Origin of the sequence: Bradyrhizobium sp. CCBAU 45321 (genome assembly GCF_028128975.1) — a bacterium.
In the GTDB taxonomy this organism is placed as follows: Bacteria; Pseudomonadota; Alphaproteobacteria; order Rhizobiales; family Xanthobacteraceae; genus Bradyrhizobium; species Bradyrhizobium yuanmingense.
Genome location: NZ_LFKZ01000127.1, coordinates 113,880 through 229,222, shown reverse-complemented (window position 1 = coordinate 229,222; position 115,343 = coordinate 113,880). Strand labels below are relative to the sequence as shown.

At 62.1% G+C, this 115,343-nt stretch carries 94 protein-coding genes, 1 tRNA gene and 4 pseudogenes (2 of these 99 cut by a window edge); 31 read left to right on the top strand and 68 right to left on the bottom strand.

Annotated elements, in window-relative coordinates; all coding sequences use genetic code 11:
* Both ACM43_RS26370 and ACM43_RS26365 read right to left on the bottom strand, forming a co-directional pair.
* Positions 1 to 78: the beginning of an ABC transporter permease gene (locus ACM43_RS26370; RefSeq protein WP_271544029.1), read on the bottom strand. It extends 924 nt beyond the left edge of the window; only the first 78 of its 1,002 coding nucleotides appear in the window; it begins with the start codon at positions 76 to 78; the stop codon falls past the left edge of the window.
* Positions 75 to 1,652: an ABC transporter substrate-binding protein gene (locus ACM43_RS26365; protein ID WP_271544027.1), complete on the bottom strand. Its 1,578-nt coding sequence runs from the start codon at positions 1,650 to 1,652 to the stop codon at positions 75 to 77. The genes ACM43_RS26370 and ACM43_RS26365 overlap by 4 nt, the downstream gene beginning before the upstream one ends.
* A 211-nt stretch (positions 1,653 to 1,863) precedes the next feature.
* Here ACM43_RS26365 and ACM43_RS26360 point away from each other — a divergent pair, with 211 nt between their 5' ends.
* Entirely contained in the window at positions 1,864 to 2,724 is an 861-nt protein-coding gene (locus ACM43_RS26360) for an AraC family transcriptional regulator (protein ID WP_057026658.1), read from the top strand.
* A 548-nt stretch (positions 2,725 to 3,272) separates the two neighbouring features.
* The gene (locus ACM43_RS26355) at positions 3,273 to 4,376 is read left to right on the top strand and encodes a murein L,D-transpeptidase family protein (RefSeq protein WP_333919945.1); all 1,104 of its coding nucleotides are present in this window, start codon (positions 3,273 to 3,275) and stop codon (positions 4,374 to 4,376) included.
* 14 nt (positions 4,377 to 4,390) lie between these two features.
* Here the strand turns inward: ACM43_RS26355 and ACM43_RS26350 are convergent.
* A pseudogene (locus ACM43_RS26350) lies at positions 4,391 to 4,825 on the bottom strand (type III glutamate--ammonia ligase); the annotation flags it as partial.
* A 128-nt stretch (positions 4,826 to 4,953) separates the two neighbouring features.
* The gene (locus tag ACM43_RS26345; RefSeq protein WP_271544025.1) at positions 4,954 to 6,180 is read right to left on the bottom strand and encodes an aminotransferase class III-fold pyridoxal phosphate-dependent enzyme; all 1,227 of its coding nucleotides are present in this window, start codon (positions 6,178 to 6,180) and stop codon (positions 4,954 to 4,956) included.
* A 274-nt stretch (positions 6,181 to 6,454) separates the two neighbouring features.
* Between ACM43_RS26345 and ACM43_RS26340 the strand changes: the two are divergent.
* Positions 6,455 to 7,159: pseudogene (locus ACM43_RS26340) on the top strand (GntR family transcriptional regulator); the annotation flags it as partial.
* Positions 7,160 to 7,268: 109 nt separating this feature from the next.
* On the opposite strand, the gene ACM43_RS26335 reads toward ACM43_RS26340, so the two are convergent.
* The 13 genes from ACM43_RS26335 to ACM43_RS26275 form a co-directional block, all read right to left on the bottom strand.
* Positions 7,269 to 8,945, bottom strand: a complete 1,677-nt coding sequence (locus ACM43_RS26335) for a N,N-dimethylformamidase beta subunit family domain-containing protein (protein WP_271544021.1) — start codon at positions 8,943 to 8,945, stop codon at positions 7,269 to 7,271.
* 80 nt (positions 8,946 to 9,025) lie between these two features.
* Positions 9,026 to 11,287 (bottom strand): N,N-dimethylformamidase beta subunit family domain-containing protein, encoded by a 2,262-nt coding sequence (locus ACM43_RS26330; RefSeq protein ID WP_271544020.1) that lies wholly within the window; start codon positions 11,285 to 11,287, stop codon positions 9,026 to 9,028.
* On the bottom strand, positions 11,277 to 11,627 hold the full coding sequence (locus tag ACM43_RS26325) for a hypothetical protein (RefSeq protein ID WP_128263209.1): 351 nt from the start codon (positions 11,625 to 11,627) through the stop codon (positions 11,277 to 11,279). Before ACM43_RS26325 ends, ACM43_RS26330 begins: the two co-directional genes overlap by 11 nt.
* Positions 11,628 to 11,675: 48 nt before the next feature.
* Positions 11,676 to 12,743: an ABC transporter substrate-binding protein gene (locus ACM43_RS26320; RefSeq protein ID WP_271544018.1), complete on the bottom strand. Its 1,068-nt coding sequence runs from the start codon at positions 12,741 to 12,743 to the stop codon at positions 11,676 to 11,678.
* A 22-nt stretch (positions 12,744 to 12,765) separates the two neighbouring features.
* Complete coding sequence (locus ACM43_RS26315; RefSeq protein ID WP_128263207.1) at positions 12,766 to 13,572, bottom strand: ABC transporter permease; 807 nt, start codon at positions 13,570 to 13,572, stop codon at positions 12,766 to 12,768.
* On the bottom strand, positions 13,569 to 14,447 hold the full coding sequence (locus ACM43_RS26310; protein WP_128263206.1) for an ABC transporter permease: 879 nt from the start codon (positions 14,445 to 14,447) through the stop codon (positions 13,569 to 13,571). The genes ACM43_RS26315 and ACM43_RS26310 overlap by 4 nt, the downstream gene beginning before the upstream one ends.
* Entirely contained in the window at positions 14,444 to 15,553 is a 1,110-nt protein-coding gene (locus ACM43_RS26305) for an ABC transporter ATP-binding protein (protein WP_271544298.1), read from the bottom strand. The genes ACM43_RS26310 and ACM43_RS26305 overlap by 4 nt, the downstream gene beginning before the upstream one ends.
* Positions 15,554 to 15,661: 108 nt before the next feature.
* Positions 15,662 to 16,450: a shikimate dehydrogenase family protein gene (locus ACM43_RS26300; RefSeq protein ID WP_128263205.1), complete on the bottom strand. Its 789-nt coding sequence runs from the start codon at positions 16,448 to 16,450 to the stop codon at positions 15,662 to 15,664.
* A gap of 13 nt (positions 16,451 to 16,463) precedes the next feature.
* A complete protein-coding gene (locus ACM43_RS26295) occupies positions 16,464 to 17,111 on the bottom strand; it encodes a class II aldolase/adducin family protein (RefSeq protein ID WP_271544013.1) in 648 nt (215 codons plus the stop codon).
* A complete protein-coding gene (gene otnK / locus ACM43_RS26290; protein WP_271544011.1) occupies positions 17,108 to 18,394 on the bottom strand; it encodes a 3-oxo-tetronate kinase in 1,287 nt (428 codons plus the stop codon). Before otnK ends, ACM43_RS26295 begins: the two co-directional genes overlap by 4 nt.
* A gap of 201 nt (positions 18,395 to 18,595) precedes the next feature.
* Entirely contained in the window at positions 18,596 to 19,186 is a 591-nt protein-coding gene (locus ACM43_RS26285; protein ID WP_271544009.1) for an NADPH-dependent FMN reductase, read from the bottom strand.
* A 70-nt stretch (positions 19,187 to 19,256) separates the two neighbouring features.
* Entirely contained in the window at positions 19,257 to 19,922 is a 666-nt protein-coding gene (locus ACM43_RS26280) for a VOC family protein (RefSeq protein WP_271544007.1), read from the bottom strand.
* 40 nt (positions 19,923 to 19,962) lie between these two features.
* Complete coding sequence (locus ACM43_RS26275) at positions 19,963 to 20,997, bottom strand: alpha/beta hydrolase (protein ID WP_271544004.1); 1,035 nt, start codon at positions 20,995 to 20,997, stop codon at positions 19,963 to 19,965.
* A gap of 321 nt (positions 20,998 to 21,318) precedes the next feature.
* On the opposite strand from ACM43_RS26275, the gene ACM43_RS26270 reads away from it, so the two are divergent.
* From ACM43_RS26270 to ACM43_RS26260, 3 genes are all read left to right on the top strand, one after another.
* On the top strand, positions 21,319 to 22,167 hold the full coding sequence (locus tag ACM43_RS26270) for an enoyl-CoA hydratase/isomerase family protein (RefSeq protein WP_271544002.1): 849 nt from the start codon (positions 21,319 to 21,321) through the stop codon (positions 22,165 to 22,167).
* Between the two features lie 71 nt (positions 22,168 to 22,238).
* Complete coding sequence (locus ACM43_RS26265; protein ID WP_271544000.1) at positions 22,239 to 22,502, top strand: hypothetical protein; 264 nt, start codon at positions 22,239 to 22,241, stop codon at positions 22,500 to 22,502.
* 15 nt (positions 22,503 to 22,517) lie between these two features.
* Entirely contained in the window at positions 22,518 to 23,234 is a 717-nt protein-coding gene (locus tag ACM43_RS26260) for a hypothetical protein (RefSeq protein ID WP_271543998.1), read from the top strand.
* An 8-nt stretch (positions 23,235 to 23,242) separates the two neighbouring features.
* Here the strand turns inward: ACM43_RS26260 and ACM43_RS26255 are convergent, their stop codons facing one another.
* Positions 23,243 to 26,134: an ATP-binding protein gene (locus tag ACM43_RS26255; RefSeq protein ID WP_333919944.1), complete on the bottom strand. Its 2,892-nt coding sequence runs from the start codon at positions 26,132 to 26,134 to the stop codon at positions 23,243 to 23,245.
* A 444-nt stretch (positions 26,135 to 26,578) separates the two neighbouring features.
* On the opposite strand from ACM43_RS26255, the gene ACM43_RS26250 reads away from it, so the two are divergent.
* The 7 genes and pseudogenes from ACM43_RS26250 (at position 26,579) to ACM43_RS26220 (ending at position 33,010) form a co-directional block, all read left to right on the top strand.
* Positions 26,579 to 27,880, top strand: coding sequence for an epoxide hydrolase family protein (locus ACM43_RS26250; protein ID WP_271543996.1), 1,302 nt, complete (start codon positions 26,579 to 26,581; stop codon positions 27,878 to 27,880).
* Positions 27,881 to 27,933: 53 nt separating this feature from the next.
* Positions 27,934 to 28,347 (top strand): cupin domain-containing protein, encoded by a 414-nt coding sequence (locus tag ACM43_RS26245; RefSeq protein ID WP_271543994.1) that lies wholly within the window; start codon positions 27,934 to 27,936, stop codon positions 28,345 to 28,347.
* 71 nt (positions 28,348 to 28,418) lie between these two features.
* A complete protein-coding gene (locus tag ACM43_RS26240) occupies positions 28,419 to 29,417 on the top strand; it encodes an alpha/beta fold hydrolase (protein WP_271543992.1) in 999 nt (332 codons plus the stop codon).
* A gap of 57 nt (positions 29,418 to 29,474) precedes the next feature.
* A complete protein-coding gene (locus ACM43_RS26235) occupies positions 29,475 to 30,281 on the top strand; it encodes an SDR family NAD(P)-dependent oxidoreductase (RefSeq protein ID WP_271544294.1) in 807 nt (268 codons plus the stop codon).
* Positions 30,282 to 30,309: 28 nt separating this feature from the next.
* Positions 30,310 to 30,843: a YkgB family protein gene (locus ACM43_RS26230; RefSeq protein WP_271543990.1), complete on the top strand. Its 534-nt coding sequence runs from the start codon at positions 30,310 to 30,312 to the stop codon at positions 30,841 to 30,843.
* Positions 30,844 to 30,902: 59 nt separating this feature from the next.
* Complete coding sequence (locus ACM43_RS26225) at positions 30,903 to 31,277, top strand: hypothetical protein (RefSeq protein WP_271543988.1); 375 nt, start codon at positions 30,903 to 30,905, stop codon at positions 31,275 to 31,277.
* Between the two features lie 373 nt (positions 31,278 to 31,650).
* Positions 31,651 to 33,010, top strand: a pseudogene (locus ACM43_RS26220) (integrase arm-type DNA-binding domain-containing protein).
* A gap of 616 nt (positions 33,011 to 33,626) precedes the next feature.
* Here ACM43_RS26220 and ACM43_RS26215 read toward each other — a convergent pair.
* From ACM43_RS26215 to ACM43_RS26165, 11 genes are all read right to left on the bottom strand, one after another.
* The gene (locus tag ACM43_RS26215; protein ID WP_271543986.1) at positions 33,627 to 34,334 is read right to left on the bottom strand and encodes an ABC transporter ATP-binding protein; all 708 of its coding nucleotides are present in this window, start codon (positions 34,332 to 34,334) and stop codon (positions 33,627 to 33,629) included.
* A 1-nt stretch (position 34,335) separates the two neighbouring features.
* Positions 34,336 to 35,079: an ABC transporter ATP-binding protein gene (locus ACM43_RS26210; protein ID WP_167767537.1), complete on the bottom strand. Its 744-nt coding sequence runs from the start codon at positions 35,077 to 35,079 to the stop codon at positions 34,336 to 34,338.
* Complete coding sequence (locus tag ACM43_RS26205; RefSeq protein WP_271543983.1) at positions 35,076 to 36,119, bottom strand: branched-chain amino acid ABC transporter permease; 1,044 nt, start codon at positions 36,117 to 36,119, stop codon at positions 35,076 to 35,078. Before ACM43_RS26205 ends, ACM43_RS26210 begins: the two co-directional genes overlap by 4 nt.
* Positions 36,112 to 37,002, bottom strand: coding sequence for a branched-chain amino acid ABC transporter permease (locus ACM43_RS26200; RefSeq protein WP_271543981.1), 891 nt, complete (start codon positions 37,000 to 37,002; stop codon positions 36,112 to 36,114). The genes ACM43_RS26205 and ACM43_RS26200 overlap by 8 nt, the downstream gene beginning before the upstream one ends.
* A gap of 77 nt (positions 37,003 to 37,079) precedes the next feature.
* Positions 37,080 to 38,327, bottom strand: coding sequence for an ABC transporter substrate-binding protein (locus ACM43_RS26195; RefSeq protein ID WP_271543979.1), 1,248 nt, complete (start codon positions 38,325 to 38,327; stop codon positions 37,080 to 37,082).
* A gap of 16 nt (positions 38,328 to 38,343) precedes the next feature.
* Positions 38,344 to 39,150, bottom strand: coding sequence for an enoyl-CoA hydratase/isomerase family protein (locus tag ACM43_RS26190; RefSeq protein ID WP_271543978.1), 807 nt, complete (start codon positions 39,148 to 39,150; stop codon positions 38,344 to 38,346).
* 28 nt (positions 39,151 to 39,178) lie between these two features.
* Positions 39,179 to 40,723, bottom strand: coding sequence for an AMP-binding protein (locus ACM43_RS26185; protein ID WP_271543976.1), 1,545 nt, complete (start codon positions 40,721 to 40,723; stop codon positions 39,179 to 39,181).
* Positions 40,716 to 41,234, bottom strand: a complete 519-nt coding sequence (locus tag ACM43_RS26180; protein ID WP_271543973.1) for a (2Fe-2S)-binding protein — start codon at positions 41,232 to 41,234, stop codon at positions 40,716 to 40,718. The genes ACM43_RS26185 and ACM43_RS26180 overlap by 8 nt, the downstream gene beginning before the upstream one ends.
* On the bottom strand, positions 41,231 to 42,046 hold the full coding sequence (locus ACM43_RS26175; protein ID WP_271543971.1) for an FAD binding domain-containing protein: 816 nt from the start codon (positions 42,044 to 42,046) through the stop codon (positions 41,231 to 41,233). Before ACM43_RS26175 ends, ACM43_RS26180 begins: the two co-directional genes overlap by 4 nt.
* The gene (locus tag ACM43_RS26170; protein WP_271543969.1) at positions 42,043 to 45,054 is read right to left on the bottom strand and encodes a xanthine dehydrogenase family protein molybdopterin-binding subunit; all 3,012 of its coding nucleotides are present in this window, start codon (positions 45,052 to 45,054) and stop codon (positions 42,043 to 42,045) included. The genes ACM43_RS26175 and ACM43_RS26170 overlap by 4 nt, the downstream gene beginning before the upstream one ends.
* Before the next feature lie 132 nt (positions 45,055 to 45,186).
* Positions 45,187 to 46,026, bottom strand: coding sequence for a helix-turn-helix transcriptional regulator (locus ACM43_RS26165; protein WP_271543967.1), 840 nt, complete (start codon positions 46,024 to 46,026; stop codon positions 45,187 to 45,189).
* A 482-nt stretch (positions 46,027 to 46,508) separates the two neighbouring features.
* On the opposite strand from ACM43_RS26165, the pseudogene ACM43_RS26160 reads away from it, so the two are divergent.
* Both ACM43_RS26160 and ACM43_RS26155 read left to right on the top strand, forming a co-directional pair.
* Positions 46,509 to 47,393: pseudogene (locus ACM43_RS26160) on the top strand (FAD-binding oxidoreductase); the annotation flags it as partial.
* On the top strand, positions 47,377 to 47,700 hold the full coding sequence (locus ACM43_RS26155) for an FAD-binding oxidoreductase (RefSeq protein ID WP_333919943.1): 324 nt from the start codon (positions 47,377 to 47,379) through the stop codon (positions 47,698 to 47,700). The pseudogene ACM43_RS26160 and the gene ACM43_RS26155, both read left to right, overlap by 17 nt.
* A 168-nt stretch (positions 47,701 to 47,868) precedes the next feature.
* Here the strand turns inward: ACM43_RS26155 and ACM43_RS26150 are convergent, their stop codons facing one another.
* The 10 genes from ACM43_RS26150 to ACM43_RS26105 form a co-directional block, all read right to left on the bottom strand.
* Entirely contained in the window at positions 47,869 to 49,191 is a 1,323-nt protein-coding gene (locus tag ACM43_RS26150) for an NAD(P)/FAD-dependent oxidoreductase (protein ID WP_271543963.1), read from the bottom strand.
* A gap of 412 nt (positions 49,192 to 49,603) precedes the next feature.
* A complete protein-coding gene (locus tag ACM43_RS26145) occupies positions 49,604 to 50,284 on the bottom strand; it encodes an aspartate/glutamate racemase family protein (RefSeq protein ID WP_271543961.1) in 681 nt (226 codons plus the stop codon).
* Positions 50,285 to 50,346: 62 nt separating this feature from the next.
* Positions 50,347 to 50,715, bottom strand: coding sequence for a hypothetical protein (locus tag ACM43_RS38655; RefSeq protein WP_333919942.1), 369 nt, complete (start codon positions 50,713 to 50,715; stop codon positions 50,347 to 50,349).
* Positions 50,716 to 52,179, bottom strand: coding sequence for an aldehyde dehydrogenase family protein (locus ACM43_RS26135; protein WP_271543959.1), 1,464 nt, complete (start codon positions 52,177 to 52,179; stop codon positions 50,716 to 50,718).
* A 22-nt stretch (positions 52,180 to 52,201) separates the two neighbouring features.
* On the bottom strand, positions 52,202 to 53,371 hold the full coding sequence (locus ACM43_RS26130) for an alanine racemase (protein WP_271544292.1): 1,170 nt from the start codon (positions 53,369 to 53,371) through the stop codon (positions 52,202 to 52,204).
* Positions 53,372 to 53,397: 26 nt separating this feature from the next.
* On the bottom strand, positions 53,398 to 54,270 hold the full coding sequence (locus tag ACM43_RS26125; RefSeq protein ID WP_271543957.1) for a GNAT family N-acetyltransferase: 873 nt from the start codon (positions 54,268 to 54,270) through the stop codon (positions 53,398 to 53,400).
* Positions 54,271 to 54,797: 527 nt separating this feature from the next.
* The gene (locus tag ACM43_RS26120) at positions 54,798 to 55,676 is read right to left on the bottom strand and encodes an ABC transporter permease (RefSeq protein ID WP_128263189.1); all 879 of its coding nucleotides are present in this window, start codon (positions 55,674 to 55,676) and stop codon (positions 54,798 to 54,800) included.
* Between the two features lie 31 nt (positions 55,677 to 55,707).
* Positions 55,708 to 56,658, bottom strand: coding sequence for an ABC transporter permease (locus tag ACM43_RS26115; RefSeq protein WP_271543954.1), 951 nt, complete (start codon positions 56,656 to 56,658; stop codon positions 55,708 to 55,710).
* 74 nt (positions 56,659 to 56,732) lie between these two features.
* Complete coding sequence (locus tag ACM43_RS26110; RefSeq protein ID WP_271543952.1) at positions 56,733 to 58,400, bottom strand: peptide ABC transporter substrate-binding protein; 1,668 nt, start codon at positions 58,398 to 58,400, stop codon at positions 56,733 to 56,735.
* A gap of 37 nt (positions 58,401 to 58,437) precedes the next feature.
* On the bottom strand, positions 58,438 to 60,102 hold the full coding sequence (locus tag ACM43_RS26105; RefSeq protein ID WP_271543950.1) for an ABC transporter ATP-binding protein: 1,665 nt from the start codon (positions 60,100 to 60,102) through the stop codon (positions 58,438 to 58,440).
* Between the two features lie 656 nt (positions 60,103 to 60,758).
* Here ACM43_RS26105 and ACM43_RS26100 point away from each other — a divergent pair.
* Positions 60,759 to 62,084, top strand: a complete 1,326-nt coding sequence (locus ACM43_RS26100) for an NAD(P)/FAD-dependent oxidoreductase (RefSeq protein ID WP_271543948.1) — start codon at positions 60,759 to 60,761, stop codon at positions 62,082 to 62,084.
* Between the two features lie 113 nt (positions 62,085 to 62,197).
* Positions 62,198 to 62,674: an Lrp/AsnC family transcriptional regulator gene (locus ACM43_RS26095; protein WP_027544593.1), complete on the top strand. Its 477-nt coding sequence runs from the start codon at positions 62,198 to 62,200 to the stop codon at positions 62,672 to 62,674.
* Between the two features lie 32 nt (positions 62,675 to 62,706).
* Here the strand turns inward: ACM43_RS26095 and ACM43_RS26090 are convergent, their stop codons facing one another.
* Positions 62,707 to 64,083, bottom strand: a complete 1,377-nt coding sequence (locus tag ACM43_RS26090; RefSeq protein WP_271543946.1) for an aspartate aminotransferase family protein — start codon at positions 64,081 to 64,083, stop codon at positions 62,707 to 62,709.
* 339 nt (positions 64,084 to 64,422) lie between these two features.
* Here ACM43_RS26090 and ACM43_RS26085 point away from each other — a divergent pair, with 339 nt between their 5' ends.
* Positions 64,423 to 65,112: a haloacid dehalogenase type II gene (locus ACM43_RS26085; protein ID WP_157284088.1), complete on the top strand. Its 690-nt coding sequence runs from the start codon at positions 64,423 to 64,425 to the stop codon at positions 65,110 to 65,112.
* A 125-nt stretch (positions 65,113 to 65,237) separates the two neighbouring features.
* On the opposite strand, the gene ACM43_RS26080 is transcribed toward ACM43_RS26085, so the two are convergent.
* From ACM43_RS26080 to ACM43_RS26070, 3 genes are all read right to left on the bottom strand, one after another.
* Positions 65,238 to 66,695: an NAD-dependent succinate-semialdehyde dehydrogenase gene (locus ACM43_RS26080; RefSeq protein WP_271543943.1), complete on the bottom strand. Its 1,458-nt coding sequence runs from the start codon at positions 66,693 to 66,695 to the stop codon at positions 65,238 to 65,240.
* 216 nt (positions 66,696 to 66,911) lie between these two features.
* Positions 66,912 to 67,268 carry a cupin domain-containing protein gene (locus ACM43_RS26075; RefSeq protein WP_271543941.1) on the bottom strand — a complete coding sequence of 119 codons (357 nt, stop codon included), beginning with the start codon at positions 67,266 to 67,268 and terminating at the stop codon, positions 66,912 to 66,914.
* Positions 67,269 to 67,281: 13 nt separating this feature from the next.
* Entirely contained in the window at positions 67,282 to 68,205 is a 924-nt protein-coding gene (locus ACM43_RS26070; RefSeq protein WP_271544290.1) for a 2-hydroxyacid dehydrogenase, read from the bottom strand.
* A 346-nt stretch (positions 68,206 to 68,551) separates the two neighbouring features.
* Here ACM43_RS26070 and ACM43_RS26065 point away from each other — a divergent pair, with 346 nt between their 5' ends.
* The gene (locus tag ACM43_RS26065) at positions 68,552 to 69,430 is read left to right on the top strand and encodes a GNAT family N-acetyltransferase (RefSeq protein WP_271543939.1); all 879 of its coding nucleotides are present in this window, start codon (positions 68,552 to 68,554) and stop codon (positions 69,428 to 69,430) included.
* 946 nt (positions 69,431 to 70,376) lie between these two features.
* Positions 70,377 to 71,147, top strand: coding sequence for a hypothetical protein (locus ACM43_RS26060; protein WP_271543937.1), 771 nt, complete (start codon positions 70,377 to 70,379; stop codon positions 71,145 to 71,147).
* A 37-nt stretch (positions 71,148 to 71,184) separates the two neighbouring features.
* Here the strand turns inward: ACM43_RS26060 and ACM43_RS26055 are convergent, their stop codons facing one another.
* The 15 genes from ACM43_RS26055 to ACM43_RS25985 form a co-directional block, all read right to left on the bottom strand.
* Positions 71,185 to 71,721 carry a tetratricopeptide repeat protein gene (locus ACM43_RS26055; RefSeq protein ID WP_085969012.1) on the bottom strand — a complete coding sequence of 179 codons (537 nt, stop codon included), beginning with the start codon at positions 71,719 to 71,721 and terminating at the stop codon, positions 71,185 to 71,187.
* Between the two features lie 82 nt (positions 71,722 to 71,803).
* Positions 71,804 to 72,208: a hypothetical protein gene (locus ACM43_RS26050; protein ID WP_271543934.1), complete on the bottom strand. Its 405-nt coding sequence runs from the start codon at positions 72,206 to 72,208 to the stop codon at positions 71,804 to 71,806.
* 14 nt (positions 72,209 to 72,222) lie between these two features.
* On the bottom strand, positions 72,223 to 73,878 hold the full coding sequence (locus tag ACM43_RS26045; protein WP_271543932.1) for a type II and III secretion system protein family protein: 1,656 nt from the start codon (positions 73,876 to 73,878) through the stop codon (positions 72,223 to 72,225).
* Positions 73,879 to 74,330: 452 nt separating this feature from the next.
* Positions 74,331 to 74,747, bottom strand: a complete 417-nt coding sequence (locus ACM43_RS26040) for a TadE family protein (protein WP_225143018.1) — start codon at positions 74,745 to 74,747, stop codon at positions 74,331 to 74,333.
* On the bottom strand, positions 74,747 to 76,120 hold the full coding sequence (locus ACM43_RS26035; RefSeq protein ID WP_271543927.1) for a pilus assembly protein TadG-related protein: 1,374 nt from the start codon (positions 76,118 to 76,120) through the stop codon (positions 74,747 to 74,749). The genes ACM43_RS26040 and ACM43_RS26035 overlap by 1 nt, the downstream gene beginning before the upstream one ends.
* 8 nt (positions 76,121 to 76,128) lie before the next feature.
* Entirely contained in the window at positions 76,129 to 76,623 is a 495-nt protein-coding gene (locus tag ACM43_RS26030) for a hypothetical protein (RefSeq protein ID WP_271543925.1), read from the bottom strand.
* Between the two features lie 30 nt (positions 76,624 to 76,653).
* Positions 76,654 to 77,256, bottom strand: a complete 603-nt coding sequence (locus ACM43_RS26025) for a methyltransferase family protein (RefSeq protein WP_225125395.1) — start codon at positions 77,254 to 77,256, stop codon at positions 76,654 to 76,656.
* 47 nt (positions 77,257 to 77,303) lie between these two features.
* Positions 77,304 to 78,212, bottom strand: coding sequence for a type II secretion system F family protein (locus tag ACM43_RS26020; protein ID WP_271543921.1), 909 nt, complete (start codon positions 78,210 to 78,212; stop codon positions 77,304 to 77,306).
* Positions 78,209 to 79,141: a type II secretion system F family protein gene (locus ACM43_RS26015; protein ID WP_271543919.1), complete on the bottom strand. Its 933-nt coding sequence runs from the start codon at positions 79,139 to 79,141 to the stop codon at positions 78,209 to 78,211. The genes ACM43_RS26020 and ACM43_RS26015 overlap by 4 nt, the downstream gene beginning before the upstream one ends.
* Positions 79,138 to 80,520 (bottom strand): CpaF family protein, encoded by a 1,383-nt coding sequence (locus ACM43_RS26010; RefSeq protein ID WP_271543917.1) that lies wholly within the window; start codon positions 80,518 to 80,520, stop codon positions 79,138 to 79,140. The genes ACM43_RS26015 and ACM43_RS26010 overlap by 4 nt, the downstream gene beginning before the upstream one ends.
* Entirely contained in the window at positions 80,517 to 81,719 is a 1,203-nt protein-coding gene (locus ACM43_RS26005) for an AAA family ATPase (RefSeq protein ID WP_271543915.1), read from the bottom strand. The genes ACM43_RS26010 and ACM43_RS26005 overlap by 4 nt, the downstream gene beginning before the upstream one ends.
* Complete coding sequence (gene cpaB / locus ACM43_RS26000) at positions 81,719 to 82,687, bottom strand: Flp pilus assembly protein CpaB (RefSeq protein ID WP_271543913.1); 969 nt, start codon at positions 82,685 to 82,687, stop codon at positions 81,719 to 81,721. Before cpaB ends, ACM43_RS26005 begins: the two co-directional genes overlap by 1 nt.
* A gap of 1 nt (position 82,688) precedes the next feature.
* Positions 82,689 to 83,195, bottom strand: coding sequence for an A24 family peptidase (locus tag ACM43_RS25995; RefSeq protein WP_271543911.1), 507 nt, complete (start codon positions 83,193 to 83,195; stop codon positions 82,689 to 82,691).
* 104 nt (positions 83,196 to 83,299) lie between these two features.
* Entirely contained in the window at positions 83,300 to 83,509 is a 210-nt protein-coding gene (locus ACM43_RS25990; protein ID WP_036008144.1) for a hypothetical protein, read from the bottom strand.
* A 1,685-nt stretch (positions 83,510 to 85,194) separates the two neighbouring features.
* A complete protein-coding gene (locus ACM43_RS25985; protein ID WP_271543906.1) occupies positions 85,195 to 85,914 on the bottom strand; it encodes a hypothetical protein in 720 nt (239 codons plus the stop codon).
* Between the two features lie 475 nt (positions 85,915 to 86,389).
* Between ACM43_RS25985 and ACM43_RS25980 the strand changes: the two genes are divergently transcribed.
* From ACM43_RS25980 to ACM43_RS25970, 3 genes are all read left to right on the top strand, one after another.
* The gene (locus tag ACM43_RS25980; protein ID WP_074448231.1) at positions 86,390 to 86,731 is read left to right on the top strand and encodes an H-NS histone family protein; all 342 of its coding nucleotides are present in this window, start codon (positions 86,390 to 86,392) and stop codon (positions 86,729 to 86,731) included.
* A 105-nt stretch (positions 86,732 to 86,836) separates the two neighbouring features.
* Positions 86,837 to 86,968 carry a hypothetical protein gene (locus tag ACM43_RS25975; RefSeq protein WP_271543904.1) on the top strand — a complete coding sequence of 44 codons (132 nt, stop codon included), beginning with the start codon at positions 86,837 to 86,839 and terminating at the stop codon, positions 86,966 to 86,968.
* Positions 86,969 to 87,709: 741 nt separating this feature from the next.
* The gene (locus ACM43_RS25970) at positions 87,710 to 87,946 is read left to right on the top strand and encodes a hypothetical protein (protein ID WP_036025141.1); all 237 of its coding nucleotides are present in this window, start codon (positions 87,710 to 87,712) and stop codon (positions 87,944 to 87,946) included.
* A 310-nt stretch (positions 87,947 to 88,256) separates the two neighbouring features.
* Here ACM43_RS25970 and ACM43_RS25965 read toward each other — a convergent pair.
* Positions 88,257 to 88,349 (bottom strand) — tRNA-Ser (locus ACM43_RS25965).
* 270 nt (positions 88,350 to 88,619) lie between these two features.
* Complete coding sequence (locus ACM43_RS25960) at positions 88,620 to 96,443, bottom strand: ExeM/NucH family extracellular endonuclease (protein ID WP_271543901.1); 7,824 nt, start codon at positions 96,441 to 96,443, stop codon at positions 88,620 to 88,622.
* Positions 96,444 to 96,942: 499 nt separating this feature from the next.
* On the opposite strand from ACM43_RS25960, the gene ACM43_RS25955 reads away from it, so the two are divergent.
* The 3 genes from ACM43_RS25955 to ACM43_RS25945 all read left to right on the top strand — a co-directional run bounded on the left by ACM43_RS25955 (position 96,943) and on the right by ACM43_RS25945 (position 101,674).
* The gene (locus ACM43_RS25955) at positions 96,943 to 98,718 is read left to right on the top strand and encodes a type I secretion system permease/ATPase (protein ID WP_271543899.1); all 1,776 of its coding nucleotides are present in this window, start codon (positions 96,943 to 96,945) and stop codon (positions 98,716 to 98,718) included.
* A gap of 10 nt (positions 98,719 to 98,728) precedes the next feature.
* Positions 98,729 to 100,051 carry an HlyD family type I secretion periplasmic adaptor subunit gene (locus ACM43_RS25950; protein ID WP_271543896.1) on the top strand — a complete coding sequence of 441 codons (1,323 nt, stop codon included), beginning with the start codon at positions 98,729 to 98,731 and terminating at the stop codon, positions 100,049 to 100,051.
* A 618-nt stretch (positions 100,052 to 100,669) separates the two neighbouring features.
* On the top strand, positions 100,670 to 101,674 hold the full coding sequence (locus tag ACM43_RS25945; protein WP_271543894.1) for a M23 family metallopeptidase: 1,005 nt from the start codon (positions 100,670 to 100,672) through the stop codon (positions 101,672 to 101,674).
* Positions 101,675 to 101,949: 275 nt separating this feature from the next.
* On the opposite strand, the gene ACM43_RS25940 is transcribed toward ACM43_RS25945, so the two are convergent.
* On the bottom strand, positions 101,950 to 103,182 hold the full coding sequence (locus ACM43_RS25940; protein ID WP_271543892.1) for an aspartate kinase: 1,233 nt from the start codon (positions 103,180 to 103,182) through the stop codon (positions 101,950 to 101,952).
* Complete coding sequence (gene nagA / locus ACM43_RS25935) at positions 103,183 to 104,361, bottom strand: N-acetylglucosamine-6-phosphate deacetylase (protein ID WP_271543890.1); 1,179 nt, start codon at positions 104,359 to 104,361, stop codon at positions 103,183 to 103,185.
* A 117-nt stretch (positions 104,362 to 104,478) separates the two neighbouring features.
* Between nagA and ACM43_RS25930 the strand changes: the two genes are divergently transcribed.
* The 5 genes from ACM43_RS25930 to ACM43_RS25910 all read left to right on the top strand — a co-directional run bounded on the left by ACM43_RS25930 (position 104,479) and on the right by ACM43_RS25910 (position 108,583).
* The gene (locus ACM43_RS25930) at positions 104,479 to 105,417 is read left to right on the top strand and encodes a BadF/BadG/BcrA/BcrD ATPase family protein (RefSeq protein WP_271543888.1); all 939 of its coding nucleotides are present in this window, start codon (positions 104,479 to 104,481) and stop codon (positions 105,415 to 105,417) included.
* A 19-nt stretch (positions 105,418 to 105,436) separates the two neighbouring features.
* Positions 105,437 to 106,393: an N-acetylmuramic acid 6-phosphate etherase gene (locus ACM43_RS25925; protein WP_157284148.1), complete on the top strand. Its 957-nt coding sequence runs from the start codon at positions 105,437 to 105,439 to the stop codon at positions 106,391 to 106,393.
* An 11-nt stretch (positions 106,394 to 106,404) separates the two neighbouring features.
* The gene (locus ACM43_RS25920; protein WP_271543885.1) at positions 106,405 to 107,403 is read left to right on the top strand and encodes an SIS domain-containing protein; all 999 of its coding nucleotides are present in this window, start codon (positions 106,405 to 106,407) and stop codon (positions 107,401 to 107,403) included.
* Positions 107,404 to 107,483: 80 nt separating this feature from the next.
* Positions 107,484 to 108,356 carry a nucleotidyl transferase AbiEii/AbiGii toxin family protein gene (locus tag ACM43_RS25915; protein ID WP_271543883.1) on the top strand — a complete coding sequence of 291 codons (873 nt, stop codon included), beginning with the start codon at positions 107,484 to 107,486 and terminating at the stop codon, positions 108,354 to 108,356.
* Between the two features lie 2 nt (positions 108,357 to 108,358).
* Positions 108,359 to 108,583, top strand: coding sequence for a hypothetical protein (locus ACM43_RS25910; RefSeq protein ID WP_271543881.1), 225 nt, complete (start codon positions 108,359 to 108,361; stop codon positions 108,581 to 108,583).
* 419 nt (positions 108,584 to 109,002) lie between these two features.
* Here the strand turns inward: ACM43_RS25910 and ACM43_RS25905 are convergent, their stop codons facing one another.
* From ACM43_RS25905 to ACM43_RS25880, 6 genes are all read right to left on the bottom strand, one after another.
* Entirely contained in the window at positions 109,003 to 110,115 is a 1,113-nt protein-coding gene (locus ACM43_RS25905) for a branched-chain amino acid ABC transporter permease (RefSeq protein ID WP_271543879.1), read from the bottom strand.
* Positions 110,112 to 110,978: a branched-chain amino acid ABC transporter permease gene (locus ACM43_RS25900; protein ID WP_271543877.1), complete on the bottom strand. Its 867-nt coding sequence runs from the start codon at positions 110,976 to 110,978 to the stop codon at positions 110,112 to 110,114. The genes ACM43_RS25905 and ACM43_RS25900 overlap by 4 nt, the downstream gene beginning before the upstream one ends.
* 7 nt (positions 110,979 to 110,985) lie before the next feature.
* Positions 110,986 to 111,690 carry an ABC transporter ATP-binding protein gene (locus ACM43_RS25895; RefSeq protein ID WP_271543875.1) on the bottom strand — a complete coding sequence of 235 codons (705 nt, stop codon included), beginning with the start codon at positions 111,688 to 111,690 and terminating at the stop codon, positions 110,986 to 110,988.
* Entirely contained in the window at positions 111,687 to 112,412 is a 726-nt protein-coding gene (locus ACM43_RS25890) for an ABC transporter ATP-binding protein (RefSeq protein ID WP_271543873.1), read from the bottom strand. Before ACM43_RS25890 ends, ACM43_RS25895 begins: the two co-directional genes overlap by 4 nt.
* A gap of 71 nt (positions 112,413 to 112,483) precedes the next feature.
* On the bottom strand, positions 112,484 to 113,809 hold the full coding sequence (locus ACM43_RS25885) for an ABC transporter substrate-binding protein (protein ID WP_271543871.1): 1,326 nt from the start codon (positions 113,807 to 113,809) through the stop codon (positions 112,484 to 112,486).
* An 80-nt stretch (positions 113,810 to 113,889) separates the two neighbouring features.
* Positions 113,890 to 115,343 carry the 3' portion of an FAD-dependent oxidoreductase gene (locus tag ACM43_RS25880; protein WP_271543869.1) on the bottom strand. 337 nt of this gene lie beyond the right edge of the window, so only the last 1,454 of its 1,791 coding nucleotides appear in the window; the start codon falls outside the window, past its right edge — the gene reads right to left on this strand; it ends in the stop codon at positions 113,890 to 113,892.

The window sequence follows — 115,343 nt, the reverse complement described above, 5'->3', positions numbered from 1 at the left end:
GAGGATGACGGCGAGGAGCTGGGCAATCCGGCTCAGTGCCATCAGCCCGATCGTCGCCGCGCTGCCGAGACGGATCACGATTTGTAGACCGACCCGAAAGTTTCGTGCGAGCCGATGCCGGTCGACACGATGTTCTTGAACGCCTTGTCGTAGATGATGGGATATTCGAGCTCCAGCGTCCAGGCGACCGGCACGTCCTCGACCAGGATCTGCTGCACCTTGGAATATAGCTCCAGTCGCTTGGCCTCGTCGAGCGTGACGGCGGCCTCGTCGAACAGCCTGTCGACCTCAGGGTTGGAATAACCTTCGGTGTTCGAGAACAGGATGCCTTTCTTGATGTTCGACGACACGTAAGTGCGGGAGACGCCGAGCGCGGGATCGCCGAGCTGGTAGAGCAGGTTTTGGGTCATCTCATAGTCCCAGTTGCCGACCTTCTCGGCCCAGCCGGCCATGTCGGTGCCGACGAGAACGAGATCGATGCCGACGCGGGCAAAGCTCTGGCGGAAGAACTCGCCGGCGCGCTGATAGGATTCGCCGTAAGGCGGCACGATGTATTTGATCTCAGCGCGCTTGCCGTTGGTGTCGGGCTTGAGCCCCATCTCATCGAGCAGCGCCTTGGCCTTGTCGATCGAATAGTCGTAGCGCTTGACCTTGCCGTCGTAGAATTTCGTCTTGGACGAGATCGGGCCGGTCGCGACCTTGGCGCTGCCGAAATAGACCCGCTTGGCGAGCGCGTCGCGGTCGATCAGGTGCATCACCGCCTGCCGGAAGCGCTTGTCGTTCATCGGCGCGATACGGTTGTTCATCTCGAGCCACTGGTGCGGCGCGAAATACTCATAGCCCTTGGTGGTGACTTCGAGGTTCTTCTGCGCCTTGAATCGCTGCACGTCGAAGAACTCGACGTCGGTCCATTGCGCGAGTTGCACCGTGCCGTTCTCCAGCGCCAGCGCGCGTGATGCCGAATCCGGGATGATGCGGTAGATGATCTCATCCAGGTACGGCTGGTCCTTCAGATAGTATCCTTCATGGCGCACCAGATGGACATGCGAGCCGCGCACCCATTCCTTCAGCTTGAATGGGCCGGTGCCGATCGCCTTGTCGTTCAGCGGGTTCTTGCGGTAGTCGGTGCCTTCATAGATGTGCTTTGGCACGATCGGCGCCGAGGTGCAGTCAAAGCAGCCGAGGAACGGCGCAAAGGGCTGCTTCAGCTTGAACACGACGGTGAGCGGATCGGGCGCCTCGGCCGAAGCGACGCGCGCAAAATTCTGCCGCGCGCGCGGATGCGTCTCCGTCAACACCTTCATGCAGCTGAACACGACGTCCTCGGACGTCATCGGCTTGCCGTCGTGGAAGGTGATGTTGGGAAACAGCTTGAACGTATAGGTCAGCCCGTCCGGCGAAATCTCCCAGGACTGCGCCATGCCCGGCATCGGCTTGAGGTCAGCGCTATATTTGAGAAGACTCTCGTAGATCTTGCCGCCGAGCGTCAGCGTCGGCTGTTGCTGGTTGAAGGCGGTGACCAGCAGCGGCGGCTCGGGCTGGATGATGGTGTTGAGTGTTCCACCGCGGGTCTGGCCGGCCGATCGCGTGATGCCGAAGGGGATAGCGGCGCCGGCGGCCAGCATGGCCTGGGTGAATTCGCGTCTGTTCATCGAGCTCTCCGTGTCGCATATCGGCGTGAGAAGGACCTTGCCAGACGCCGTATTCGGCTTTGACGAATCTGACCGGCGCGAGCATTGTTGCCAAACGCCCTGTCCCGCGCTACCTGATCGGGGACAAGAACCATCGCGATCGGGCCATATCTGGCCCGGAAGATGCATAAGAGCCTTGCAGAAAAGGACTTGGATCGGGAGTTCACGACACGTGAAAGTCGTAGCGCGGCGAGATGTGACTGGCGAATTGCGAACCTGCAGCAAACAGGAGGGCCCCGCAGCGGCCGCCAACTATGCCGGACAACTTCAGACGATCGCGCGGCCGGTCGCCGCGATGACCGCAACTTATCCGAACGAGAGCACCAGCACGCGGCACGCGCATCGGCGCGACCAGTTCATCCTGCAGATCACCGGCGTCACGGCGATGATGACCGAGCGCGGTCATTTCGTGGTTCCACCCGGGCATGGTTTATGGATTCCGGCCGGCGTTGTACATCAGTCGCGCGCCTGGGGTGAAGTCGAGGCCCAGACGATCTATGTCACGCCTGATCGCCGACGAGGAACGTCGGAGACGTGCCGCCTGATTCGCGCATCCTCGCTCGTCGAAGCCCTGATGGACGAGGCGGTGCGGATGCCGCAGACCTACGACCAGGACGGACGCGACGGCAAGCTTCTCGAACTCCTGCTCGCCGAGATCTCACACATGCCGGAGGTGACGCTTCACGTGCAGGTGCCACCGGACCCCCGCCTTGCGGCGATCTGTAAGGCAGTGCTTGGCGACCCCTCCTCGGACCTCACGCTCGACGACTGGGCAGACAAATGCAGCCTCAGCCGGCGAACGCTGACGAGGCTGTTCCGCCGCGAGACCGGTCAGAGCTTTTCAGTGTGGCGACAACGCGTGCGGCTCCTGGAAGCTTTGGCACGCCTGGGCGCAGGCGAACCCGTCACATGCGTAGCGCTGGACGTGGGCTATGACAGCCCGAGCGCATTCGCCGCCATGTTCAAGCGCGAGCTGGGCGCTGCACCGCGGCATTATCTTCGCTGGACAGATCAAGAAGTCGTGCTGCGCTAGTCGCTAGCGACGACGTCGGTTCGTCAAGATGAAAGCCGCGCTGAGACAGCCATCTTGTAGTAATGGTGGTCGCGCCAGCGTGTGCGTTCGCCGGTAGCGGGGACCATCTTGCAGCAGAACCATGATGTGTCATCGCGTGCTGAAGCGTACAGGCGCCGTGATGGATCGCCTGGCGCCCTGCCGGAGTTGCCGGCGAGGTACGGTGCACCAGCGCGATCACCTCTCGGTCGAGTTCAGCTGAGCCTGCAACGGGCGAGGCTTGCGGAGAGCACATTGCCTCGAGGTCGTGCACTCCGTAGACGATGTCGTCCGATTGATCCATAGTACTGCGAACGACTTGTGTTTCCGCCTTCGCGTGCTTGCCGGGCGCGGCGTCGAACTACTGAAGCAGCGTCCGGTGGTTCGGCGACATCGGGGTCAGAATGATGAGACTTTTCCGGCAAATGCGATGGTGTCGGAGCGGAAGTCGGTCGAGGAGGCAAAGATGTTCGTCGGACTTGAGAAATAGCGGCGCGTGGCGGGCTGGAGGTACAGCAGTGATATGCGCCATGGTCCGACACGCAATTGTGCTGGCGGCGGCTTTTGCCGCTGCCTTAGCACCTGCCACATGCTTCGGCGAAAGCAGCAAGCCGTTGCCCGCCAAGGCGACGCAGGAATTGCCAGCCGAGCTACTCGCGCTGCTCGAACAGAAGAAGATGCCGAAATATTCCCCTATCCTTGTGCGTCTCTTCAAGGACGAGGCAGAGCTCGAAGTCTGGAAGCAGGACAGTGCCGGCCGTTTCCAACTCCTCAAGACCTATCCGATCTGCCGGTGGTCGGGCGATCTCGGGCCGAAATTGTACGAGGGCGACCGACAGGCTCCGGAAGGGTTCTATACAGTTACGCCTGAGTTGATGAATCCCAACTCCAACTTCTATCTCTCGATCAACCTCGGCTACCCCAACAGCTTCGACAGGGCGCACAAGCGCAACGGCAGCTTCCTCATGATCCACGGCGACTGCTGGTCGAGCGGTTGCTATGCCATGACGGACGAACAGATCAGCGAGATCTATTCGCTGGCGCGTGACTCATTCCGCGGCGGCCGGACATCGTTCCAGGTCCAAGCCTATCCGTTCCGCCTGACACCGGTGAATCTGGCGCGCCATCGAAACAATCCCAACCTGCCCTTCTGGGAAATGCTCAAGGTCGGCAACGATCATTTCGAGACGACACAACTCGAACCCAAAGTGGATGTGTGTAACCGCCGCTATGTGTTCGATGCGCAACCTTCCCCGAATTCGCCGCACCCTCTCGTGTTCAATCCGATCGAGAAATGCCCTCCCTTTGTCGTCAATCCGGAAATCGCGCGAAGGGCGCTGGAAAAACGGCGCGCCGACGAGCGCGCGTACGCGCAATTGCTTGAAGACAACGTGCCAGTTGCCCCGATCTACAGCGGATTGGACGGCGGAATGAACAAGGCTTTTCTCGCACGGTATCCGGGCAGGGTGACGCTTGCGAAAGTGATGCCATATGCATCCTACCTGCCGCAATTGCCACCGATCCCCTGGACCGACAATGATGGTTCGTTGACGAGCAAATGGTTTGGTACCTGGTCCTCCAGATCGTCCGTGTGTGATACGGCGGGTGCCGGCTTCCCATCGCGCCAGTGCTGAACACCTGTTGCGACTCAACAGTCCAGAGTGCTGTCGCGCTCCCATTGGGTCAGATGGCGTGCGTAGTCGTTCCACTCCTCATGCTTCAGCTTGAGATAGGCGGGTACGAACTCCCCGAGACGATCCCGCAGCACGCTTGAGTGTTCGAGCGCTCGCAAGGCATCGAGCAGATTCTCGGGAGCCGCTTGGCCGAGGTCACGGTGTGCCCCTCGGTATACATGTTGATGTCGAGCCGCTTTCCGGGATCTCGCTTGTTGCTGAGGCCGTCGAGTCCGGCGGATAGAACCGCGGCCTGCAGCAGGTAGGGATTGGCAGCACCGTCGGCGAGCCGCAGCTCGAAACGGCCGGCCTCGGGAATTTCGGATCAAGTGGGTTCGGTTGTTTCCGGTGTAGATGACCGAGTTCGGCGCCCAGGTCGCGCCCGAGACCGTTCGCGGCGCGTTGATCTTCGCAATCTTGCGCGTCGAGCGACCCCCTGATTAAGAGACAGCGACGGGTAATGAACAATCAATCATTTACTGGTCGCACCACGGGCTTATCCGACCGAACATGGGCATTCGTCGCACCATCATTCTCTTCAAAGTGCCGCCACAGTTGCAAAGCCGTGCTCCGCGGCCTCGAGTGCAACGGCGATGTCGGCCTCGGTATGGGCGGCGCAGAGGAACATGTTGTGCTTGGGATGGAAGTAGACACCTCTTGCAAGCATCGCGCTGCAAAACGCCGAACCTTTCCGATAGTCCGGGTCCCCTTCAAACAAAAGCGTCGGCATTTGCACTGGCCCCGATTGACGGATTGAAAGACCGAACTGATGGGAGCGCGTCTCGAGGCCATCACGCAGCGTTTGTCCGAGCTGCCCGAGGCGGGTCGGAACATCGTCCCTGCGTACTATCTTCAATGTCGCGACGGCAGCAGCCATGGCGACGGCGCCGGCCCAGAATGACCCCGTGACAAAGACCTGGGACGCAGCACGACGCAGCCAATCGGCTCCGGTCACAGCCGCCAGGGCATAACCATTGGCGATCGCCTTGCTCCAGGCGGACAAGTCGGGCCGGACACCAAGGCCTTCCCAGCTACCCGCGGCATTCAGGCGGAAGCCGGCGCGAACTTCGTCGATGAGCAGCGCGGCGCCCTTGCTGTCACAGATGCGACGCGCCGCACGGGCGAACTCTACGGTTGGAAGTTCCTGGTCGATCCCGAGATCGTGGCGAAATGCCGAAATTAGAATCCCGGCAAGATCATCACCCGCCGCCTTGGCCGCCGCGTCGAGGCTCTCGACGTCGTTGAATGTGAAATATGCGAGATGGGCGCGATCCTCCGCGGTCACACCGAGAAGCGACGGTGAGCACCACGGCACGGCACCATGATAAGCGCCCTTGGCGACGAGGATCTTTCGGCGACCCGTTGCAGCCCTTGCGATCGTGACGCACGTCGTCGTCGCATCGGTGCCGTTCTTCTGAAACTGCGTCCAATCGGCATGTCCCACCATATCGACGACAAGCTCGGCCAACTCAACCATGACTTCGCCCGGACCATTGAGGCAGTCGCCGTCACGCCGCTGACGCTCGGCGGCTTCCTCCACCTCGGGATGGTGGTGGCCGAGCAGGTTGGGACCCCAGCTGCACATGAAGTCCACGTAGCGGTGACCATCAACATCCCAGAGCACGCAGCCCTCGCCGCGGCTGAAGAACTGCGGATACGTCTCGGGCAACTTGGCCGCGTGGAGATGTCCCCACATCCCGCCTGGCACGACCTTCTTGGCGCGCGCCCGCAGGGCAGCATCCCTTGTCCTGGTCAATTCCGGCATGCCTTCTTCTCCTCTAGTTTTGATATATCATATATTATGTTCTCGGTTACAAGGGGATTGTTGCTTTGCCTGACCCGGGCCGTCGAACCTCGGCTGGCGGAGCCCGACTCCGAGCTGACGAATTTGGGGTCTCGGGAGGACCTTGAAGTTTCTGTCGTAGAAGAAGCGCAGACGGTCGGCGCGCAAGAACGATCTCCTATATTATATATGAAATGGATTCGAACCCGTGTCGGCGCGGAAAGCCGAAACGGCCCAGACCTTTCGGGGACCGAGAATGGTTGACGTTGAACAGAGACCTGGCGAGGGCGGCGTGGGCCCGGTGGCTCGCGACAGCCTGACAAGCCTGGTTTACAACAATCTGCGCCAGGCGCTGATGGAAGGCCGGTTCTGGCCGGGCCATCGCTTCAAGATCCGTGACCTTGCTGCGACCATGAACGTGTCGGAGACGCCCATTCGCGAAGCCCTGATGCAGCTCGTGCGCGGCCGCGCGCTCGAGATGCAGGCGGGACGCTCGATTATGGTCGCCCACATGACGGCCAAGCAGTATATCGAGCTCAGGACCGTCAGGCTGTTTCTCGAGGGACTTGCCGCCGAGCACGCAACCACGCGCATCTCGGAAGCCGATATCGACAGGATGGAGGCCACTCACCGCGAGCTGATCAGCGCGGAGAAGGAGCATAGATGGTCCGACGCCGTTCGCGCCAACTGGCAATTCCACCGCGGTCTCTATGATGGATCGGGGCTTCCCGAAGTGCTCGCCATCCTCGACGATATCTGGATGCGGAACGGACCCCTGTTGAATTTCCATTACCCGCACGCCCCCCCGACCTATCCCAACGAACACCAACATCTGTCGGTTCTCAAGAATCTGCGGCAGCGCCGGCCGGACAAGGTTCGCGAGTCGATCCAGGCCGACATGATGGAGGGTGGCCAGAATCTCGTCCGGTTACTGGAAAAGCATGGCGGTACGCGCTTCATGACTCCCGAGACGGCCGTCGACGACGACGTCGAGATTGAAGCGACGAAGACGCGCGCCGCGCCAGCTGCCAAGGCAGCAGGCGCGAAATCCAGGCGTCGTTGAAAGCTGCTCACGCGGAACGGGGCGCAGTGAAGCGATCCAGGATGTTGCGGGTGATCCGCTGCGTGAACGGATCGCCGCGCTTCAGCCCCATCACCCATTCGCAGGTCGCGGCTGTCAGCACCTCGCCCTTGCCGCGGGTCATGTGCACCATCATGCCGGAGCCGTATTTGTAGCGGGCCAGACCCTCGGGCGTGACCTCGCCGGTGATGCACTCCACCAGGCCTTCGTGGTCGCTGCTGCGTACGTAGTAGCGGAAGCCCTCACCCTGCGGCTCGTCTTCCGCCAGGACGGCCGGCGCCATCGCCAGGATCTGGATGGTCTCGGGCTGCCCTTCGACCGGAACCGGAAAAGGAAGACCGTTGCGGAACGTGTAGTCCAACCCGTCGACCTCGTAGGCGAAGATGTGCTGCTTGTCGCCGAAGACGTCGGCATAGTGCAGTCCCGTGCCGGCAAACGCCCAATGCTCCGGGCGATAGACCGTAAAGCCTCTTTGGCCGTTCGGGGCAAATCCGCCCCAGGATGCGTAGAGGCCGTGCGCGCCGTTCACGCCGACCGTCGAGGCGCCCGGCCAACGGACGTTGCGATCTTCCCAGGCAGACGTCATCAGGCGCGCGCGGTCCGTACCGACGATCGGATCCTTGTGGATGGCTTTGAACTTGTAGCAAACTTGGCGCTTGCCGTCGTCCTCGAGCCGGATCTGCCACAGGAAATTCGCGCCGAAGCGCGCGAGGCGCCCTCCGCCCTCCACATAGCGCTCGATCGCCTCGCGCATCTCCCATGTCCAGTACTCGTCATGGCCGATGATGGTGACGCAAGGGTAGGCGTCGAGCAACTCGGGCCGGTAGTGAAGATCGGTCTGGGTGATCATGTCGAGCGCGTAGCCTTCCTTCTGCGCCCAGAGCACGAAATGCCGGTCGTACTGGGCCCAGCCCGCCGCCGCGTAATACTGGCCAAAGCCGTTGGAGAAGGCCCACTCCTTCATCGGGTAGCGGGGCGCGTCGCCCATCTCGGGCGCGGGATCAGCGCAGATGCGCGGTGCGCCGGACGGCAGCCAGACCATGCCGCGCGTCCATGGCCGCTGCAGCGACAGCACCGGCGACGGCTCGTCGCTGTCAGGACCTTCGACGCCGAAATAATGATTGGCACCGCCAAAATCATTGTAGGCGGTCCAGGTGCCCGTCGGCAGGATCATCAGTATTTTCGCGCGCCGCGTCTTCTCCGTCGGCCGCACGACGAAGAAATGGTGCTGGATGAAGCGGGCCCCATTCGCTCGCTCGCACGACGAGACCACACGATAAAAGCCCGAGCGCAGATCCGGCGGCAGCGTCCATCGGTGAGCGACCGGCCAGTTGCAGCCATTGCGATAGGCATCGGACGGCGTAGCCGCGAACACGCCGTCAAGCACATCGATCTCATGCACCATCTCGGGCTCGAGACCGTCGCGATAGATCTGCAACCGCCAGACCTTTGCTGTTGCCGAGGAGCGAAAGACAACTTCGTCTCCCGGGTCGTAAGACATCGCATCGGTATAGGTGTAGACTTCCGCAACAGAGGGATCGCCGCGCGGAACCTCATACCAGGGCTGGCTGGCCCAGTGCTCGTCCGCATGCATCGGGCGCGCCTTGCGGGGAGCGACATTGACGGATCCCAATTCAGGCGGATGAAACTCAGGCTTGTCCGACATGACAGCCTCCCTGGTTCGAAAAGCCATCTCTGGCGGCGAGATGGCGGCTTTGCATGTTGGGCCGAAATCGAGGCTGCAGTCTAGGTTTTGGCAGGCATGACGAACGGCCTCGGATCGAGAAACCGATTCACGACGTTCAACGTGATGGTGCTGATGTTGTTGTCATAGTTGTTGTGACCCAACGACATGCCGTAGGTGATCGATCCCGTCGCAAAGACGGCGCCGCCATGGGCGGTCTCGAAGAACACCATGTCGGCGCGCACCAGCGCATTTTGCGTGCCGTCGAGACCGTCGACCACGGTGCGAAACTCCTCCGGTGTGGGCAGCGCGCCCGCGCCCAATCCTTCGGATGTCGCGATCCGCAACGCATGCGGCGGCGTTCCGAGTTCGAGATCGTATCGATCGATCTCGCTGCCGACGGCACCATTGTAGCGAAATCCAAAATCACCGAATTTTTCGTGACGGCCTGTGCCCTCGAAGATGAACGCGACACGCGGATCCTCGCTTTCGGCCGTGCGCAGATAGTAGCCGCAGGTATCGTTGATCATGGCGGAGAACCCGACGCCGACCAGCTTCTGCGGCGCAAAGCCCGAATGCCGCCACAGCGATCCCGGCTCCCCGGTGCCGGCTAGATGCACTTCGCCGGGCTCCGATTCCCAGGTGCGCGTCCCGGCCATGCCGCGGCGAACCTCCAGCGCGGCGGGCGCGGCCGGGTGAAAGCCGCAGCGCCAGTAGAATGCATTGCCTCCCATCGAGATGTGCCGCCCGCCGGCGTTCTGATACGCCATGATCGCGTTCATCATGTTGAAGCTGAAATATTCGGGATGGGTCGGCGTCATCATGACCCGGTAAGGAGCGAGCGCCCGCGCTCCTTCCCGGTCAAGCTCGACATCCGTGATCAGATCGTAGGCGATCCCCTTCTCCTCGAGCCAGTCAAGGATATGGGTGTCGTTGATCAAATTGAACCAATAGCCGCGCGGACGCATGTTGAGGATGGGCCGCAGCCAGGAGCTGTAGGCCCGCCCCGAGCCGTCGACATGGCAATCATAGGTCGACTGGCCGATCTCCGGGTTCTCCTGCATGAAGACGTCATCTTGCGGCAACCACAGAACGTGCTCCATCAAAGTCTCGAAGTGAACCTGATAGAGACGCAACGCGCTGTTGGCATAAGCCAGATATGTCGCGATCGAAGCGACCACGACCAGATCCGCCCGCCGGGACGCCTTGCCGGGCGTCACGAAGAAGGTGACGTAGCTTTCGCAGTCCCGGTCTGGATTGTCACCTCCCGAGGTCAGCCGGAGCGCGTAGACGCCTGATCGCCAGTGGGCTGGCACATCGAGCGTGCAGGTTGTCTGCCATTCGCAATCGTAGATATCGTCGCTGTGGAAATGAATCGCCGCATACTCCTGCGGCGACAGCCGCCAGTCGTGAACGGATCCAGACCATTGAAAGCCGGTCACGCCCCTGCGGGGCAGTTGGTGGAGGCTGCCGTGCAGGCCGTTCGGTGAAATATCCTTGATCGACAGTGACGAGATGCCGTTTGCGAAATCCCAGAAGGCGACAAGCCCTGCATCGCTTGCTCCCGTCCGCAACCGGCCGTCGAATACCCGCAGCGCCTCTGCGCTCAATGGATACGAAAAGACCCGCGGAGCTTCAATCTTGCCATCGAAGTGCGAGGTATATTGGCGATCGCCATTCGCATGATGGGCCGCAATCAGGAACGGCAGGCCGGAATCGAGCGCGGGCGCTTGCGGCAGGGCAAACGATTTCGAATAGGCAGCGACTGGCCGAACGCCATCTGCCGGAACGATCAGCGATAAGGAGACCGATCCCCCCGCAAGGTCAAGCGCGCACGATACGAATGCCCAGACGCGCGGGCGCAGCTTGACGTCGAGGGCAAAACGCGCCGGCGTACCGCTCACCTGGCCCAGCACCAGCACCAGATGCCCCTCCTCGTCGAGTTCGAGCGCGTAGCCGCACGCCGAGCGCTCGCACCAATTTCCCATCACGGCCTTGGCATTGTCCGCGATCCGCGTCGGATACACGTAGGCCCCGAAACACCAGTGCCCGCCGGTCGGGACCAGTGCACCGTCGTGGTCAATGACGACGTTGGATCCCGGCCGGATCGGCTGGTCGAGGCAGGCATGCTCACCGTCAATGGGGCTCGTTATCACTTCATATTTGAAGCCAGGGCCGTTGCTGTCGACATCGCCGCAGCGCAGCCTGAGCACCTCGACCTTCACGCTCGGCCGCTTGCTGCTGAGCTGGAATCTGACGGGCTCGCCTGCCGGGACGCTGATGCGATCCGGATAGCCGAGATATTCGTTGGTCCTATAGATCACCGGAAATCTCCGCAGGCAGCGTCGTTCCCGTCATTTCCTGCCAACGCAGCTTGAAGACATGCCACTCCGCTTCAACAAGAGAGGTGAAGACGCGATCATCGACGAAAGGCATGGGATCGCCGCGACGCTTGGGGATGCGCGACAGCCGCCAGGCCTTGCCAGGTTCGAGCACGATCAGAACAAGCCGTCCTTCCGGCTTGCCCCAGCGCATCCGGGCCAACAGCTTGCGGAGTTCCGGGCTATGCGCTCCGAGCGGACTTGCGCGGAACTCCTTGACGAGATCGAGCCTTCCGGGATCGATCACGTAGCGCAGCGCGCCGGGGTCACTGGTGTGATCCATGCTCGGTCCTCACTTAGAAGCGCAAATGGCGGGAGAAGCTAATGCGGCCTAGCGAGTCAGCCAGGCCATCCACCGCTCGCGCAGTTCGTTACGGTGCTCGCCGATCCAGGCGAAATCGGGCTTGACCAGCTTTTCGTAGTTCTCCGGCGAAGTCGCGTAGAGATTGCGCTCCTCCGGCTTCAACAACTCGATGGCCGACTTGCTGGCCGTCGCATAGTTGACAGCGCGCATGAACGGCACATGCGCATCGGAGCTCGCATAGAAGAAGTCGAGATAGGCCATGGCGGCTTTGAGGTCGGGCGCACCCTTGAGAACAGCCATGTAACCGGTGTCGCGAATGGCTTGGTCCCAGGACATGGCAACCGGTACGCCCTCCTTCACCACGGCGAGCGCGCGGCCCGAATAGCTCATGGCCATGACGACCTCGCGGCTGCGCATGATCTGCTGCACCTGGTCGCCGGTCTTCCACCACACCGCGACATTGGGACGGATCTCGTCCAGCTTCTTGTAGGCGCGATTGATGTCCAGCGGGAAAAGCTGCTCCGGCTTGACGCCGTCGGCGAGCAGCGCGGCTACCGGCACCCACCAATCGCTGTCGCCGGTGTCGGGGAGCCCTCGCGGCCCGGGAAACTGCTTGACGTCCCAGAAGTCCGCCCAGGTCTTGGGCGCTTTGTTCTTGAACGTTTCGGTATTGTAGGTGATCAGCATGCCGCCGGTCGTGCGGGCGACGCCGTAGGGCTGACAGGCGTCGGAGACGCCGAACTTCTGAACGTTGGGCAGTTTCGCACAATCGATCTTCTCGAGCATATCGGTGCGTCCGACCAGGTCGGGACCTGTTGCCGTGACGATGTCGAACTCCACCTTGCCGGTTCGCTGCATCGCCTTGGCGCGCGCCCACTGATCGGGCACCTCGATTGCGACCGGGACGATTTCGACATTCTTGGCCTTTTGGAAGGGATCGTAGAAATATTTTGCGAGGGTGTTGCCCATCAGGCCACCGGTCGTTGCAATCACCAACTGGTCTTCCAGTTTTTCAGCGGCAGCCGGCAACGCTCCGGAAAGAACCGAGGCAAGCACGACAGCTGCCGAGTTCCACATCCAACCTGTTTTCAGCATCGACGATCTCCTCTCTGGCTTCTCACTGGCTCGCTATCCGGGTAACGCTGCGGGATCGGAGGACCTGGGCCCCCAGCAGAATCAAAATGGACAAGACGATCAGCAGCGTCGCGATCGCGGGAATCACCGGCGTCAGGTTCTGCTCGATATCCTCGAACATTCGACGCGGCAGCGTCTTCTGTCGCACACCGGACAGAAAGAACGATACCACCGGCTCGTCGAAGGAGATGATGAAGGCGAACAGCGCACTGCTGACGAGATTCGGCAGGACGAGCGGCAGCGTGACCAGGCGGAAGGCTTGAAAGCGTGTCGCGCCGCAGCTCATGGCGGCCGCCTCCAGATTAGCATCGACCTTTCCCAAGGCGGCGGCCATCGTGAAAACGACGAAGGGCAAGGTGAGCACCGTATGCGCGAGCACGAAGCCCGGAATCGTGCCGGAGAGTCCGATCGTCTGAAAAAACAGATAAAGGCCGACGGCGAGTGCGATATGCGGCACAATGATCGGCCCGATCAGCAGGATCTGGAAAGCGGTGACCAACCGGCTGCGGCCGCGGATCATTGCATAGGTCGCGGCTGTGCCGATGACCGACGCGAAAAGAGCGGTCAGCAAGGCCACCTGCACGCTGAGCCAGGTGGCGGCACGCCATTGCCTGCTGTCAAAATATTCCGAGTACCATTTCAGCGTGAAGCCGGACGGCGGAAATGCCAGATAGTCGTTCTGGCTGAACGACATTGGGATGACGATGACCAACGGCACGATGATGAAGGCCAGCACGGCATAGACATAGGCCGCCAGCGCGAGCGATCCGCGGTCGGTCGGCGGCTTCATGAGGCATTCCCCATCAGCCGGTCGAAGCGAAGCGTCTTGCTGAAGATGACCGCAAGCAACGTCACGAATACGGTCAGTACCCCGACCAACGCTGCAGCGAAGGGCCAATCGAGGACCTCACGGATCTGCTTTGAGACGAGCGTCGAGATCATCATCTCCTGCGGCGAACCGAGCAGGGCGGGCGTGATGAAGAAGCCGATCGCCGTGAGGAACACGAGCAGCGAACCGGAAACGACGCCCGGCAGGCTCAAGGGAAGGATGACCTCCAGAAAGGTCCGCAGGCGCGTTGCGCCGAGCACGGCGGCCGCACGCGCATAGTCGCTCGGAATGCTGCGTAGTGCGCCGTAGATCGGCAGGATCATGAACGGCAGAAGCACGTGGGTCATGGCGATGACCACGGCGCTCTGGGTATAAAGCAGCTTGAACGGCTGTGACGTCAGACCGAGAGACATCAACGCCGAATTGATCAGCCCGTTGCGCTGGAACAGGAATGACCAGGCGGCGGTGCGTACCAGGACGCTCGACCAGAGCGGCAGGATGACACAGACCGCGACAAGGGCGGCGACCGTTCCCTTTGCCCGGCTCATGTAGTAGGCCACCGGGAAGCCGAGGACCACGGACAAGGCGGTCACCAGCGTTGCGGTCCAGAGCGTGCGCAGCAGGACGCGCATGTGAACCGGGTTTTCGACGACGCGCGCGTAATTCTCCAAGGTCGGATGCGGCTCGAGAATGCTGATCACCAGGAGCTGCAGGATCGGATAGACAAAGACGAAGGCGACGAGGGCGAAAAATGGCAGCAGCAGCAGCAACGTCGACAGGCCACTCAGCCGACGGCCATCGGAACGCCAGAAATGCGATCGCCGCGCCTCCATCATTGCCGCTCTCCCCGGTAGAGCAGCATCGCCTCCGGAGGGATCGCGAAGGACGCAACGTCGCCTGGGGTCAAAGAGCTGAGCTGCGAGGCGCCGGGGATTCGCGCCCGCATCTCGGTGCCGTCAGGCAGACGTCCGATCAGCAGCAGCGCCGCCCCGGCATAGACGATGTCGCTCAACGTCACAGCGATGACTTGCCCGCTGGAGCCGGCGCCGAACTGCAGCCGCTCAGGCCTCACGGCCAGCACCGCGGCCTCGCCGGCTGCAACCGGCTCAACGGCCGCCGTGGCCGGCAGACGCCATGTTTCACCCCATGGAAGAGCCACGGAGATGTCGTCGCCGACGCTTTGGACGGCGACGTCGACGAAATTCATCTCGCCGATGAAGCCGGCAGTAAAGAGATTCGCGGGCCTTTCGTAGAGCTGGCGCGCCGGCCCGATCTGCTGGATCTTGCCGTCCCTCAGGACGGCGATCCGGTCGGCCATGGTTAGCGCCTCGCTTTGGTCGTGGGTGACGAAGATGACGGTGATGCCGAGCTCGGCGTGCAATCGCTTGATCTCGAGCTGCATGTCTTCGCGCAGATTCTTGTCGAGCGCACTGAGCGGCTCATCCATCAGCAGGACGCGCGGCTGATAGACGATGGCACGCGCGAGCGCCACGCGTTGCTGCTGGCCGCCTGAAAGCTCATTCGGGCGACGGTAGCCATAGCCTGCCAGCCGCACGGTCGCGAGCGCGGCTTCGGCGCGCGCGTGACGTTCAGCCGTCCGGAGACCGCGCATCTTCAGGGGAAAGGCAACATTGTCGAGAACCGACATGTGCGGGAACAGCGTGTAATTCTGGAACACCATTCCCAGATTGCGTCTGTTCGAAGGAACATAGGTCAGGTCTTCGGAATCGACGTGAATGGTGCCGCTGGTCGGGAATTCAAATCCTGCGACGCTCATCAGGATCGTGGTCTTTCCGGAGCCGCTTGGTCCGAGCAGGGCGACAAACTCACCGGCAGCAATATCGATATCGACGCCATCGACGGCGGATACGGCACCGAAGCGCTTCTCCAAGCCACTGATGCGGATCGATGCGCCCGATGCCGATTGTCTGGCCGATGCAATATCCACGGAGCCTCGCTTCCTTCTGTCTGCCTCGATGCGGGCGACCCTTGCACCCAATCCAAAGCCGCCGGCACGGCTCCGCTTCGATATAATATTTGATATATCAGGCTATCGCGCGATGAACCCGGCGACAAGGGCCATCTGCGCATCGAGCATCGGCTTTCCGCCGATGACCTTTGCGCCCTGCGCAGCCGCCCTTGCGAGAAGCCGCGTGACGGCAGGATTGACGATGATGTCGCTGACGGTGGCGTCGGGACCGACGCCTTCGATATCCAGCGGAAGCGGGTCGTCCGGTTTCATGCCGAGCGACGTCGTATTGACGATGAGATCGAATGCGCGTGCCTCCGCACGACCGGCGCTGACCTTCGTCGCGGGATAATGCGCAGCGACGGCGGCCGCAAGCGCGCGAGCTTTCTCCTCATCCCGGTTCATGATCATGAGTTCGCGGGCGCCGGCCTCCGCCAAGCCGAATGCAGTTGCACGTCCCGCGCCACCAGCACCGACCTGGAGCACCTTCCGATCCCGAACCGCGATGTCATGCTGAGCGAGGCTGACGATGAATCCCCTCGCATCCAGATTGTCGCCAACGAGACTTCCTTCGGCCGTTCGCTTGACGAAGTTGACCGCGCCGATGCGCCGTGCCGCCTCCGTCATGTCATCCAGATGCTCGGTCACGCAGGTCTTGTGCGGGATCGTGACGCCGAAGCCGAAGACGTTGCGCATCAGCCTGATGCTTGCAACGACGTGGCCGAGATCGCCCGGCAGGACGTGGATCGGCGACACCGCCAAGTCGTCGCCGATCGATCCGAAATAGGCATTCATCACCGCACTCGCCCGCACATGATCGATCGGGTCGGCGAGCACGAACATGATCTTGGTCCTGCCGGTGATCTCCATGAAGCTGTCCTTCTCAGGCCGGCAAATCGGCGCGGCCGTAACTGCCGTAGCGCTCGACCACCCGCGCCATTTCGTCATCGGCAAGGATCGCGGGTTCGCCGGCCTGACAGGCGAGCAGATACTGGCGGGCAAGGGTTTCGAGCTTCACGGTAAGGTCGAACGCCGCCTGCAGCCCTTTGCCCACGGCAATCATCCCGTGGTTCGCGAGCAGACAGGCCTTGCGCTGTTTCAGCGCGGCGACGGAGCCCTCGGCGAGAGCCCTGGTGCCGAATGTGGCGTAGGGTGCACAAGGCACATCATTTCCACCAAAACTGGCGACCATGTAGTGGAATGCTGGAATCGGCCTTGCGAGGCAGGACAGCGCGACGCAGCAGTCGGCATGGCTGTGCACGACCGCGTTGACATGCGGATAGGCGTTGAGGATCGCCAGATGCATGTGCCATTCACTCGAGGGCAAGCCGTCTCCAACCACCGTTCCATCGCGCTTCAAACGGACGAGACCGTCGATCGTCGTATTGCCGCTATTGCCGCCCGTCGGTGTAATGAGAATGTCTTCTCCGATGCGAGCGCTGACATTTCCGCTGCTGCCGTGATTGAAGCCCTTGGCTTCCAGGCGCGCTACAGTCTCCAGCACGGATTGCCTAAGTTCGCGTTCGTTCAATTCACCGCCTCCGGATTCAACATCGCTTCGAGCGTCGTCGCGAACAGGTCGACAGGGCCCAGCTTGCCGGACTTCAGGCAGAGGGCCACCGGATCCTCGTCTTCGGTCACCGCAGTGCCGATGCCGGGCCCGCCATAGGGACCGACCCGCAAACGCCGAATGCCGAGCTGTTCGACGATCGAACCAGACGTTTCGCCACCGGCCACGACGAAGCGCCGCACGCCGACACCGCGAAGAGAGACAGCAAGCCGACCAAGAATGGTTTCGGCGAGTTCCGCCGCGCCTTCTCGGCCGTACCGCTGCTGAGCCATTTTAACGGCCTCCGGAGCGCCCGAGGTGGCGAAGCCAACGGGACCGCGGCCCAGCCGCGGCCGCGCCCAGTCGAGCGCATCGCCAACCGTCGCCGCCACATCTTCAGCGTTCAGAAGATTGATGCGAAGCAAGGGATGGCTCTTCTCGAATTCAGCAAGTTGCTCCAACGTCCGCTCAGCGCAACTCCCGGCGAGGACCACGCCGCCGCCGCCAACCGCGCGCAGACTGGGCGGCCTCCTGTCGGCGGCGACGAGCCCGCGCGCCTTCCAGATGTCCGGGTAGTGCTGCACGATCGTCGCGTTGCCCGTCATCAGCTTCCAATCGCAAGTCAGCGTGGCAAGCGTATTGAGATCCCGATCGTAGATCGCATCTGCAATGAAGTAGCGGATACCCCGAGCCGCCGCTTCCGCGATCACGCGTCCGGCCGAGTCCGCGCCGGCGTCGACCTGCGAATGCGCCAGAAGGCCAACCTTGGCCCGCGTCTGGCGCTGCAGAACCCGCACGAGATCGGGATCGGTCATGGGTGTCAGCGGGTCATTGCGTTTCGGCGAGTCCGAGATCAGCTCGATCCCGAGAAACAGATGACCGTTATAGACGGTCCTTCGAAGGGCGGGAGAAGCCGGGCAAAAGGCGGTGTATTCGGCGCTGGTCAGCTGCATCAGCAGGTCGGAGACCGGCCCGATATTTCCCTGGTCGGTGGAATCGAACGTCGCACAATATTTGAAGAAGATTTGCCTGACGTCCCGCGCGAGCAGCGCCCGTGCCGCCTTCGCGGTCATACCGACGGCTTTGTTCGCGGGGATCACCCGCGTCTTCTGCGCGACCACGATAGCCGGCACATCGCCGCAGCTGCCGACGAGATCGGGGTCGGTGACAAATCCGCATTCGATTCCGGCAGCGACCAGCATGGCGGCCGTTTCCATGCCGCCCGTCAGATCGTCCGCCACCACCCCGAAGATGAGCTTCGTCATGCGTCTCGCAGATCTCAAGCAGATACCTGCGAACTCTGATACATGATATATCAAATATGTGCAATACCGCCCGCCGCTGGAGACATATCCGACATTGACGATGCGGTACTGTACCTCGACGGCGTGTTCGGGTGTTCGGACTAGTTCCGGTCAGACGAGTCGTTTTGATAGCCGTGGCGCGATCATCTCCCTACGTCGCATTCAGTACGGTGGCGCCTTGCGCTGCCGCTGTGCCTTGCCGGCCTCCACCCACCACATCAGATCGTCTGCAAAGCGGGGAAAGGACTGTTCGAGCGCGTTGCCGCCCTCACCGGTCGGCTGGCCGTCGGCCGAGAGGGTCTGACCGATCGGCCCGACGGCGACCGTGCTCGAGATCACCACCATGCCCATTTCGGACAATGTGCCGTGCCAGGCGGTGGCGGCGCGCGCTCCAGCCAGACGCCCGGCCGAATAGCTGACGATCGCAGCAGGCCGCCAGAACCACTCCTCCAGGAAGTGGTCGGTGAGGTTCTTCAATCCGGGTTGAACGCCCCAGTTGTATTCGCCGGTGACGAAGATGAACCCGTCCGCCGCCTTGATCTTCCGTGCGAGTTGCTCGAGCGCCGCGGGCGCCTCGTCCTTCGGGTATTCCTTGTACATGCGGTCGAGAATCGGGAGGTTGATCGCCTTGGCGTCGATTAGCTCGGCCTCGTCACCTCGGCGGCGCAGCTGGTCGACAACGTACTCTGCAAGCCGGATACCCATCCGGTCGGAACGATAGGAGCCGTAGAAGACGAGGATTCGATTGCTCATGGGCATTACTCCGCAGCTGGCTTCTGAAGCTGCGGTCCGCCGGCGAGCGGCGGGCCGCAGCTGATGATGGTTACTCCGGCAGCGGCTTGCCCGCCTGCTCGTTGACGATGTATTCCGCGTACCAATCCGGCCAATTCACGTCGTGCTCGCCGGTGAGCTTCTCATGCTCGCCGTGAGCGGTCGCCGCGCGGCGAAGCGTCGCTGCGAGGTCAGATACCGACGCGAAGGTCGTATCACCTTCGACCCGGCCCGGCAGACGGCTGGTGACTTCCTGCAGCACCCAGCCATTGCCGTCTGGATCGCTGAATGACGCGAACGATTGATAGGTGCGGCGCTGCGGATCCGGGCCACTGATCCGGACGCTCCCGAACAGATAAGGCTCATCGGTGCCGGTGTGGACGCCATCGCCGCCGTGAAAGACCTCGCTGACCTTGACACCGCGCGCAAGCAGCTCCTTCCGGGCAGCCTCGATGTCGGACACGATCAGGTACAGGCCCTGGGCAGAGCCCGGCGTGGCCGGCGTGACATTCTTGCCGAAGATCACCGAGGCGCCGGAGCCCGGGGGCGTGAACTGGACAATGTGGAAGTCGCTACCGTTGGTGAACTCGGCGTCAAAACGCCAGCCAAGGTTCGCGTAGAATTCCTTGGCGCGCGCTATGTCCGAGACCGGGATAACGGCTAGCTCGAACTTCATGTCCGTCGAACGGACCTTGGCGGGACTAACTGCTAGTGTCATGGTTCTCTCCTGGTGTGCGTGGTGAATACGGACGCCGCGATCACACCTGCGCGGCGACGTCGAGAATGGCCTGTGCGAAAGCGTTCGGCGCTTCCTGGGGAAGATTGTGTCCGATGCCGCCGGTGATGTGCCTGTGCTCGTACATGCCGGTGAACTTCTTGGCGTAGACGGCGGGTTGGGGATGCGGCGCGCCGTTGGCGTCGCCTTCCATGGTGATGGTCGGCACACCTATGGTCGGCGCCAGCGCGAGCTGCGCCTCGAGTTCGTCATAGGCCTCTTCGCCGTCGACCAATCCAAGCCGCCAGCGATAATTGTGGATCACGATCGCGACGTGATCGGCATTGTCGAAGGCCTTCGCGCTGCGCTCGAAGGTCGCATCGTCGAACTCCCATTTCGGCGATGCAAGCTTCCAGATCAGCTTCGCGAACTCGCGGCGGTGCTTGTCGTAGCCGATGCGGCCGCGCTCCGTGGCGAAATAGAATTGGTACCACCACTCAAGCTCGGCCTTCGGCGGCAGCGGCACTTTGCCGGCCTGCTGGTTGCCGATCAGGTAGCCGCTGACGGAGACCATTGCGCTGACGCGCTCTGGCCAGAGCGCTGCCATGATGTTGGCGGTGCGCGCGCCCCAGTCGAAGCCGGCCACGACTGCCTTCTCGATCTTCAGCGCATCCATCAGCGCGATCATGTCCGCTGCAAGCGCCGAAGGCTGGGCGTTGCGGGCGCTTGCAGCGGAAAGAAAGCGGGTCGTCCCGTAGCCGCGCAGATACGGCACGATTACGCGATAGCCCTGGGCGGTCAGGAGCGGCACGACCTCGGCAAAGCTGTCGATGTCGTAGGGCCATCCGTGCAGCAGCAGGACCGCTGGCCCGCCTTCTGGGCCGTTGTCGGTATATCCTACGTTCAGAATGCCGGCGTTGATCTGCTTCAGATGCCCAAGGGACGCACTCGTTGCATCTGCAGCTTCGGCGACTTGGCTCAGGTGCGCGGCTGCGGGGCCGGTTAAGCCAATGCCGGTTGCGAGCGCAGCAGCGGCACCGATGAACGCGCGGCGAGTCTGGTTGACGTCCTTGTGCATGGTCTTTGCTCCCGTTGAGGCGTCGTCTTTCGAAAGACATCGGCCTCGTGTGAAAGCGGTATGCACCGGGTCCGGCACGTTGGCTCGTTAAGCGTTGTTAGACGTTGTCAGCGCGATTCGGCCGGTCAGAGCCGGGAGGAATTGATTGCCCCGGGGATCGGTATCGCGGTCCGTGCGGGTTCTAAAGCCAGGGCCCAGCCTAAGCGCATGAATGGACGAAGGTTTTGTCGTCTACCGCAACGTCCAACACCGTTTAACAACGCCTAACGAGCGTTCTGAGAGTTCATGGGGGAAGGTCGGTGAGCAACCAAGGAGTGCATTATGACCCACCTAGAGAAGACATCTGCCGCGCCACGTGTCCGGCTCGAGCAACGCCTGCCCTCTTATTGGCGAGTCACGTTCAACCATCCGCCGCTGAATATTTTCGGTCCGGAAAGCATCCCACAGCTTGATGAAATCATTGCGGCCTTAGAAACCGATGAGAAGGTGAAGGTCGTTGTATTCGACAGCGCTGTCGAAGGCTTCCTCCTGACGCACTACGACTTCCTCGCGCCCCTTGAGGACTCGACGAGTATCCCGCCCGGACCGACCGGGCTGCAAGCTCTTCCCGATATGCTGGTACGGCTCAGTCGCGCGCCGGTCGTCTCGATCGCCTCGATCCGCGGGCGGGCGACGGGCGTCGGCAGCGAACTCGCGTTAGCGAGCGACATGCGCTTCGCGAGCCGCGAAAGGGCCATTCTTTCGCAATGGGAAGTTGGTGCCGGCCTCGTACCCGGTGGTGGGCCGATGGCGCGGTTGCCTCGCCTGGTCGGGCGCGGACGCGCGCTGGAGATTCTTCTCAGCGCCGACGATATTTGCGGCGAGCTCGCCGAGCGGTATGGATACGTCAATCGATCGCTTGCGGATGCGGAGCTCGACACCTTCGTCGATGCGCTAGCCATGCGGATCGCGTCTTTTGACAAGCAGGCCATCGTTGACACCAAACGCTTGGTCGATGCGGCAAGCTTGCCCGCGGATTCGGACATTGCGCCGGAGTGGGACGCTTTTGTTGCCTCGCTCGGACGTCCTGCCGCTCAGGCCAGGATCAAAACGCTGATGGCACGCGGCTTTCATCGGCCGGGCGATGTCGAGAATCGCCTAGGACACTACGTCGGTCAGCTCGGCAGCTAAAGCCTACGCCACAGTCGAAGATGCAAGCGCGCGATGTGCGCTTCATCTGGCAATTCTCAGGAGATCGCCTCATGACCTTCACCATCCAAGTTGGCGAAACTGCACGCAGCGCCGATGCCGATGGCGGCACGCCGTTACTCGGGGTGCTGCGAGATGTTCTCGGCAAGGCCAGCTCCAATTCGGATACGGTGCGGCGCTGTTCGCCGCCCGCATGGTTCAAATTGACGGGCCGCCACGCGGTCATGCGTCAAGCCGTTCGACAGCAGCGGCAACACAGGTCACGACGATCGAAGCTGATCGGCAATGCTGATGCTGGCGCAGAAGCAAATATTTGAGCTGGGAGACGAAGAATGCTTCCGTTATTGAAAGACGCGATCGAGGCCCATGGAGGCCTGAACCGCTGGAAATCTCACTACACGCTCACCGCGACCATCGTCAGCGGCGGCGACCTTTGGGCCCTCAAGGGCGTCCCGCAGGATCCGGTCGCGCGGACCATGCAGGTCGAGCTGCATCGACAATGGGCATCGGTCGCGCCGTTTGGAAAAGGCAGGCATACCGCCTTCACATCCGACCGCATCGCCATTCTTGCCGAAGATGGCAGCATCGTCGCCGAACGATCCGATCCCCGCGCTTCGTTTGCGCGGCACGATCTGCGAACGAGTTGGGACCCGCTGCATCGCGCCTACTTCAACGGATACGCGCTCTGGACTTACCTCACCACACCGTTCCTGCTCGCCATGGACGATTTCAAGGTCGAGGAAATCGAGCCCTGGCGCGAGGGAGCGGAAACTTGGCGCGGCTTGAGGGCCACCTTTCCCGCGGAGATCGCGAGCCATAGCTCCGAGCAGGACTTCTATTTCGGCGAGGACATGCTCATCCGCCGGCACGACTACCGCGTCGATATCGCCGGCAGCTTCCCGGCGGCGCAGTACGTATCCGACCACGTGAACGTGGACGGCATCTGGATTCCGACCCGACGCCGGGCTTATCTGCGCGCGGATGACCTGAAGCCGATGCTCGATACGCTGATGGTGTCGATCGACCTCTCCGACTTCCGCTTCGGCTGACGCAGCGACTACTTTGAAGCCTCGTCCAGCAGTTCGCGTGCAGCCTTCAGGTCGGCCGTTTCGAAGCCTTCCGTGAAGCGGGCATAGGTCTCGGCCAGTCCGTGCAGCGGCTTCGCCCTGCGTTGCTTGCGTCGAAGGCGGGCCAGCGATGTTTCCGTTCGCAGCCGCCACGACAGCGCGCCCTGCTTCTCTGCCAGTGCGATCGAGGCCACAAAGCTTGCCTCTGCCGCGTTCGTGTCACCGCCGCGCGCCTCGAGTTCACCGCGCAGGCGCAGAAGCTCCGGCGCGTCGAAAGCCGCTCCGGCCGGCTCGATGCGGGCGATTGCCTCATGCAGGATGCGCAGCCCCTCCGCCAATTGACCCAACTCTGCCAATCCCTGTGAAAGCTCGGAGATGAAGGCAGATGCATACAGTTCGTAACGATCCGCATGCAAACGTGCCAGCACGTTTTGCAGCAATTCGATTCCTGCTTTGCGCTCACCGCGCGCGATCATTGTCTGCGCTCGAAAACCGGTGGCTACGGCCTGATATGGCGCCAGTGCGTGGCTCGCGGCATGAGTCGAAATACGTCCGGCCATCTGCTCAACTGAAGACCAATCCCCGATCCAACCATAGAGTGATGCAGACCAGCACAAAGCGATGCAATGCATCACCGCGTCCTGTGGCGCCGCCCTAATGATAGAGTGAACGCATTCGACCGCCCGATCGGGGAACCCAAGCAGCCATAGCACGCGCGCGAGCGGCACCTGTGGCATTCTCGCGTAAGCGAAATGACCGGGTTGAGCCCCGCGGAGCGCACCGGCATCCGAAAGGCCCTCGTCGAGATGCAGTTGCGCAGTTCTCTGATCGCCTATCAGGTGATAGGAAACGCCGACTAGTGCTTTGGCTCCGACAAGACCGGCCTTGTCGCCGATCTCACGCGCAACACGTTCCGCCTCAAAAGCAGTGGGAAGCAGTTCGCGGAAATCACCAGTGCGCCGATAGAACATATTCAAACGCGCCAGCAGACGAAACTTGTTGGGGCGGTCACCCAGCGCCTCGGCAATTTCGAGGCCGCGGCGCAGCGCCAGTTCAGCCTGATCGCTATTGCGCTCGGTAAACATGAAAGCGTGTCCGAGCGTTGCCTGAAGCTCCAGTTCCCACGCACTGCCGCGGGTCGAATCATCAAGCATCGAGAGCGCGCGGCTCGACCATAGGCGCCCTTCGTCCAGCAGATTGAGCTCGACGAACAGCCTGGCGCAAGCGCCGGCGAGCGGAACGCGCAGTCCAGCGCCATCATCATTGGCGAAAGCCCATTGCAGCGCGGCACGCGCATCGGAAAACAGCAGCGTCCGAGCTCGCGAACTCGAGGCTTGGTTGCCAGCGCCTGAATCCGTCGCCGTCGTTTCGAGCGCGTGCTGGATATAGCGGGCATGCCGGCGCGCGATGCTCGTCGCTTCACCGCTGTCAGCGAGCTTTTGCGTGGCATAGGCCCTGGTGGTGTCAAGCAGCCGATAGCGCGTGACGGGGGCGTCAGGCCGCACCGAAATCAGCGACTTGGCAACGAGTTGCTCCAGCGACTCCACTATATGCTCGACCGGCTCGCCCTCCTCGCCTGCGACCATAGTCGCTCCCTGCAAAGTGAAAGGAGCGGCGAAGATGGCAAGGCGACGCAGAACGATGCGCTCGCTCTCGCTGATCAAGCCATAGCTCCAGTCCAGCGTTGCACCGAGGGTTTGATGGCGCGGAGGCGCCGTCCGCCGGCCGCGCCACTCCAGCTTTAGCCGGCCGTCGAGCAGCGTCACTATCTCGCGCAATCCATGCGTGCCGACCCGCACGGCGGCGAGTTCGATCGCCAGCGCAATGCCATCGAGCTTGCTGCAGATTTCGGCGACAATCTCGGCGTCTTCGTCGGCGATTTCCTCGCGATGGCCGGCCGCAGCCGCCCGCTCCGTGAACAGGCGCGCAGCCGGATAGGCCAGCATCTCGCGTGCGCTCAGCCTCGCCCCCTGCGGCGGCCCCTCGAGCGGGGCGAGCTCGAAGATCTGCTCGCCTTCTACAAGCAGCGACTCGCGGCTGGTGACGAGAATGCTGACACCAGGCGCCTGCTGGTGGATGCGCTCCGCCAGCGCCGCAATCGCCTCGACGACATGCTCGCAACTGTCGAGTACCAGCAGCAGGCGCCGGTTGCGCAGGTGACCGACTATGTTGTCCGTTGGATCAGAATGGTGCACCACGAGTCCAAGGGCCCAGGCCACCGTGCCGGCGGCAAGCGCCGCATCCTTCACCATGCTGAAATCGAGAAAGCGAACCTGACCTTCGAATCGGGCCGAGAGTTCGTGGGCCAGCGCGATCGCAACGGTGGTCTTGCCGATGCCCCCAGGGCCCCTGAGCGTGATGAAGCGTTCGGCCAGCAAACGCTGCGCCACTTCCCGCACAACGTCATCCCTCCCAATCATCCGCTCCAGGCGGGGAGGCAGGACTGGCACAGACGCCTCAGCGGCGCTCGGCGCCTGCTCAGGAGGCGAAACCACCGGAATTGCGTCTGCGATGCGCTGCACCGGTGCGACGAAGCAATAGCCGCGGCTCGGTACATTGGTGATGTAGCGCGCCCCCTCCTTGCCGTCACCGAGCGCCTTGCGAAGCTCGGCGATATGCACTCGCAAACTAATCTCTTCGACGGCAAGGCCCGGCCACGCGTGGGCCAGCAGCTCATTCTTCGACACGATATCGCCAGCCCGGCTGACCAACAGCAGCAGGATATCCAGCGCGCGGCTGCCCAGCTTGACGGGCACCCCGTCCTTCTCAAGCAGCCGCGTCTTGTCGTGAAGGGAGAACGGTCCGAAGGAGGCGATGCCTGCGTCGTGCGGAGCCCTCACGAGATTGGCGCGAGAACCGCTCGTTGTGTCAAGCCCGGTCACTTGCGCTCACCCTTGTCGATTGCTGGTTTGCGGAATTCACTGTACCGCGCCTGCCCCCATCAAGCTTCCCTTTTCTTTCGGGGAAAACCACCGAAAGCCCGGCGATCTGTGTGCGGACAACATCGTTATCGGAGGTTTTGCAGCTCAAGAAGAAGCTGCACGTTGTGAGGTGCAAGTGAGTGCAACGGAGGGAGCGGCACTTCCAGTACCGCTGATCCGGCCAAATTGTCACACTCACCACCACCAATCGCTGCAGGACCTCAGTCATGGATCTTGACGTCGGCAGGCATGTGGTTGCCGCGTAGCGAATTTCTTCAACGTAAACAATTGGTAACAGCGTCTAACAACACCTAACAAGCTATTTTCCGGCTCTCCGGCGACATTCAAGCCACGGGCGGTGCGCGAACCAGATGGTCAACACCCGGTCAGGCAAGGGAGAGCAAGATGGACAGGCCGCACGTTTACGAAGTTATCGACCAGGATCGGCGCGCCCTGCTCGGCGGCGCTGCGATGGGTATTGCGATTGCCGGCACCGCTGGCCTGTTTCCTCTTCACCACGCTCTGGCTGAACCGAACAATGTAATTCGCCCGTTTCGTGTCAACTTCCCTGATGAGGCACTGAGCGATCTTCGGCGGCGCGTCGCTGCGACACGCCTGCCCGACCGGGAGACGGTTGATGACGGATCGCAGGGCCTTCAGCTCGCCGCGTTCAGCGAACTTATGCGCTCCTGGGCCACTGAATACGACTGGCGCAAAGCCGAAGCCAGGCTCAGCGCCCTGCCGCAGTTCACAACGACAATCGACGGCGTCGACATTCACTTCATCCATATCCGCTCACGTCATGCGAACGCGCTGCCGTTGATCATGACGCACGGCTGGCCGGGCTCAGTGTTCGAGCTGCTCAAGACTGTTGGTCCTCTGACCAACCCAACGAGCCATGGTGGACGTGCAGAGGACGCATTCCATCTTATCCTACCGTCGATCCCCGGCTTCGGCTTTTCCGGCAAGCCGAGAAGTCTCGGATGGGGGCCGGAGCGCATCGCACGAGCCTGGGCCGAACTTATGAATCGCCTCGGCTACGACCGCTATGTCGCCCAGGGCGGCGACTGGGGCGCGCCGATCTCAAGCGCAATGGCGCGACAGGCTCCTGCAGGGTTGCTCGGCATCCACATCAATCTGCCGGCGGCCGTGCCGTCCGAGATCGCGGCGCTGCTTGCCACCGGCGCTGCTGCTCCGCAGGATCTCTCGTCGAAGGAACGAGCCGCGTTCGACGCACTCTCAATCTTCTACAAGAGATATCGGGCCTATGCCGCAATGATGGGAACGCGGCCGCAGACCATCGGCTACGCGCTGACCGACTCTCCCGCCGGGCTGGCGGCCTGGATGTTCGACTACAACAACGCCGAACCGCTTCGCCTGCTCACGCGCGACGAGATGCTGGATGACGTCACGCTTTACTGGCTGACGAACACGGCTGTTTCATCCGCGCGCATCTACTGGGAGACGGCGGGTCAGAGCGTCATTCTCTCCTCCGCGCAGAGGACAGCCGAAATCTCGATTCCCGTCGCGATCTCCGTCTTCCCCGACGAGGTCTATCGCGCTCCGGAGAGCTGGGCGCGGCGCGCCTACCGCAACCTCATCTACTTCAACGAGGTCGAGAAGGGTGGACACTTCGCTGCGTGGGAACAACCCGAACTTTTCTCCCGGGAAGTCGCCGCGGCGTTTCGGCCTCTCCGCAATCTCTGACCTGAGCCAGATCTCAACGCCCTGCAACCCATCAACCCTGAAGGACAATATCCATGAAGACACTCCGCACCATCGCCGCAGTTGCGGCACTGTTCGTCGCCGCCGGCTTGACCTTGCCTGTGGCTCAGGCCCACGAAGTCAATCTGGGCGACATCAAGCGCACCAACCTGCTCCGCAACGATCTCGGTGCTGCTGGACGCGAGGTCATCCAGGTGCTCGTTGAGTTCGGCCCGGGCGTGAGCGCGGTCCGGCACTCGCATCCCGGCGAAGAACTCGTCTACGTCACCGAAGGCGCCTTGGAGTATCAGCTCGACGGCAGGCCGCCGCTGACCGTCAAGGCCGGCGAGGTGCTCTTCATTCCGCACGGAACGCCGCATGCGGTGAAGAACATCGGCTCCGTCAAGGCCGCCGAGCTTGCCACGTACATCGTCGAGAAGGGCAAGCCGCTTCTGATGCTGAGCGAGTGAACAGCTCAGGAAGGCCAGGCAAGCGGCATGACGACTGCGACACACGCGACCTTCGCATTTGGGAGACCCACATGATCAATATCTCGGAGAGAATCGACCGATGTCACCGCGGCGTAGCGATGGCGGTCGCGGCGGCTACGGCACTCGGCGCTCCCATATCCGGCTCTTTGGGTGCGCCGGCACGCGCCCAAACTCTTTCCGAACAGGAACAGAAGGTCGACGTCGGCTTCATCGAGATCGACGAGGACATCACGCTCCGGAGAATGGTGGTCCACAACGCGAACCCGAAGGGGACCGTCCTCTTCCTGCATGGATTTCCGGAAACGCTGTACGCCTGGAAAAGTATCTCTCTTACCCTCGCCGACGACTACGAAGTCCACGCTTTCGACTGGCCCGGCTTCGGGTTTTCCTCGAGGCCGAAGGTCGACAGGTTTTCGTACGCCCCCAAGGACTACGCGCGCGTCTTGAACGACTACATACGCAAGGCGGGCATCAACACATCCAAGCTTACGATCTACGCGACTGACGTCGGAGCTCTGCCGGCTCTTCTCCTGGCTCAGGAGAAGCCCGGCATCGCGACGTCGATCATCGTCGGCGATTTCGCCCCCTTCGACAGGTCCCACTACATGTATGCGAGCCTGCAGAGCCTGAAGACTGGCCCTTCAATGGATAAGGCTCGGGACCAGCTGAACAAGAACCGCGACGACATCCTCGAAAACGCGTTCAGAAGAGGCCTGCCCAAGGAAGCGCAATTCGATGTGCCGCGCGAATTCAAGGACGACATGTCACGTGCCTGGGGCCACGGCGCAATAACGACAGCGGATGCCTTCTCGTACTACTACGCGCACTTTACGCGGGACCAGAATCACTTCGAATCGCGTCTGGAGCAACTCGCGATCCCGGTGAAGGTCGTGTGGGGCGAGAACGACCTCTACATCAAGAAGGAGATGGGGATCGAGCTCGCCGACAGAATTGGCGCCGGGCTGACGCTCCTTCCCGGTATCGGGCACTACCCTCACCTCCAGAATCCCAAGCAGACCATCGACGAAGTTCGCGCCGCATTTCGGTAGATTAACCCAGAAGTATCAAACCCCAACGCGCCAGTGGCGCCAACAAGGAGAAGTGCAATGTCCGTCTCTCTCAAAGGTGTCGCGGTCATTACAGGCGCCTCCGCCGGGATCGGTGCAGTTTATGCCGACCGGCTGGCTCGCCGGGGCTACGATCTGATTCTCGTCGCACGCAACGAGGCTCGGCTGGACCAGCTGGCGACGCGCATCGCCGGCGCCACGGGCCGTATGGTCAAGACTGTTGCCGCGGACCTGAAAAACAAGGCGGACCTGAAGCGGATCGAGGCGATCGTCGCCACGGACCCCGCCATCACCATGCTGGTTAACAACGCAGGTGTCGGCGGCCTCGAGCCGCTGTTGCAGTCCGACGTCGATGCCATGGAGGAGATGGTCGATCTCAACGTGACCGCACTGATGCGGCTTACCTATGCCGCGGCTCCCGCGCTCGTTGCGCGTGGAGGCGGCGCGATCATCAACATTGCCTCAGTGGTCGCCATCGCACCGGAAGTCCTGAACGGCGTCTATGGCGGAACGAAAGCGTTCGTCCTCGCCCTGGGCCAGTCGCTTCAGAAGGAACTGACTGACAAGAACGTGCGTATCCAGACCGTCCTGCCCGACGCGACAGCGACCAACTTCTGGGATGCAGCCGGCGGCGCCGTCGACAATCTGCCGTCCAACATCGTCATGACGTCGGATGACCTCGTCGACGCGGCGCTCGCCGGCTTCGATCAGGGTGAAGTCGTCAGCATTCCCTCGCTTCCAGATGCAGCGGACTGGGCCAACTACGAAGCGGCGCGGCAGAAGCTCATACCAAACCTCTCCCTCAGCTCAGTTCCGGCGCGATACCGAATCGCGGCTGCGGCGTAACACGTGCTCAACAAATTGGAGACCAACCATGTCACTCTTCAATATCCCGATCTCAACGCCGCGCCTTGCCCCGCTCGCCATTGCCGGTTGGCGCGATCACGCGCGCCATGTGCTTATCTACGCCGAACCACTCAGCCGGTTCGGCCTCTATGCATCGCTCGCGATCATCTACGCCTGGTTCGGCGGGATGAAGTTCACCGATTACGAGGCCCAGGGGCTGGTGCCGCTGGTTGAGAACAGCCCGTTACTGAGTTGGTTCTATGATTTGTTCTCGGTCCGCGGCTTCTCCACCTTCCTTGGGCTCCTCGAACTCAGCATCGGGCTGCTGATCGCCCTCAGATTGGCGAGTCCGATCTTCTCCGCTGCCGGTGGTCTGCTCTCCGCCGGACTCTTCGTTGCGACACTTAGCTTCATGCTCTCGACGCCGGGGGTCGTCGTGCCGGAGCTCGGACCGCCCGCGATCACCGTCGCGCCGGGTCAGTTTCTTTTGAAGGATGTCGGCCTGTTCGCCGCCTCGTTCTGGGTATTCGTCGACTCAATCAAGACTGTGGTTGGCAGGTGAGCAGGCCACTTTCGGAAAACAGCATCAGCACCTCCATGCAACCGAAGGAGAACACGACCATGAAAATGCGACATCCTAAGTGCAGCCTATGCTGCCATTGCCATCGCCATGGCGACACCTGCCGCCGCCCGTGGTATCGGCGAAACGGTTACGCCGCACTTTCCTTTCATCTGGCGTTGTTTACCGGGAAGCGCCAGACTGACCGTTTAGTTATGCGCAACGAGAGCGACGTCGAGGGCCGGCACGCCTTCCGGCAAAGCAAGACTGGTGAACTTGTCGACATCAAAGAGGCGCCACAACTCAGCACACGGCCGAATTCATACCGAAGCGCGCAGACCATCGTGAAGCACTACCGCGCCCGCAATGCGGCTCGTGCCGACTCCGGTATCGACTGGCTTGAATCGCAGGTTCGAAAGGAAGGGATGAAGGGCTGAACGGACACCGGTAGAGTCTCGTTAATCCGGTGGAGGCGTTGTAGCACGCAATCAACCCGACGATTTCCGCCTTCCTAGGCGAGGCGTACGCTCCATCTCTCCCAGCATCCGCAAACAAGGACCGTCTGAGCTCGATGTGATAATTCCCCGACTATCTGAGACGTCGCACGTTGTGCGACGTGCGACCACCAAAAGCGTCGCACAACACTCGGTTTCTTCTTTTGAAGAGAATGAAAAAAGCCCCTGCGGGCCAACATCTTAAGGGTGGCGGGGTTTTGTCGCATACCTTCGCAGTACATCGAACCCACACCTCCAAACACCCCGGTTCGGCAATTCCGTTTGAAAACCGTTTTTAGTCGACTGGCTCCCCTCAATGAACGACATCCGCATGCCCTTGAGCGATAAGAGCATCGCTCAGTTACCCACCCCGAAGAACGGCTGGTATCTAGCCCGCGATACCGAATTGAAGGGACTCTTCGTCGTCGTTGGGAAGAGGAAAAGAACCTTCACTGTCCAAGGCGATCTCCGGCAGGGAGGAAAGCGGGCGTCTTCGATCAGAGTATCTATCGGCGACACGCGCGAGTTGACCACCCGAGCAGCCCGCGCGATTGCGAAGGAATATCTGGCTCAGATCAGCAGAGGACAGCATCCGAAGACGGCGAAGCAAGATGGAGAGACTGGCGCCGGCCAGGCTGGGAACGAGGCGAAAATCGAGGTTACGACTGTCACCCTCAGACAAGCATGGCAGCGATATCGGGAAGCCCACTTGATCCGAAAGGGTCGCAGTGAAAAGACCATAGGCGGTTATCGCGATCAGGTAGAAGGCCTCTTTGCGGAATGGCTCGATACTTCGCTAAGCGAACTCGCGATGGATCCTGCTCGCGTTGCCAGAAAGCACGACGACATTACGAAAGAGAACGGTCCGTATATCGCAAATGGCTGCATGCGAACGCTGCGCGCAATCTACAATCATGCTCGCAAGACCAACAGATTTCTGCCACGCGACAACCCAGCAGACGCCGTCGATTGGAATGAAGAAAAGCGCCGAGATACCGGCATGGGCGCGAGCGACTTGACCGAATGGTTCCGGGAGTTGGCTGCCCTCGAAAATCCGGTCCGTCGCGAATTCCATCTGCTCACGCTGCTTTGTGGATCTCGGACTACAGCAGGTGAAGTCGAGTCACGTCGACTCTCGCCGCCGAACTCTACACATCGAAAAGCCAAAGGGCGGCAGGAAGCGAGCGTTCGACGTCCCACTCTTTCGAGAAATGATGCTGTGTCTCATTCGGGCGATACGCTTCGGTAGGCAGATGTATCCGCTGCAGTCGCGGAAATGGATCTTTCCCGGCGACAGTGAGTCGGGCCATCTTGCCGAAACAAAAGAGGATCGCGATACCCTTTCGAAGTGGGGTAACGATCTTCGCCAAACATTCCGGACCATTGCCACAGCTGCTGGAGTTTCAGAATTCGATGCAAAGCTGCTAATGAACCAATCAATCCCAGGCGTGAATGCCGGCTACGTTACCCGACACAAGCTGCTTGAGGATCATCTGCGCAGCCAGCAACAAGCAATCGGCACTGCTGTGTTCTCCGCTATCGGCAAAATGCTTACGAAGGACGCCGCCTTGCGAGATTGGCTCGGACCCTGCGCAAGCCGATGTGTAACCGGCGGGCACCAGATGAAGCGAGCCGATCTGGGTGAGGATCTAGACAGAATTTGGCATGTAGCCTGAACGCACGCTAGGTCCTGGCCACCGGCAACGCGGCGCCTTTCCAAATGCCTAGTTTCCAAACGAACAGCCGAAGTGGAGCGGTAGGTCTGGGAGTTCTGCAGCAACGTCTGCCCTGAGCGAACGCCAGAATCGCGGAATCAAGATCAGTTTGAATATTCAATGATTCCAATGAACATTTGGAAAAAATGGCCGAATTCGCCTGCAATGATATCAATTGCTTGGCAGGCGTTTCCAAATAAGGAAGCGCCTCTCCCAGCGAGGGATGGCATTCGAACGGCACCGACCTGCTCAGATTTGGACCCAAAATCAAAATGTGACCATGATCACTAGTGATCATGATCATAAATAATCATGTTCAATTTACTGGCAAGCGGAAGTTCTTCCTTCCCGGTCTTTCACCGCACGAGCGGGGCAGGATTATCGATATCTCCAGGTGGTGAAGCTTGTTTGAGCCTACGCGCGAGGAGTGTCGTCAAACGCCGTCTGACCATCATGAACGTTCGAAAGCGCCCGAAACAGACGTCCTTCCACTTAACTCAATTCATCCGGGGGCGACTTCATCCACTATGCTCCTCTTTTGCGACGGGAGTTGGTGGTGATCAGTTTGGTATCGTCCTCATACCGCGATTAGCTGCATCAGCCGGGTGCAATCGGTCTCGACGCCTGCCTCGCCGCTGAATACGATCTTTCCGCGTTCGACCACATGGAAGCGGTCGGCGACCGACAGGGCCTCATGTACGTTTTGCTCGACCAGCAACACGATTGCCCCCCGATCGCGCAGTTCCCGCACGATTGCGAAGACTTCTGCAACAATCATTGGCGCCAGGCCTTCGCTTGGTTCGTCGATCAACACGAGACGTGGCTCACCGACCATGACCCGCGCCATTGCCAGCATCTGTTGTTCGCCGCCGGATAGTGTCGTGCCGAGCTGATGCCGTCGCTCGCCCAGTCGCGGAAAGCGACCGTAAATCGCATCAATCGCACGGTGCTCCTGCTGTCTCGAACGCCCCCTCACCTGCAGCAAACCCAGCGACAGATTTTCCTCAACAGTCAACCCTGGAAAGATGCGGCGATCCTCCGGCACAAAGCCGACGCCAGCATGACAGACGCGATCGGGTGAAAGGCCGCAAAGTCCGCGCTCAGCGAGCGTGACCGTGCCGGCACTCGCTGTCACCCAACCGGCGATAGTTTTGAGCAATGTCGTCTTTCCGACGCCGTTGCGCCCAAAGATGCCGATGACTTCACCGGCCCTAGCGTCGAGATCGATGCCCTGGATGATGTGACTGAGACCGTAGTGGGAGTGCAATCCGCGAATGTCTAGCATGTCAGCGATGCCCGAAATAGGCGGCCTGAACGGCCGGATCAGATCGCACTACGTTTGGAGGACCTTCGGCCAGCTTGCGACCCTGGTGCATGACGACAACATGGTCCGACAGGCTCATCACAAGACCGATATCGTGCTCGATGAGCAGAACGGTCACGTCCTCGGTCAGGCTGCGCACAAGGACCGCCGTGTCCCGCGTATCGGCATGGCTCATGCCCTGTGTCGGCTCGTCGAGCAGCAAGATCTTGGGTTCGGATGCGAGACAGACTGCTATTTCCAGCCGGCGCTGATCCCCGTGCGAGAGATTGCCGGCGAGTTCGTCGCGGCGATGCGCCAGCGCGAAGCGCTCGAGCATTTGCTCGGTCTTCTCCATGGCGCGGCGCGAACGGCGGATCGGCAACAAGGCGCGCGATGGCGGTTCGAGCAGCTGCGCCGCGAGCCGCAGGTTTTCCGCGACGGTCAACTCGAAGAAGAGGTTGGTGATCTGGAACGAGCGGGAAAGACCTGCGGCCTTCTTCTGCTCGGCAGAATCCCGTGTCATCTCGACGCCGTCGATCATGACCTTTCCGCTTCTGGGCGTCAGGGCGCCACTGATCAGGTTGAACAAGGTGGATTTGCCGGCCCCGTTGGGACCGATGATCGTGGTAATGCGATGGCGCTCGACGGAAAAGCTCACATCGTCGACCGCCTTGAGGCCGCCGAATGAGATGCCGAGACCACGAACGTCGAGGACATGCGGGATCATGACACGCTCCCGGATTTGACGATCGCGGGGGAAACCGCGGACGCGGCGACCTCCTGAGATGGCGCGCGGGCGATTCGGCGTTCAATCCAGGGCCTTGTGAAGCCGACGAGCCCCTTCGGCAGGAACATCACGCAGAGCATGAACAGCAGGCCGATGACGATGAGATGATGCTCCGTCCAGCTGCCGATGATCGATTTCAGGATGACGAGCAGCACCGCACCGTAGATCGCGCCGATGAGCGTACCGACACCCCCGAGGATCACCGAGATCACCGCGTTCCCGGAAGTGGCGAAGAACATCAGCTCGGGCGAGACAAAACCCCGCAGCACCGGATAGAGCGCGCCAGACAGCCCGGCCACGAGTCCTGCGAAGATATAGACCGCCATACGCGCCCGCCACACCGAATATCCAAGGAAGGGCACTCGCCTCTCGTTGGCTTTCAGGGCCATCAGCACCCGGCCGAAGGGCGTCTCCAGCAAATAGGCACTCAGTCCATACAGTCCCATGATGATGGCCAGCACGATCAGAAAGAACCCGACCGGATTGCCAGCCGAGATCGCGACAGGGCCGAATTGGATCTGGACAACGGGAATGCCGATCATGCCGTCAGAAGCGCCCAGTTCGCGCGTGTTGTAGACGATCTTGGCCACGACTTGCGCCATGCCAAAGGTGATGAGGGCGAAATAGACACCGCGAACCCGGTTCGCGATCAGGCCGCCGATCGTGGCGGTAACGAGCGTCGCAAGACCTGCGGCAGCCATGGCCAGCCAGAACGAGGGAACAGTCATCAATGTCAGGGCCGAAACATAGGCGCCGATGCCAAAATAAAGCGCCTGCCCCAGCGACAGCGCGCCCGAATAGCCGAGAAGAAGGTCGACTGACAGAGCGAGTCCAGCGAAGATCAGCGCTTCGGTACCGAGGCGGAGGTAAAAACTGTCGTCCAATGCAGCGCCAATGCCCGCGAGGCCCAACGCCGCCGCGAGAAGCAGAAACGCGAGTACATGGCTCGCACGCATGGAGACAGCGAGCCGATCAAGCATGTCCGAGCCTCCCGAACAGGCCTTGAGGGCGGACCATGAGGAAGGCGACCATCGTCCCGAACACGATGGGATCCGTCCATATCGGCGAAATAACGAGGCTCGCGAGCGCCTGCACCTGCGTCAGCAGCAGCCCGGCAAACACACACCCCCAGATCGAGCCCATGCCGCCGACGATGACGACGCTGAAGGCAAGCAGGATGAAGTCCCGCCCCATGGTGGGAAAGACCGAATAGATTGGCGCGAGCAGCACGCCGGCGAGCCCCGCGAGCGCTACGCCGAACGCGAAGGTTCCCGCATACACGACCGAGACCGGCACCCCCAGCGAGGCCGCCATATGGCGATCGAAGGCAGCTGCACGGACCATGGCGCCGAGGCGCGTGCGGTACACAACATAGGCGACGCCGCCGATGATCGCTGCTCCCACCGCGAGAAGGAAGAGACGGTAGCTTGGCACGAGAATTCCGAACCATTCCGTTGCGCCCGGAATGGGTGTCGGCGGGCGCTGCGTGTTCGCACCAAAGATCACTTTCAGCCCATCCTCGACAACGAGGCCCAGGCCAAAGGTAACGAGCAGCGTGGTGACGTGGCGGTCCTTCGAGTCGAAGACCGGACGGATCAACAGCCGCTCTGCCACCATACCGAGGGGAATCATCAAGATCGGCACCAAGACCAGCAGAAACCAGAAACCGACGCCCGCGGCTCCAAGCGCCACCGCTGCATAGGCTCCCACTGCATAGAATTCGCCGTGGCTCATGTTGATGACGTCCAGCATACCGAAAATGATGGTGAGCCCCAGCGCAACAAGAACAACAGCAACGCCGAGCGTCAGCCCGTTCAGGATCTGCGGTGCCAACACAAATTGCAGATAGTCTATCGGTGACATGGACGTCGTCTCCAGAGATCATGCTCCGCCCGCGCTCGCCCGGACTCACGGGAGAGAACGCGGACGTTTCCCTTGGTTCAGAATCGTGTGCAGGCGTCGGGTCCGATCGCCTTATCCGCAGCCACACTCGTGACGATGTCGAATTTGCCCTTGCTTACGCGCACCACATACATCGGCTGCATTGCCTGATGGTCGCCGGCCCTGATCGTCTTGTCGCCCTGCGGCGTCTTCCAGGTCAGTCCCCTCAACGCATCGCGTACCTTGTCGGTTTCGGTTGAGCCCGCCTTCTCGACCGACGCTTTGTAGGCAAAGAGGACGCCGTAACTGTCGGCGCCGTAGAGGTCAGGGTCGGCCTTGTTGGCGGCGCGGAACGCCTCGACGAATTTCTTGTTCTCGGGCGTATCAATCTGAGTTGAATAACCCACACCGGTGGCGAAGCCCTCCGCCGCGGCCCCGATCGCGCCGATGTTCTGAGAGGTCACGGTGCCTGAGGCGCCAACGACTGTCAGGTTCGACAGCATGCCGAAATCCTGCAACTGGGTCAGCAGTCGCACCGTGTCGTTCCCCGCAACCGAGGTATAGACGACCTGCGGGCGGGCAGCCCGGATCTGGCCGAAATACTGCGTGTAATCCTTGGAATCGAGTGGCGCGAACACCTCGCCCATCGACTGGGCGCCGCTCTTTTCGGCGTTGGCCTTGAAGGCGGCGACGGTGGAGCGACCCATTTCATAATCGGGCCCGAGATAGAATACCTTCGACTTCGGCTTCTCCTTCTCAAGCCAGGCGGCGAGCGCGACCGACTGCTGCTCAGCGCGGGCGTTCACGCGAAACATGTTCGGCGAACATTTGTCGCCGGTAATCGAGTCGGCGAAGGAGACAGTCGTAGCGGCAAGCCTGTTGTTACGCTCTGCGAGCTGCGCGACGGCGAGCGTCGACCCCGAATTCACCGTGCCGGTGAGAAAGTCCACCTTCTCGACCTGGAACAGCTTCTCGGCCTTCTGAACGGCAACGGCCGGATTGGCTTCCTCGTCCTCGAAGATCAGGGTGATCTGCCGTCCTGCAATTCCGCCTGCCGCGTTGATATCCTTGGCAGCCAGCTCCAGTCCCCAGCGGACCTGCTGCCCAATAGGCGTATACGTGCCGGACAAAGGGGTGACCACGCCGATCTTGAGCGGTCCAGCCTGCGCCAGTGCGGCATTCGAAAGCGCGGTGGCGGCGAGCAGCGCGCTCGCAGCGGCTAAAATGCTAAACGGATTCATATTCGCTCCCTCTATGGTCTTGTTTATGAAAATTTCCGCCGGAAACGACGCGCGGTGGCTAGCCACCACGCGCCGAAACGGTTCAACTGCCGATGAATTTCGGGGGACGTTTCGCGTTGAAGGCTTCAACGCCTTCCTTGAAGTCGTCCGACTGGCGTAGGCGGCTGTAGCAGTGCCCCTCGAGCTCGATCGCAATGGCCAGCGTCGAATCCTCGGTGTCGTTCAGGAGCTTCTTCGCAGTCCGCTGCGCCAGTGGCGAGAACGTGCGAAGCTCGTCCACCAAACTGTCGGTCGCCTTCTCCAGTTCCGCATCCGGCACGCATTCAGTTGCGATGCCCCACTCCAGCGCCTGCTTCGCCGAGATGCGCTTGGATCGCATCACGATGTCCTTGGTGCGGGTGATGCCGACCATCTTCTGCAGCCGCGCCGAACCGCCCGATCCCGGAATTTGCCCGAGCTTCTGCTCCGGTAGCGCATACTGCGTGGTCTCCGACGCAATCCGGAAATCGCAGGCGAGCGAGAGTTCGAAGCCGACACCGAAGCAGTAGCCGCGGTTGGCGACGATCACTGGCTTGGCGCAACGCGCCGGAGCAGCGATATTCCAGGCGAGTTTGGAGACATGTTCGGGACTTGCCTCCATGAAACCACCGATATTGCCGCCGCTGGAGAAATGCTCTCCCTCCGACCGCAGCACGATGATGCGCACGCGCGTATCCTCATCGAGCGTCTCGAAGCTCAGCCGGAGCTGATCGCGCTGCGGCATCGCCACGATGTTATACGGCGGGCGGACAAGGATGATGTCGGCGCGCTCATGTGCCTCATCGATTTCGACCTTGAAGCCGTTCAGCTTGGCAAGGCGGGAATCGGAAAATGTGTAGGGTGACGACATTTGTGGCTCCTTCTGTTGGTGATTGAGGTCAGGCGGTGCCTGGCGGCGGCAGGCGCTCGGTCTCGTATTCCCCGGCGACGAGCAGCCGCCGCAGCAGTTTGCCGACCGGCGATTTCGGAATGCCGTCGACGAAGACATAGCGGCGCGGCCGCTTGAAATTGGCGAGCCCGGAGGTGCGGCAGAACTGCTCCAGCTCGGCCTCGGATACGGGCTTGTTACGCTTGACGAAGGCGGCGACGATCTTGCCCCATTTCTCGTCGGCAATGCCGGCCACTGCGACCTCGGACACGGCGGGATGTAGCGACAGACAGCTTTCGATCTCGACCGGCGAGACGTTCTCGCCGCCGGTGATGATCATGTCGTCGACACGGCCGGTGACGTGGAGATCGCCGTCCGGATCGACGAAGCCGGTGTCGCCGGTGAAGTACCAGCCCTCGCGGAGCGCCTTGGTGTCTGCCTCGGATCGCCGCCAATAACCTTCGAACGCCTCATCGGTAGCGAGCAATGCGATGATCTCGCCCTCCTCGCCGACTGCGGCAAGCTCCGCGACCGAGCGCGCGTCGATCCGCACCACCTTGATATGTTGATTGATGCCCGCCTTGCCGGCAGAACCGGGTTTTGCCGGCGCATTCTGGTCGATCGTAAAGGTATAGATCTCCGAACTGCCGTAATGATTGACGAACAGTTCCGGCCTGAACGTCTCGTTTAGCTTTTTCAGCAATCCGTCGGTCATTGAGGCGCCGGCGAAGCCAAGCTTGCGTACGCTCGACACGTCGGTGGCGCCAAACGCCTCGTGGTGGACGAGTTCGTGATAAAGAGTCGGCACCAGATAGAGGTTGCTGACCATCTCCTTTTCGATCAACGCCAACGCCTGGCGGCTGTCATAGCGCGGCAGGCAGATGAAGGTACCGCCGATCAGCGACATCGCAAGCAGCGAGCGAACCCCCATCGTGTGATAGAGCGGCATCACGCCAAGGGTGCGCTCGCCGCGGCCATAAAGGTTTTGCGCGACATGGGCGATCGCCGCGGCCCGTTCCGCGCGATGCCGCCGCGGCACGCCCTTCGGCCGCGAGGTCGTTCCCGAGGTATAGAGCATGATCGACCAGGCGTCGGCGCCCACGCGCGGCTCGGCGTCGGGCGCGCTGCCCTCGATCATCTCGGCAAAGCTGAACGCCTCGCCTGTCCCAGGATCGACCGGGAAACGCCGCAATTGGCCGGCGCGCGACGATTGCCTGACGGCCTCCGCGGAGACGTCCTGGTAGAAAAGGGCGGACGCCTCCGAGTTCTCGATGCAAAAATCCAGCTCGTCGGCTTTGGCCCGCCAGTTGATCGGCGTGATGACGATTCCCGCGAACTGGCAGGCCCAATGCAGCGTGGCCGCCTCCCAGCGGTTCTGCAGCAGGGTGATGACGTGATCTCCCGGCTTCAGCCCGACTTGGTCGAACGATGCCACCAGCACCGAGATCTTCTCGTACCATTGCCGATAAGTGAGACGGAGATCGCCATCCACGAGCGCAATGGCGTTGGGATCGCGCGACGCGCTGGCAACGAAGCTGCTGCCGAGATCAAGCATCTGGGGTCTCTTCCGTGACGGTGGCAAGCTCCGCGGCCGCTTCCAAGGCCGCCTGAATGATCGGGGTGTAGCCGGTGCAACGGCACAGATGGCCGCTCACGAGATCGCGAATACCGTCCTCGGTCGGCGCCTTGTGCCGACTCAGATAGTGGTCCAGCGACATCAGGATTCCGGCAGTGCAGAAGCCGCACTGGAGCGCATGGTTGCGCCGGAAGGCGCTTTGCAGCACGCCGAGCCGGTCAGGCGAGGGCGCGAGCCCTTCGACCGTCCCGATATCGCAGCCATCGACCTGCACCGCGAGGGCGAGGCAGGCACGCGTGAGCATTTCGTCGACGACGATGGTGCAGGCGCCGCAGACACCGTGCTCGCAGCCGACATGAGTGCCTGTCGCACCGAGCTCATGGCGCAGGAAGTCGGAGAGCAGCATGCGCGGCTCGGCTTCCCCTTCGACGGGCTTGCCGTTTAGCGTGATGGAGACGGGATGGCGGGCATTAGCGACTAGCCGGGTCATTGCAGCACCTCGCCGATCAGCTCGCGGCCGATCATCCGCACCAGGTCACGGCGATAGCGCGCGGTTGCGTGGATGTCGTCGCGGGCATCGAGTTCGTAGGCAAATCCGTTGAGGGCGTCGTCGAGCGCGCTGCCCTCGAGTCGCGGCCAGTCACGCGCGGTCGGGACGTCCGCAACGCCCCCCACGGCGAAGCGGATGCCTGCAGGCGTCGTCATCGCCGCGCAGGCAACGATGGCGAAATCGCCGTGCCGCCGCGCGACCTCTCGAAACGCAAAGCGCGCTTGGCGGATAATCGGCAGAGATATACCTTCGATCAGTTCGTCATCCGCGCGCGCGGTCAGCATCATGCCGGCGAAAAAGTCCTTTGCCGCCACATGCCGCCGCCGCTTGGCGCTGCGCAGATGCACCTCGCCGCCGAGCGCGATCAACGCGAGCGGCATCTCGGCGCTGGGATCGGCGTGGGCGAGCGAACCGCAGATCGTGCCGCGACTGCGGGTCTGCTCGTGCCCGACCCATGGCAGCGCGAGTGCCACGAGTGGCAGGACCTCGGCGAGATCGGGCCAGGCCAACAGTTCGGCCTGGCGCACGCCGGCGCCGACGACGACGGCGCCCGCCTTCCGCTCGATATGACGGAGTTCGTTGAGGCGCATGATATCGATCACCCGCTTTGGCTTGGCGAGACGCATATTGAGCATCGCCATCAGCGACTGGCCGCCGGCCAGAACACGCGCATTGCCGCCTTCCTGCGCTAGTCCGGAAAGGACTTCGTCAGCGGTTTCGGCGCGGACATAGTCGAACGCGGCGGGCTTCATCGGCGCCCTCCGAACAGGCCTGCGAGTTTCGTCAGCCATGAGAACCGGGAGAAGCGGCCGGCCGCCCCGCCGCCGGCCTTGCGGGCCAATGCCGCGAAGAACTGCCCGATAATTGCCCGCGTAGCACCATCCAGCAGGCGGCCGCCGATGCTCGCCACCTTGCCGCCGATGGCGGCGTCATAGCTGTAGGTCAGGTGCGTGCCGCCCTTGCCGTCGGGCGCGAGCGTAATGCGTCCTTGCGCGCTGCCGAAGCCGAGCGCACCGTGGGCCGCTCCGCGCAATGTCACCGCGTGCGGTGGGTCGGGATCGAACAGCTCGACGTCGGCGCGATAACGCCCGCTGACAGGTCCGATGCCAAGCGTCACGTCGGCGCGGAAATGCGTCTCGGAAATCTTGTCGACGCGCTGACAGCCTGGAATGACCGATTGCAGAGTCGCCGGATCGAGCAGCATGGCCCAGACCTGCTCCGGCGCGCCCTTCACGAAGGCCAGGCCCTCTCCGCGAAGCCGCCGGTCTCCCTGCCGCGCAGGCCTCGCCGTCGACCGCCCCGACGGCGGCGGCGGCTCGGCGCCGCGCACCAGCTCGGCAAGCCTTGCCGGCACCAGCGGCAGCGTGACATCGGCGAGCCCAAGCGCGTCTGCGACCGCGTTGGCGACGCAGACCGGCGTCGACATGCAATTGCCTTCGCCGACGCCCTTTGCACCGAGCGGAGTAAGGGGCGACGGCGTCTCCATGTGGATGATCTGCGGCTCCGGCACCTCGGTGGTGGTCGGCAGCAGATAGTCGGCCAGCGTTCCCGTCAGGAAGCTGCCATCATCGGCGTAGGCATATTCCTCATAGAGCGCCGCGCCCAGGGCCTGCGCGAAGCCGCCGCGGATCTGCCCGTCCACCATGCCGGGATGCAAGATCGTGCCGCAATCATGCATGGTGACGTAGCGGTCGATGCGGGTTTCAAGAGTGGTGCGATCGATCTCGACGCCGCAGAAATCGAAGATGAAGCCGTGGCACAGCGACGAGTTGATGCGATCCTCGTCGTCGGGCGACGTCAGTTCCGGCGGCGTCCAGAACATGGTCTCGCGAATGGTTTGACCGACGTCGTCCGGAAGCGAGCCCGGCGACCAATGGCCGAGTGCAGCGACTCGTGAAAATGCGATCCGGTTTTCCGGATTATGCCGGGACGCGATGAAGCCTTTGGCGAACACGATGTCCGCCGGTTCGACATTGAGCTGACTGGCGGCGATGCGGGCGAGACGGCCCGCCACGCGCTCGGCCGCCAGTTTGGCGGTGCCGGCCACCGCCGCGGCGAAACGGCTGGCATAGTTGCCGGACGCGATCGACCAAGCGTCCTTGGTGGTGTCGATCTCGGCGTTGACCCGGACGTCCTTTGGCTCGAGGCCGAAGACGTCGGCGACGACTTGCGACAGCACGGTGCGATGGCCCTGCCCCTGCGGCACGGAGGCGACGTGAACGGTGACGCTGCCGACGGGATCGAGGCCGACGGTCGCGGTGGCCTGCGCGCCGTTCTTCGGCCCCGCCTTGCGGCGCTCGGCCGCCGTCAGCACGGTCGTGATATAGCCCATGTTGGACACGCTGGGCTCGACAACCGCAGTGAATCCGATCCCATAGAGACGCCCGTGCGCGCGCGCTTCATCGCGCCGCGCCCTGAGCTCCGCGAGTTGTCCCTGATCGACAGCGCTCGCAATCGCCTCCTGATAGTTGCCGGAATCCAGCAGCGCACCGGTTGCCGTGCGATAAGGGAAGGCGTTGGCCGGAACCAGATTGCGCCTGATGACCTCGAGCGGATCAAGATCGAGGCCGATCGCGATTCGCTGCACCAAGCGCTCCAGCGCAAAGTAGACCTGCGGCCCACCAAACCCGCGGTTGAGCCCGGTTGGCGTCTTGTTGGTGACGACCACGCGGTTGTGGATCCTGACGTGGCGGATGTCGTAAGCCCCCGTCATATTGCCGTGCATGCGATAGAGGGTCGCCGGCTCGGGCGCGCGCAGATGCGCGCCGCAATCCTCGACCTGATCCCAATCGAGCGCGAGAATTCTGCCATCGACGGCAACGGCCGCCGACAGGGTCACGGCCCGGTTGGTCGCGGATACCGATGCGGTGAGGTGCTCGAGCCGATCCTCGATCCACTTGACCGGTCGGCCCGCGACGCGAGCCGCTGCTGCGATCAGCACGATGTACGAAAAAACGCCCTGCTTGACGCCGAAACTGCCGCCGGAATCCGGCGGCGTGCGAAGTCGGAGCCGGTTGCCCGGAACTTTCAGGGCGCGCGCGATCACGGTGTGGATGCTGAACGGCCCCTGGAAATTGGCCAGGATATCGAAGGCATCTTCGGCGGCATCGTGCGAGGCGATGACGCCGTAAGTCTCGATCGGCGTGCAGGAGTTGCGCGGATATTTGACGTCGATCGAGAAACGGTGAGGAACGTCCGCGAAAGCTTGCTCGGGATTTCCGTAGCGGAACGTGCGATCGCTTGCGAGATTTCTCGGAAAGCCGTCGTGCAGGAGGGGAGCCTCCGGCGCAAGTGCGCCGAGCGGATCGACGATGACGGCCCGCGGGCGGTACTCCACGGAGATCAGCTCGAGGGCGTCCTCGGCGCGGGCGCGGTCGGTCGCCACCACCACCGCCACCGGCTCGCCGACATAGCGTACGCGGTCGATCGCGATCGGCCAGCACTCGACGGGCGCTTTCACGCCCACGACGAGGCTCGACGTCACGGCCTTGACCTGCCTGCCGGTCAGAACGACCGCAACGCCAGGCAATCGCATTGCTGCTTCGGTATCGATTGCGAGGATATCGGCATGCGCATGTGGCGAACGCAGGATCGCGGCGTGCAGCGTGCCCGGTTGAACGCCGAGATCGTCGATGAAGCGGCCGCGACCGCTCAGCAGCGCGGCATCCTCGACGCGTTCGATCGAACGCCCGACCCACGGCCGCTCGTCACCCTTGCCCTGATCGATCGATGTTGCGGTTCGGACCGCGGCCTGCGCCATGTCCCGGCATACCTCCCGACGCGTTCTTCGACGCGACGCCGACAGTTGTCAGGAGGAGGGGTGCGGGCGCCATACCGCCCGCTCTCACGACTTACCAAATCGTCTCATTTGAAAGGCAGGTGCGCCGCAATATCAGCCCGCAAGGCGCGAGACGTTGCGGAATTCGCGCGGGCTGACGCCGGAATGATCGCGGAAGAAGCGCGTGAAGTGCGCCGGCTCCGGAAAACCGAAGCGCTCGCTGAGTTCCCCGAGCGGGGTGTCCTCGCGCATCACCGCATCCAGCGCCCGTTCCATGCGCACTACATTGAGATAGATTTTTGGCGAGACTCCGAGCGAGGTCTCGAACAGGCGGAAGAACTGCGCGCGCGAGAGGCCTGCGCCCCTCACGAACTGATCAACGTTGGCGTAAGAATCCCTGCTCCGCATGGCATCCATCGCGCGCCGGATCCGCCAGTCGCAACTCACGGCGCTCATGCCGCGGATCGAGTTTGGAAAGCTGCGCCAAGGCGTGAAGCGCTCGATCACCGCGATCATGAGATTCGACAGCATCTGCTCATGGGCATGCAGCGCGTCCGGATGCGCCATCATATCGGCAGCAAGGTGCAACGCGAGCTGGCGGATGCGCGGAGAAACCTCGCCCGACGGTTGCTCGAAGAAACCGGGCGCACCGCTGGCGGCCCAACCCGGCCGGAACTCCTTTAGCCATTCGGGCTCGATGTAGAGCGCTAAGATCAGGGTTCGCGGCCGGTTGACGTCATGCACATAAGCGTGCGGCTTCCAGCCGTCGACGAGCACGGCCGTCGAGTCCATGAGCGGATAGACCCGCTCGCCCACCAGGAAATGCGTGTCGGCGCCCTCGACCTTGAGCAGGACATGGCAGTGATGATGGGCGTGACGGACCAGGGACCGGTCCATGTCGAGCAGAGCGACCCTGCCGAATGCACCATGAGCGATGCGCAGGGCCGTCGACATCAAGTACCTCCCTTCAGGCTTTTCGATACGAATTGATTGGTCTGTGGGGCGTTAACATACACGCGACCGACCGGCAATGTCATCCATCTCAATTGCTGCCTTGCAGCACGACTGGCTTCCGCAACAGTCTCGCAGTGATGGCGCTGACACTGTCCCCGTACTGGGCACCGTAGTAATGCTTGCAAACATGATAAGCACGCCGCCCGTATCGAGCGAGTAGGTGATGGGAGGAGCGGGCTAATCGGCGGTGAAATGTCAGGATCCTCGCAAACTTCTAGCGATCGCCGAAGACAGCACCGTCGCGAGCAAGTTTGCGGCGGAATCGCGCGCAGCGCGTGGCCCAAGTTCCGGAGCCGCGCGTTGATATTCTTTAACTGCGACGAGCGCACTTCGAGAACGAGCCCGCATGGTGGCAAGCAGCCGATCGCTCTCACTCCCCAACGACGCATCGGGAACGACGACTCCAACGAGCCCCCAGGACAATGCGGTTGGAGCGTCAATCTCGTTCAAGCTATAGACGAGATGCGCCAGCGCTTTCGGGGGAATCTTCCGCATCGCAGCTGACATTGCTAGGTTCGGTGGAAGATCGCGTTCCATTCATACAGGACGCCGCGGCGGCCGCCGGACTTCTGCTGCCGCTCAGTCTCGGCGCGGAAGGGAGTTGCCGGATAGGCGGCAACATCGGCACCAACGCCGGCGGGCTGTCGGTGGTCAGGTACGGGATGACGCGCGATCTGCTGCTCGGAATCGAGGCGGTGCTGGCGGACGGCACGGTGGTCTCCGACATGCGCAAGCTGCGGAAGAACAACACCGGCTACGACGTCAAACAGCGTTTCGTCGGAAGCGAGGGGACGCTCGGCATCGTCACCGGCGCAGTGTTGCGTCTCGCGCCCTTGCCGACCCGCCGCGCGACTGCCTGGCTGACGCTCGCGAGCGGCGTGCCGCTCGCCGAGCTTCTTGCCCTGGTCCGTCGCGAATCCGCAGACCTGCTGATCACGTTTGAATTCATGGCGGCCCGATCGATCGCGCTCGCGAGGCAAGCAATGACCGATCCGCCTGCCCTTCCAGCAGGTCCAGCAGGCGCCGTCCTCGTCGAGTTCGCTTCTTCCTCACGCCATCTCGATCTCGACGAATTGATGGAAGCCGTGCTGGCCGAGGCGATCGAGGCCGGATGGCTCGACGACGCATTGCTGGCGCAGAGCGGATCGCAGCGGACCGCGATGTGGCGGCTCCGCGAGACCATTCCTGAGGGCGAGAAGCGCCGGAGCGGATCGGTCAAGCACGACATCTCGGTACCGCTTTCCTCCATTCGGCGCTTCCTGGATCCGGCCGGCGCGCAGGTGCGATCGTATGACGCCGACCTTGAGCTGTCCGTCTACGACCATGTCGGCGACGGCAATCTGCACTACAACGTGCTCGTTCCTGCCCCGGCTGGAGTTCACCAGACGGATCGAAAGCAGCCTGTCGCTGCAACTCTACGACTCGGCTGCGGCGCTCGGCGGCACGTTCAGCGCGGAGCACGGCGTCGAGCGGTTCAAGAAGCACCTTCTGGAGCGGTACGGCGATCCTGGGCGCATCGCGGCAATGCGCCGGATCAAGACCGCCTTTGATCCGGCTGATATCATGAACTCCGGCGCGGTCGTTCGTCCGCTGGACGAGACGCCCGGCTCTTGAACCACCGTCCGGCGAGCTGGCGATACTTTCGTCCAGGCCCAAACGCTGCGCCCTCGGCTAAGCCCCTGGATCATCCAAATCGCTTTCTAAAGAAAAAGCCACCCCCAAGGAGTGGCTCAAGTTGGGGAGGAAACGCTCCTTCGGAACTGCCGACTTCCGGCTCGATCTTCAGATGGCGGAGATGTCGAGCTTCGAGCCGTCGACCAGACGCGACAGCCGGAACGGTGTAGGATCGACGCAAGGCGTGTCGTTGACGACAAGGTCTGCGGCCAGATAGCCGAGCCCCGGGCCCAGACCGAAACCATGACCCGAGCAGCCCGCCGCGAGGACGAGGCCTTTCACCCCATCCACCTGCGACACCACAGGCACCGCGTCCGGCGTGCAATCGACGAAGCCGCCCCAGGCGCTATCGATCTTGATTTCGCCGAGTTGAGGGAAGGTTTTCCGGACACTCTCCACCACTTGGCTCACCAGCCATTTCAAGGGCGGAGGATCCAGCACGCGATTCCGTTCGAAGATCCGATCATCGTTGGTCAGCAGGGCCGACATTGAATCCGGCCCCGACACGAACGAGTGGCCGACGCCGAGCCTGACGTTCTTCAGGCGACGCATGAATTGCGGCATGAACTCCCGGCTATACCTGATGGCCTGAGGCGTAATCTCGAGGTTCGCCTTGCCGCTGATCGCAAGCGTATAGCTGCCGTCCAGTCGACGCGTGATGGTGCAGTAGGGTGTGGAGACCGCCTCGCCTATGTTGATTGTCGGGGTAGAACGCAGCGCGGTCTGCCGGATGCTCGCTTGGGGGAAACTGATGCCGAGCGGCCGAAGGAAGCGCGAGGACCAGGCGCCGGCGGCGCACAGCACCGCGCTGGTTCTGATGTAGCCCTTCTCCGTGTGCACGCCAGCAATCTTGCCGTTGGCCAAGTCGAGCGCCCGCGCGGCGCATCCTTGGTGGATTGTGGCGCCCAGAGTTCTGGCCGCTTCGGCGATAGCCGGCGCAGCGAGCGCAGGTTCGGCCTTGCCGTCCCGCTCCGAATAGGTCCCGCCCACCCATTTGTCGCGCGCTTCCGGGACGCGCTCGGCCACCTCCGCCCGGCTCAGCACGCGCGTGTCGACGTCGTACTCCCTGGCGATCTCGCGCCACTTTTCCCAGCCGGCGAGCACAGCCTCGTCGTGGGTCGCATAGACGAGACCGCAGCGACGAAATCCGAGGTCCCGATTAATATCGCGCGTGAGCTCGTCCCACAGCCGCATGGACAGCACGGAGAGCGGCAGTTCGCGCCGGTCGCGGTTCTGCTGGCGGCACCAACCCCAGTTACGGCTCGATTGTTCACAGGCGACGTGGCCCTTCTCGAGCAGCGCCACGGAGAGGCCGCGCTTTGCCAGGTAATAGGCGGCCGTAGAGCCGAGAATGCCGCCGCCGACGATGACGACGTCCGCCTCGGCGGGAAGACGCTCATCGCTGTGAATGCGCTCGACGTGGGGTGACATGTTCCACCGAACCTCGGCTGCCAGGAATGCGGAAGCAAAGTTCCGATCAACCCTTCATCGCATCGTGCGCGCAACAGAATGTGCTGAAATCATCTAGAACTTCGCAAGATGCTCGGGTTTTTGAGCGCTTGATTGATACGAGCTGCTCAAGCGCTATCGAATCCCAGTTCGGCGCAGGGGCGGCGCGACTGCTCGCCCGCTGGATCGCACTCGACGGCGTTTAGAAACTCCCGTTTGCGTCGCGATGGTCGGCGACGCGAAATAGCGGCATCGGAACGTCGACGCCAATGTCGTCGCCTTTGATGAGCGCGACGAAGGGGCCTTTGGCATGTCCTAATCAGTCTTGTTACAGGTGCTGCAATCGAAGGTTTTCGAGGATGGCGAACCATTTGCAGCCTCTCCCACCTGGTCCCTATCGCTGCTCTAAACGCCGTTTCACGTTTTCAACCCCAAGCACGGGGCTTGTCAGAACTGGAAGACTGTGGGCCGTGCCCCGCACTGCACGAGCCATCGAGGCCTGCGCAAAAACGACCACATCAACCTTCTGCGACAGCCCTTCGAGAGCTTGACGGATCTGCGCGTCATGGGCTTCGACGTCCCCATCGGCGAGGAGTTGAAACGCTCCCTCAACAAGCACATGGTCGATCGCTATCGCCTTGCCCGCCTCGCATGCCTGGCGCTTCAGCAAATCCACTGTCGGCACCAGCGTTGTGGATAAGGTCGCTAGGACGCCTATGCGGTTTCCAAGCTCTACAGCGGCTTTGGCCATACCTTCATCAATACGGAACAGCGGCACAGGGCAGAGCGCCACAATGGCATCGACTGCCGGTCCGAGAGTCGAGCATGTGACGACAACCGCATCTGCCCCGGCGTCGGCTGCCGACCATACGTAGGTCGCGAGCCTCCGTTTCGTCAGATCGGAGAGCGACCCGCACTCAATGGTGTTTCTCAAGAGGCTCTCGTCGAGGATCGCGAACGGCTTCCAATCGGGCAAATGTTTTTTGGCGAGGCCCTCGAACTCGGAAACGACGCCGGAAACCGTATGGATGAACGCCACCGTTTTGGCGGAACCTCTCGTACTTTGAACTGACATATATAATTTCCATCTAGTCGCTGAGAGCTGAGTTGGCGGAAATGGATGTTTGAACCAGTTGTTCAACCTGTGCAGCGTGAGAACCCTCTTCTGGCGGAGTTCAGCAGATGCTTAGAAGTTTCTTCCACTTCCTCGCCTCCGCAAACGGCGATCTCCAGGTCTTGGACTGCAATACCTGGCCGTGATTTGCCGGAAGGATTGCAGCATAGCTTTGGGGGGACGTCCGGATACGGTCCCCAGGTCGGAATGCGGTTATAGATCGTGTCGGCGCCTTCGGCGCGGGACAGGATGTTGTTGCGGCGGCAGGCGCGCTCCAGTGCGTTGTAAACGACGGCTGGAACGTTCTTCGGAGGTGAAGGCGCATCATCAAATAACCGGCCGATCGCAGCGCAGACCAGTTTTGTGCGGTGCCAAGCAGATGTTGCCAGCATTCATCGGTAAAATCCGAGGACGGCCTTCGTCTCGAGATACTCCTCCATGCCCTCGATGCCGTATTCGCGGCCGTTCCCGGAGCGCTTGTAGCCGCCAAAAGGTGCGTTGGGGTCCCAGTCGGGATAATTGAGATGCACTTGGCCCGACTGAATCTGATGGGCGACCGCCCGTACCGTCTCCATATCGGTGCCCTGCACTTGCGCGCCGAGGCCGTAGACAGTGTCATTGGCGATCGCGATCGCCTCGTCCACGGTGTCGTAGGGAATGATCGACAGCACCGGGCCGAATATCTCCTCCTGCGCGATCCTCATGTCGGGACGGACGTTCGAGAAGATGGTCGGCCGCGCATAGAAGCCAATCCGAAGATCGCCGGGCCGCCCGGGCCCGCCGATGACGAGCTTGGCGCCTTCTTCCAGGCCGACACCGATCATGGACTGGACTCGCTCGAATTGTGGACGGTTCGCAATCGGACCATGAGTCGTTCTTTCCGCAAGGGGATCGCCGACCACCAGTTCTGAAGCGGCCGCTGCCGCCAAAGTCTCGACTTCTTCCATGTGCGAGCGAGACACGAGCATACGCGTCGGTGCGCTGCAGGATTGGCCGAGATTGCGGAAGGCGGCGCCGACGCCGAGCGGAACAGCACGGCTGAGATCGGCGTCCGGCAAGACGATATTCGGCGACTTGCCGCCGAGCTCCTGGGCAACGCGCTTGACGGTGGGCGCCGCCGCTTGCGCAACGAGAACGCCGGCCCGCGTCGAGCCGGTGATCGAGATCATGTCGACCTCTGGATGCGACGCCAGAGCGGCGCCAACGATCGGACCTGTCCCATTGACGAGGTTAAAGACGCCGGGCGGACAATCCGCATTGTCCATCAACTCCGCGAATAGCAAAGCGCTCAGCGGCGACAGCTCACTCGGCTTTAACACTACCGTACAGCCTGCTGCGAGCGCCGGACCGACCTTGGCTGTGATTTGATAGAGAGGCCAATTCCATGGCGTTATAAGGCCGCAGACGCCGATTGGCTCGCGCATAATCGCGGTGCTGCCGCGCGCGGCGAGGAAAGGATAATTCGCGAGATTTTCGCGGGCGACGCGGATATGTTCGGCGGCCAACGGCACCTGCGCGCGACGCGCGTAGCTAATCGCAGCTCCCATCTCGCAGGTAAGCGCCTGCGCGAACAGCTCCAGGCGCTCAAGAAGCAAAGCGTGAATCCGGTCGAGCAGCGCCGCTCTCTCAGCGGGCCGTGTCGCGGACCAGCCGGCGAAGGCTCGTCTGGCGGCTGCGACGGCGCAGTCCACGTCATCGTCATCGCCGAGCGCGACGTCAGCAATCGGCTGCTCCGTCGCCGGATTGACCACGGTTGCTGTTGCCGCGACTGATCCGATTGGCTTCCGCCATTCCCCGTCGATGTAAAATTTTCCGAGGAGGCCAGCTTCCGTCAGGTGTCGAAGGGGCGAGGTCATTGGAGGCGATCCTTTCGGCGGCCTACCAGCCGCGCATCCGGGGCCATCGCGCTTCGATCGCCTCGCTGCCGGCGGAGACGACGTTGTACAACTCGTGTTGCGAGGCCGTCGCACAGGCGTGATTGGGAAGAATCCTGACCTTCGCGCCGATCGGAAGGTCGGGCAAAGCGCCCGACGACCCGGGCCTGATGGCGAGGATGCCGTGCTCCTGGCTCGCTTGCGAAACGATCAGGTCCGGATAGACCTTGCCGGCCACGTCGCAGACCAGACCATATCCCTGGTCGACCCGCTGCGCCGCGGTGCCGCGGTCGCGCGAGAGCGCCATCCAGCCCGCATCGACCAAAATCCAACCCTTCTCAGACTTGGTGCCGATCACGGTAGCGAGCACCGAGATGGCGATGTCCTCCGTCGTACAGACACCAACACCGTGCATGACCAAGTCGAAGAACATGTAGACGCCCGCCCGCATTTCCGTGATGCCGGTCAGGTCTTCGGCGAAATGCGCTGTCGGCGTCGAGCCGACGCTCACAATTGGGCATTGGTGCCCGGCTGCCCGCAAGGCTTCCGCGGCGGCAACCGCCACCGCTCTCTCATTCTCCGCGGCCGTGACGAGAGCCTCGGGCGTGAAGAGGCTGTAGGATTCGCCGGCATGGGTGAGAACGCCGGCAAGCTTGACGCCGGCCTCGCCTAGCGCGACCGCGACAGCAATGAGCTTTGGATCGTTCGCGGTCAACCCGCCGCGGTGACCATCGCAGTCGATCTCGATGAACGCGGTCGGTGTCACACCAGCGGCACGACCGACGGCGCCGAGCATTCTTGCCTGCTCCGGCGAATCGAGCAGTACCTTAAGGTCAACGCCTGCTTTGCGCAGACGCATCGCTCTTTCAGCTGTGTGGGGCGCCAGACCCACCGCATAAGTCATGTCGCGAAAACCGTGCCGCGCGAAGTAATCGGCTTCCGCCAGGGTAGAGACAGTAATCGGCCCCGATCCGGACGGATAGGCCCGTCGCGCCACGTCGATGGATTTCGCGGTTTTCATGTGGGGACGCAGCACGACGCCCCGCTCCGCCATGCGCGAGGACAGGCGGGCGAGATTCCGATCGAGCCGATGCTCGTCGAGCAGGAGAGCCGGCGTTGCCAGCGTGCCGAGCGTTGCGGCCGTCTCGGAGTTCTGGTGAGCCGTTCCGCTCATCTCCTCGCGTCGCACGTCGATGTCTCCTAGCCGAACGACTGATTGGGAATCGCAAACACGCGCGCCGGCCCGCGCGATAGCGCCGGCGTGCCCAGGATCATGGTGGTGGCATCGCCGACCTGCTCCAGGCCGATGCCTTCAAGCCAATCCCCGAGTTGCGATGTGGCAGAGGTGTCGATGCGGACAAAAACACTGCCGAGCCGCGCGAGCGCAGCCTCGATCAGCGCCTGCGCATCGGTCGCGGTTTCGGCGACGACAGGACCGATGACATGCCCGCGGCCGAACAGCCGGGAAATGGCGTAGCCGCGGGCCGTGCCGTCGCGCTGCAGGACATAGCCATCACCGCTTTTGAGCAGCTTTTCGAGCATGTGTCGTCTCTCCAAGCCCGTAGCGTCGCGATCGAGTCGCATGATCGCCTCGAAATCCGAGGCAGCCATCGGCCTGACGAGCCCCGGCGGCGGCTCATGGCGTCCTCTGGGAAGTCCCTGATGCTGGTGGATGACCCCGACGGGGACGAAACCGCGCCGCTGGTAAAGCGCCTGGCCTTCGGCGGTCGAATTCAGCGCAATGCTTCGTGGACGCGCGGACGTCAACAACGCATCCATGAGCCGGGCCCCATAGCCACGGCCCTGAGCAGTCTTCGCGACGATGATCATACCAGCGGAAGCATGGGTCTCGCCATACGGCCACCATGCCGCGGTCCCGATCACCGTCCCAGCCCGCTCCAGAACAAAGCCTTGGCCCAGCTGTAGCGCGACATCCCAATCTTCGAGCCGATAGGGCCAGGACATTTCCTGCGAGAGCTTCAGGGCGCCTTCCAGATGCAACTTGGCGAACGGAACCAGCACCGCGGCTCGATCGTCGCGATCTCCGGCCTTGTAGGCTGCGGGCTTCATCATTGGTCGACGTTTCTCTTGCTCGCTGTACTTGTCGCCAGGACCTGATTGACGGTGAGGGCCACCTGATCCTCGCATCGTCCGCACTGTACGTTGCACCAGACAGCATTACACAATTGGACTGGAGCAAAGTTCGGCATAGAATTTCATTGTTCGTGGCTCGAGGCGGCCAATCTGCGGTCGGCGGCGGGCGCGCCAAGACGCCGTTCGAAGACGGGCCGTCAGAGCTGCCGCGGCGCGAGAGTTCGAAAGTCGGCGTCATACTTACCCCCAATCGTCGCTAGGGCGCCATTTCGGCGATCATCATGGGGATTTCTCCACATAGCATACGCAACATGCGCTCGAAGTGACCCGGATCGTGTGGCTTTAAGAGCGTAGCTTTGCGGGGCAGATATAAGTCCCAAAGGCGCGACAGCAAAAAACCGAAACGCCGCAGCGCGCTGCATCGCCGGAAGTAGCAAGCGTTCCGAGGGAGCTAGTTTGCTTCTCTCATATCCTGCCGTGCTCAGCCGCGGCTTGGCGCGAGCTGATCAGATGTGGTCGTTTCGAACATCGAGGGCATCGCGCAAGCCATCGCCGATGAAGTTAAAGCTCGTCACTGCGATCGTAATCGCGGCGCCGGGAATGATGGCGAGCCATGGAGCGCTCGCCAGATATTGCTGGGCGCCGTTGAGCATGTTGCCCCAGCTCGGCAGCGGCGGCTGAATCCCATAACCTAGAAAGCTGATATAGGCTTCGAGAAGGATAGCGCGGGCAACCGTCAAACTGGCGGCGACGATGATCGGGCCCATGGCGTTGGGCAAGATCTCCCTAAACATGATATGCGTTCCGCTCAAGCCGAGCATTCGACTGGCCTGGACAAACTCGCGTTCGCGTAGCGAGCGAACCTCGGTCTCGACGATGCGGGCAACTTCCATCCATTTTGTGAGCGCAATGATAACCGTGATCATAAGGGGGCTCGGCCGCAAAGCTGCAGCCAGCGCCAGCACGAGAAAGATCGACGGAAAGGACAGGAACCCATCGACCGTCCGCATCAGGACTGCGCTGATCCAGCCGCCGCGATATCCTGCGACCACGCCGACCAGTGCTCCGATCACGATCGATATCAGCATCGCCGAAAATCCCACCAGCAGCGAGATCCGTCCTGCCATCAGCAGTCGAGCCGCCAGGTCACGTCCGAGCGGATCGGTGCCAAGATAATGATTTCCGGTCATCGGAGGAGCGAAGCGTGCGCGCAAGTCAATGTTGAGAGAGTCATATGGCAGCAGATACGGGCCCACGACGCATGCCAGCGTCAGCAGCGTGATCATTGCCAGACCCAGCAGCGCCAGGCGATGGTTCATGAAGCGGTATGCCGCGCGGCTGTGCCACCATCGGCTTGGCGCTGTGCTTACGGCGAGAGCGGTCATAACGGTCGGCTCCTTGCAGGGCGTTGCGGATTCAAGCCAGACGTATGCGCGGGTCGACAACAGCGACGACGATGTCCGCAATCAGGTTTCCGAGAATGACCAGGACGGCGGAGAACATCAGCAGCCCCATCACGACCGGATAGTCGCTGTAGTTGAGGCTGTCCAGAAACAGGCGTCCCATTCCCGGCCAGGTAAAGACGGTCTCGGTCACCAATGCGCCGGTCAGAATGCTGGGCAACTGCACTCCGGCCAGCGTGATCATCGGCAGGAGCGCGTTACCGACGACATGCTTCATCAAGACCCGGCGCTCGCTCACGCCTTTGGCGCGCGCCGTCTTCACGAAATCCTGGCTGATGGCGTCGAGCGTTGCCGTCCGCATGTAGCGGCTCCAGACCGCCACATGGACCAGCGACAGCACGATGCTCGGCAGGATGAGGTGATGCAGATAGTTCAGCGCCGAGCCGTCGCCGATCGTGTACATGTTGCCCGCTGGCAACCAGCCCAGCCGCAGCGAGAAGATGTAGATCCCGACGAGCCCGAACCAGAAGGTAGGAATCGACAGTGCGACCATGGCTCCGGCGGTCGCCAGATAATCGAACAGGGAATAACGGTGCGTGGCGCCACGAATGCCGATCCAGGTGCCGACCGCTATCGCGATCATCGTCGATGTGCCCATGAGAAGGAGCGTGGCAAAGACGTGCCGGCCGATGACCGTCAGCACCGGCGTGCCGCCGCGGAAGGAATGGCCCCAATCACCCTGAACGAGGCGCCACGCCCAATCGAGATACTGGATCCACAGCGGCCGGTTGAGCCCGAGTTGCTCCTTGATGCGGGCGATATCCGCCTGTGTCATCCCTGGATCGAGCCCCTGTTGCGACAGGGGGCCGCCCGGGCTGATGCTCAGGATGACGAAGCCGATCATCGAAACGATCACCAGCAGCACGAGGCTCTGCGAAAGACGGCTGAGCAGGAATGCGCGCATTTGGCCCTCAGTAACGTGATAGTGCCATTGGATGGCCGCCGGCCTTCCCGAAAGTTGAGCGGCGTCCGCCGTGCTCAAGCCGTCCGATACCAGCTCGCGGCATTCCACGATTCTGTGCGGGTGTTGGGGTTCGGTACCACGCCTCGAATCGCGCTCTTGCACCCATGGACGGACGTGCTCTGGTACAGCGGCATGAAGGGCAGGTCGCGACGGACCAGTTCCTGGACCTTGTGGTAGATCGCACGCCGCTCATCGGGATCGAAGGAGCGGGCGCCCTTATCGAGAAGGGCATCGACTTCCGGATTGGCGTACTGAGCGGTGTTCGAGCCACGACCGCCTTTCGCAGCAATTGCCCGCGAATGAAATCGATTCGTCACGTCCGGATCGGCGCCGATCAGATAGGTGATGCCCGCGAACATCGTATCGAACTGCGACTTGACCCAGAAATCGCCGAAGATCACCGCTGAGGGCAAGTTCGATATCGTCATCTCGATGCCGATCTCGGCCAGTGACTGCTTGAGGAATTGCTGAACCTGCTCGCGCAGATGGTCGCCTGATGTCGCCGAATTCGCGAAGGACAGACGCACCCCATCCTTGGCGCGGATACCGTCGCGCCCCGGCAGCCAGCCCGCCTTATCCAGGATCTCTCGCGCCTGCTTCGGGCTGAACTCCTGAACCGGCAGGTTCGGATTATGATAGAACGATTGCCGCGGCATGAAGGTTTCCGTGGCGTTCGGCACGCCATAATAGAGCCCTTCGAGGATCGCTTTCCTGTCGATGGCGGCATAGATCGCCTGGCGGACTGCAAGCTCTTTGAACTGCGGCCGCTCGAGGTTGAAATAGATCGTCTCGACCGAGGACCTCGGCACCAGCGTCACCACACGGTCCGGCAGCTTGCGGGCCTCCTGGTAATTGTCAGGCGTGATGTAAGCCTGACCGACGAGGTCGATGTCGCCACTCTTGAATTGAGTGTAGAGGACCGTGAGGTCAGGGATGTACTTGAAGACCAGTTGATTGATGTAGGGACCTTCGCCGAAATAGTCGGGATTGGCGACAAGCTCCAGATGGTCGCCTGCTACGCGTTTGCCCCATTTGAAAGCACCGGTGCCGACCGGAGCTTGATTGAAGGCGGCTGTGTTCGGGTCCGCCTCCTTCTCCAGGATATGCTTGGGGACGATGAAGGTTTCGGTCAGGAACGACAGGTAGGGCGCGAAGGCCTCTTCCATGCGCCAAGTGATCTCCTGTGGCGATACCACCGTGATGTCGCGGACGAGGGAATGACCCGCGGTACGCCAACTGCGGAATTTTGGGTTGGTGATGAGCTCGAGGGTGAATTTGACATCCTCGGCCGTGAAGGGAGCGCCGTCGTGCCAGCGAACGTTGTCGCGCAGGCGGACTCGCCATTTAAGGCCGTCCTCCGAGATACCGCCGTTCTTCTGGCTCGGGACCTCCGCGGCGAGATTCGGCTGGATGACGCCCTTGGGATCGACGCGGAACAGGGCATCGAAGACGGAGAAATGAACGCCATCGTCGACCTCGATCTTCACCATCAGGGGATTGAAGATCGTGGGCTCCTGGGAAAGCCCGACGATGATGCGGCCAGTCGGCTTTTCCGGACGAGTCTGGCCGTAAGCCGTCTTGCCGAGCAGGTTGGGCGCGAGCAGGCTGGCTGCCCCGCCCATGGCCATTACGCGCAGCGCGTCGCGTCGTGAGTAGCTCGAATTTCCAGAGCGTTTTGTCATCGTATCTCCCTCCAGATGGCGCTGTCCGCCGTGGCTCTCATGAATTTGCCGCTAAGGCCCGTGCGCCGCCCTGCTGCTCCCCGGGAATCGCTGCGACCAGTTCGCGCGTGTAGGCCGACTGCGGGCGCAGAAAAATCTGCGACGGCGGCCCGCTCTCGACGACCCGGCCCTTGTGCATGACCGCGATCTCATCACAGATTTGGCTGGCGACACGCAGGTCATGGGTGATGAAGATCATCGAGACGCCGGTCTCGCGCTGGATCTGGTCCAGCAGCTTGAGGATCTGCGCCTGGATCGACACGTCGAGCGCGGAGACCGCCTCGTCGGCAATCAGGAGCTTCGGCTTGAACATCAGCGCGCGGGCGATGCCTATGCGCTGACGTTGCCCGCCGGAGAACTCGTGCGGGTAGCGGCCGAAAGCTCCGGCATCGAGACCGACACGCGACAGCAGCGACCGTGCCTGGTCGCACGCCTTCGCGTAAGGCATTCCATGCGCGGCCGGACCTACGGTCAGGATCTGTCCAACCGTCGAGCGCGGATTGAGCGAGGCGAAGGGATCCTGGAAGATCATCTGGATTTGCGGCCGTAGCGGACGGAATTCGGCCTCCGAGAGCTTGGCGACGTCGCGACCTTCGAACAGGATCCGGCCGTCGTCGCTGTCGAGCAGCTTGATCAACAGCCGGCCCAGCGAGGACTTGCCCGAGCCGCTTTCGCCGACGACCCCCAACGTGCGTCCGGGCGCCAGATCGAACGATACTTGGTTCACCGCCGGCACGATCCGCTGTTTTCCGAACAGCGCGCTGCCACTGCGGTAGGTCTTCACCAGCCCCTCGACCTTGAGGATCGGCTCGTTGGCCGGAGCTTCCACAAGAGCACGGTCTTCGCCCGTCAAGTGCGGGACTGCTGCGATGAGGCGCCTTGTGTAGGGATGACTGGGCGACTGCAGCACCTGGGCAGCGCTGCCCTGTTCGACGATGTGACCCTTCTCCATGACCACGACATTGTCGGCGATCTCCGTGACGACGCCGAAGTCATGGGTGATGAACATGACGCTCATCCCCTTGCGGCGCTGAATGTCGCGGATCAGCTTGAGGATTTGCGCCTGGGTCGTGACGTCGAGAGCCGTCGTCGGCTCGTCCGCGATCAGGATGGCGGGCTCGAGGGCCAGCGCCATGGCGATCATCACCCGCTGCCGCTGCCCGCCCGAAAGCCGGAAGGGATATTGGTGATACATGAGCTGCGGATCAGGCAGACCCACTTCAATCAACAAGTCTATGGCCCGGCTGCGACGCGAGGCCGGCGTGCCGACGTCGTGGGCTGCCATCACCTCCTCGATCTGCGCGCCCACGGTCATCAGCGGGTTGAGCGCCGAGAGAGGATCTTGAAAGATCATCGAGACGACGCGGCCGCGCAGGCTACGGAGCTTGTCGGGCGAGAGGCCCACGATGTTCATTCCGTCCAGGTGAATCGCACCCGAAGGGATCCGGATCGCCTTCGGGAGAAGGCCCATGATCGCATTGGCGGTGACCGACTTGCCCGATCCGGATTCCCCGATGATACAGAGAATCTGTCCGCGCTTCAGATCGAAGGAGATGTTCTCGACGGCGTTGGCCCGCTCCATTCCTTCCGGCAAACTTGCGGTCAGCTCGCGCACCGACAGCGCGACATCGGCGGGACTTGCCACCTGGATGCCAGAGACCATGCGAGCACCCTCCTCTTTCAAGCCAGTGCCGTCATCTTGGTGCGGCCGGCGCCTTCGGCTCCTTGCGCCTCCACGCTCCCTCGACAGGTCAATAATTCGCCGCTCAACTTGCCATTCCTTCATTGGAGGCTGCGACATGATTCAGGTCTCTTCGCGCAAGAAGCAAGAGCTGTTGCTCGGAGCGCAGTGCCGACCTGATCGGCCAACTCGATCGAAGCGAACCTCAGACGGCATCCACGTCATGGCTTGATCGCTTCCGCGAAGGCCTGTTCATGGACACGGCTCATGAAAGTTGCCTCTATGGACTTGGCCGATCGATCAGTTGGTTCTGTCGATCTTGACGATTTCAATCACCGCGGAGTCGCCGAAAGCCGGCATCCGGGCAGCACGAACTTCTGAAAACGAAGTCCGATTTGGCATTTCAATCTGCGCCGCCGGGCCTGTCGTGACCCCTGCCACGAAGGCGCGCGACGGATCGCAGGAACACGTGCATCAGTCTCGCCGCCTGCAAGCTGCGACGCAAGCAAGGTGTTTTCGCAATATTAGCCTGCGTCAAAGGCAGTAAACCGCAGGATATTCGGTCTCACGACGAAAGTCCGCGGGGGCTGCCGCAATTCCTCGGTTACGCTACGGCGACCACCGGAGATCCCTGTCGGATGAGCGCGCCGCTCCTGCATATCGAATCCAGTCCGTCCCTTCCTCGTGAAGCGGACGTCGTCGTCATCGGCGGCGGCGTCGTAGGCGTGTTCACAAGCTACTATCTCGCGCGTCGCGGCCTCAAGGTTGCCTTGCTCGAGAAGGGCCGCGTCGCCGCCGAGCAGTCCAGCCGCAACTGGGGATGGTGCCGCCAACAGAACCGCGACGCACGCGAGCTGCCGCTTGCGACCAAGAGCCTCGATCTCTGGGAACGAGTTGCCCAGGAAACGGGTGAAGACACGGGCTTTCGCCGCTGCGGCCTGTTGTATTTGTCGAACGACGAGAATGAGCTGGCGGGCTGGGCCAAGTGGGGGGACTTCGCCAGGACCGTTGGCGTCACGACGCATATGTTGAGCTCGGAAGAGGCGAGCGGTCGGGGTAAGGCGACGGGTCGTAAGTGGAAGGGCGGCGTCTTCTCACCGACAGACGGGACGGCGGACACTTCAAAAGCCGTCCCCATCGCCGCGCGTGCGATCATGGCGGCAGGCGGTACCGTGCACCAGCTCTGCGCCGCGCGCGGCATCGAGCTCAGCGCCGGTCGGGTCAGCGGGGTGGTGACCGAGGCCGGCACGATCCGGACGAAAACGGTGGTGATGGCGGGAGGCGCGTGGGCTTCTTCGTTCTGCAACCAGCTTGGAATTCGTTTCCCTCAGGCATCGGTGCGCCAATCCATTCTCGCCGTGGCTCCTGGTGCAGCCGGCCTGCCTGATGCTCTGCACACTGCGCAGCTGTCGCTCACACGGCGCGGCAACGGCGGATACACGCTCGCCATCAGCGGGCGCGCGCGAGTCGATCCGACGCCGCAGCAGGTCAGGTTCGGCCGCGAATTCCTCCCCATGTTCGCCCGCCGCTGGCGAAGCCTCAGCCCCGGGGCCTTCGAGGGCATGCGGCAGGGCCATGAGACGCTGGCTAAATGGGGACTGGATGAGGTGACCCCGATGGAGCTGAATCGAACGCTCAATCCCCGCCCCGACATGAGGCAGATTCGGCTGACGCATCGACGCGCGTGCGAGCTGGTTCCTGAGCTGCGGCACCTCGCCATCTCAAGCGTCTGGGCCGGCTACATCGACAGCACACCGGACGGCATTCCGGCAATCGGCGAAGTTGAATCCATTCCAGGCTTCATCCTCGCGGCGGGGTTCAGTGGCCACGGCTTCGGGATTGGGCCCGGCACCGGGCACATGATCGCCGACATCATCACCGGTCGGGCACCGATCGTCGACCCGCGTCCCTACAGGCCGGAACGGCTGAGAATGAGCGCCTGGGGCAAGGTCAGCGAGTTCTGAATTGCAGTTTCCGCCTCGTTGGGAAAAGCTGCTGGTTGATGCTATGAAGATGCATATGACGCTGAAGGCTCAAAGCCCCGACGCCGTTGTCGGCCCCATCTGATGGCATTGCTATGAAGCTCGATAAGATTGACATCAGGATTTTATGCGAACTGCAGAAGAACGGGCGCATTTCCAACGTCGAGCTCGCAGAGCTGATAAATCTTTCGCCGAGCCCGTGCCTGATGCGCGTCAAGAGGCTCCAGACGGAGGGCTTCATCACCGGCTATTCCGCCCAGATCGATGTTGCCAAGCTCGGACAAACTCTGACGGTCTTCGCTGAAATCACCTTGAAAAATCACCGGCAGATTGATTTCGCGCGCTTTCTCACGACGATTGAAAAGATCGATTCCGTCGTCGAGTGCCATCTCGTTTCGGGCGGATACGACTATCTCGTCAAGTTCATCACGGCGGGGATCAGCGAATACCAGGCGGTCATGGAACGCCTGGTCGAGATGGATATCGGTATCGACAAGTATTTCAGCTTCGTCGTGCTGAAGTCCCCGATCGTGAAATCCCATCTTCCGCTCGAAAGCATCTTCAATGGCTAACAACTAAGACAACGGCGCCGGCAGCGCGGTGATCATCCCTTCATCGCCGCACGGACGTCCTTGTCTTCGAGCGTATGGTCGAGCGTAGTCTTTGTCCGCTCAATAATGCCATCGATGTCGTCATCGGTGCAGCACAGCGGCGGCGCATAGCCCAGCACGCCTTGCGCAAAAGCGCGGATCACGAGACCATTGTCCCATGCGCGGTCGAAGATGCGGCGCGCCGCGTCGGCTTCCGCCGGCAGAGGCGTCTTGAGCTCCTTGTCAGTCACAAGCTCGATTGCAGCCAGCATGCCGCGACCGCGGACATCGCCGACGAGCGGATGATCGGCAAGCGCGCGAAGACCTTCCATCAGGCGGTGCCCGGCCTTCCGGCCGTTTTCCAACAGGCCGTTTTCATAGAGATCAAGGCACGCGAGCCCAACGGCTGCGCTGACGGGATGCGCGGAATAGGTGTAGCCGTGGCCGACGGCCGCCTTGCCGGCGCCGTCGGCAATCGTGTTGTAGACGCCGTCGGACATGAGAACGGCCCCCATCGGCACGTAGCCCGAGGTCAGCCCCTTTGCCGTGGTCATGAGATCCGGCACGACATCATCTTCCTCGCAGGCAAAGAGCGGACCGACACGGCCAAAGCCGGTGATGACCTCATCGGCCACGAACAGAATATCGTGCTCCTTGCAGACCGCATGCATGGCCTTGAGCCAGGACGGCGGCGGAACGAGGACGCCTCCTGACCCCTGTATCGGCTCGACATAGAAGGCGGCGACGCGTTCGGCGCCGAGTTCGGCGATCTTCGCCCGCAAGGCCGCGACCGACGCCGCAATGATAGCCTGGGGATGCGAACCGACAGGGTTGCGATAGGCGTAGTGGGACGGAATTTTGTGCTGCCAGTTGTATGGCACTCCAAAGCCCGTATGAAAGGCCGGCAGCGCAGTCAGGCCAGACCCTGCCGTCGATGATCCGTGGTAGCCAGACTCCACGGAAATGAACTGGTCCTTCTGCGGCCTCCCTTTGGCATGATAGTAGTACCTGATGAACCGGATTGTACTGTCGACGGCATCGGAGCCACCCAGCGTGAAGTAGACATGGTTCAGATCGCCAGGCGCCAACTCAGCCAACCTGGCCGCCAGCCGGATCGCCGGGTCCGAGCCCAAACCGAAATAGCCTGTCGCATAAGGCAGCTCCTGCAGCTGTCGCGTAGCCGCTTCAACGATGCTGTCCTGTCCGTAACCGGCATTGACACACCATAGACCCGCAAAGCCGTCCAGCAATTGGCGTCCCGAGACATCGGTCAGCGTCGCGCCCTTGCCTGACTTCAGCACGCGGACGCCCGTCGCCTCGTGGCTGCGATAAGAAGAGACCGGGTGAATCAGATGCGCGCGATCGAGCTCAATTAGCGAGTTGCTCAACATATTGTCCTCCAGATCGGCCGCGATGTTTGTGCGAACAGCCCGTTGTGTCCGGGCTCAACATAAGTTGCCGAAGACAGCACTTGCTCCCAGGCATGACACGGACGGAGGGCGTTTTGACTTTGATTGGGCACCACTGCGGCATGTTATGCCGGCATGGTGCGGCGACGGCATCGAGGCTAAACGGGGAGAGCCGTCGTCGCGCAACTCTCTGCCACGGCTCCGATGCGATACGACACAATCTGCTCCCGACCACCGCGACATCGGCGCTTTATCTCGCCGGTTGCTCGCTAGGCTGTGTGTCGTACCGGCTAGCGGTGCGAGATCGCAAGGATTGGAGCTATGGCGACATTCAGACCGAAATACATCACCTTCGACTGCTACGGGACGCTGACAAATTTCGACATGGCCGGCGCCGCGACCCGTGTCTACGGCTCGGAGCTTTCTGCCGCGGCGATGGCAAAGCTCATCAAGGACTTTTCAGCCTATCGCCTGGACGAGGTTCTCGGCGCCTGGAAACCGTACTTCGAGGTCGTGCACAACGCGCTGGAGCGCGCCTGCAAGCGCAATGGCGTCGTCTTTAAGCCGGAGCATGCCCAGCGCATCAATGAAGAGATCCACACGTGGGGTCCACACGCCGACGTGCCGGCTGGTCTGGCCAAGGTTGCCAAGCAGATTCCGCTGGTCATCTTGTCGAACTCCATGAAGAACCTCATCATGTCCAACGTGGAGAAGCTCGGCGCTCCCTTCCACACGGTCATCACGGCCGAGGAGACTGGCGCCTACAAGCCGCACATGAAAGGCTTCGAATACATGTTCGACAAGCTGGGCTGCGGCCCGGAAGATATCACTCACGTCTCCTCCTCGTTCCGCTACGATCTGATGACCGCCTACGATCTGGGCATCAAGAGCAAGGTATGGGTGAACCGCGGTCACGAGCCGGCGAATCCCTTCTATGAATACACCGAGGTCTCGAGCATCGGTGGCTTGGCTGCCGCAGTCGGCCTGGAGCCTCTTCGCAAGAGCGCCTGAGCGCTGTCTTTTCGGGATCCCTCACGACGCTTCAGTTCTTGTAAAACTTCAATAGAGATCTGCGCTGGTCAAGGAAAAGGGGGCGGTTCAGCCGCCCCCTTTCTTATTTCAGATCCGATGGACGCTCAGTCCAGGCCGCCGACATGGAGCGCCTTGCTCTCGAGATATTCTTCTATCCCGAGCTGAGATCCCTCGCGTCCCAATCCAGACTGTTTGACACCGCCGAAAGGCGCGACCTCCGTCGAGATCAGGCCGGTATTCAGGCCGACCATGCCGAACTCAAGCGCTTCGGCAACACGCCAGGAACGCTTCAGGTTTTCAGTGTAGAAATACGCCGCAAGGCCGTACGGCGTGCCATTGGCGATCGCAATCGCCTCCTCCTCCGTCTCGAAGCGGAAAAGCGGTGCGACCGGCCCGAACGTCTCTTCGGACGCCAGGAGCATCTCAGTCGTCGCGCCGCCGAGCACGAGTGGCCGGGCATATTGCCGACCTTCCGGCACCGCCTCACTCTCCGAGATGATCTTTGCGCCCTTGTCCAGGGCATCCGTGACGTGCCGCTTGATCTTGTCGATCGCCGCGCCGTTGATCATCGGACCGATTGTGACCCCCTCTTCGGTACCTGCGCCGACCTTCATTTTCGCGACCTTCCCGGCGAGCTTCTGTGCAAAGGTATCGTAGACGCCTGATTGCACGAGAATGCGATTGCAGCAGACGCATGTCTGTCCGCCGTTGCGGAACTTCGACGCAATCGCGCCCTCGACGGCCCGGTCGATATCGGCATCGTCGAAGACGATGAACGGCGCATTGCCGCCGAGCTCGAGGCTGAGCCGCTTGATGTTGTCGGCGGCGCCTTTCATCAGCAGCCCGCCGACGCGGGTCGATCCCGTGAACGAGATCTTGCGGACGGTCTCATTGGCCATCAGCTCCTTGCCAATGTCCGCGGGCATGCCCGTCACGACGTTGATCACGCCAGGTGGAATTCCTGCCCGCTCCGCCAGCACACCGATCGCGAGGGCCGAAAACGGCGTGAATTCAGAGGGCTTGATGACGACGGTGCAGCCCGCAGCCAGCGCGGGCGCCACTTTGCGTGTAATCATCGCGTTGGGGAAGTTCCAGGGCGTAATGATCCCGCAGACGCCGACCGGTTCTTTCAGAACCAGAATGCGGCGATCGACCGTGGGTGACGGGATCGTCGATCCGTTGATCCGGCGCGCCTCTTCCGCAAACCATTTGACGAATGATGCCCCATAGCGGATTTCGCCGAGCGATTCCGCCAGTGGCTTGCCCTGCTCGAGCGTGAGCAGAAGAGCCAAATCCTGCTCATGGTGTCGCATGAGCTCATACCAGCGCTCCAGCAGGGCGGCACGCTCTGCATGGGCCTTGGTCTTCCAATGCTTGAATGCAGCGGCCGCAGCGTTGATGGCAGCCCTCGTCTCCTCGCACCCCATATCCGGGATGGTGCCAAGAACTTGCTGGCTGGCAGGATCGATGACATCCACCGTCGCCTTCGCACTCGCGTCGCGCCAGTGGCCGCCGATCAGTCCCTGCTGGCGAAACAGATCCTTGTCTTTCAATGCAACCATGTATTTGTTCCCTTACCCTTGGGGTCAAACCGCCATCACTGCTGGATATGCGATTGGCGAGACAAAGCCGTCTCAACCGAGCGATACAGCACCGCGCCGCGCGCCGCATTTTTCATCGAGAAGGAAGCGTCTGATGGCGTCGAATCCGGTCAGACGGTATCTCGAAAGTCGATTGTTCTGGCCGTCGTTCAGTGAAGCCGCCGTCAGGCACCGTGCTCAGTCATAATGGCAGACATAAATCTTTCGCACGGTCTCGATCGTGCGCCAGACCCCGACAAAGCCCGGCTTCATCACAAAGCTGTCGCCGGCGCGGAAAGTCTTCGTCTCGCCACCCTTTTCCTCGATTTCGATAAGACCCGAGATGATGTGGCAGAACTCGAAGGTGGTGCCCTTGATCGAATGGGTCTCGCCGGGGGTTGCCTCCCAGACGCCCGTCAGCACTTTCTCACCCTTCGAGGCGTCCTGCGCCCAGGTCTTGAAGGACGGATTGCCCGAAATGAGCCGTTCGGGATCCGGCACGGCCTTCTTCGGTGCGAAGTCCGGATTGGTGTCGATGGCGATCAGAAGTGACATGGCATCTTTCCTGTTAGTAGCCGAGCGTTCGATCGACGAGGCCGATCGGATTTCGTCCGGCGCGGTGGCGCCGGATGTTCTGTATGACGGATTGCGCGGCCGTATGCGGCTGCGTCACGGACGCGATATGCGGCGTGATGATTACCTTCGGATGCGACCAGAGCGCATGGGCTTCCGGCAGCGGCTCGGGATCGGTCACGTCGAGCATCGCTGCGGCGAGGCGCCCGCTGTCGAGTGCTTCGATGAGTGCGCCCTGGTCAAGCTGCGGACCGCGGCCGACATGAAGCAGCCTTGCTCCAGCCGGCAGGAGAGAGAACAGTTGTGCGTTCAAGATGCCGCTTGTTTGCTCCGTCAGGGGCAGGAGACAGACGAGAATGTCCGTTCCTTTCAGGAAGCTGCCAAGCTGACCATCGCCGTGGAAGCACGCGACGCCCTCGATCTTCTTGTTGCTGCGGCTCCACGCGGCAAGCGGAAATCCAAACGGCTTGAGGCGATCAATCGCAGCTTGCGCCAACATGCCGAGGCCCAGAAAGCCGACGCGCCGATCGGCAGCCTGGGTCGTTGCAAGAGCCTGCCATAGGCCTCTTCCCTGCTGCTCCCGATAGGCAAGCATCTCGCGATGGAGTGTCAGCACCCCAAGCACGACATACTCCTGCATCATGCATATGATGCCATCCTCGACCATGCGCACGAGCTTGACGTGGCCAGGTATGGTCTCTGGCTTGAACTGGTCGACCCCGGCGCCGATGGAAAAGAGCATTTCCAGATTTCGAAAGCGTGAGACGTCGTCTGGCGCGTTCCAGGTTATTAGGTACTGTATCTTTTCCGGCTCGAAGCATTCGCTGGAATGATAGAACCCGAGATCAGGGAGCTCGCGCGCAAAGGCCTGCCGGAAAATAGCCGCCCGAGCAGCATCGGAATTGAAAAGGAACGCCATCGACGTGGTCCTCTCAGGTCCTCGCCCGGGATGCGGCGCGTTGAGACCGGCATGGCCGGCCACCGAGGGCTGGAAAGGCGGCGAGCCCTCCAGCGAAGCCTTCAACGTTCACTGGGGCTCACCCTGCGTGCTGTTGCCGGATATCGATAGGCGGCAACCAGTAGCTTTCCCTGCTGAATCGAGTTGCACTGGCGGCGAAACATTCCGAATACCGCCTGCCAAACAGGCGAAACCTGCTGGCGTTCCGCGCTATGCTGCTGCAAAAGAGGGCTTGTGCGGCACGCAGCAGAAGGCCGGCGGGCATAGGCCGCAGGCTTTGAGCCCCGCAAAGGAATGGATGAGCTAAATGGGACGAACGGTACGCGTGAAGTCCTTTGAACTGATGGCCAAGGACATCAACGACGTTGATGTGAAGCTGCTCCACGCGCTTTCGATCGGTGTCGGCTGGCCGCATCGCCCCAAGGACTGGGATTTCCTGCGCCGCGCCGGCCACGGCATCGTCGCCGTTGATGGCATAGACCGCGTTTTCGGCAGCGCGATGTGGTTCCCTTATAGCCAGGAATTCGCGACGATCGGCCTGGTGATCACATCGCCTCGAACCCAGGCACAAGGTACTGGCCGCTGGCTCATGGAACAGGTTTTCGAGCGGTGCGGCGACCGAAATTTGGCCCTCAACTCAACCCATGCCGCCTATCACCTGTATCTGTCGCTGGGGTTCACGAAGGAAGCCACCGCATATATGTGGCAGGGAGAACTCGTCTCACCACCTCCGCCGGTGCCGGCTCTCGACGGTGAATTGACTTCACTGTCCACGGCGAGCATCGGAGAGATCGCGGCACTGGATGAGCGCGCCTTCGGAACTAACCGGCAGAAGCTGCTCGCATTGCTTTCCGATGGCGCGTCAATCTCCGTCTTGCGCCGCGGCGGAGAGGCCGTCGGTTTTTCGATGAAGCGCGAATTCGGGCGCGGTCATGTGATCGGCCCGATCGTCGCCAGCAACGATTGTGACGCGATCCATCTCACCGCCGTGCATCTGAGGGATCTCGCGGGACAATTCGTCCGCGTCGATACGCGGGAGCAGACGGGTCTGTTTGCCGACTTCCTTCAACAGAGCCGCCTCGCGATCACCGAGACCGTCACGACGATGTCTAAGGGCCGGCCATTCCTGAACCGCAAGGAAAATGAGCCATGGGTGTACGGGCTGGCCGGTCACGCTTTGAGCTGAGGCTATGAAGCGAGCTCGGTAAGAACGGGTGCCAACGGTGCCGATCGCGACCCTACAGAGATGGGCCGTGGCCAGGGCGACCAGCAGATGGACGAGTCGCTCGCGAAACGGACCCAAGCGCACGAAATCGTCGGTTGGCGTACAAAACCGCGCAAATGGCGGAGAGAGTGGGAGTCAAACCCACGATCTTCGATCATTACGCGTCGAACAGCTGAGATTGCAAGTAAGCACCCGCCGGCCTGCTGCCCTCGGAAATCCAGATTTTGCAAATGCGCCACAAGCCTGCTCACGTTGGCTGTGGTGAGATTTTTCTTGATCTCGCGGTGCACACATCGGGCCCACGCGGCCCTCTAACCAATTGAAAAACTTAAACTCTCGCTCCAATCCATCATCGGAGCGACCGAGCTGCTGCCCACTGATGCCGGTTGGCAGCAGAAATCGCGCCGGGCAATGGCAGCAACTCAAGAACCCGAACTCTTAGTGATGACTCGGGTGAGCCCATCGCATCGCCAAGTTCCGGTTGATCGCTGCTCAAAAGCCCGTTTGAAAAATCAGCTGCTCAAACGGTTTTTCTCGCCAAGTCATTGATTTGTTTGGTGGGCGCACCAGGGCTCGAACCTGGGACCCGCTGATTAAGAGTCAGCCTTGGGTTGAGAACAATCAATGACTTGCTGGTCGCACGACCGGGCTTATCCGACTGAAAGTGGGCGTTCGTCGCACGATCAAAGTGCTGCATTTCACCGGCTACCATCCGCGCGGTCGGAGCATCCGCGGGGTAAACCCTGGCATCTGGTTGGCGCCGTATCTCTTGCAAGCTACCGTTAGAGCGGCTCACGCGACGGATTGGACCCTTTTCCGTTCCGATTGATCGGATCCTCGGGTACCCTCATTCCGCCGCGTCGGCGGAACTGGCGGAGTTGATAGATTGGCTGCATGGAGAGCGGAGATGGGCCGGCTCGATAAGCAGATGGATCCGTTCCACCCTGCCGCGCATCTGACGACGGCGGATCGCGTCCCCGACAATCCTGGGCTTGAGCAAGTCGACACGTCGTCGTCCGTTGAACCGGCCCGAGAGAAGGCCGCCTCGTCGCCCGCGCATTTTGGGTCGGGCCGGGCGGGGACCGGCGTAACGGGCTCTACCAATTGGATCGACCGAGCACGTCGCATCTGGCGACGCCATCTCCAGCGCGATCAACTCCCCCGAACGACCGGGGGATCGACGGGAAACTTCGAGCGCTGGTTGATCGCACTGCTGAGCGTCGGCTTCGTCGTGAGTTGCGTTTGCGCCATCATTGTCTTCATGCAGGTCAACGCGCGCAAATTGGAGATCGCGACACTGCAACGTGATATCATCGCACTCAAGCTGCGCGTAGCCAGGCTCGATCAGATCGCAAGCACGAATGAGATGCGCGAAAAGGCAAGCAGTGGAATACCCAAACCGCCGTCGGAGATCCAAGCCGACCAGGCTCCGCTCATCCTGTCACGTGAAGAGATTCAGCTTGTCCGAGACTATATCAAGCCTGCACCAGTTGCTGGCCCCGCGACTGAGACGACAAAGGTCGGCGATCCCGTCGTGGGAGAAACCGTTCCCTTTTCCTCTCCGATCACGGACAAGGTGCGGAAGCTGCTCGGCGCGAGATTTACCGTTCGCAATGGCGTTGTTGTCATCGTCCGCAGCGGCAGCCGTCACGCTGATGCTGTGATTGGGCCCAATTGACGGGAACTGGCCGCGATTGCAGTAGTCGATCGCCCTCTTAAGGCTGGTTGTTTGGTGGTCTTTCAATGAACCGCCGGCTGCCATTGAGAAGCTCGAGGTTATTGGCGATAACCGGGTTGCCTGGGTCGAGCGAATAGGCCTTCTCAAACTTTCGGCGCGCCGCACTCAGATTGCCGCGCAGCATGTACGAATATCCCTGGTCATTCAGGACCTGCACGGTTTCGCCGCCCAGCCGGATCGCTTGGGCATAGGCCTGGTCAGCCAGATCAAACCGACGTATCCGATCATAGCTCGCCGCGAGTCCAACCCAGGCCGTCACGTCCTTCGGCGATTTCTCGACCGCATCCCTGAAATAGCGATTAGCTAACCCGTAGCTGCCGCGGTTGAAATGCTCCAAGCCCAGCCGTACCGGCTCGTCCGAGGGATAATATTTGACGTCGGTCGGCTCCTGCACCGGGTCGCCGCCAGGCGGCTCGACGGGAGCGACGACGGCAGCCTGCCTAAGCGTATGATCACACCCCGCAAGGCCGATCCCCAACCAGCAACAGGTCAGCATGAAGATGATACGTCGCATAACCCCTTGGTCCCCCGCACGTCGCAGCAACTTCACTGCGCCGTTCGCAAACAACATCGCCAAAACCACGCACTAAAAATCGTTACCTGCCGCCTACGCCTACTCCGCCGACCGGCACTGATACTCCTGTAGTCGATCCAGCCCCCAATCCTTCTATGTTGACGTTCTGGGTTGGGGCAGTCCGCACGCCCATTTGTTTCGTCGCATCGCCAATGTCGGGAAGCTGATCCACTGGCTGTTTCGTGTTGCCATAGCGAGTCACGGCGGCGCCCACGCGCCGGGCGTCGTGCACGATCCTGCGATCACCGACGTTTCGCGGCCATGGATGGATTGTGTGGGTGACCGCGTTGACCTCCTTGGCATTGCCGGCACTCATCGTGATGGTGTCTGAACGCTGGAAATAGCGGTCCACCTCGTCATGACCGGCCACCCCGTAACATCCCCCGAGCAGCAGCGGTGCGAACAGAGCCAGATACCTGATGGTCATCTCCCGCTTCCTTCTCAGTTGAGCGTTTTTACGACGGGCTGGTTCGCAACAGCCGGTGCCGGAATGGTCGCAGTGATCTCGGGAGCGATGATGTGACCATAAGGTCCTTTAACGTCGCCGCCGGAGTTAACGTAGTCATTGTAACGCTTGCGGACTTCCATCTGGCCATTGAGGAAGAAATCGACGTCGTTGGCCGGAAGGCGAGAGTCGAGCGGCGACGCCAGTTGCTGACCCGGTGCGGCCGGTGCGACCAGGCGCGGCGTCACGATGATGACGAGATCGGTTTCCTCCTGCTGGTACGACTTGCTGCTGAACAAGGCTCCGAGCACAGGCACGGAGCCGATCCAGGGCAATTGCGAAACGTCCTGACGGTTGCGGGTTTGCAGCAAGCCGGCGATCGCAAAGCTCTGGCCGTCCCGCAGCTCCACCGTGGTCCGTGCATCGCGGCGGGTCAACGCCGGAACTGTCGTCCCCTGAATCGTCACTGCATTGGCGAAATCAAGCTCGCTGACCGACGGCTCCACCCGAAGGTTGATGACCCCCCGCGAGAGCACGGTGGGGACAAAGGCCAGCTCGACACCGAACTTCTTGTAGTCGATGGTGATGGTCGGAAAGCCGGCTGCGGTCGTGTTCGGAATCGGCACTGGAAACTCACCACCGGCCAGGAAGCGCGCTGCATCTCCGGAAAGCGTGGTCAAGTTCGGCTCGGCCAACCTGCGAGCCAATCCTTTGGTTTCCAGCGCAGAGATCAACAAGTCCACCGAACCGCCATTGCTGGTTCGGACGATGCTGGTCAACAAGCTTCCGAACGGGATCGGAGCTATGCCGCCCGCTGTGCCAAGAAGCGTACCAGCTGTTCCGAGTAACGGCAGGCTACCGGTGGGGGAAGCACCGACTTGGCCGCCGCCAACGCCCAGGGGGCTATTAGCGGTGTTGATACCACCAATCGGTCGCCGGCCCGCCGTAGTGCTCAAATTGCCACGTCCCGTATTCGCGACGTTGGTCCCGTTGGCATTCGCTGCGTACAGGTTCACACCGAGGTCGCGGCCGGCATCCCGGGTGACCTCGAGAAACCGCACCTCCAGCATCACCTGCTGCGGCGCCGCGACACTCATCGCGTTGACGACGGTGCCCCCCTTCGCGACCGTGCTGGTGGCGATCGCCATGGCCCGCTCGGCCGTAACCGCATCGGCGGCCGTTCCGCTGAGTACCACCTGGCCCTCGGAAGCCGAGACGCGGATCCCGTGCCCGCCAGTGCTGCTGCGGATGTTCTGCTGGAGATTGCCGGTATCGATCACGACCTCGACGTCGAGGATGCCGATCTGCTTCATCGAGGAGTCGAGCAGGATGACGTTGGTGGTGCCGGTCTGCTTGCCCTGGACGTAGATCAGGTGATCGCTGAGCGACTTCACGTCCACAATGTCGGGCGAGCCGGCCACGATAGTTGCGAAAGCCGTATCGACCTTGAAGGTGCGTGACTTGTTGACCACCACCTTGACCCGCTGGACGTCGTTCATTTCGCTGACGAAGACGCCGCCGCCGGAGAAGCCCCGCCGGTCTGCCGCCATCGCGCGGTCAGCGGACGCAAAGGAGGCGAGCGCCGCGCCAAGACCCATCACGCTGAAGGCGAGAAGCTCCCTTATCTTACCTGAAATGCGATCGCCACCCATTCGAGTCCCCCAACTGCGATCCGCGGCTCCCCCGCAAATCTACGTGCTCGACATCCCCAATAGTTCCCCTCTGCGCACCACGCCGCAGAGCTTACAAGATGTCCGACTACAATTCGTTACTTCGCGTTTCCAAGATCATCGTCCTTGATGCTGCCTGCTTGCAAGAAGAGACGCTTCCCGCACAGCCTCAAGTGGCAAAGAAAACTTTCCAATGTTGCGGGCGCGCATCATTTCTCTCTGCAGCTCCGTTCAGAACTGCTGCAGCACGACCACGTTTGCGCGAGATTCCGTCGTGGCTCACGATCGAACGGCGTCGGCTCGTCGTCTCCAAACGGCACTTGGCCAGGCTCAGATTGCTTTGGCGCAGTTCGATTCCGAGGGGTTTGTCCAGCTCGAGCACCGACCCGAGGCGATGTCGGCCAAGATGGGTAAGGCACGTTGCCATATTTTGCCTAAAAGGGAATCTGCGTTGACGCGCTCGGCGCATTGAGTGCTGTGCCCCATATCGGCATCAGCATGGTGAAGCCGGCTTGAGAAGCGGTCACGGTCAAGTTGCTGCCGCTGGATGCCACGCTCAGCGTCGGCGTGAGACCGCCGCGATACAGGAACGGCGCGGCAGTCTGTTTAGCGGTCGTGGACATCGGATCGCCCCCGCAGATTGACGGCGACTGAGGCGGGCTTTGAAGCAAGGCGGGCGTGTAGCAGCTGATCATGACCGCTCGGGCCCCGGCGCTCGCGAGCGTCCGCAAGGACTGCATCGTGATCGCATAGCGTCCGAGATCGAAGATGGCGAAGATCAACATAAAAAGGGACACAAAGGCGAGGATGAACTCGAACGATGCGATGCCCCGCTGATCGAGCTTTCTCATCACTGCACCAAGCGGACAACTTGGGTGTAAGGGACGGTGACCGGATTACATCCATCCGTGCTCAGGAAGCCGCCACCGCCCATGGTGAGTGTCTGGGCGATCACTTGTGAACAGGTCGTATTGGTACTTTGTGTCGCTCCGTTCCAGGTCACGTCGACATGCGGGAAATACATCGCACCACCCAGCCTTACCGTACCGCCGGTGATGTTGACTTTATTACTGCTCTTGCTCGGCGCCTGATCATCAATCAGAACGCCGTTCAGATCGGAAGAGAAGGTGTTGGTGTAGGGAGCGGACAGCTCAACGCTGGCGCCGCCAGAGATGGAAATGCTCGAATCCCCGAGTAATACCAGAGTGACGCCTTCGCCCGTGCCTGCCGGTGGCCAGGGTCTACAGGCATTGCAGGTGATGGTTCCGCCATTGAACTTTATTGTCCCATTGTAGAAAAAGTACGTGCCCGGACTAAAATCCACCGTGTCCCCGGTCGTGCACGTTAGGTTGCGGTACAGGTTAGTGCTGCTCGGCGGAGTGTTGGGCGTCAACGTACCACTGCATGCCAAATCGTTTGGCCTTCCGCTCGATGTCAAGCTATTGAACGATTGGCTATCCAATTTGCTGAGCGGATTGTTGGCGTACGGCATGAAATAGTTGTGCGTGACGCCGGGATCGGCGCAGGTGCTGGCTGGACTACAGCCCGTTACGCCCAAGACGGCCCACCCCGAACCGGTGAAAGAGGCAGTGCTGGCAAACTGTACACTGGCATCCGACATTATCGGGCAGCCCGTGCCGTTGTTGCTGACGTTACCGGCAATTTTAAGCGCCCCTCCGCCGCCGTTCGGATCAGGTCCGAGCGCCAAGGCGCACACCTTGCTCGGCAGTTCGACCAGAGCGATGGCTTGGGCGGGGATGTTGACGGTCGTCAAACCCAGCACTGCCGATAAGTAGGCCGGCTGTTGCTGACTGACGAGGGCGCGAACGGCGTTACCGCCGCCTCCTGCGGGCGGCGTTGTGAACGCACCCGCACTGTAGCTGCCGATATCGATCTGCACGGCGCGCGAGATTCCTGCTGGAAGGCTTGTCGCACAGTTGGTGCCCGGATAGGCCGTGTCACCGGAGTTGCAGAACCCGTTCTGCGCCGCGAATTCCTTTGCTTGATAATCCACTGATGTATCGCAGAGCACACCAGCATTGTCGCATGCAAGTCGCAGGGCGCCCGAGTAGGCCGCTGCATCGGCGGCATTCTGCGCGTGCTGCCTGGTGACGTACCACGATCCCGCCTCGGCCCCGAGTGCGACCACGCCGATGAGCGGAATCAGCGCGATCACTGTCGCGAATGCGGCCGAGCCTCGTCTGGAACGGAGCAGACTGCGCATGAGAACACCTACTGGAAACGTTCGGAGTAAGGCAGCGTGTACGTGCAACTGCTGGGGCACAGCACCGACGTCAACACAATCGGGGCCAAAGTGACGGTCGTCGAAAACGTAAAGTACTTGGGAGTCAAACCAAGGTTGCCGGAGTTGCAAGCTGTGCTTCCGCACATGACCTGGATGTTGCCGATGGTATGCCCGGCGACCGTTGTCTGCAGCGTCGACACCCAGGTCCCCGGGTTCGCCGGGTCGGGCGGACTCTTGTATTGAATGTATTGTCCGAATGAGCGCAAGGCCGACCACGCAGAGATAAACCGGAAGCCCGCGGCAGCGACGTCGGCGAGCGGCATCAGCAGGAACGACACCATGAAAATGTAAACGATGACTGTCTCAAACGCGACGGCGCCGCGCTGATCGGCGACGAAGGACCCTCTACGATACGCGCGCCTGCCTCCACGGGGACTTGCCACGTGCGATCGCGTCACCCGAGCCGCAGCGATCTGAACCATGTCCACCACAATCCGGCCACGCATAGCCGCTCACCAAACGTAAGGAATCACTCGCCAACGTGATGCTTCGTAACTCGAATATTCAGGGCAATTGCGCCGAAGCAGGTCTTCCTCGTAAAGGATTCGGCAGACCTGAATGCCGATATGCAGGACCAGGACGATCACCGTGACCGGTGTCAGGTATTGCAGCACGACGCCCAGCACCACGATTTCTTCTGCGACATAGAGCGGGTGCTTGATCCATCGATACGGACCGGTCTGGACCACCGAGCGCGCCTGTGGCACCAGGCTGAACGACCGACCCAGATGTCGGATGGTGACAAGCATCATGATCGTGCCGACCAGCACGCAGGCGGTCGATGCCAGGTTGGGCAGCGTGTCGTCGGTTTTGCCGAGGAAGCTGATCGTCCATGGCAGATAGCTGCCGACGAAGGCAGCTATTCTTGGAAGCAGGCCATCGGCATGCGCCTTTGCCGGTGAGCGCGTCATGATCAACAGTGCCAGGAGCATGTAGAAGATGCCGAGGCAAAAGCTCGACAAGAGCGAGGGCCATGGATCGTGCAGCGACGCCCCAATCCTGACGGCGACGCAAAGAGCCAGCAACAAGAACCACAAGCTGCCAAGCAGCCGCATGATCCGGTCGTAAGATCCGCTCTTGGAGAGGGCAATTGTGGTCATGGCTACTTTCCGAAGCTGGCGAACGAACGCACGAGGTGAAGAACGGGACTTCCCCCCATGATGACGAACATGGCTGGGAGCAGGAACAGCACCATCGGAATGGTCAGCTTGGCGCCCAACTTGTGCGCCCTTTCTTCCAGCTTGGTGATGCGTTCCCGCCGCAGGTCGAGCGCGATACTGCGCAGCGCCTGGCCCAACGGCGTTCCGTACTGCAAGCTCTGGCTGATCATCGTGCCAAACCGGCGAAGACCATCCGAAGTGACCGCCAAGTTCTCGAATGCTTCGACGCGACTTGGCAGTATCCGGAGATCATCAAGGAGTCGGTGCAGCACCCAGGCCATGGCAGGATTGGTCGACTTCATTTCTTCGGCGACGCGCCCCAGCCCGCTTTCCAGGCCCATTCCCGCCTCGCTGCACACGATCAGCAAATCGATCATATCCGGCGTACCCAGCCGAATGGCAGCATCAAAGCGCCGCTTCATCACCGACAGAGCCAATCGCGGACCCAAGATTCCGATCACCACACCCATCAGCGTGAAGACCAGCACGTCGGCAGGTCTCCTTCCCGAAAGTTGCGCCAGAAGCAGCGCAATGACCGGCAGCGCGAACATGCTGACGATCTTGATGCCGATCCAGATCGGCAAGGTTCTATGATGATTGAAACCAGATGAGTGGAGGACCGTTCGTAGCTCCTCCAGATTCTCCTCGGCGTAGAAGCGCCGATAGCGCATGCCCAGCCACGAGAACCAACCGGTCAGGTCTTTGAAGGGGGCTGAACGGTAAGGGATACCCATCACGGCGCTTGAGACCCGCGTGTCCAATGCACGGACGTGTAGTTCGCGGATGATCAACATGAAGGCCGCCGTTCCAGCTACGACTGCGAGGGCCGCCAGCCCGAGACCGAAAGTCATAGTTCTGTTTCCCGCCTGACCATCCAACTTATCACCAGATGCCCGATGAGCACCGAGACTACCGCGTAAGCCAGAAGCTTGTTTCCGGTCGGGTCAGTGAACAGCAGATCGACGTTCTGCGGATTGGCCGCGTATAGCAATGCTCCGGCAATCAGGGGCGAGATCGTGAGTGCTCGCGAGGAAAAGATCACTTCTCCCGCCAGCGCCTTGGCGCGAGCAGCGAGCGCAACACGCTGACTCACCGTGTCGCCCAGCGTCTGCAAGGTCTCGGCCAAGCTGCCGCCGGACTTCAATTGAACCGCAAGTGTCACCGCAAACATCGCATACTCTGCCACTTGCGTTCGCCGATAGACGCCTTCGACGGCTTCCTCCGGAGGTCTTCCCAGATTCATTTCGCTGCACACGATTGCAAATTGTCCGGACGTCGGTTGCGGCATTTCGCGCGCGATGGTGCGAAATGCTTCGTGCACAGGCAGACCCGATCGAACCGTACTCGTCACCAGCTGAATGGCGTCAGGCAGCTGCCGGAAAAGTTGACTGGCGAACCGACGTTGCTGCCAGCCAAACAGACCTCGCACGACTACCACGGCGGCAATCGCAGCCGCGACACACACGTAGAAAACGGAAAATCCCAGCAGGCGATTAGCGTAGAAGATCGCTGCTACGGCGATAGCGGCAGCAAGCAGCACATACGCCGGATGCCAGGCGTGAACCATCTCGGGCCTGTAATTGGCCAAACGGTGGAGAAGCAGATACCGGGAGCCGGTCTCCGCCCGGCGAATGGATGGCAGACTGGCCGGATGGGAGGCCGGTAGAGCGACCGCCAGCCGGCGGTCCATGCGTCGCTCCCGGCCGTCGAGCCATAACGAGCCGACGGCTGCGCACATCGCGAGCACCAGAACAGCGACGATCACGGCCTCAGGTATCATATCTGCCTCACTGCCTCGGCCCAGGCGCGATCGAGCCCGAAATAGACGAGACGGCTCTTGAATTTCGGGACTGCAAGGGTGGCCCGGTAAGTGCCCGAGATCCGCCCATTGTCGTCCTCCTCCTGGTATTCGAAAGTTGCGATGTCGTTGGTGGTGATCACATCCGATTCCAGCCCCATCACCTCGCTGATCTGGATAATGCGACGTTGCCCATCGCGCATGCGTTCGACTTGCACGATGAGATCCAGTGCAGCGACAATCTGAGTTCGAATGGCTCGCGACGGCAGATTCACCTGCCCCATCTGCACCATGTTCTCGATGCGGGTCAGGGCGTCGCGAGCACTATTGGCATGGACCGTGGAGATCGAACCATCATGGCCGGTGTTCATCGCCTGCAGCATGTCAAACGCTTCGGCGCCGCGCACCTCGCCCACGACGATCCGGTCAGGACGCATGCGCAGCGCATTCCACAACAGATCGCGCTGTGTCACCTGCCCCGTGCCTTCAAGGCTGGGAGGCCGGGTCTCCAGGCTGATCACGTGCGGCTGCTGGAGCTGCAACTCCGCCGCATCCTCGATGGTGACGACGCGTTCGCTGTGATCGATGAACTGGCTCATGGCGTTGAGCAGCGTCGTCTTGCCGGACCCGGTGCCGCCGGAGACCAGGACATTGAGCCGACACCGGGCGGCAATCTCCAGCAATTGTCCGACGGCTGCCGTCATCGAGCCGTTTTCGATCAGTGCGGCGATATCCAGACGGCGGCTCGGAAACTTTCGAATCGAGATGCAGGGGCTGTGGATCGCCAGCGGCGGGAAGATGATGTTGACGCGGCTGCCGTCGGACAAGCGGCAATCCACCATCGGACTGGATTCGTCGATGCGCCGTCCAACTTGCGCGGCAATTTTCTGGGCCACCGATGCGATGTGATCATTGTCGCGGAAGCGCACCGCGATCCGCTCCAGCTTGCCGGCTCGTTCGACATAAACGTTACTAGGCCCGTTGATCATGATGTCGTTGATCGATTGATCGAGCAGAAGCGGACGCAGCGGCCCATAGCCGGTCATGTCGTCGGCAATCTCGTCCGCCAGTTGAAGCTGCTCGCGACCCGACAGTTCGAGCCGTTCCTCATTGGCGATGCCATGGATGATTTCCTCGATCTGGCGCCGAAGGACGTCACGCGAAACAGTTGCGGCCACCGATGGCTCAATCTGCTCGATGACGCGTTCGCGCAGTGAAGCTGGCATCACCGGCCGGTCAATCGAAGCCTCGTCGCGCCTTGAGGTTGATGCAGGCACGCTTGGCGTCGTTGCAGCCAAGCTCGGCGTCGATGCAGGCAAGCGAACCGGCGTTTCCTCGTCGCGCCTACCAAACCTTCTCATAGCCCCAGCAGCCTCCTCAGCCGTCCCTTCTGCTCGGCGCCGAGCCCCGTGATCTCCCGTACGATCGGCGCGAGATGGCGTCGCAGTGCAGATACGTGCTTCAGCGCGGGTATTCCGAGATTGACCGCCTGGGTCATGCCCTTCCCGAGATCGGGTACGACCATGTCAGGCTCTGTCCCCAACGCCTTGACCACTGCGGCCCTGGGAAGGCCGCCCGGGCGATTGGCACGGTTCAGCAAGGTGAAGACCCGATCCCTGCCGGCAATATTGGTGACGGCGGTCCGTAGTGCGTGGGCATTGCGAAGTCCGGTCACCTCCGCCTCCAGCAGCACCAGCACGTGCCGGGAAAGAGAGATCACCGGATGGATGGATGACGGAAACGGGACCGGGACATCGACAACGATGTAGTTGAATCGTTGGCGGAGCAGGCCAAGGACGTGCCTCACGCCCGCTTCGGTGATGTCGAGCTGAGCGTCCAGCTCCTCATCGGCGGAAATCAGGCTAACCCGCTCGTTGACTGCAATTGCGGCGCGCTCGAGGAACAACGTGTCCGCCCGCATCGGGTTCTCCAGGGCGATGCGCAGGCCTGGTCCGGGCTGAACACCCAGCATCACGGCTGTTTCGCCGCCTTGAAGATGAAGATCGAGCAGCGCGACCTTGGCCTTGGTGGTCTCGGCCAGTTGCAGCGCGAGATTGATGGCGATGCTCGTTGCGCCGGCACCGCCCTGCGCGCCGCAGATCGAGATCACATGCCCGCCTCGGTCGGTCGGCGCCGGCGCACGATCGCCAAGCAGCTTTGGGCGCAGCTGGTCCAGCACCATGTCCCGCGTGATCGGTCTCGGCAGGTACTCGGTCAGGCCGAGCTCCATAAGCGCGCGATAGAAGGTGATCTCCCTGCTTTCACCGATCAGAGCCACCCGGACATCGGGCGGACAGACGCCGGCCAGCCGCTCCAGTTCGGCAAATGGATCATCGATTCCACTGATGTCCGTCACCAGGGCGAATAGTTCGGTGTCCGTTTCGAGCATCCGTATGGCATTGCGGATCGTGCCCCGCTTGATCGAAATGTTGCTGCCTTCAAGGCCCTTGCGCAGAGCCGCGGCACTCAGTTCGTCATTGACGAAGCAGACGATTCGATTGCGCGCGACGACAGACGTTGGTTCTTCAGGTGTACTGATGGCCGCTATGTTAACGCTCATCAACGTTTCTCCAGCAACTTGCCTGCCTGAACCACCATCGTCGCTCCGCGGCGAGACACTTCGGACCCGTCGCAGTTGATCGGAACGTCGCCGTCGGCAGATTCCTGTTTCCTGACCGAGTATTGCTTTATCTGACCACCGGAATGAACAACGACCGCTGCAGTCCGGCCGGCAATCGCATTTTGGCGGGCGATTTCCGGCGACACATCGCAGCTGGACATCGCGCCAGTGTCCGCCGTATCCCACTGTTCGACTGCGGCCCGCACCGCCAGGGAAAGCGTTCCGAGCTGCCTTGCGACCGTGATCTTCTTGACCTGGTCCGGGGCAAGCTCCAACGACACAGTCTGCGCTTGCTTGCCGGCCACCGAGCCGGCTACCGAGCTTACGGTTCGGCCACCCTGCATGATTTCCTGATCAATCGCGATGACTCGAACGTTTCCTAGAACGGTCTCGCTCAGGGCCCGGCGCGCGGGATCTGCCTTCTCGAACACCTGGGTCAACAAGACATCAACATGATCACCCGGCCTGATCAGCCCCGACACGCCAGACTCCTCGTCCACCTTGATGCTGATTGCACGGCTATCCGGTGCCAGGACGCTGGCCAGGAAGCCTCGATCCCGAGGTCGCAATACGTCCTGCAAGGTAATGGGACTGCCAGCGTCGACGAACTTGCGAACCAGAGAGCCGGGAAGTCCGGCCTTCGAGTCCGGTGTTTCCAGGATCGCTCCTGCAGGGAGGCGTTCAGGCGACACCGAGCGCACGGCGAAATCGTCTTCGCGGGTCAATGTACCTTTCGACAGGGGACGTGCCGCGACAAAATACCCGACAGTCGAAGCAGGCGCCGGCCCTTGCGCCGTAACGGTTACAGGAACCTGTTTCGGCAGGTTCATGTTGTAGGCGATCAGCCCGAATGCGGTGGTTGCGAGCAAGAGCACCAGGATGATCGAGAGGCGCAACGTGGATGACATGTCAAAATCCTCTGCTCGAGATGGTCCAGATGCCACCGCACGCTATGGCCACCCCGTAAGGCAGGGGCGCGTGTCGCACGTGGCGCCAGCGCTCGATCGCGTAGACGCGGCGTGCGAGCGACGACCCGACCGGCGCCAACCTCGGATATGGCAGGACGCGCATCACCAGATGCACCAGGGCAAGAACGCCCCCGGCCAGCGTGGTTACCGTCAGCAACTCAATCAAGCCCGTCGGCGGCAGGCCAATGGCCAAAGCTACCAGTAACTTGACGTCGCCCCCGCCAATCCCGCCACGCCGGTAGAGCGCGAGCAGCAGCAGGAACAGGAGCGTCGCGGCGATGAGAGATTCGGCAAGTTGCATTGGGCTGGCAAGCTGACGGGCGATCCCGAGCAGCGCCAGCAAGAGACAGACGTCATTTCGGATCGTGCGGGTCGCGACGTCGAGCGTTGCGACATACAGCAACAACGAGATTTCCAGTATCGAGACGGTGGAAGAAACCCAGCTCATGCATGCCTCAGGGTGGTGGAAGGCACAGCAAGAATAAGAATGGAGAGAAATAACATTCGGAGGGGGACACATTCCGATGCCCCCCTCTGGCCGGACCGGCCGTATCAGACCGCCGCAGTAAAAGCGGTGGTGATCGCGGTGATCCCGCCTGTCAGCGCGGTTCCGATCGCACCGCCGGCACCAACGCCGAACACAGCTGACACTGCGCCGATGATGCAAACCGCGACGATGATGTACTCGAATGACACCACGCCGTCCTGGTCCGTCCGCAGACGCTTCAACGCTTCCTTGGTCTCGATGAAATGATGCAACATAGAGGAATCCCTTCTTTCAAGATGGATTTTTCAGACACCTTGGCAACTTCAGCGGCTGCGGATTTATCTCCGGCCCCGCCAGCGACAAACTATTCATTAAATGTCTATTATCGTCAACATTTAATATATAATACATATTTCATATTAAGCTACCGCGAAATAACCCGTCGCGACGACCCAACAATCGACAAAACCGTCGCAATACAAATACGATAGCCGACCTAACAATTGAATCCCGACAAGAGCGCCGGCTGAGAGCCGGCAAAGAATCACCGGATTATTACGGATGAGCAGCGTTTAATAAGATTCATCGATGCTGCGCCCAGGCCGGCGCGCATGGAGCAAGTTTCGCCGACGTGCGGCGGCGCGAACAGCACATCTGTGCACGACGGGTGAGGTGATCCCTTCGAAATTCCGATCGCACTGATCGCTGCCTTGTAGCCGCATGATTCCCGTCAGTTGCACCGGTGTGCCGCAATCATTGAGGCTCCTGGACCCCACCTTGCGAGGCGGACCATCGCGGGATGGTGGTACGCTCTAGAGCGTAGCGCGCAGCCAGGACCGCCATCATTGTTACGGGCTCAGTAGCCGGCGCATCTGCCCTGGGTGCGGAGAAAAGCAAAACAAACGATTATTTTGTTATTGCATATAATCATGATGACTCCATCACAAAATTAAAAAATATGTTGGGGAAAAGAAAACATGGGAGGTTGGAATGGAAGCTGCCCGCCGCTTTCGCGCAATGGCCTTGCTTTGCCGTCAGACTGCCGTACTCCAACCTGCGCGAAGCTGGAAATTGCTTGCAGAGGCAGAGTACTGGGAGCATCTGGCGGCCGCGGCCTTAGCTCATTGAGCTTCAGTCGGGCGTTCTTTGTCTTCCGTTTTCGTCGACTTCCTAGTTAAGTCCTTTTCTGAGGCATGTGATGTCCAGTACGCGTCAAATTTCTTCTAGTGCTGTTCTGAGCGAACGGCACCAGGCGCTTCTGGAGGAGCTCAGAGAGGTGGAGAAACTTCGAAGTAAGCTCCGACATCTAGAAACAAAACCAATCGGCAGAAGGCGGCGTACCAAAGCGAACGGCAGAGCTAGAGCCGTTTAGAGACCCGCCGGAAAGGATGACCCGGCTCACTCGCGCGATTCGATGCACGGATTGCCCGCGTTCCTCGCGTCCACCTCTACCTTGAAAGAGGACTGGGCGGCTTCATCTGCGCCTAGCGAGCCTCGGCGATGACGTCGCTACGACGCGTCGCCAGCCAGCCAGGCCGGGGTGCCTCACAACACTTGAACGAACTCGGCGGCGAGACGGGACGCCCATTCAGGGTCGGGCGTTAGCTCCGACTTTCATTCGACGTTGCACTTCGGAACACCGCAACGAGCCGATCGCCTTCCCAAAGCTCAACGTCGTGCTCGTCATGCATTTGCTCGGCTCGGCGTCTCGCCGCCTGCTCGTCAATACAGTCGAGCTTTGCAGTGCAGATCACTTGCCGGCTGCCGTCCACCACGAAAACCTTATACCGCATGATGCCGTCCGATCCAAAAAGGTGACGATCATCGTACCCGAATGTCCGGTTAAGGCAGCGCCAAACTAAGTGCGATGCAACGGAACCATTGTACGTGTGGCAGTTCGGCGATACCTGCTCGTTCAATCCGTCGGTCGCGCGGCGGCAGTACCTCGTATGTCGCCACCTCAGTGGCGTAGTCTCACTGCGTGCCGAAGCGTGTGGCTCGAGCTTAAGAGCGAGAGGCCACCAAGCGTCATCAGCAGCCCACCGAGCCAGCCCGTCCAGCTGCGCGCTTCGTCGTGCCCCTCTGCAGTGCGCGGGCCCAGCGGCATATCTTGAGGTGGGTCGGCAGGCGCGGCGGCGAGAAACTGCCCAACGTTGACTTGATCCGGCACGGAGTGTTCGCGCTTGAGCTGGTTGCGGGGAATATCTCCGACGGGAGCCTCCGACATCAGGGTAGCACCCGTGCCGAGATCGGAAGTGGCATCTGCTACCTGAATTTCCGTTACAGGCGTCTGAGATTGCTCGGGCGGTGCAGAGCGCAGCAACTCCGCGCGCGCATCAACGATCACGCTCCGCGTGGTCTGCGTGGTCCGGTTCTCGTCGAAACTGGCGCTACGGTCTTTGGCCGCGGGAGCCCGAATGGGCTTCTTCACCGCCGCGATGCCCTCGGCCAGGAACCAGCATCTGCGACGACCGTCCATTCGGTAGACCCAATGCTGTCCGCCACTGGTCGAGGTACCGGGACGCGGCGCGCATTCGGCTTGCGGCGGAGAGGTGGTTACCGTGGGTTGGGACGTAGCAGTATTGAAGAAATCGGTTAGAGGATTGGAAGACGCAGGCGTCGCCGAAAAACCTCCGACAAGGAGCAAACTGGCGAAGTACAATCGCAACTGTCCGGACATCGGAAACTCCCGGGTGCGCCCCCGCTTGAGCCTTAGCGGCGACAACGGCCCCCATGCGGCTTAAATCGGGCAACGCGATGAATTAATGGTATTCTTGGCCACCTAATTGATATGCCGGTCCAGCACTCCAGGGATGCCTGCAACAAGGGGATAGGCCGATGGATTCATCGGGTCATCTGAGTTGCGCCGGCCTCGATCCGCGGCTTAGCCGCCCGGTCGATCGCGATAGTTGCGCCCGTTCCCGAACACCAAAGCAAAACTTGCCGAGGGATGAGTTCGTGGATGTCGCGATACGTGGACACCCCCGCTACGAATTAAATACTCCATCACGATATTACCATCGTCGCGCCTTTTTCCCTGCCACCTAGCGGATTTAAATGTGGATTGTACGATCAATATTTAACTGACGGCTTGCCTGCTCCCTGATTCCCGACTTGTGTGCCCGGGCCTTCTGCCCAAGATTCGGATTGGAGCCATGAACACCGCGCATTTTAATTCGCTCTCCGTTGACGAGCTCTGGACCCTTCACCAAGAGGTCGCCGCCAAACTCACTCAGAAAATGTTGGTGCAAAAAGCACGTTTGGAGGAAAGGCTGCGCAGCATTAGACTGGCCAGCGAGGTCACACGGCTCAATTACAAGCGCCGCCGTCCATATCCGCCCGTCCGTCCCAAATATCGCAATCCGAAGAACCCAGCGGAGACATGGTCGGGTCGTGGCAGGCAGCCGCGATGGCTGCGGCCGCAGCTTCGAAGCGGCCGAGACTTGGACGATTTCCTGATCGATCAGGCTTCAGCTCAAAAGCGGCAGACAAATTGAGCGCCGATTGCGGCATTTTGGGTTGGGAATGCTGGCGCCGGCTATTTCCCGATCTGAGATTTTCACATTATCGCTTTAACGCGGGTCATGACTATGGTTGGAGCCATGGCCATAGCGACCGCACTTGCGATCTGGCTGACGGTCTCGCTGAATCGCTCGGGGGGCCCGCGGCGCAGTGAAGACATCGACGCGAATCTCAAGCGCGCGATGGCCGCGTCTAGTCGCGATGCCTTTTGAAGTGCCGCCTAACCGCATTCCACGCCCGAAGGGCTGGAAGGACGAGGACGGCGAAAAGAACTCTGATTGGAACCGGCGTCATCCCGCGCTGCACGAGTGGTGGGTCGTGACCATCCGAGCGACCGGCCGTCGTGTTGATCGTCGCCGGCGATGGAATTGCTGCGCGCCGAGTAGATGCCGGTGTGCGCGAGGGCAGGACAGCTACAACGAACAGAACGTTCACCAGCAGCCATATTCCCACTATGAGAAGGAAACTACGCACGAGAACGACCATCGTTGATCTAATCTGCCGAGCTTATTCCTGCCTCATACCCGGCACGCAGCCGGCAACTCTGCGTTCGCGGACGGAACCGCGTCGCCGCAGCCGGCACATTTGGCATCCGCCGATGCCGTTGGGCCTGTGCGCTTCGCGAACGCCCAGGATCGCTCGCAGCCTAGTCGGGCGCAACACTCGCGTCTGTGCGCTTTCGAACATTCAGGCCCTTCAGGTATGCTAGTCTATGCATCATCGGGCGAGAGCCGGACAGAGATGGCTCATCAGCCAAGACGGCCGACCTCAGCCTGCAATCCCTGAACCGGGGCTGGGTCATGGAGCATGGCTAAATATCGCAGCACTAAGAGCGGCGAATTAGCGGTGCACATAGAACCAGTATCGAGCTTCGGCAGTTGACTCCCGATGGATCCGAACAAGCAGACTGATTGTTCGGGCCGAGGATAATACTAAAAGCTACGCCGGCACACATGAAGGACCTTCGACGACGTTTGGAAAAGGTCCGCGCTGACGCCAGAGAATTTACGCTGATGAGTCAGCGGGCGACGGACATAGAAAAGCGCGAGCTGTTCAAGCGCTTGGCGGATGAGCTCGCCTTCGAGGCTCTCGAGCTCGAGCTGATCGTGAAGAAAAATCAGCCACCTGATCCGTGCGACAAGCACGAGGTCGTGGAATTTACGTTACCCTCTCAGCGAAAGCGCGGCTGACGCGAAAGAGGTTAAGCCGGCTAGATCGTGCGTGCATAACGGATCTTTGCGCATGACTCCGCCAGCGATCGCTGCGCCGCCGCATCGAACTGCGCATTGCGCTTTGCGGGCCAGATCCGGAACATTCTGCTTCTGGTTCTGGTTCTGCAGCAAGCGGTATCTTGCTGCGAGGGACAGAACACACCGTCCGTTTTGCCCGCTCCGATTTCCTATTCTACGACAAGCACGTGACCGACTTGTCTCATCGGATCTGCGCGCTGTATCGAATGGGTGAAGATATAGAAACTAGGGAAACACCGAATAGCAAACCGGCCGTGTCCAGGGCTCGAACCTGGGACCCGCTGATTAAGAGTCAGCCCCGGGTCGAGAACAATCAATGACTTACTGGTCGCGCCACTCTGGCTTGTCCGGCTGAAAGTGGGCATTCGTCGCACGATCTTAGTGCTTGCATTGCCTGATAGGCTTCCCGAAGGTCCGTCACTCGTCCTGGTCGGTATCGCGATCTTCGCCGCGCTCAGGTCCCCGCAGCGTCTTTCTCCTCGCCGCTCCGGCGTCACTACTTGCCCAAGCGACGGCGACCCGCCCCAGCGCCTCATCCTTGGTGACGAGGCCTTCTTGCACGAGAACCACGGAACGCTGTTGCGCTCCGTGGTTCGGTTCAGTCCGCGATGGATCAGACGAAGCGGAAGTCGTCTGCCGAGAGCGAGCCCATCTGCACATTGGTCAGCGTCACAGCATTATCGTCATCGAGCGTCACGACGACGTTCTTGCCGACCTGTGTGGTATGCGACATCACGTCGGCAAAGTCGGCGAACAGGCTGTTTGAGAATTGCAGCACATCGGCCGACGCACCGGTGGTGGCGAAGTCGGTAACGGTGTCCTTGCCCAAGCCGGCGGCGAAGATGAACACATCGGCACCCGAGCCGCCCGACAGAATGTCGTTGCCGGCACCGCCCGCGAGAATGTCGGCTCCCGAGCCACCCTTGATGATGTCGTTGCCGGCACCACCATTCAACGTGTCGTTCTCGGAGCCGCCATCGATGTTGTCGTCGCCGTCGCCGCCGGAGACGACGTCGGCACCCGAGCCGCCCTTCAGCGCGTCGTTTCCGAGGCCACCCTCGACCACGTCGTTGCCGGAGCCACCGTCGACGCCGTCGTCGCCGTCGCCGCCGCGCAGCGTATCATTGCCGGCTCCACCGGCGATGACATCGTTGCCAGCTCCGCCATCGAACATATCGGCACCGTTGCCGCCTGTGAGATGGTCCGCACCGGCGCCGAGCATGAAGCCCTCGATATTGCTGAAATGGTCGGTGCCAATGCCTGCGCCGGTCGCGGTGCCGCACGCCAGGTTGATCGTGACCGCACCGGTGGCGTCGGACAGATCCAGCAGATCCTGACCGCTGCCGCCGTCGATGGTGTCGTCACCGGCACCGCCTCGGAGTACGTCGTCGCCGAGGCCGCCGAGCAGCACGTCGTTCCCGGCGCCGCCATCGACGATGTCGTCACCCGCTCCGCCCTTGATCACGTCGCCGCCGTCATTGCCGTACAACGTGTCGTTGTCGGCACCGCCATCGACTTGGTCATTGCCGGCGCCGGCGTAGATGTAGTCGTTGCCGGCGCCGCCGAACAACACGTCATTGCCGCCGTAAGTGTAGTCCATGGCGATGGTGTCGCTGCCATCGGCACCATCGATGACGAAGCCGCCCGCGGATGTCGAGAGCGCGACGTCGTCGCCGACGCCGAGCAGGATCGTGCCGGTCACCGTGGCGCCGACGTAGAGGTTGACCTGGTCGTTGCCGGCGCCCATGTCGATCGCCGAACCGCCCGTCGCAACGATCGACCCCGAGTTGTTCAGGGTGTCGCGGCTGCCGCCCATCGAGATGCCACCGACGATCCGCCCGGTGCTGTTGTTGCCGACGAAGTCCTCGTAGTCGCCGACGAGGTTGATCGCCTCGTTGCCGCGGAGGTCGAACCGGGCAGCGTCCTCCGGCGAAACCCCTTCCGGTCCGCGCCCGTCGCCCTGGATCAGACCGTCATTGACGATGGTGGTCGCCCCCAGCGCGTTGCTGTTGCTGGAGTTGTCGACCTGGATCGCCCGGCCATAACCGTAGATCTCGCCGGTGGCGCTGTTGACGATCTCGCCGCCGCCGATCGCGATCGCTTCGGACACGTTCGGTTCGCCGTCATGATAGCCTTCGGCACCGAGGCCGGCAATTCGGCCATAGTTCAGCACCTGCACCAAGCCGTCGACGTCGATGGCGTCGCCATCGGAGTCGGCCAGTTCGGCGGAGCGGCCTTCCATCACCCCATGGTTGGTGATGAACGCCTTCTGCGCAAGCGACCCGTCGGTGTCCAAGTTCACGGCGGACCCGTTGCGGCCGATCATCGTGCCGCGATTCATGACGGTGACAGCGTTGTCACCGGTGACGGCATGCCGCGAAGCTTCCATCCAGCCGCCGGCATAGTTGTTGACCTTGCCGCCGGTGTCGCTCTGGAAGTCGATCAGATCGCCTCCGCCCACGAACGTCGGATCCGTCGTGATCGTCCCCCAGTTGTTGACGACGCCGTCAGTGCCGGGGCGGATCACGTCCGTATCGGCGTTGTGCTGGCGGATGATGCCCCCGGCAAGGTTGTTGATCACCGCCGACGCGCCGTTGTTGTCGAAGGCACGGAAATCGAGGACGCGGCCGTTCGCTTCGATCACGCCGGCGTTGTTGACGGTGATAGTCGCGTCGGCATGACCGGCCCGTTCCGGGGTCAGCGCGCCGCGGACGACGCCGCCCGCCTGGTTGTTGAGGGTCAACGAGCCCGTCGCCCCCGCCGTGGTGGTGAGCGCACGGGTCGAGCCTGCGATCTCGCCGGCATTGTCGATGACCGCGACGCCACCGGCCTGCCAGACGATCGCGTTGCCGGACACCGCGAGCGCACCGCCGGCCTCGATGACGACGTGGTCGTTGTTGTCGACAATGAGGCTCGAAGCCAGCTTGGCGCCGTCCTGGATCGTCACGTTGTCGTACGACGACGATCCGGCCGCCGACCAAGTGCCTGCGGAGACCAGCAGGTTTTCGACATCGAGCGTGGCGATCAGCTCCGCCGTGCCGCCACCGATCAGCTTGACCGTGTCATTGCCGTCGCCGCCGTCGATCGAACTCGGCGCGGCGTCGTCGGTGGAGACGATGATGAGATCGTCGCCGTCACCGGCTTCAGCAGTGTCGCCGGCGCCGGCCGCCAGCTCGTCGTTGCCTGCGCCACCTTGCAGGGTGTCATAGCCTTCGCCGCCGACCAGGACGTCGTCGCCCTCGCCACCGGTCAGGGTGTCGTCACCCTCGCCGCCCGCGAGCCGGTCGTCTCCAGCCTCGCCGTCGAGCGTATCGTCGCCTGCACCGCCAAGCAGCGCGTCGTCGCCCTCGCCGCCGGACAGGGTATCATCGCCTTCGCCGCCGTCGAGCTGGTCGTCGCCTGCGAGCCCGGCGAGGACGTCGTCGCCACCGAGGCCGGTGAGAACGTCGTCACCGATCGCGCCGGTGAGTTCGTTGTCACCCTCGTCGCCGACCAGCACCAGCGGTTCGGTTTCGAGCACCGTGTCTTGACGATAGTCGAGGTTCTGAATGCGCTCGTCGTGCGCCCGGTCGGTGTCGGCGACGTCGTAGGACGTGTCGGAGTAGTTCGCAGCCATGTATTCGGCGAAAGCATCCTGCTCGGTGCCTTCGGCGGCGAAGCTCGCCACTTGCCCGGCATCCGGGACCAGGTCTGGCGAGAGGTTGACGACGTTGGCAAAGGCGGGATTGGCCGCGATGAAGCTCGCGAACGGATAGCCGTCGCCGCCGGTGAGCAAGAAGCTCAAGGTCACGACCCGGATCGCCATCTCCGGATCGACCGCCAGTTCTCCATTGGCGACCAGCGTCAGCACCGCGTTGCCGTCGTCATCGATCAGCGCTGCCGACTGCACGCGGTTGCCGGCCGGCAAGTCCTTGTCGAACGAGAACGCGATGCCGCCGACCTGGGCGAACTGGCCGGGCGTCGCGGTCGCGGTGGTCGCCGCCACGGCATGCTCGAGCACCTTGAGCAGCTGATCTGCGGTCACCGTGACCATCGACAGCGCGTTGTTGAAGCGCAGCGAGTTGGCGATATCGAGCTGCGACACCTCGCCCGCTTCCTTGCCGACGCTGGTGTTCGCCAGCGGCGGGCTCTCCACCGCTTCGCCGCCGACCGCATAGACGTAGCCGATCGAGTCGCGGATGCCGCCGCCGTTCTTGATCGAAACCAGCACGGTCGGGTCGACCTTCTGGGCGTACCACAGGTTCGCATCGGCGGTGAGGTCGCCGAGGTTGGTCTCCTCGGTGCGCGCCTCGCTGCGACGGCCCTCGAGATAGACGTCCGTCTTGCCGAAAGTGTTGCCGTCCTGCGCGTCGATGACGCCGCCCACCGCCTGGGCGATGTCGTTGACCAGATCGCCGCGGCCGCCGTCGGCAAACGCATCGGCATCGTCGGCATCTACGTCGCCGTCATCGTCGACGTCGACGGTGGTGTTGCCGTCGTACAGCGAGGCGACCACCTCTTCCGTGCTGGCGTAAGCACCGTTGACCGCCGTGTTGGCGGTGTAGATCACGTTGCCTTCAGCATCGAAATCGACCACCAGTCGTCCGACATAGGAGTACTCGCCGGAGGTGTTGACGATCAGCGTGGTATTGCCGTCGGCGTTTGCGGTGACGATCGGATAGGTGTCGGCAGCGGTGTCGCCGGCATGGAGCACGTCGGTCTCGTCCGCCAGCAGCGTGTGCGAGCCGCCGGCGACGATGACGTCGACGCCGTGCAGCAGGGGCGCAAGCGCCTTTTCGAGCGCGAGCTGCTGCAGATGGCTGACCAGGACGATCTTGTTGATGCCCTGAGCCAGCAGGCCGTCGATAGTCGGCTGCAGGATTGCTGCCAGCGTCGCCATGTCATCGACATTGTCGCCGATCACTTCGACGCCGCCGGTCGAGGAGATGCTCTGTACGATCTGGGTGGTCGCGCCGATCACGCCGATCTTTTCGCCGTTCTCCTCGATGACCGTGGCCGGCGCGATCTTCTTGCCGATACCCGCCGCCGGCGGGAAGCCGGTGTAAGCGTCAGCATCCTGGATCGTGCCGGTGTAGAGCGACGCGAGATTGGTATCGCCTGAGAAGTCCAGATTGGCCGAGAGATAGGGGAACTGCGCGCCCGGATAACCGGCGGTCTGCCTGATGATGTCGGCGAATGCCCTGGTGCCAGCGTCGAATTCGTGATTGCCGATCGCGGAGGCCTGCACGCCGATGATGTTCAGCATCGCCATGTCGGCGGTACCGAAGCCGGGCGAGATATTCAGCGTCCCGGCGGCGAGGCCGTAATAGGTCTCAAGTGCCGTTTCATATGCCTCCTTCAGCGAGCTGTCGCTGCCGGCGCTGAAGAACGGGCTGGGAATGAAATTGTCGCCCGACGACAGCGTGATCGAGTTCTCGTAGGTATCCTCGAGATAGTCGACAATCGCCGCGAAGTTGCCGGCGCGATCGACCGCGTTCAGGCCCGCCTCGAAGTCCGAGGCATGCAGAATCTGCAGCGTGTAAGCCGGGGTCGGCTCCTGCTCCCCGAGGTTGAGGCCTACGATCACCGGATCGTGGTCGGACACCCGGACCGGGGCGTCGCCGTCGAAGATCGATGTGTCGCGGTCGTAGTCGGTGTTGTAGTCGAGCGCATCGGCCTCGTCGGCGTTGATGTGCCAGGTGGTCACACCGGACACCTGTTCGCCGAGGCTGGCGTTGGCGAAGGCGTAGTCGAGCGTGCCGGTCTGGCCGTCGAACACATAGGAATATGCGTCGTCCTCACGGGCCTGCAAATCCTCATAGCCCGCGCTCCCGATGAGCGCGGTCGACTGCTCCTTGGCGTAGCCGTTGAAATCGCCGAGCAGCATGACGTCGGGATCGCCCGAGCCGGTCGGATCGGTGGCTGCCCACGCGGTCAGCGCGGTGGCGGCCAATTCCCGTTGGTTCTGCCAGTTGCCCTGGCCGTCGCCCTGATCGGAATCGGCGCCGGAGCCGGTACCGCTCTTGGACTTGAGATGGTTGGCGATCGCCGTGAAGGTTTCGCCGGTCGCAAGCTCCTCGAAGGTCACCGCGAGCGCATTGCGGCTGGTGTTCTCGCCGTCGAACACGGCGCCGACCGTGCTCTGCTCCAGCAGGCCGCCGAGGCCGAGGCCGGGCAGATCGGCGTCGTTAAGGATCTCGATAGTCGTGCCGTCGGCGACCTTCACCGCGGTGGTGTCGTAGATGAAGCCGACCGCGATGGCGTCGCCGCCGACGAACTGCTGGCCGGGATCGACCCAGGCATAGGTACCGGCCCCAGCCACGGCATTGAGCTGCTCGACCAGATACTTGATTGCGTTGCCGGACGATGCGGCGGAGAAGTCGTTCTCCAGTTCGGTCAGCGCCAGCACGTCGACGTCCATGTCGAGGATGGTCGCGACCAGCTTCTCGGTCTGACGTGCGAACTCCGCGCCGTTGTCGGCGCCGCGCGGCGCTTGGCCGATCGCGGTGGTGCCGCCATTGTCCAGCGTGGTGAAGTAGTTCAGCACGTTGAAGCTCGCCACCTTCAGACGGCCGCCGACGTCTTCCGGCGCATCGGTGCGCGGATTGTCGCCGGCTCCGAAGGTGTTGGCGCCGTCCTCGACCGAACGGATCCGCCAAGTCGCCCCCGAGGCGGAGTTGCCGGCCCATTGATAGTCGAGCACGCCGGTCAGGCCGGCGATGGTGTCACCCATCCGGACCGCGTCGGCGGTGCCGTAGTTCGGCGCGGCGGAGGGGTTGTCGTTCGGATCGAAGCCATCGAGGTTGTTGATCGCCGCATTCTGGACGTTGAGGCCATCGTCATAGGTGATGGTGCGAGCACCAAGCTCGGCCAGATACGCCTGGTAGGCGGCGGCGTCGGGCGCGTTCTCCTGCGTGAACTGTTCGAGCCGTTCGCCCGCCACAAGCTTGATCTCGTTGAAACGGTCGAGATTGAACTGCTCGGTGACGGTCAGGGTCTCCGGAATCGTGACCAGCATGCCTTCATAGGCTTCAAGATCGGGCTGGTAGTCGCCGTCCTGGCTCAGCGTCGTGCCCATCGACGGCAGGTCGATCTGCGTCGCCATCGTGTCAATGTCGGCCACCGCGCCGGCCTGAACGACCGAAATGCTGCTCGCGGTGAGCTCGGTCAGGCCGAAATATTCGCTGATCGAGCCGGTGACGCGGACCCGGTCGCCGACCTGGACGTCGGTGGCGCCGCCGTACACGAAGATCGCCTCGGAGGTCAGCACGTTGCCGTCGGAATCGGTAGTCTCCTCCTGGAGATAGAAGCCGTTGAGATTGCGGCCGGCGTCGGCGTCGCCGTTCTGGAAGTCGCCAACCACGATGGCTTCGACGGTCACAATCTGACCGACCATGGCGCTGCTGGCTCCGCTGCCCTGAATCGCGCTGATCTTGGTGATGCCGATGTCGTCATTGACGATGGTGCCGGTCGCCGTCGCAGCGCTGCCGATCGTGGTGGTCACGGCCGCCGAATTGGAAACGTTCTGCAGCGTCAGCGTGAAGCTCTCGTTCGCCTCATCGTCGGTGTCGCCGGCGCCGGTAACGGTCACGACCGCGGAGGTCTCTCCCGCCGCGATGCTGCCGCTGAAGCTTACCGGCTCGCCGCCGACATAGTCGGCCGCATCGGTCTGTGCCGAAGCGATCGTTCCCGAGAACGCGACGTTGCCCGTGGTGCCGCCGCTGCGCTCGACGGTGAACTGAAAGACGGTCGGACCGCTGCTACCTTCGTCATGCGACACCGTAAGCGAATCCGGCGCGAATGCGACGTGCTGCATTTCGATCGCCGATTCGGACGAACTGGCGACGCGGATGTCGTCGATGCCGACCCACTCGTCATTGCCGACGGCGTTGGTGGTGAGAATGCGAACCTGGAGGTCGCTGCGGCCGTTGACGGCGTCAGGCAGCAGCAGATCGAACGGTGTCACCTGAGTCGCGGCACCGCCGGTGGTGACGTCAGCAGCGTAACCGCCGGGAACATTGGTCCACGGCCCGCTCGAACCGAGCCGGTACTGCACGTTGATCTGCTGTGCAGAGTCGTCCGTGCTGGCGTCGAGGTCGCGTGCGTTGAAGCTCAGCCGGACATCCTTGCGGTCGGTGGCGTCGAGATGGATCACGAGGCCGGGGGCATCCGCACTGTTGGAACCGTTCAGCGCCACTGTCGGGTTGGCGATCTGGAACTCGGCCACACCGCCGTTGGTGATGGCGGTGTTGGTTTGGTTGGCGACGACGTCGACATCTCCTGACGACGGTCCGCTAGCCGTACGCGCGTCCACCCCGGTGGCCGAAACGACCTCGTTGCCGAGATAGCCGACGATCGATGCGACCCCCGACCAGTCATCGTTGGTCGTGACAAGGCCGGTATTGGACCAATCCTGCAGGAAATCGCCGTTCGCCAGGACATGAGGGTTTGTCGACATTTATGGCCACTCCAGCGCTTGAGAGAAGACGTCGCAGATCACCGCCTCACGGCATGCGCGAGGGCGTGGTCCAGACGGCCGATGGTTAACGTATCGTTACTGAGTTGATAGAACGCAGATGACAACAGATCGGTGACTGCTTCTTAACGGGCCGGTGAAGTCGCCACCCGAAGAGCCCCGCGAAGACCGAGAGAACCAACTACCAGCTTTGCGCGGGGAGGCGCGCTCGACCTCTCGGCCGGCGGCAGTTGCCAATGGGTCATCGCGTTACAGCTCAATCGACCCGCCGCGAGGAGCGACCACGCCAGGTTCGATTGCCGGTCTGCGCGGCCGAACTTCCGAACCAAGGCGGCGTTTCGCCGCAGAGCATCGCAGCCTCGTTGGAACCGCTCGCGTTTTCGTGGCGGTCGCTTTGTCATGCGCCTGACGTTGAACCTCGCTAACGAACGCCGACCGCATCCGACGGTGGCGGTCCGACGTCGTTTCTGAATTGAGTGTCATGAGCGCAGCAACGTCCTCCGCGTCGACTCCCGCGTCCGGCGATCTCGCGTCGGCCGCGATCGCCTCCTGCAGAACGGCCTTTCTGACGGTGGGACTGTTCTCGGCGGTGCTCAATCTGCTGATGCTCACCGGCTCGATCTACATGCTGCAGGTGTACGACCGGGTCATTCCATCGCACAGCATTCCGACCTTGATCGCGCTGTCGATCGCGGTGGCGGCGGCGTATGCGATGCAAGGACTGTTCGATCTGTTGCGTCAGCGCATTCTGACCCGGATCGGATCGGCGCTGCACGCGGCGCTGTGGCAACCGGTCGTCTGCAATATCCTGCGCGGGCCGCTGCGCGGCGGCGCGAATCGCGGCCTGCAATTGTCGCACGATCTGGACTCGGTCCGGTCGTTCCTCTCCGGGCTCGGCCCGACCACCTTGTTCGACTTGCCGTGGATGCCACTGTATCTCGCCGGCTGCTTTCTCCTGCATCCTTATCTCGGCTGGACGCTGGTCATGGGCGCGGTGCTGCTGTTCGGGATCGCGCTGCTCACCGAGGTGCTGACGCGGGCGCCGACCCGGGACGCCTCGCGCGCCGGCGCAATCCGCGGCGTCCAGCTTGAAGCGGGTCGGCGCAACGCCGAAATCGTGGCCGCGCTGGGCATGGAGCAGCGGTTGATCGACCGGATGGGCGCCGCCAACGATGATCTCGTCGCCGCGCAGCAACGCAACGCGGACATCGCCGGATCGCTCGGCGCGTTATCAAAGACGCTGCGCTTCATGCTGCAATCGGCGCTGCTCGGCCTCGGCGCCTATCTGGTGATCGAGGGGCTGGCCAGCGGCGGCGTGATGATCGCCGCGTCGATCATGGGCAGCCGCGCGCTCGCGCCGGTGGAACTGGCGATCTCCATCTGGCGTCCGTTCCTCGGCGCGCGACAAGCGGGCCAACGGCTTCGCGCCGCTCTGGGCAAGGGCGACGCCTCGAACCCTGACGTCGCGCCCGAACGCGCCGTCCATCGGCTCACGGTCGAGCAGGTCACAATCGCCGCCCCCGGCGGCACCACCGCGATCGTGCACAACGCCTCGTTCGCACTCGAAGCCGGCCAGGCAGTCGGCATGATTGGCCCGTCAGCCGCCGGCAAATCGACGCTGGCACGAGCGCTGGTCGGAATCTGGCCGATCGCACGCGGCGAGATCCGCCTTGATGGCGCCACCCTCGACCAGTGGCCGGCAGAAATTCGCGGCGGCATGATCGGCTACCTGCCGCAGGACGTCGAATTGTTCGACGGAACGGTAGCGGAAAACATCGCACGTTTCGATCCTGAGATCGATGAGGCGGCGGTGATCGCCGCGGCGAAGGCCGCCGGCGCCTACGAGATGATCCTGAAGTTGCCGAAGGGGTTCGAGATGCGGATCGGCGAAGCCGGCGCCACCCTGTCGGGCGGCCAGCGGCAGCGGATCGCGTTGGCGCGCGCGCTCTACAAGGATCCGTTCATGGTGGTGCTCGACGAGCCGAACGCCAGCCTCGACGCCGAAGGCGACGCCGCGCTGACCGATGCCATCCGGCGCGTCCGGGCGCGCGGCGGCATTGCCGTCATCATTGCGCATCGGCCGGCGGCGCTCGCCGCGGTTGATCTCGTGCTGACGCTGGCGAACGGCCACGTACAGGCGTTCGGCCCAAAGGATGAAGTGCTGCGCAAATCGCTCGCCGCTCATCCGCCGCCGGGCGGCGCGGCGCTGCAGGCGGTGCCCGATGCGCGCTCGGTTCCTGCCGCCGCCGCCAGTTGAGGACCCCCATATGGCCGCACCCCGCAAGCCCGAAGCTCGCCGTAGCGATCCGTTTCGCGATATCAGGCGCGCCACTGGACTCGGAATTGGCACGCTGGCGATCGTGGTGTCCACCGCCGGCGTTTGGGCGATGACCGCACCGCTCGCCAGCGCCGTGATCGCGCCGGCGCAGGTGGTGGTCGACAGCAACGTCCGCCGGGTTCAGCACCCGACCGGCGGCGTGGTCGCCAAAATCTCCGTCAACGACGGCGATCAGGTTCAGGCCGGCGACATGCTGGTCCGACTTGACGAGACGCTGCCGCGCGCCAACCTTGCGCTGATCGAAAACCAGCTCAACCAGCTCGGGGTGCGTCGTGCCCGGCTGCAGTCCGAGCAGAACGGCCGCGACGCGGTGGTGCTGCCCGGCGAGATCGTCGCACGCCGCGCCAGCGCCTCGATCGCGGAGATGATCGAGGGCGAGACCACGCTGTTCGACCGGCGGCGCGAAGCTATCAGCGGCCAGCAATCGCAGTTGCGCGAACGCAAGGCGCAGATCGCGGACGAAATCCGCGGCCTGGAGGCGCAGATCGCGTCGAAGCGTGCACAGATCCGCTGGATCGAAACCGAGCTGGAGGGCGTGCGCCAGCTGTACGACAAGCGTCTGGTGCCCTATGCGCGCCTCACCGTACTCGAGCGCGAGGCCTCCCGCCTGACCGGCGAGGAAGGCCTGCTGATCGCCGAGATCGCGCGCGCCAAGGGCCGGATCACCGAGACCGAACTGCAGATCATCCAGCTGGTTCAGGACCAGCGCCGTGAAGTCGCGACCGAACTGCGCGACGTCGAGACCAAGCTTGCCGATCTCGGCGAACGCCGCATCGCCGCGATGGACCAGCTCGATCGCGTGGTATTGCGCGCGCCGCAGGACGGTCTGATCCACCAGAAATCGGTCTTCACCGTCGGTGGCGTGATCACCGCGGGCGAACAGCTGATGCTGATCGTGCCGAAGGATTCGCTTGTGGTCGAGGCCCGGGTCGATCCGCAAATGATCGACCGGCTCAAGCTCGGGCAATCCGCCAAGCTCCGCTTCAGCGCGTTCGACGCCGCCGTGACCCCCGAGCTCGACGGCACGCTGACTCGGATCGCCGCCGATCTGACCAAAGACCCGCAGTCCGGCGCGGCTTACTACGTCGCCCGCATCAGCATTGACGCGAGCGAACTCGCCAAGCTCGACGGCAAGGCTTTGGTGCCCGGCATGCCGGTTGAAGCATTCATCCAGAACGGCGTGCGGACGGCGATCGCCTACCTGCGCAAGCCGCTGGAAGATCAGCTCGCCCGTGCACTGCGGCAGAAATAATAGAAGCCCCTGTCGCCAGCGTTGGTCGGCATGCCGCCACATTGCCGCCGGCGAGATATCCCGAATTTCGAAGTCGTTTGATCTTCGGATCCTCGCCAAGCGAGCAGGCGTGGTGTGCTGATGTTGCCCGAATCTGTCTCTGGCCTTGAGGAGATCAGGGGATCGTCCCATTCTACAGCATCGCGTACGTACCAAGGCCGCTCGTCGGCGCCTTAGTATCGATTGTCATGGAATGGAAGTGCACGGGTTCTACCAGCTGAGCCAGTGGTACCCTGCTGGAATGCTCTGGGCGAGTTTTCGTACCAAGGGCGGCCCCAGTAACTATCAGCTGATCACGTTTATCGATCAGCCATTCAACTTCGTCGGCTTGTTTGGGCTGCATCTGCATCGTTGTAGGCTGCTTAGGATGCGTGTTCCTCGCGCGAGAGATACTGGGTTGGCTGAAACAGCACAGATTCGGCAGATAAGGAGTCGATTGTTGCGTTCGCGGGCTGATCCTCATCCTTTCGGGTGGCTTCACGGTGTGGTATTCGCCAAAGCTCTTGGGACATCAGTCATGAAATTGCGCTTCCGCAGTACGCTTTGTCGCGCTCCCCTTCATCAGGACGGACAGGCCGGATGAAAACGTTTGTGTTTGCCTTCGCGCTTTGCACAGTCATGACTTGCGCGACCGCATCCCCCAGCTCCGAACCGCAACTGTTTGCTTGGCCGGTTGCCTGCGACTTGGGAAGGACGTGCTTCATCCAGAACTACGTTGACCACGATCCCTCCGACAAGACCTTGGACTTTCGATGCGGGCGCCGAACCTATGATGGTCACGACGGCACCGACATCCGGCTGCCCGATCTGGACGTTCAGAGAACAGGCGTCGCAGTCGTTGCGGCCGCTTCAGGGCGCGTTGCTCACACCCGAGACGGCATGGATGATGTATCGGTCAAAGTCGCAGGAAAAGCCGCAGTCGCCGGCAGGGAATGTGGCAACGGCGCAGTCGTCGAACACGGAAACGGCTGGAGCACGCAATACTGCCACATGGCCAAAGGCAGTCTCAGAGTGAAGCCTGGCGACAGCGTGAGCGCCGGGCAGACACTCGGACTGGTGGGTCTCTCCGGAAATACGGAGTTCCCGCATCTCCATTTCACGGTGAGGCAGAGCCGGGCCGTCGTAGATCCATTCGCTGAGGGAGGCGTCAAAGGCGAATGCAACGTTGGTCGTTCGCTGTGGCTGCAAACCGGGAGCGCTGCTCCCGGCTACCGGCCGACCGAGATCATCAACGCCGGTTTTGCCGATCGAGCGGTGACCATGGACGAGATCGAGGCAGGAGAAATCAAGCGATCTCTGCCTGGCCCTCACTCTGCGGCCATCGTCGCGTATGTTCGCGCTATCGGACTGCAGGCGGAGGACGAGCAAGTGATTGAGCTGAGATCGCCTCAGGGGCAAGTCATCGCGGAGTATCGCGCACCGGAGCTGCCGCGAGACCAGGCCCAATATTTCATTTCGGCTGGACGGAAGCGGGCGGGCGCCGCCTGGCCGCCTGGCACCTACACGGCAACTTACACGCTACGTAGAAATGACATTGAAATCGAGCGTACAGTTTTTAAGGTAGCAATCGGGGAGCCACGTTGATTGACCTACTTTGCCAATCGAACGCGGGCTCTAGATCATCCCTGGTTTGTCTCAGCACGCTGGCGGCAAGCTGCCAGTCCGCCGAGCCGCTATCGAGGAGGTTCGCATGCCAAGTCGTGCCTTCTCCGACGATCTCAACCGGCGTGACCGCGATTTCCTTCACCAGCTCACACCCATGATGCGCTCGGACGGCGTCACCCTCGGCGCGGCTTCTGAGCATTGCCAGAATTTGTTTACAGGACTCCCAAACGACGATTTTGCAAACGGCTCCCGCGTCAGCTCGCGTTCGTAATGCTTCTCAGATCGTAAGTTTGCTGAACAAGCGTATGCAACGCTTTGACGGCAGCCTCCCGGTTCTCCACAGAGAGAAAAAGACTGACCGAATGCGGGGACAATACGTACCTGTCAGGGACAATCCTGTGATGTTCGAGAACCTGCAACGCCCTGAACGGCAATTCCGATGAAACGCCGCCGAAGCAGGTGAGACTAACCGAGCTTGACGCCTCGCGCTGCTTGCGCAGATCCGTAGCGCCCTCCAGCGTGCGCAGCAAGGCATCCAGCCACTCCGTATCGCAAGCCACGGTCATGCTGGTTTTTCCCGCAGCGAAGTGTGATGCAAGGAGCTGCGGCCAGGACAGGCTGTTTTGCTTGAGATGCTGCGCGAGTTTCTCGAACCCGTGATTGAGATCCCTGGAATCGATTTCCACATGCTCAATGCGAGCTATCGAGTTGACGGCTAGAACTCTCCCGTTTTCCATGCCTAAAACCCCTTTCATCACTTGTGTGCTGTGCTCGACGCCATCCCACTGCTTGAGAACCAGAGGCACATCCTGACTTTGCGCCAGCTCTACGCTGCGAAAATGCAAGATCTTCGCACCCCAGAAGCACATCTCCGACAGGGATGCGAAATCTACCTGCCGGAGCGGCTTTGCGTCCTTCACGATGCGCGGATCGGCCGAACAAATGCCGTCGACCTCTTTGATGATTTCACAGCGTTCGGCCTTCAGCGCCGCGGCCATCGCGACCGCCGTGGTGTCGCTGCCGCCGCGGCCGAGTGTAGTAATTTCCCTGGTCGCGGGGTTCACGCCTTGAAATCCTGCCAGCACGACAACGCGCCCGCGGTCGAGTTCCTCACGCACGCGAATCGGCCGAACATCCAGAATGCGTGCGGCGGAATGCGAGTCGTCGGTCATCACGCCAGCCTGGCTGCCGGTGAAGCTGATCGCAGGGACGCCGAGATCGGAAAGCGCCATGCTCATCAGGGACATGCTGATGCGCTCGCCAGTCGTCAGCAGCATATCGAGTTCACGGCGGTTGGGAGCAGGGCTGACCTGATGAGCCATCTGGATCAACTGGTCGGTGGTCGTGCCCATGGCGGAGACGATCGCGACGACACGATGACCGCGGCCATGCAGGTCGGCGAGACTGCGCGCAACCGCGCGAATCTTCGCCGGTGTTTCAAGGCAGACACCGCCATATTTCTGCACGATGATCGGATGGTTGCCCATCTAACCTCGCTCGGAAGCCTTGGTTGCCTCGCCCATCGAACCGACGCCGCCGATCCATGTGTCGACGACCTCAAAGCTCGGATTGAACGCGACAAAGTCCGCGCGGTATCCGGCCGCGATCCGTCCGAGCTCGGACCCAAGGCCCAGAAATGCCGCCGGCGTCCGGGACGCCATGATGAGGGCATCGACGAGCGCGATTCCAATGAGCGTAACAGCGTTGCGGACCGCCTGGATCATGGTGAGGTGAGCGCCCGCGAGTGTGCCGTCCGGGCCGGTCAGGCGACCGTCGTGCAATGTTATCTCCCTGCCTTGGAGCAGGAATTGCCGGTCGTCCGTGCCGACCAATGGCATGGCATCGCTGACCAGCATCAATCGATCGCGTCCCTTGCAGCGGAAGGCAACACGCAAAGCAGCGCGCTCAACGTGAATGCCGTCGCAGATGATTCCAGCAAACAACCGGTCTTCCTCCAGCGCGGCGCCCACCACGCCCGGCTCCCGGGCGCTCAACTGCGACATGGCGTTGAACAAATGGGTCACCCCCAAGAGACCGCGACCGACCGCCTGCCGGATTTGTTCTGCGCTGGCATCACTGTGGCCAGCTGCGACACGCAATCCAGCACCGACCAATTCATCGATCATCGACGCAGGCACGCATTCCGGGGCCAAGGTCACAATGGAGCGGCCGCGATCGCCGAAGCTCTTGATGGCGGCGAGATCGCGCCGATCGGGCACGCGTATCTCGGTTTCCGGATGAATGCCCTTGCGAGACCTGTTGAGGGCCGGACCTTCCAGATGAAAGCCGAGCACGCCAGGAATATCGAGGCACGCCTGAGCTGCGACGGCCAATCGTTCGACGACCTCGGGTCGATCGGTGATGAGGGTTGGCAAACAGCCCGTGGTCCCGGCCTTGCGGTGCGCCTCGACGATGCGCCGAACGCCGGCCTCCGTCGGCTGGTCGTTGAGAAGCACGCCACCGCCTCCGTTCAGCTGGATGTCGATCAATCCGGGTGCAAGGATCGCATCTCGGGGAAGGCGGATTGACGCTGGCGCGGCCTCGTCGAAGCTGATGCTTTCAATCCGTCCCTGCGAGATCCTGACCGACCCGGGCCCGCGCATGTCAGTCCCATCAAAAATGTGCTGTGCAGCAATCGTGAGAGAGGCAGAACCAGCATGGCCCATCAGTATCGATCCTGGAATGGCCGTCACGGACTCGTGAGGCGAGTCTGCCACAAGCGTTCATATGTACGCCACGGGGACCTGTGCGGACCCGAAGCGAAACCCTTGCGTTAACGTTCCATGAGAACAAAAGGTACCACGTATCTCGGCATTGATGGGGGCGGAACCCGCTGTCGCGCCCGGATCGAAGACGAAAACGGCACGGCGCTCGGAGAAGCGATCTCGGGACCGGCCACGACACGAATTGGCATCGACAAGGCCTGGCGGTCCATCATGGAGGCCACCGAAGCGGCGGCCACACAGGCCGGACTGAGCCGCGAGGATTTCGGCCAAATGCACGCCGGAATTGGCCTTGCCGGGATTGGCCGCCGGGGGGCGAAAGCGGCGCTCAGCAAGATCGCGCATCCCTTTGCGTCCGTTGACTTCATCAGCGACGGCCTCGCGGCCTGTCTTGGCGCCCATAGCGGCGCGGACGGGGCAATCGTTGTGGCCGGCACGGGTTCGGTCGGTGTCGGCCTGGTCGACGCCCGCGAGATCCGTCTCGCCGGTTACGGGTTTCCCGTATCGGACGAAGGCAGCGGCGCCGACATCGGCCTGCAGGTCGTTCGACTGGCGCTGCGGGCTGCGGATCGCCGCCGCGAGTTGACGCCATTGCTCGCAGAGGTGCTGGGCGCATTCGATCATGATCCCTATCAGGCGGTGGCCTGGTCCGAACAAGCCAGAGCAACGGACTACGCAACATTCGCACCGATCGTGATGCGGCACGCCAATCAGGGCGATCCGGTCGGCCGTCGCATTGTCGAACGCGCGGCCGATGCCATTGGCGATCTGCTCGATCTATTCCTGGCAAGAGGAATCGATCGGCTCTCGCTGGTGGGCGGGCTGGCGGATGCCATGACGCCATGGCTGACGCCCGACCTGCGCGCCCGCCTGAAGCCTCCTGACGCGGACGCGGTAGCCGGCGCGCTACTCGTCGCGCGAGAGCGGCTGAACCTACCCACGCTGGCTTTGACCGAGAGAGAAACTGACCATGAACAGGCTCCGAAGTTCCGCGTTTGATGGCGCTTGGATCAACAGTATGGCCACCGAAGACGTCGATCCTAGATTTGCCGACCTCGATGCATGGCCGCTGGTGTCAGCGATGGAAGCGATGTGGGAGGGTCAGCTTGCGGCGGTCGCTGCGATCGGTCATGCCCTCCCCGCGATCACGGCGGCGACCGAGGCGGCCCAAGCGGCGCTGGGCGATCACGGTTGCCTTGTCTATGTCGGCGCCGGCACCTCGGGGCGCGTGGCGGTCCAGGACGGCGCCGAGCTAACGCCGACCTTCGCCTGGCCCAAAGAGCGCGTCCGCTTCATCGTCGCCGGCGGAGACAGTGCCTTCGTCAAGAGCATCGAGGGCGCGGAGGATGACATTGATGATGCGGTCACACAGATCAATGCCGCGCGGCTCACACCGCATGATGTGGTGATCGCGGTCGCCGCCAGCGGCACAACGCCATTCACGGTCGCGGCGCTGCAGCAGGCAGGCTCGTGCGGTGCAGTGACGATCGGTATCGCCAACAATCCTGGCACCGCACTGCTGGCATCGGCCAAGTTTCCGATCCTGATCGAGACCGGCCGCGAGCTGATCGCCGGCTCCACGCGGATGAAGGCGGGCACCGCGCAGAAGGTTGTGCTCAACCTGATCTCCTCGGGAATCATGCTGCGTCTTGGCCGGGTGTATCGCGGCATGATGGTGAACATGCAGCCGACCAATGCCAAGCTGAAGCGACGCGCCGAGGCCATGGTGGCGCAAATCGCCGACTGCGATCCGTCGCACGCGGCACGCTCGCTGGAGCAGGCCGAGGGAGACGTCAAGACGGCGGTCCTTCTGGCGCTGGGCGTCGGCAGGACCGAAGCGGAGACTATTCTGAAGGACGGCGACGGCAATCTCAGGCGCGTGTTTGCCGAGCTCGCCAAGGATCGGGACTCGGATCGGGACTCGCATCCCAAGGCACCGGCAGCACGCAAGCAAGGCGGAGCGGTTGAGCCGTGACGACATCCGCGATGGCGAACGAAATCGGGGAAAGCGCCGATGTTGTCGCCAACATTGTTCGTAGCCGCCCGATCACGCGCGACATCGCGCAGCGGATTGGGATTGGCTCAGCTCCCCTGTGCGTCGTGTGCGGTCGGGGAAGCTCCGGGCATGCCGGCCTTTTCCTGAGATACCTTGTCGAGACGCGGCTTCGCCTGCCCGTTTCAGCAAGCGCCCCCTCGGTGATCACGGCATTCCGCACACCTTTGATGCTGCGCGATGCGCTGTTCATCGTGATCTCGCAATCCGGGCGCAGCCCGGATCTCGTCGCAGCAACAAGGTCGGCGCGCGCTTCGGGCGCCCGCACCGTTGCCATCGTCAATACGACGTCGTCGCCGGTGGCCGACGAAGCGGAGTTCGTCGTTCCGATCGAAGCCGGCGAAGAGCACTCCGTCGCGGCGACAAAGACCGTCATCGGCTCGATGGCCGCCGGCGCTGGACTTGTTGCCGAGCTGGCGCAAGATCGTGCGCTGGGGTCAGCCCTCGACCGGCTGCCCGAGCGCCTGCACCGTGCGCTGGCGCTCGACTGGTCCGAGATTGCCGATGATCTCGTCAAGGCGTCAGCCGTGTTTGTGGCAGCTCGAGGCCTGGCCCTGGGTTCGGCGAGGGAGATTGCGCTTAAACTTTCGGAGATCCTGCGCCTGCCCTCCATCGGCTTGAGCGCCGCAGAGCTGCAGCATGGGCCACGTGCCGCGCTATCGTCGCGCACGCCCGTTGTCATGATGCGCCTCATGGATGAAACTGCGGCCACGGTGGACGCTCTTGCAGAGGAATTGCGTGAGCAAAACGTCGCGCTGCATCTCTGCGGCGGACCGCATGGCTCGCTGCCCTGGTTGGTCCAGGATGATCCTGCCACTGATCCGATCGCCATGCTCGTTCCGGCCTATCGGATGATCGAGGAGGCGGCATGCGCCCGCGGACTTGACCCGGATCGCCCTCCTGGCCTGAGCAAGATTACCGAGACGTTTTAACAGCTGACTGATCGGTGGCTGGCGACCAAGACGACATCTCTCCGCAGAACGTTGAGCGGGATTACGTCCATGGATGGCTCTTGCGCGAGATATTCGCGCATCGTCGTCTTTCGAATCTCTTGGTCCCGAAAGGTGGCAGCGGCATACGCAAAGGATACCTTCCGGGCACGCGATATTCCAAGGACCTGGATTTCTCCTGCGAGAATGCGCTCAATGAAAACCAGCTGCATTCCGATCTGAGCGAAATCCTCGAAGCTGCTAAGGCCGGAAGCGGCGTTCAGTTCGCGATGGACCGGACACGCGTCGCCGAGAAGAACCTCAAAATCCCCGGCGTCCAGGCCCTGGAAGTGCGGATCTATTTCAAAGGCTTCTATGCGGAAGAGAGCGTAACCCTGCGTTCGCATCTGGAAATTAGCGAATTCGAAAAGCCTTACCTGCCGATCCAGACACGGCCGCTGTTACACCCGTATTCGGACCAAGCTGCGTGCACGGGCCCGATCCGCTGCCAAAAACTCGAAGAGCTTCTGGCAGCGAAACTGACCACGCTGCTTTTTCGACGCAAAGCCCAGGACCTGTTCGATCTGTTTTACTCGATCGTATTCAGCGGAGACTTTCCGGTCAGCCGCGCCGAGGTCGTGCGCACCTTCCTCAAGAAGTCCACCTACGATGCCGAAGCGCAACAAGCGCGAATGCAATTGCTTGCCGTCCCGCTTCAACTCTTCCGTGACCTGCGGGATGATCTTGTGACGCCAAAAGCCAGCCGTATCACGTTTGACATGATACAGGGGCGCTTCGGTTCTCTCATCGAAGAACTCTTCGAGTTATCGAGCCGGTGGTACCTCCCCGCATTGTCGGCGGCGGTGTCCGGCCTTCCTTGGTGCGCGCCTTCGGCTACGGCGGGAGCTTTATTCCCGCCGCGAGGCAAGTCATCATTGAAGCAGGGCGATCACTGACAATGATCGAAGCCGATTATCACGGCGTCCGGAGGCTGATGGAACCCTATAAGCTTGAATATAAGATCCGAAAGAAGGACAACCGCGGCTTCGAATATTTCTGGGCCTATGATTGTACCGGTGGCCGCAAGAGTGGACTTGGCATCAAAAGCTTCTTCTCCGAAGAGCTCAGAAACATCAGTGCGACCAACCGATCATTCGTACCTCGGGATCAGGTTATGTTTTGAGGCCACGTTCCACGCGGCCCAAATGGCCTTAAAGCATCTCGGGAGGACAAATTGAACAACAAGCCCGAGCCGCTTCTGCCGATCACATTGTCGAGAATAGACGTCCGGAAGGATCGACAGAAACACCGTTCGAAAAACCGTTTTAGTCTGGCTCTCTCAAACGGTTTGTCTCGCTAAAGTCTTGATTTATATGGTGGGCGCACCAGGGCTCGAACCTGGGACCCGCTGATTAAGAGACATGCTGCTCCCATTGATTTCTCAAGAGAATTTTTCCAACTAAGCCAAAATCCGATCATTGGAGATCAATGGCTTACAGCGAAACGTCCAACTGCAAAGGCGCATGGACGCCCGAGCGCCTCCTTTCCAAAGATGGATTGGTGGCGCTTCTGAACGGACGAAGCTACTCGGCACAAGGTCGGTCACAATGGCGTTGGACTGGACTCGCTCCGGCCGAGCCAGCGTTGTGTCGGAAATAGCTGCAATTGCCAGCAGCGGGCTGCCACGCCCCACATACCCCTCGGCATGAACAGCATGATCAGGATGGCGAGCGTGCCGAGCACGACCAGATAGAGACTGCCATACTGGGCGAGATAGGTGACGAGCCCCCACAGCAGCAGCACGCCGACCATCGGGCCTTCGATGGTGCGCACCCCGCCGATCACGACGATGAAGATGACATAGGCGGTCCAGTCGGTGACGCTGAAGGCTGCATCAGGCGAAATACGCGCCTTCTGCAAATAAACCACCGCGCCGACCATGCCGGTGGCGAACGCAACGGCGATCCACAGCACGTGGCGGACCCGCGCGGTGCGGACGCCGACGCTGCGCGCCGCCGCTGCGTTGTCACGGCTTGCGGCCAGCGCAAGGCCGTGATGTGAGCGCATGAAGGCGTAGATGCCGAGCGTGACCAGCACGGCAAGCAGCAGCGCCAGCCAGTAAACCAGCACGTCACGCGCGGCCGCCGGGCGCAGGCCAAGCAGCGCCTGCACCGCCTTCAGCCCGACCATCTGCGACAGTTCGCCCGGCGAGATCGACATCCCGGTGCCGCCGCCGAGCGACTTGAACTGGGCGCAGATCAGCCGCAGCGCTTCGGCGGCGACCCAGCTGCCGATCGCGAAATATGGCCCTTCCAGCCGGAACAGCAGCGGCCCGAGCACCGCCGCGACCAGCGCCGCGAACAGTCCGGCCAGTGGGATCGCCGCAACCGGATCGAGCCCGGCCATCACGATGCCGGCAAACAGCGCATAGGCGCCGAGCCCGACAAACGCCTGCTGCCCGACCGATACCAGCCCGCCCCACCCGGCCAGCACGTTCCAGAGCTGTGCCAAGGTCAGCATGGTGAAGACGAAGATCAGATCCTGGATCAGGTTGCGCGAGGCGATCGCGGGCAGCGCGGCCAGCGCCACGATCAGCGCGATGCCGGCCACGGCCGCGACGCGCGACAGCCGTGTGCCGACCCGAACCTGCCACACCGGCGCCTCCGCCGGGCACTGCTCGCGGCTTGCCGGGATACGGATGCTTTCGACGCTCATGTCCGCCTCGCCGGGAACAGGCCGCGCGGCCGCACCATCAGCACGGCAAGGAAGGCGAGATGGCCGGCCAGGATCTGCCATTCCGGATTGATCCGCCCTCCGATCGCCTGCGCCAACCCGAGCACGATGCCACCCGCCAGCGTCCCCCACAGGCTGCCGAGCCCGCCGATGATCACCGCCTCGAATGCGTAGAGCAGCCGCGCCGGGCCGATCGACGGATCGAAGCTGGCGCGGATACCGAGCACAATAGCGGCGATCACCGACACTGCGAGCGACAGTCCGACCGCGATGGCGTAGACATTGCGCTCGTTGACGCCCATCAACTGCGCGATCGCGGGATTATCCGCAGTGGCGCGGAAGGCGCGGCCGAGCGAGGTGCGATAGAAGATGAGCTGGAGCAGCGCGACGGCGGCAACAGCCGTCACCAACGCGGTCAGCGGCGCCAGCCCGACGCTCAGGCTGGGGGCAAGCGCCACCGACGAGGATTCGAAGGCGCCTGCCTGCAGCCTGCGGCTGTCGGCGCCGTAGCCAAGCAGCAGTCCGTTCTGAATCACGATCGACAGGCCGAAGGTGACGAGCAGCGGTGGCAGGATGTCGTCGCCGAGCACCCGCTCCAGCACCAGCCGCTGCAGCACGAAGCCGAGCACGAACATCGTGATGACGACCAGCAGGGATGCGGCCGCAAGCGGCAGACCGAGCGCGGTGGTGGCGCTGAGCACCAGATAGGCGGCAAGCAGGATCAGATCGCCATGAGCCAGATTGACAAGGCGCATGATGCCGAAGATCAGCGACAGGCCGAGCGCGAACAGCGCATAGACGCCGCCGAGCAGCACGCCTTCGATGATGGTGTCGAACCCGCTCATCGCTTCCTCATGCTCCGAAATAGGCCGCGCGGATGGTGTCCTGGTCGACATCCCTTGGCCGTCCGCTCAGCGTCACCCTTCCCTCCTGCAAACAGTAGAAGCGATCCGAAGCCCGCAATGCGCGGGCGATGTCCTGCTCGACCAGCACGACGGCGGTACCGCCAGAGCGGATCTGCGGCAGCATGCGGTAGATGTCCTCCACCACGATCGGCGCGAGGCCGAGGCTGATCTCGTCGCACAGCAGGACCGACGGGTTGGACATCAGCGCGCGGCCGATCGCCACCATCTGCTGCTGCCCGCCCGACAGCGCGGTGACGGCGCCGCGCCGCCGCTCCTTCAGAACCGGGAACATGCGGTAGACCGCGGCGAGATCCCACGGCGCCCTGCGTTCGCCGCCATATGCGCCGATCAGGAGGTTCTCCTCGACGCTGAGCGAGGGAAACAGCTGGCGCCCCTCCGGCACCAGCGCGAGGCCGAGCCGGACGATGCTGGCGGCGGACGCATCGCCGATCGCCCGTCCCTCGAGGCGGATCGCATCGGGACGGTTCTTCACCAGCCCCGCCAGCGATTTCAGCATGGTCGACTTGCCGGCGCCGTTGGCGCCGATCACTGCGACCGCCTCGCCCTCCTTCAGCTCGAAGTCGATGCCGAACAGCGCCTGGAAGTCGCCGTAGAACGCATCGAGCGCCGTGACATTGAGCAGCGTGGTCATGCCGGCACGCCCATATAGATGGTCTCGACCTCGCGCGAGCGCATCACCTCGTTCGGCACGCCCTGCGCCACGACCTTACCGAAGTTCAGCACGACCAGTCGCTGCACCACCGCGAGCAGCGCATGCACCACGTGCTCGATCCAGATGATGCCGATGCCTTCGGCATGGATGGTGCGAATGGTCTCGACCAGTTCGTGGCACTCGGCATCGGTGAGGCCGCCCGCGATCTCGTCGAGCAACAGCGTGCGCGGCCGGGTGGCGAGCGCCCGCGCCAGTTCGAGCCGCTTGCGATCGAGCAGCGGCAGGCTGCCCGCGAGCCGATTGGCCTTGGCTTCGAGGCCGGTCAGATCGAGCATGCGGCCGCAATGCTGGATCGCGTCCGCCTCCGACAGGCCGCCGCCGAATAGCGCGGCGACCGCAAGGTTCTCGAACACCGAGAGATGGTCGAACGGTTGCGGGATCTGGAACGAGCGTCCGATGCCGGCGCGACAGCGTGCCTCGGGCGAGAGACCCGTAATGTCGGCGCCATCGAGAACGATCCGGCCGGCATCGGGCCGCAGCAGCCCGGTGATCAGGTTGAACAGGGTCGATTTGCCGGCGCCGTTCGGTCCGATCACGCCCAGCGCCTCGTCCGAGGACAGCGTCAGGTCGATCGCGTCGGCAACCACGATGGCGCCGAACCGTTTCGAGATGGCGTGGAGTTCGAGCATGGTCGTCCACATCTGGTTTCGGCGGAGAGGAGATGCGCAGCAGCGCCACGCATCTTCTGCCTTCGATGAGCAGCCGGCTTGCGCTAGCTCAGCGCCTGCATGTCGCCGCCGAGCGGAATCTGCGGCGCCAGCTTGTTGTCCGTGATCACCATGTTGTACTTGTCGCCGCTGAGCCGCCACTGGCCGCCGACCAGCGGGGTCTTGGCGATGTTCTTCGCTGCGAACGGCGGCACCGCGCTGGAGCCGAAGGCGACCTGGCCCACGATGGTGTCGAGCTTGGTGGCGCCGATCGCCTTGGCGAGCGCCGCGCCATCGGCTGGGTCGCCGGAGCGCTTGATCGAGTCGATCGCGACCTCGAACAGCGAATGCACGAAGCCGATCGGCTGGGTCCATTGCTTGCCGGAGGCCTGCTCATATCCCTTGGCGAGATCGGCCGCGCTGACGCCGCTGAGGCTCGACTTGTAAGGATGCGTCGGCGTCCACCACACCTCGGTTGAGATGTTGTTGCCGCCCTTGCCGAGCGCCTGCACGGACGCCGGGAACAGCAGCGCCTTGGCGACCGATACGACTTTCGGCTTCAGCCCCTTCTGCCGCGCCTGGTTCCAGAACGTAGTGAAGTCGGGCGGGATGATCACGCCGGTGACGATCTCGGCATCGGCACCACGAAATGCCGCGATCTGCGAGCTGAAATCGTCAGTCAGGTTCTGGAAGCGGCCGGGATCGGTGAGCTTGAAACCCTGTTTGGCCAGCACGGGCGGGAAGCCGATGGTGGTGTCGCCCCAGGCGTTGCCGTCGGCGTCGTTGGGGAACAGCGCGCCCACCGACTTGTTGGTCGCGACCTGGCTCCACATGCTGGTGAAGACGCCGATCACGTCCTCCAGCCCCCAGAAATAGTGGAAGGTATATTCGAACGGCTTCCAGCTCTTGGGATCGCCCGGATTGGCCTGCCGGCCGATGAAGTTGGTCTGCCACGGCGCCACGCTCGAGATGCACGGCACCTGCTCGAGCTCGCACTGCGTCGCCACAGGGTTGTTGGTCTCGGGCGTGGCGCCGACCACGATCAGCCTGACATTGTCGCGGGTGATCAGCTCCTTGGCGACCTCGGCGGCGCGGTTCGGATTCGACTGACTGTCTTTCGTCACCACCTCGATCGAGTAGGTCTGTGATCCGACCTTGACGCCATCCTTGATGAACTTCCTGAACTCACCGAGCACGAAATCGTCAGCTTCGGCAAAGGCCGCCAGCGGACCGCTCTTTGGCGAGACATAGCCGATCTTGATCGGCTTGCTTGCCGCCCGCACCGGCGGCGCGAACAAGGTCGTCGCGCCCGCGGCGGCGAAACCACCGGCGATGCCCTGCAGCACACGGCGGCGATCGAAAGACTTTATGTTCAGTAGGTCCTTGGTCATTTTCCCCTCCCTTGAGGCAAGCCGGTCTTCAAGCCGGCTGCCTTTCATTCCGTTTTGAAGAATTATCCGCGCAGCTCGCATCACGCGGCGGCGACGGACTTCGCCTGCTCCTTCGCACCACGGCCGAGGATCTGGCCAAACACGTCGAGCAGCACGTCGGGGGCATTCACTGCCGCCTCTCTGGCGCGCCAGGCGACATACATGTCGGGCCGTACCAGCACGCAGCCGTCCTCGTCGACTTCGCTCTGGCGATACCAGTCAGCATAGATGTCGAGCGCATCGCAGCCTTGCGGGCCGATGGTGACGACATCCACCGGCAGGCCGTAGGTCTTCTCGACTGCGGCAGCCGCCGCCTTCCAGCCATCGCCCCCGATCCCGGTGAGCAGCGTGAAACGGCCCTTGCCGACAAGATCGAGCGTCGATTTGCGCTGGCCATGATGCTCGACCCAGACATGCGGCAGATGCGCGCCGGGCCAGGTCGTTGCCTGATAATACAGTTCGTGATCCCTGGTGAAGGCCGGCATCGGCGTGCCGTCGGACACCACGGCGGTCGAGCCGTAGCGCTGGTTCAGCTCTACGCCGTGGCAGTTGAACTCGTAGCTCTTGTTGGCGATGGCCTCATAGAGCTTCTTGCGGCGCGCCTTGCCCTCGGCGGTCGGCGCCTTGCGCGCGGCGATCGCCTTGCGTGCTTCCGCCGGATCGGTCGAAGCGACGAGGCCCACTGCCTCAAAGATCGGCGGGAAATCGCCGATGCTCTTGTTGGCGCGGGTCACGATCTGCTTGCCGACCGGCTGGCGCTCGGCCGAATAGGTCTCGAGCAGCGACGGTGCCGCGTGGCCCTCGAGCACCAGCTTGAGCTTCCAGCACAAATTATAGGAGTCCTGGATCGAGGTATTGGAGCCGAGGCCGTTGGTCGGCGGATGGCGGTGCACGGCATCGCCGACGCAGAACACACGGCCGGACGCGTAGTGGCCGGCATACATCTCGTTCACGGTCCAGGTTGAGGTCGAGCGAACCTTGACCTCCAGCGTCTCGTCGCCGACGAGATTGCGCACGATCGAGATCGCCTCGTCATTGCTGAGCTTGCGCTCGCCCTGCTCGATGTCGTAGCCCCAGATGATCAGCCATTCGTTCCAGGGCCGCACCATGCGGATCAGGCCGGCGCCGATGCCGCCGATCTGCGCGCCCGGCTGCAGCACCCAATAGAGTACACTCGGCCTGTGCGCGACGTATTTGCTCAAGTCCGCCTGCACGATGATGTTCATGCTGCCGGCGCGGCCCATCTGGCCCTCCATCGGCAGCCCGATCACCTCGGCAACCCGGCTGCGGCCACCATCGGCGCCGATCAGATACTTCGCGCGGATCTGGTAGGTCTCGCCGGATAGCCGATCCTTCACCGTTGCCGTGACGCCGTCGGCGTCCTGCACCAGATCGACGAACTCGGTGTTGAAGCAGAGCGAAGTGCCGCGCTGGCCGGCGGCCTCGATCAGGATCGGCTCGAGCAAATTCTGCGGCAGGTCGCAGATCCGGGTCG

What these genes read in the sequence shown, in the direction of transcription:
- ACM43_RS26365 (WP_271544027.1), bottom strand. Translation starts at nt 1,652, where the DNA reads ATGAACAGACGCGAATTCACCCAGGCCATGCTGGCCGCCGGCGCCGCT.
- ACM43_RS26355 (WP_333919945.1), top strand. Translation starts at nt 3,273, where the DNA reads ATGGTCCGACACGCAATTGTGCTGGCGGCGGCTTTTGCCGCTGCCTTA.
- ACM43_RS26345 (WP_271544025.1), bottom strand. Translation starts at nt 6,180, where the DNA reads ATGCCGGAATTGACCAGGACAAGGGATGCTGCCCTGCGGGCGCGCGCC.
- ACM43_RS26335 (WP_271544021.1), bottom strand. Translation starts at nt 8,945, where the DNA reads ATGTCGGACAAGCCTGAGTTTCATCCGCCTGAATTGGGATCCGTCAAT.
- ACM43_RS26325 (WP_128263209.1), bottom strand. Translation starts at nt 11,627, where the DNA reads ATGGATCACACCAGTGACCCCGGCGCGCTGCGCTACGTGATCGATCCC.
- ACM43_RS26320 (WP_271544018.1), bottom strand. Translation starts at nt 12,743, where the DNA reads ATGCTGAAAACAGGTTGGATGTGGAACTCGGCAGCTGTCGTGCTTGCC.
- ACM43_RS26315 (WP_128263207.1), bottom strand. Translation starts at nt 13,572, where the DNA reads ATGAAGCCGCCGACCGACCGCGGATCGCTCGCGCTGGCGGCCTATGTC.
- ACM43_RS26310 (WP_128263206.1), bottom strand. Translation starts at nt 14,447, where the DNA reads ATGATGGAGGCGCGGCGATCGCATTTCTGGCGTTCCGATGGCCGTCGG.
- ACM43_RS26300 (WP_128263205.1), bottom strand. Translation starts at nt 16,450, where the DNA reads ATGGAGATCACCGGCAGGACCAAGATCATGTTCGTGCTCGCCGACCCG.
- otnK (WP_271544011.1), bottom strand. Translation starts at nt 18,394, where the DNA reads ATGACGAAGCTCATCTTCGGGGTGGTGGCGGACGATCTGACGGGCGGC.
- ACM43_RS26285 (WP_271544009.1), bottom strand. Translation starts at nt 19,186, where the DNA reads ATGAGCAATCGAATCCTCGTCTTCTACGGCTCCTATCGTTCCGACCGG.
- ACM43_RS26280 (WP_271544007.1), bottom strand. Translation starts at nt 19,922, where the DNA reads ATGACACTAGCAGTTAGTCCCGCCAAGGTCCGTTCGACGGACATGAAG.
- ACM43_RS26275 (WP_271544004.1), bottom strand. Translation starts at nt 20,997, where the DNA reads ATGCACAAGGACGTCAACCAGACTCGCCGCGCGTTCATCGGTGCCGCT.
- ACM43_RS26270 (WP_271544002.1), top strand. Translation starts at nt 21,319, where the DNA reads ATGACCCACCTAGAGAAGACATCTGCCGCGCCACGTGTCCGGCTCGAG.
- ACM43_RS26265 (WP_271544000.1), top strand. Translation starts at nt 22,239, where the DNA reads ATGACCTTCACCATCCAAGTTGGCGAAACTGCACGCAGCGCCGATGCC.
- ACM43_RS26260 (WP_271543998.1), top strand. Translation starts at nt 22,518, where the DNA reads ATGCTTCCGTTATTGAAAGACGCGATCGAGGCCCATGGAGGCCTGAAC.
- ACM43_RS26250 (WP_271543996.1), top strand. Translation starts at nt 26,579, where the DNA reads ATGGACAGGCCGCACGTTTACGAAGTTATCGACCAGGATCGGCGCGCC.
- ACM43_RS26245 (WP_271543994.1), top strand. Translation starts at nt 27,934, where the DNA reads ATGAAGACACTCCGCACCATCGCCGCAGTTGCGGCACTGTTCGTCGCC.
- ACM43_RS26240 (WP_271543992.1), top strand. Translation starts at nt 28,419, where the DNA reads ATGATCAATATCTCGGAGAGAATCGACCGATGTCACCGCGGCGTAGCG.
- ACM43_RS26235 (WP_271544294.1), top strand. Translation starts at nt 29,475, where the DNA reads ATGTCCGTCTCTCTCAAAGGTGTCGCGGTCATTACAGGCGCCTCCGCC.
- ACM43_RS26230 (WP_271543990.1), top strand. Translation starts at nt 30,310, where the DNA reads ATGTCACTCTTCAATATCCCGATCTCAACGCCGCGCCTTGCCCCGCTC.
- ACM43_RS26225 (WP_271543988.1), top strand. Translation starts at nt 30,903, where the DNA reads ATGAAAATGCGACATCCTAAGTGCAGCCTATGCTGCCATTGCCATCGC.
- ACM43_RS26215 (WP_271543986.1), bottom strand. Translation starts at nt 34,334, where the DNA reads ATGCTAGACATTCGCGGATTGCACTCCCACTACGGTCTCAGTCACATC.
- ACM43_RS26210 (WP_167767537.1), bottom strand. Translation starts at nt 35,079, where the DNA reads ATGATCCCGCATGTCCTCGACGTTCGTGGTCTCGGCATCTCATTCGGC.
- ACM43_RS26205 (WP_271543983.1), bottom strand. Translation starts at nt 36,119, where the DNA reads ATGCTTGATCGGCTCGCTGTCTCCATGCGTGCGAGCCATGTACTCGCG.
- ACM43_RS26200 (WP_271543981.1), bottom strand. Translation starts at nt 37,002, where the DNA reads ATGTCACCGATAGACTATCTGCAATTTGTGTTGGCACCGCAGATCCTG.
- ACM43_RS26190 (WP_271543978.1), bottom strand. Translation starts at nt 39,150, where the DNA reads ATGTCGTCACCCTACACATTTTCCGATTCCCGCCTTGCCAAGCTGAAC.
- ACM43_RS26185 (WP_271543976.1), bottom strand. Translation starts at nt 40,723, where the DNA reads ATGCTTGATCTCGGCAGCAGCTTCGTTGCCAGCGCGTCGCGCGATCCC.
- ACM43_RS26180 (WP_271543973.1), bottom strand. Translation starts at nt 41,234, where the DNA reads ATGACCCGGCTAGTCGCTAATGCCCGCCATCCCGTCTCCATCACGCTA.
- ACM43_RS26175 (WP_271543971.1), bottom strand. Translation starts at nt 42,046, where the DNA reads ATGAAGCCCGCCGCGTTCGACTATGTCCGCGCCGAAACCGCTGACGAA.
- ACM43_RS26170 (WP_271543969.1), bottom strand. Translation starts at nt 45,054, where the DNA reads ATGGCGCAGGCCGCGGTCCGAACCGCAACATCGATCGATCAGGGCAAG.
- ACM43_RS26165 (WP_271543967.1), bottom strand. Translation starts at nt 46,026, where the DNA reads ATGTCGACGGCCCTGCGCATCGCTCATGGTGCATTCGGCAGGGTCGCT.
- ACM43_RS26155 (WP_333919943.1), top strand. Translation starts at nt 47,377, where the DNA reads ATGACGCCGACCTTGAGCTGTCCGTCTACGACCATGTCGGCGACGGCA.
- ACM43_RS26150 (WP_271543963.1), bottom strand. Translation starts at nt 49,191, where the DNA reads ATGTCACCCCACGTCGAGCGCATTCACAGCGATGAGCGTCTTCCCGCC.
- ACM43_RS26145 (WP_271543961.1), bottom strand. Translation starts at nt 50,284, where the DNA reads ATGTCAGTTCAAAGTACGAGAGGTTCCGCCAAAACGGTGGCGTTCATC.
- ACM43_RS38655 (WP_333919942.1), bottom strand. Translation starts at nt 50,715, where the DNA reads ATGCTGGCAACATCTGCTTGGCACCGCACAAAACTGGTCTGCGCTGCG.
- ACM43_RS26135 (WP_271543959.1), bottom strand. Translation starts at nt 52,179, where the DNA reads ATGACCTCGCCCCTTCGACACCTGACGGAAGCTGGCCTCCTCGGAAAA.
- ACM43_RS26130 (WP_271544292.1), bottom strand. Translation starts at nt 53,371, where the DNA reads ATGAGCGGAACGGCTCACCAGAACTCCGAGACGGCCGCAACGCTCGGC.
- ACM43_RS26125 (WP_271543957.1), bottom strand. Translation starts at nt 54,270, where the DNA reads ATGATGAAGCCCGCAGCCTACAAGGCCGGAGATCGCGACGATCGAGCC.
- ACM43_RS26120 (WP_128263189.1), bottom strand. Translation starts at nt 55,676, where the DNA reads ATGACCGCTCTCGCCGTAAGCACAGCGCCAAGCCGATGGTGGCACAGC.
- ACM43_RS26115 (WP_271543954.1), bottom strand. Translation starts at nt 56,658, where the DNA reads ATGCGCGCATTCCTGCTCAGCCGTCTTTCGCAGAGCCTCGTGCTGCTG.
- ACM43_RS26110 (WP_271543952.1), bottom strand. Translation starts at nt 58,400, where the DNA reads ATGACAAAACGCTCTGGAAATTCGAGCTACTCACGACGCGACGCGCTG.
- ACM43_RS26105 (WP_271543950.1), bottom strand. Translation starts at nt 60,102, where the DNA reads ATGGTCTCTGGCATCCAGGTGGCAAGTCCCGCCGATGTCGCGCTGTCG.
- ACM43_RS26100 (WP_271543948.1), top strand. Translation starts at nt 60,759, where the DNA reads ATGAGCGCGCCGCTCCTGCATATCGAATCCAGTCCGTCCCTTCCTCGT.
- ACM43_RS26095 (WP_027544593.1), top strand. Translation starts at nt 62,198, where the DNA reads ATGAAGCTCGATAAGATTGACATCAGGATTTTATGCGAACTGCAGAAG.
- ACM43_RS26090 (WP_271543946.1), bottom strand. Translation starts at nt 64,083, where the DNA reads ATGTTGAGCAACTCGCTAATTGAGCTCGATCGCGCGCATCTGATTCAC.
- ACM43_RS26085 (WP_157284088.1), top strand. Translation starts at nt 64,423, where the DNA reads ATGGCGACATTCAGACCGAAATACATCACCTTCGACTGCTACGGGACG.
- ACM43_RS26080 (WP_271543943.1), bottom strand. Translation starts at nt 66,695, where the DNA reads ATGGTTGCATTGAAAGACAAGGATCTGTTTCGCCAGCAGGGACTGATC.
- ACM43_RS26075 (WP_271543941.1), bottom strand. Translation starts at nt 67,268, where the DNA reads ATGTCACTTCTGATCGCCATCGACACCAATCCGGACTTCGCACCGAAG.
- ACM43_RS26070 (WP_271544290.1), bottom strand. Translation starts at nt 68,205, where the DNA reads ATGGCGTTCCTTTTCAATTCCGATGCTGCTCGGGCGGCTATTTTCCGG.
- ACM43_RS26065 (WP_271543939.1), top strand. Translation starts at nt 68,552, where the DNA reads ATGGGACGAACGGTACGCGTGAAGTCCTTTGAACTGATGGCCAAGGAC.
- ACM43_RS26060 (WP_271543937.1), top strand. Translation starts at nt 70,377, where the DNA reads ATGGGCCGGCTCGATAAGCAGATGGATCCGTTCCACCCTGCCGCGCAT.
- ACM43_RS26055 (WP_085969012.1), bottom strand. Translation starts at nt 71,721, where the DNA reads ATGCGACGTATCATCTTCATGCTGACCTGTTGCTGGTTGGGGATCGGC.
- ACM43_RS26050 (WP_271543934.1), bottom strand. Translation starts at nt 72,208, where the DNA reads ATGACCATCAGGTATCTGGCTCTGTTCGCACCGCTGCTGCTCGGGGGA.
- ACM43_RS26045 (WP_271543932.1), bottom strand. Translation starts at nt 73,878, where the DNA reads ATGGGTGGCGATCGCATTTCAGGTAAGATAAGGGAGCTTCTCGCCTTC.
- ACM43_RS26040 (WP_225143018.1), bottom strand. Translation starts at nt 74,747, where the DNA reads ATGAGAAAGCTCGATCAGCGGGGCATCGCATCGTTCGAGTTCATCCTC.
- ACM43_RS26035 (WP_271543927.1), bottom strand. Translation starts at nt 76,120, where the DNA reads ATGCGCAGTCTGCTCCGTTCCAGACGAGGCTCGGCCGCATTCGCGACA.
- ACM43_RS26030 (WP_271543925.1), bottom strand. Translation starts at nt 76,623, where the DNA reads ATGGTTCAGATCGCTGCGGCTCGGGTGACGCGATCGCACGTGGCAAGT.
- ACM43_RS26025 (WP_225125395.1), bottom strand. Translation starts at nt 77,256, where the DNA reads ATGCGGCTGCTTGGCAGCTTGTGGTTCTTGTTGCTGGCTCTTTGCGTC.
- ACM43_RS26020 (WP_271543921.1), bottom strand. Translation starts at nt 78,212, where the DNA reads ATGACTTTCGGTCTCGGGCTGGCGGCCCTCGCAGTCGTAGCTGGAACG.
- ACM43_RS26015 (WP_271543919.1), bottom strand. Translation starts at nt 79,141, where the DNA reads ATGATACCTGAGGCCGTGATCGTCGCTGTTCTGGTGCTCGCGATGTGC.
- ACM43_RS26010 (WP_271543917.1), bottom strand. Translation starts at nt 80,520, where the DNA reads ATGAGAAGGTTTGGTAGGCGCGACGAGGAAACGCCGGTTCGCTTGCCT.
- ACM43_RS26005 (WP_271543915.1), bottom strand. Translation starts at nt 81,719, where the DNA reads ATGAGCGTTAACATAGCGGCCATCAGTACACCTGAAGAACCAACGTCT.
- cpaB (WP_271543913.1), bottom strand. Translation starts at nt 82,687, where the DNA reads ATGTCATCCACGTTGCGCCTCTCGATCATCCTGGTGCTCTTGCTCGCA.
- ACM43_RS25995 (WP_271543911.1), bottom strand. Translation starts at nt 83,195, where the DNA reads ATGAGCTGGGTTTCTTCCACCGTCTCGATACTGGAAATCTCGTTGTTG.
- ACM43_RS25990 (WP_036008144.1), bottom strand. Translation starts at nt 83,509, where the DNA reads ATGTTGCATCATTTCATCGAGACCAAGGAAGCGTTGAAGCGTCTGCGG.
- ACM43_RS25985 (WP_271543906.1), bottom strand. Translation starts at nt 85,914, where the DNA reads ATGTCCGGACAGTTGCGATTGTACTTCGCCAGTTTGCTCCTTGTCGGA.
- ACM43_RS25980 (WP_074448231.1), top strand. Translation starts at nt 86,390, where the DNA reads ATGAACACCGCGCATTTTAATTCGCTCTCCGTTGACGAGCTCTGGACC.
- ACM43_RS25975 (WP_271543904.1), top strand. Translation starts at nt 86,837, where the DNA reads ATGGCCATAGCGACCGCACTTGCGATCTGGCTGACGGTCTCGCTGAAT.
- ACM43_RS25970 (WP_036025141.1), top strand. Translation starts at nt 87,710, where the DNA reads ATGAAGGACCTTCGACGACGTTTGGAAAAGGTCCGCGCTGACGCCAGA.
- ACM43_RS25960 (WP_271543901.1), bottom strand. Translation starts at nt 96,443, where the DNA reads ATGTCGACAAACCCTCATGTCCTGGCGAACGGCGATTTCCTGCAGGAT.
- ACM43_RS25955 (WP_271543899.1), top strand. Translation starts at nt 96,943, where the DNA reads ATGAGCGCAGCAACGTCCTCCGCGTCGACTCCCGCGTCCGGCGATCTC.
- ACM43_RS25950 (WP_271543896.1), top strand. Translation starts at nt 98,729, where the DNA reads ATGGCCGCACCCCGCAAGCCCGAAGCTCGCCGTAGCGATCCGTTTCGC.
- ACM43_RS25945 (WP_271543894.1), top strand. Translation starts at nt 100,670, where the DNA reads ATGAAAACGTTTGTGTTTGCCTTCGCGCTTTGCACAGTCATGACTTGC.
- ACM43_RS25940 (WP_271543892.1), bottom strand. Translation starts at nt 103,182, where the DNA reads ATGGGCAACCATCCGATCATCGTGCAGAAATATGGCGGTGTCTGCCTT.
- nagA (WP_271543890.1), bottom strand. Translation starts at nt 104,361, where the DNA reads ATGGGCCATGCTGGTTCTGCCTCTCTCACGATTGCTGCACAGCACATT.
- ACM43_RS25930 (WP_271543888.1), top strand. Translation starts at nt 104,479, where the DNA reads ATGAGAACAAAAGGTACCACGTATCTCGGCATTGATGGGGGCGGAACC.
- ACM43_RS25925 (WP_157284148.1), top strand. Translation starts at nt 105,437, where the DNA reads ATGGCCACCGAAGACGTCGATCCTAGATTTGCCGACCTCGATGCATGG.
- ACM43_RS25920 (WP_271543885.1), top strand. Translation starts at nt 106,405, where the DNA reads ATGGCGAACGAAATCGGGGAAAGCGCCGATGTTGTCGCCAACATTGTT.
- ACM43_RS25910 (WP_271543881.1), top strand. Translation starts at nt 108,359, where the DNA reads ATGATCGAAGCCGATTATCACGGCGTCCGGAGGCTGATGGAACCCTAT.
- ACM43_RS25905 (WP_271543879.1), bottom strand. Translation starts at nt 110,115, where the DNA reads ATGAGCGTCGAAAGCATCCGTATCCCGGCAAGCCGCGAGCAGTGCCCG.
- ACM43_RS25900 (WP_271543877.1), bottom strand. Translation starts at nt 110,978, where the DNA reads ATGAGCGGGTTCGACACCATCATCGAAGGCGTGCTGCTCGGCGGCGTC.
- ACM43_RS25895 (WP_271543875.1), bottom strand. Translation starts at nt 111,690, where the DNA reads ATGACCACGCTGCTCAATGTCACGGCGCTCGATGCGTTCTACGGCGAC.
- ACM43_RS25890 (WP_271543873.1), bottom strand. Translation starts at nt 112,412, where the DNA reads ATGTGGACGACCATGCTCGAACTCCACGCCATCTCGAAACGGTTCGGC.
- ACM43_RS25885 (WP_271543871.1), bottom strand. Translation starts at nt 113,809, where the DNA reads ATGACCAAGGACCTACTGAACATAAAGTCTTTCGATCGCCGCCGTGTG.